General features: G+C 73.2%; 109 protein-coding genes and 1 pseudogene (1 of these 110 running past the window's edge). 66 read left to right on the plus strand and 44 right to left on the minus strand.

Going from position 1 to position 111,605, the window contains the following annotated elements; all coding sequences use genetic code 11:
- Positions 1-46 precede the first annotated feature (46 nt).
- Positions 47-520 (minus strand): DUF1772 domain-containing protein, encoded by a 474-nt coding sequence (locus ACFWAR_RS13090; RefSeq protein ID WP_385776248.1) that lies wholly within the window; start codon positions 518-520, stop codon positions 47-49.
- Positions 521-669: 149 nt separating this feature from the next.
- Between ACFWAR_RS13090 and ACFWAR_RS13095 the strand changes: the two genes are divergently transcribed.
- On the plus strand, positions 670-1,917 hold the full coding sequence (locus ACFWAR_RS13095; RefSeq protein ID WP_385776250.1) for an FAD-dependent monooxygenase: 1,248 nt from the start codon (positions 670-672) through the stop codon (positions 1,915-1,917).
- Positions 1,918-1,972: 55 nt separating this feature from the next.
- Here the strand turns inward: ACFWAR_RS13095 and ACFWAR_RS13100 are convergent, their stop codons facing one another.
- Positions 1,973-2,551: a TetR/AcrR family transcriptional regulator gene (locus tag ACFWAR_RS13100; RefSeq protein ID WP_385776252.1), complete on the minus strand. Its 579-nt coding sequence runs from the start codon at positions 2,549-2,551 to the stop codon at positions 1,973-1,975.
- A gap of 170 nt (positions 2,552-2,721) precedes the next feature.
- On the opposite strand from ACFWAR_RS13100, the gene fabD reads away from it, so the two are divergent.
- From fabD to ACFWAR_RS13205, 21 genes are all read left to right on the plus strand, one after another.
- Positions 2,722-3,693, plus strand: coding sequence for an ACP S-malonyltransferase (fabD, locus tag ACFWAR_RS13105; protein WP_385776254.1), 972 nt, complete (start codon positions 2,722-2,724; stop codon positions 3,691-3,693).
- Positions 3,694-3,757: 64 nt separating this feature from the next.
- Positions 3,758-4,180 (plus strand): acyl carrier protein, encoded by a 423-nt coding sequence (locus ACFWAR_RS13110; RefSeq protein WP_351051441.1) that lies wholly within the window; start codon positions 3,758-3,760, stop codon positions 4,178-4,180.
- A 126-nt stretch (positions 4,181-4,306) separates the two neighbouring features.
- Positions 4,307-5,074: an SDR family NAD(P)-dependent oxidoreductase gene (locus ACFWAR_RS13115; RefSeq protein ID WP_385776257.1), complete on the plus strand. Its 768-nt coding sequence runs from the start codon at positions 4,307-4,309 to the stop codon at positions 5,072-5,074.
- Between the two features lie 40 nt (positions 5,075-5,114).
- Positions 5,115-5,567, plus strand: a complete 453-nt coding sequence (locus ACFWAR_RS13120; RefSeq protein ID WP_385776259.1) for a 3-hydroxylacyl-ACP dehydratase — start codon at positions 5,115-5,117, stop codon at positions 5,565-5,567.
- Between the two features lie 23 nt (positions 5,568-5,590).
- Entirely contained in the window at positions 5,591-6,859 is a 1,269-nt protein-coding gene (locus ACFWAR_RS13125; RefSeq protein WP_385776261.1) for a beta-ketoacyl-[acyl-carrier-protein] synthase family protein, read from the plus strand.
- Positions 6,856-7,269 (plus strand): 3-hydroxyacyl-ACP dehydratase FabZ family protein, encoded by a 414-nt coding sequence (locus ACFWAR_RS13130; protein WP_385776263.1) that lies wholly within the window; start codon positions 6,856-6,858, stop codon positions 7,267-7,269. Before ACFWAR_RS13125 ends, ACFWAR_RS13130 begins: the two co-directional genes overlap by 4 nt.
- Positions 7,266-8,555, plus strand: a complete 1,290-nt coding sequence (locus ACFWAR_RS13135; protein ID WP_385776265.1) for a beta-ketoacyl-[acyl-carrier-protein] synthase family protein — start codon at positions 7,266-7,268, stop codon at positions 8,553-8,555. The genes ACFWAR_RS13130 and ACFWAR_RS13135 overlap by 4 nt, the downstream gene beginning before the upstream one ends.
- A 26-nt stretch (positions 8,556-8,581) precedes the next feature.
- Entirely contained in the window at positions 8,582-10,945 is a 2,364-nt protein-coding gene (locus ACFWAR_RS13140; RefSeq protein ID WP_385776268.1) for a beta-ketoacyl synthase N-terminal-like domain-containing protein, read from the plus strand.
- Between the two features lie 2 nt (positions 10,946-10,947).
- Positions 10,948-12,087 (plus strand): 3-oxoacyl-ACP synthase III family protein, encoded by a 1,140-nt coding sequence (locus ACFWAR_RS13145; RefSeq protein WP_385776270.1) that lies wholly within the window; start codon positions 10,948-10,950, stop codon positions 12,085-12,087.
- Between the two features lie 35 nt (positions 12,088-12,122).
- A complete protein-coding gene (locus ACFWAR_RS13150) occupies positions 12,123-13,016 on the plus strand; it encodes an ester cyclase (protein ID WP_385776272.1) in 894 nt (297 codons plus the stop codon).
- Between the two features lie 120 nt (positions 13,017-13,136).
- Positions 13,137-14,129 carry an aldo/keto reductase gene (locus ACFWAR_RS13155; protein ID WP_385776275.1) on the plus strand — a complete coding sequence of 331 codons (993 nt, stop codon included), beginning with the start codon at positions 13,137-13,139 and terminating at the stop codon, positions 14,127-14,129.
- A gap of 38 nt (positions 14,130-14,167) precedes the next feature.
- On the plus strand, positions 14,168-15,385 hold the full coding sequence (locus tag ACFWAR_RS13160; RefSeq protein ID WP_385776278.1) for a phytoene desaturase family protein: 1,218 nt from the start codon (positions 14,168-14,170) through the stop codon (positions 15,383-15,385).
- Between the two features lie 28 nt (positions 15,386-15,413).
- Positions 15,414-16,070: a thermostable hemolysin gene (locus ACFWAR_RS13165; protein WP_385776280.1), complete on the plus strand. Its 657-nt coding sequence runs from the start codon at positions 15,414-15,416 to the stop codon at positions 16,068-16,070.
- Positions 16,060-17,670: an AMP-binding protein gene (locus tag ACFWAR_RS13170; protein ID WP_385776282.1), complete on the plus strand. Its 1,611-nt coding sequence runs from the start codon at positions 16,060-16,062 to the stop codon at positions 17,668-17,670. Before ACFWAR_RS13165 ends, ACFWAR_RS13170 begins: the two co-directional genes overlap by 11 nt.
- Positions 17,667-18,578 carry a TauD/TfdA family dioxygenase gene (locus ACFWAR_RS13175; RefSeq protein ID WP_385776284.1) on the plus strand — a complete coding sequence of 304 codons (912 nt, stop codon included), beginning with the start codon at positions 17,667-17,669 and terminating at the stop codon, positions 18,576-18,578. Before ACFWAR_RS13170 ends, ACFWAR_RS13175 begins: the two co-directional genes overlap by 4 nt.
- Before the next feature lie 60 nt (positions 18,579-18,638).
- Complete coding sequence (locus tag ACFWAR_RS13180) at positions 18,639-20,180, plus strand: MFS transporter (protein ID WP_385776285.1); 1,542 nt, start codon at positions 18,639-18,641, stop codon at positions 20,178-20,180.
- A gap of 36 nt (positions 20,181-20,216) precedes the next feature.
- Complete coding sequence (locus tag ACFWAR_RS13185) at positions 20,217-20,789, plus strand: cupin domain-containing protein (RefSeq protein ID WP_385776287.1); 573 nt, start codon at positions 20,217-20,219, stop codon at positions 20,787-20,789.
- A 95-nt stretch (positions 20,790-20,884) separates the two neighbouring features.
- Positions 20,885-21,355, plus strand: a complete 471-nt coding sequence (locus tag ACFWAR_RS13190; RefSeq protein WP_330335530.1) for an ester cyclase — start codon at positions 20,885-20,887, stop codon at positions 21,353-21,355.
- A 189-nt stretch (positions 21,356-21,544) separates the two neighbouring features.
- A complete protein-coding gene (locus ACFWAR_RS13195) occupies positions 21,545-23,062 on the plus strand; it encodes a DHA2 family efflux MFS transporter permease subunit (RefSeq protein ID WP_385776290.1) in 1,518 nt (505 codons plus the stop codon).
- 156 nt (positions 23,063-23,218) lie between these two features.
- Entirely contained in the window at positions 23,219-23,821 is a 603-nt protein-coding gene (locus tag ACFWAR_RS13200) for a dTDP-4-dehydrorhamnose 3,5-epimerase family protein (RefSeq protein ID WP_385776292.1), read from the plus strand.
- Positions 23,818-24,465, plus strand: a complete 648-nt coding sequence (locus tag ACFWAR_RS13205; protein WP_385776293.1) for an NADPH-dependent F420 reductase — start codon at positions 23,818-23,820, stop codon at positions 24,463-24,465. The genes ACFWAR_RS13200 and ACFWAR_RS13205 overlap by 4 nt, the downstream gene beginning before the upstream one ends.
- A gap of 58 nt (positions 24,466-24,523) precedes the next feature.
- Here the strand turns inward: ACFWAR_RS13205 and rfbD are convergent, their stop codons facing one another.
- The 3 genes from rfbD to ACFWAR_RS13220 are packed head-to-tail and all read right to left on the minus strand — an operon-like array spanning position 24,524 to position 27,473.
- Positions 24,524-25,414 carry a dTDP-4-dehydrorhamnose reductase gene (gene rfbD / locus ACFWAR_RS13210; RefSeq protein WP_385776295.1) on the minus strand — a complete coding sequence of 297 codons (891 nt, stop codon included), beginning with the start codon at positions 25,412-25,414 and terminating at the stop codon, positions 24,524-24,526.
- The gene (gene rfbB / locus ACFWAR_RS13215) at positions 25,411-26,409 is read right to left on the minus strand and encodes a dTDP-glucose 4,6-dehydratase (RefSeq protein WP_385776297.1); all 999 of its coding nucleotides are present in this window, start codon (positions 26,407-26,409) and stop codon (positions 25,411-25,413) included. Before rfbB ends, rfbD begins: the two co-directional genes overlap by 4 nt.
- The gene (locus ACFWAR_RS13220; protein ID WP_385776299.1) at positions 26,406-27,473 is read right to left on the minus strand and encodes a glucose-1-phosphate thymidylyltransferase; all 1,068 of its coding nucleotides are present in this window, start codon (positions 27,471-27,473) and stop codon (positions 26,406-26,408) included. Before ACFWAR_RS13220 ends, rfbB begins: the two co-directional genes overlap by 4 nt.
- A 167-nt stretch (positions 27,474-27,640) precedes the next feature.
- Here ACFWAR_RS13220 and ACFWAR_RS13225 point away from each other — a divergent pair, with 167 nt between their 5' ends.
- Positions 27,641-28,060 (plus strand): ester cyclase, encoded by a 420-nt coding sequence (locus ACFWAR_RS13225; RefSeq protein WP_385776301.1) that lies wholly within the window; start codon positions 27,641-27,643, stop codon positions 28,058-28,060.
- An 18-nt stretch (positions 28,061-28,078) separates the two neighbouring features.
- On the opposite strand, the gene ACFWAR_RS13230 is transcribed toward ACFWAR_RS13225, so the two are convergent.
- Both ACFWAR_RS13230 and ACFWAR_RS13235 read right to left on the minus strand, forming a co-directional pair.
- Positions 28,079-29,038 (minus strand): hypothetical protein, encoded by a 960-nt coding sequence (locus ACFWAR_RS13230; protein ID WP_385776303.1) that lies wholly within the window; start codon positions 29,036-29,038, stop codon positions 28,079-28,081.
- A gap of 196 nt (positions 29,039-29,234) precedes the next feature.
- The gene (locus ACFWAR_RS13235) at positions 29,235-30,386 is read right to left on the minus strand and encodes a serine hydrolase domain-containing protein (protein ID WP_385776305.1); all 1,152 of its coding nucleotides are present in this window, start codon (positions 30,384-30,386) and stop codon (positions 29,235-29,237) included.
- A gap of 71 nt (positions 30,387-30,457) precedes the next feature.
- Here ACFWAR_RS13235 and ACFWAR_RS13240 point away from each other — a divergent pair, with 71 nt between their 5' ends.
- A complete protein-coding gene (locus ACFWAR_RS13240) occupies positions 30,458-31,117 on the plus strand; it encodes a TetR/AcrR family transcriptional regulator (protein ID WP_385776307.1) in 660 nt (219 codons plus the stop codon).
- A 68-nt stretch (positions 31,118-31,185) separates the two neighbouring features.
- Here ACFWAR_RS13240 and ACFWAR_RS13245 read toward each other — a convergent pair whose 3' ends face one another.
- The 3 genes from ACFWAR_RS13245 to ACFWAR_RS13255 form a co-directional block, all read right to left on the minus strand.
- On the minus strand, positions 31,186-31,443 hold the full coding sequence (locus ACFWAR_RS13245) for a hypothetical protein (protein WP_385776309.1): 258 nt from the start codon (positions 31,441-31,443) through the stop codon (positions 31,186-31,188).
- Positions 31,444-31,560: 117 nt separating this feature from the next.
- Complete coding sequence (locus ACFWAR_RS13250; RefSeq protein ID WP_385776311.1) at positions 31,561-31,758, minus strand: hypothetical protein; 198 nt, start codon at positions 31,756-31,758, stop codon at positions 31,561-31,563.
- A 9-nt stretch (positions 31,759-31,767) separates the two neighbouring features.
- Positions 31,768-32,619, minus strand: a complete 852-nt coding sequence (locus tag ACFWAR_RS13255) for a helix-turn-helix domain-containing protein (RefSeq protein WP_385776313.1) — start codon at positions 32,617-32,619, stop codon at positions 31,768-31,770.
- Positions 32,620-32,864: 245 nt separating this feature from the next.
- Between ACFWAR_RS13255 and ACFWAR_RS13260 the strand changes: the two genes are divergently transcribed.
- A complete protein-coding gene (locus ACFWAR_RS13260; RefSeq protein ID WP_385776315.1) occupies positions 32,865-33,389 on the plus strand; it encodes an ATP-binding protein in 525 nt (174 codons plus the stop codon).
- A 7-nt stretch (positions 33,390-33,396) separates the two neighbouring features.
- On the opposite strand, the gene ACFWAR_RS13265 is transcribed toward ACFWAR_RS13260, so the two are convergent.
- From ACFWAR_RS13265 to ACFWAR_RS13290, 6 genes are all read right to left on the minus strand, one after another.
- On the minus strand, positions 33,397-34,356 hold the full coding sequence (locus ACFWAR_RS13265) for a Gfo/Idh/MocA family protein (protein ID WP_385776317.1): 960 nt from the start codon (positions 34,354-34,356) through the stop codon (positions 33,397-33,399).
- Entirely contained in the window at positions 34,353-35,753 is a 1,401-nt protein-coding gene (locus ACFWAR_RS13270; protein ID WP_385776319.1) for an NDP-hexose 2,3-dehydratase family protein, read from the minus strand. The genes ACFWAR_RS13265 and ACFWAR_RS13270 overlap by 4 nt, the downstream gene beginning before the upstream one ends.
- Before the next feature lie 139 nt (positions 35,754-35,892).
- Positions 35,893-37,767: a thiol reductant ABC exporter subunit CydC gene (cydC, locus tag ACFWAR_RS13275; protein ID WP_385776321.1), complete on the minus strand. Its 1,875-nt coding sequence runs from the start codon at positions 37,765-37,767 to the stop codon at positions 35,893-35,895.
- A 329-nt stretch (positions 37,768-38,096) separates the two neighbouring features.
- A complete protein-coding gene (gene cydD / locus ACFWAR_RS13280) occupies positions 38,097-39,830 on the minus strand; it encodes a thiol reductant ABC exporter subunit CydD (protein ID WP_385776323.1) in 1,734 nt (577 codons plus the stop codon).
- Positions 39,831-39,865: 35 nt separating this feature from the next.
- Positions 39,866-40,924 carry a cytochrome d ubiquinol oxidase subunit II gene (locus ACFWAR_RS13285; RefSeq protein ID WP_385776325.1) on the minus strand — a complete coding sequence of 353 codons (1,059 nt, stop codon included), beginning with the start codon at positions 40,922-40,924 and terminating at the stop codon, positions 39,866-39,868.
- The gene (locus tag ACFWAR_RS13290; RefSeq protein WP_385776327.1) at positions 40,921-42,714 is read right to left on the minus strand and encodes a cytochrome ubiquinol oxidase subunit I; all 1,794 of its coding nucleotides are present in this window, start codon (positions 42,712-42,714) and stop codon (positions 40,921-40,923) included. The genes ACFWAR_RS13285 and ACFWAR_RS13290 overlap by 4 nt, the downstream gene beginning before the upstream one ends.
- 81 nt (positions 42,715-42,795) lie before the next feature.
- On the opposite strand from ACFWAR_RS13290, the gene ACFWAR_RS13295 reads away from it, so the two are divergent.
- Positions 42,796-43,965, plus strand: coding sequence for a glycosyltransferase (locus ACFWAR_RS13295; protein ID WP_385776329.1), 1,170 nt, complete (start codon positions 42,796-42,798; stop codon positions 43,963-43,965).
- A gap of 370 nt (positions 43,966-44,335) precedes the next feature.
- On the opposite strand, the gene ACFWAR_RS13300 is transcribed toward ACFWAR_RS13295, so the two are convergent.
- Positions 44,336-45,997 carry a condensation domain-containing protein gene (locus tag ACFWAR_RS13300; RefSeq protein ID WP_385776331.1) on the minus strand — a complete coding sequence of 554 codons (1,662 nt, stop codon included), beginning with the start codon at positions 45,995-45,997 and terminating at the stop codon, positions 44,336-44,338.
- Between the two features lie 184 nt (positions 45,998-46,181).
- On the opposite strand from ACFWAR_RS13300, the gene ACFWAR_RS13305 reads away from it, so the two are divergent.
- The gene (locus ACFWAR_RS13305) at positions 46,182-46,799 is read left to right on the plus strand and encodes a TetR/AcrR family transcriptional regulator (RefSeq protein WP_385776332.1); all 618 of its coding nucleotides are present in this window, start codon (positions 46,182-46,184) and stop codon (positions 46,797-46,799) included.
- 4 nt (positions 46,800-46,803) lie between these two features.
- On the opposite strand, the gene ACFWAR_RS13310 is transcribed toward ACFWAR_RS13305, so the two are convergent.
- The 3 genes from ACFWAR_RS13310 to ACFWAR_RS13320 are packed head-to-tail and all read right to left on the minus strand — an operon-like array spanning position 46,804 to position 53,405.
- Complete coding sequence (locus ACFWAR_RS13310; protein ID WP_385776333.1) at positions 46,804-47,295, minus strand: DUF2871 domain-containing protein; 492 nt, start codon at positions 47,293-47,295, stop codon at positions 46,804-46,806.
- A 48-nt stretch (positions 47,296-47,343) separates the two neighbouring features.
- Positions 47,344-47,796 (minus strand): hypothetical protein, encoded by a 453-nt coding sequence (locus ACFWAR_RS13315; protein WP_385776334.1) that lies wholly within the window; start codon positions 47,794-47,796, stop codon positions 47,344-47,346.
- A 29-nt stretch (positions 47,797-47,825) separates the two neighbouring features.
- Complete coding sequence (locus ACFWAR_RS13320; protein WP_385776336.1) at positions 47,826-53,405, minus strand: amino acid adenylation domain-containing protein; 5,580 nt, start codon at positions 53,403-53,405, stop codon at positions 47,826-47,828.
- Positions 53,406-53,643: 238 nt separating this feature from the next.
- Here ACFWAR_RS13320 and ACFWAR_RS13325 point away from each other — a divergent pair, with 238 nt between their 5' ends.
- From ACFWAR_RS13325 to ACFWAR_RS13350, 6 genes are all read left to right on the plus strand, one after another.
- Positions 53,644-54,180 (plus strand): GNAT family N-acetyltransferase, encoded by a 537-nt coding sequence (locus ACFWAR_RS13325; RefSeq protein ID WP_385776338.1) that lies wholly within the window; start codon positions 53,644-53,646, stop codon positions 54,178-54,180.
- A 200-nt stretch (positions 54,181-54,380) separates the two neighbouring features.
- Positions 54,381-54,560, plus strand: a complete 180-nt coding sequence (locus ACFWAR_RS13330; RefSeq protein WP_385776340.1) for a hypothetical protein — start codon at positions 54,381-54,383, stop codon at positions 54,558-54,560.
- Positions 54,561-54,572: 12 nt separating this feature from the next.
- Entirely contained in the window at positions 54,573-55,169 is a 597-nt protein-coding gene (locus tag ACFWAR_RS13335; protein WP_385776342.1) for a MauE/DoxX family redox-associated membrane protein, read from the plus strand.
- Complete coding sequence (locus ACFWAR_RS13340) at positions 55,166-55,726, plus strand: TlpA family protein disulfide reductase (RefSeq protein WP_385776344.1); 561 nt, start codon at positions 55,166-55,168, stop codon at positions 55,724-55,726. The genes ACFWAR_RS13335 and ACFWAR_RS13340 overlap by 4 nt, the downstream gene beginning before the upstream one ends.
- Positions 55,723-57,573, plus strand: coding sequence for an ABC transporter ATP-binding protein (locus ACFWAR_RS13345; RefSeq protein WP_385776347.1), 1,851 nt, complete (start codon positions 55,723-55,725; stop codon positions 57,571-57,573). Before ACFWAR_RS13340 ends, ACFWAR_RS13345 begins: the two co-directional genes overlap by 4 nt.
- Positions 57,570-58,010 (plus strand): S26 family signal peptidase, encoded by a 441-nt coding sequence (locus ACFWAR_RS13350; RefSeq protein WP_385776348.1) that lies wholly within the window; start codon positions 57,570-57,572, stop codon positions 58,008-58,010. Before ACFWAR_RS13345 ends, ACFWAR_RS13350 begins: the two co-directional genes overlap by 4 nt.
- Before the next feature lie 145 nt (positions 58,011-58,155).
- Here the strand turns inward: ACFWAR_RS13350 and ACFWAR_RS13355 are convergent, their stop codons facing one another.
- Together ACFWAR_RS13355 and ACFWAR_RS13360 are read right to left on the minus strand one after the other, a co-directional pair.
- Entirely contained in the window at positions 58,156-58,488 is a 333-nt protein-coding gene (locus tag ACFWAR_RS13355) for an acyl carrier protein (RefSeq protein ID WP_385776349.1), read from the minus strand.
- A gap of 78 nt (positions 58,489-58,566) precedes the next feature.
- Positions 58,567-58,803, minus strand: coding sequence for a hypothetical protein (locus tag ACFWAR_RS13360; RefSeq protein WP_385776351.1), 237 nt, complete (start codon positions 58,801-58,803; stop codon positions 58,567-58,569).
- Positions 58,804-59,186: 383 nt separating this feature from the next.
- On the opposite strand from ACFWAR_RS13360, the gene ACFWAR_RS13365 reads away from it, so the two are divergent.
- Positions 59,187-60,398, plus strand: coding sequence for an aminotransferase class V-fold PLP-dependent enzyme (locus ACFWAR_RS13365; RefSeq protein ID WP_385776352.1), 1,212 nt, complete (start codon positions 59,187-59,189; stop codon positions 60,396-60,398).
- Between the two features lie 19 nt (positions 60,399-60,417).
- Here ACFWAR_RS13365 and ACFWAR_RS13370 read toward each other — a convergent pair whose 3' ends face one another.
- The 4 genes from ACFWAR_RS13370 to ACFWAR_RS13385 form a co-directional block, all read right to left on the minus strand.
- Complete coding sequence (locus ACFWAR_RS13370) at positions 60,418-61,581, minus strand: aromatic acid exporter family protein (RefSeq protein WP_385776353.1); 1,164 nt, start codon at positions 61,579-61,581, stop codon at positions 60,418-60,420.
- 67 nt (positions 61,582-61,648) lie between these two features.
- Positions 61,649-62,224: an FABP family protein gene (locus tag ACFWAR_RS13375; protein WP_385776354.1), complete on the minus strand. Its 576-nt coding sequence runs from the start codon at positions 62,222-62,224 to the stop codon at positions 61,649-61,651.
- A gap of 182 nt (positions 62,225-62,406) precedes the next feature.
- A complete protein-coding gene (locus ACFWAR_RS13380; protein ID WP_385776355.1) occupies positions 62,407-62,865 on the minus strand; it encodes a MarR family winged helix-turn-helix transcriptional regulator in 459 nt (152 codons plus the stop codon).
- Positions 62,862-63,479: a DJ-1/PfpI family protein gene (locus ACFWAR_RS13385; protein WP_385776357.1), complete on the minus strand. Its 618-nt coding sequence runs from the start codon at positions 63,477-63,479 to the stop codon at positions 62,862-62,864. The genes ACFWAR_RS13380 and ACFWAR_RS13385 overlap by 4 nt, the downstream gene beginning before the upstream one ends.
- 191 nt (positions 63,480-63,670) lie before the next feature.
- Here ACFWAR_RS13385 and ACFWAR_RS13390 point away from each other — a divergent pair, with 191 nt between their 5' ends.
- Positions 63,671-64,345 carry a lysophospholipid acyltransferase family protein gene (locus ACFWAR_RS13390; RefSeq protein WP_385776359.1) on the plus strand — a complete coding sequence of 225 codons (675 nt, stop codon included), beginning with the start codon at positions 63,671-63,673 and terminating at the stop codon, positions 64,343-64,345.
- Positions 64,346-64,511: 166 nt separating this feature from the next.
- Positions 64,512-66,116 (plus strand): ABC-F family ATP-binding cassette domain-containing protein, encoded by a 1,605-nt coding sequence (locus ACFWAR_RS13395; protein ID WP_385776361.1) that lies wholly within the window; start codon positions 64,512-64,514, stop codon positions 66,114-66,116.
- 4 nt (positions 66,117-66,120) lie between these two features.
- Here the strand turns inward: ACFWAR_RS13395 and ACFWAR_RS13400 are convergent, their stop codons facing one another.
- From ACFWAR_RS13400 to ACFWAR_RS13410, 3 genes are all read right to left on the minus strand, one after another.
- A complete protein-coding gene (locus tag ACFWAR_RS13400) occupies positions 66,121-66,603 on the minus strand; it encodes a hypothetical protein (protein ID WP_385776362.1) in 483 nt (160 codons plus the stop codon).
- Complete coding sequence (locus tag ACFWAR_RS13405; protein ID WP_385776364.1) at positions 66,600-66,896, minus strand: hypothetical protein; 297 nt, start codon at positions 66,894-66,896, stop codon at positions 66,600-66,602. The genes ACFWAR_RS13400 and ACFWAR_RS13405 overlap by 4 nt, the downstream gene beginning before the upstream one ends.
- Before the next feature lie 115 nt (positions 66,897-67,011).
- Positions 67,012-68,235: a helix-turn-helix domain-containing protein gene (locus tag ACFWAR_RS13410; protein WP_385776366.1), complete on the minus strand. Its 1,224-nt coding sequence runs from the start codon at positions 68,233-68,235 to the stop codon at positions 67,012-67,014.
- A 181-nt stretch (positions 68,236-68,416) separates the two neighbouring features.
- On the opposite strand from ACFWAR_RS13410, the gene ACFWAR_RS13415 reads away from it, so the two are divergent.
- The 3 genes from ACFWAR_RS13415 to ACFWAR_RS13425 all read left to right on the plus strand — a co-directional run bounded on the left by ACFWAR_RS13415 (position 68,417) and on the right by ACFWAR_RS13425 (position 73,153).
- Positions 68,417-69,994: an acyl-CoA carboxylase subunit beta gene (locus ACFWAR_RS13415; RefSeq protein ID WP_385776368.1), complete on the plus strand. Its 1,578-nt coding sequence runs from the start codon at positions 68,417-68,419 to the stop codon at positions 69,992-69,994.
- A gap of 307 nt (positions 69,995-70,301) precedes the next feature.
- Complete coding sequence (gene gdhA / locus ACFWAR_RS13420) at positions 70,302-71,660, plus strand: NADP-specific glutamate dehydrogenase (protein ID WP_385776477.1); 1,359 nt, start codon at positions 70,302-70,304, stop codon at positions 71,658-71,660.
- A 143-nt stretch (positions 71,661-71,803) separates the two neighbouring features.
- Positions 71,804-73,153, plus strand: coding sequence for an AMP-binding protein (locus ACFWAR_RS13425; protein WP_385776480.1), 1,350 nt, complete (start codon positions 71,804-71,806; stop codon positions 73,151-73,153).
- A gap of 65 nt (positions 73,154-73,218) precedes the next feature.
- Here the strand turns inward: ACFWAR_RS13425 and ACFWAR_RS13430 are convergent, their stop codons facing one another.
- The gene (locus tag ACFWAR_RS13430; protein WP_385776370.1) at positions 73,219-74,034 is read right to left on the minus strand and encodes a hypothetical protein; all 816 of its coding nucleotides are present in this window, start codon (positions 74,032-74,034) and stop codon (positions 73,219-73,221) included.
- A 766-nt stretch (positions 74,035-74,800) separates the two neighbouring features.
- Between ACFWAR_RS13430 and ACFWAR_RS13435 the strand changes: the two genes are divergently transcribed.
- A complete protein-coding gene (locus ACFWAR_RS13435) occupies positions 74,801-74,983 on the plus strand; it encodes a chaplin (RefSeq protein WP_385776483.1) in 183 nt (60 codons plus the stop codon).
- A 20-nt stretch (positions 74,984-75,003) separates the two neighbouring features.
- On the opposite strand, the gene ACFWAR_RS13440 is transcribed toward ACFWAR_RS13435, so the two are convergent.
- The gene (locus ACFWAR_RS13440; protein WP_385776372.1) at positions 75,004-75,246 is read right to left on the minus strand and encodes a hypothetical protein; all 243 of its coding nucleotides are present in this window, start codon (positions 75,244-75,246) and stop codon (positions 75,004-75,006) included.
- Positions 75,247-75,451: 205 nt separating this feature from the next.
- Between ACFWAR_RS13440 and ACFWAR_RS13445 the strand changes: the two genes are divergently transcribed.
- Positions 75,452-76,264 carry an SDR family NAD(P)-dependent oxidoreductase gene (locus tag ACFWAR_RS13445; RefSeq protein WP_385776374.1) on the plus strand — a complete coding sequence of 271 codons (813 nt, stop codon included), beginning with the start codon at positions 75,452-75,454 and terminating at the stop codon, positions 76,262-76,264.
- Positions 76,265-76,367: 103 nt separating this feature from the next.
- Positions 76,368-77,012: a GNAT family N-acetyltransferase gene (locus ACFWAR_RS13450; protein WP_385776376.1), complete on the plus strand. Its 645-nt coding sequence runs from the start codon at positions 76,368-76,370 to the stop codon at positions 77,010-77,012.
- A gap of 12 nt (positions 77,013-77,024) precedes the next feature.
- On the opposite strand, the gene ACFWAR_RS13455 is transcribed toward ACFWAR_RS13450, so the two are convergent.
- Positions 77,025-78,026 carry an AMP-binding protein gene (locus tag ACFWAR_RS13455; protein WP_385776378.1) on the minus strand — a complete coding sequence of 334 codons (1,002 nt, stop codon included), beginning with the start codon at positions 78,024-78,026 and terminating at the stop codon, positions 77,025-77,027.
- A gap of 401 nt (positions 78,027-78,427) precedes the next feature.
- On the opposite strand from ACFWAR_RS13455, the gene ACFWAR_RS13460 reads away from it, so the two are divergent.
- From ACFWAR_RS13460 to ACFWAR_RS13475, 4 genes are all read left to right on the plus strand, one after another.
- The gene (locus ACFWAR_RS13460) at positions 78,428-79,264 is read left to right on the plus strand and encodes an NAD(P)H-binding protein (protein ID WP_385776380.1); all 837 of its coding nucleotides are present in this window, start codon (positions 78,428-78,430) and stop codon (positions 79,262-79,264) included.
- A 100-nt stretch (positions 79,265-79,364) separates the two neighbouring features.
- A complete protein-coding gene (locus ACFWAR_RS13465) occupies positions 79,365-80,006 on the plus strand; it encodes a hemerythrin domain-containing protein (RefSeq protein WP_385776382.1) in 642 nt (213 codons plus the stop codon).
- Complete coding sequence (locus ACFWAR_RS13470; protein WP_385776384.1) at positions 80,003-80,503, plus strand: DUF1772 domain-containing protein; 501 nt, start codon at positions 80,003-80,005, stop codon at positions 80,501-80,503. The genes ACFWAR_RS13465 and ACFWAR_RS13470 overlap by 4 nt, the downstream gene beginning before the upstream one ends.
- 96 nt (positions 80,504-80,599) lie before the next feature.
- The gene (locus ACFWAR_RS13475) at positions 80,600-81,595 is read left to right on the plus strand and encodes an AraC family transcriptional regulator (RefSeq protein WP_385776386.1); all 996 of its coding nucleotides are present in this window, start codon (positions 80,600-80,602) and stop codon (positions 81,593-81,595) included.
- Between the two features lie 22 nt (positions 81,596-81,617).
- On the opposite strand, the gene ACFWAR_RS13480 is transcribed toward ACFWAR_RS13475, so the two are convergent.
- From ACFWAR_RS13480 to ACFWAR_RS13510, 7 genes are all read right to left on the minus strand, one after another.
- Positions 81,618-83,288: an FG-GAP repeat domain-containing protein gene (locus ACFWAR_RS13480; RefSeq protein WP_385776388.1), complete on the minus strand. Its 1,671-nt coding sequence runs from the start codon at positions 83,286-83,288 to the stop codon at positions 81,618-81,620.
- Between the two features lie 163 nt (positions 83,289-83,451).
- Positions 83,452-84,099, minus strand: coding sequence for a 4'-phosphopantetheinyl transferase (locus ACFWAR_RS13485; RefSeq protein ID WP_385776390.1), 648 nt, complete (start codon positions 84,097-84,099; stop codon positions 83,452-83,454).
- Positions 84,096-84,953 (minus strand): alpha/beta fold hydrolase, encoded by an 858-nt coding sequence (locus tag ACFWAR_RS13490; RefSeq protein WP_385776392.1) that lies wholly within the window; start codon positions 84,951-84,953, stop codon positions 84,096-84,098. Before ACFWAR_RS13490 ends, ACFWAR_RS13485 begins: the two co-directional genes overlap by 4 nt.
- On the minus strand, positions 84,950-85,435 hold the full coding sequence (locus ACFWAR_RS13495) for an SRPBCC family protein (RefSeq protein WP_385776394.1): 486 nt from the start codon (positions 85,433-85,435) through the stop codon (positions 84,950-84,952). Before ACFWAR_RS13495 ends, ACFWAR_RS13490 begins: the two co-directional genes overlap by 4 nt.
- A gap of 143 nt (positions 85,436-85,578) precedes the next feature.
- On the minus strand, positions 85,579-87,105 hold the full coding sequence (locus ACFWAR_RS13500; protein WP_385776396.1) for an FAD-binding protein: 1,527 nt from the start codon (positions 87,103-87,105) through the stop codon (positions 85,579-85,581).
- Positions 87,106-87,118: 13 nt separating this feature from the next.
- Positions 87,119-88,681, minus strand: a complete 1,563-nt coding sequence (locus tag ACFWAR_RS13505) for a flavin-containing monooxygenase (RefSeq protein ID WP_385776398.1) — start codon at positions 88,679-88,681, stop codon at positions 87,119-87,121.
- 9 nt (positions 88,682-88,690) lie between these two features.
- The gene (locus ACFWAR_RS13510; RefSeq protein ID WP_385776400.1) at positions 88,691-89,587 is read right to left on the minus strand and encodes a class I SAM-dependent methyltransferase; all 897 of its coding nucleotides are present in this window, start codon (positions 89,585-89,587) and stop codon (positions 88,691-88,693) included.
- A gap of 259 nt (positions 89,588-89,846) precedes the next feature.
- Here ACFWAR_RS13510 and ACFWAR_RS13515 point away from each other — a divergent pair, with 259 nt between their 5' ends.
- From ACFWAR_RS13515 to ACFWAR_RS13525, 3 genes are read left to right on the plus strand one after another with little or no spacing between them, the layout of a single operon-like run.
- The gene (locus ACFWAR_RS13515) at positions 89,847-90,101 is read left to right on the plus strand and encodes a hypothetical protein (protein WP_351050936.1); all 255 of its coding nucleotides are present in this window, start codon (positions 89,847-89,849) and stop codon (positions 90,099-90,101) included.
- Between the two features lie 20 nt (positions 90,102-90,121).
- Positions 90,122-91,108, plus strand: a complete 987-nt coding sequence (locus tag ACFWAR_RS13520; RefSeq protein ID WP_385776402.1) for a 3-oxoacyl-ACP synthase III family protein — start codon at positions 90,122-90,124, stop codon at positions 91,106-91,108.
- Positions 91,105-91,857 carry an SDR family NAD(P)-dependent oxidoreductase gene (locus tag ACFWAR_RS13525; protein WP_385776404.1) on the plus strand — a complete coding sequence of 251 codons (753 nt, stop codon included), beginning with the start codon at positions 91,105-91,107 and terminating at the stop codon, positions 91,855-91,857. Before ACFWAR_RS13520 ends, ACFWAR_RS13525 begins: the two co-directional genes overlap by 4 nt.
- 204 nt (positions 91,858-92,061) lie before the next feature.
- Here the strand turns inward: ACFWAR_RS13525 and ACFWAR_RS13530 are convergent, their stop codons facing one another.
- A complete protein-coding gene (locus ACFWAR_RS13530) occupies positions 92,062-92,973 on the minus strand; it encodes a BTAD domain-containing putative transcriptional regulator (protein ID WP_385776406.1) in 912 nt (303 codons plus the stop codon).
- Positions 92,974-93,344: 371 nt separating this feature from the next.
- Between ACFWAR_RS13530 and ACFWAR_RS13535 the strand changes: the two genes are divergently transcribed.
- The 14 genes from ACFWAR_RS13535 (at position 93,345) to ACFWAR_RS13600 (ending at position 106,326) form a co-directional block, all read left to right on the plus strand.
- Entirely contained in the window at positions 93,345-94,556 is a 1,212-nt protein-coding gene (locus ACFWAR_RS13535) for an aminotransferase class I/II-fold pyridoxal phosphate-dependent enzyme (RefSeq protein WP_385776408.1), read from the plus strand.
- 61 nt (positions 94,557-94,617) lie between these two features.
- Positions 94,618-95,871, plus strand: a complete 1,254-nt coding sequence (locus ACFWAR_RS13540; RefSeq protein ID WP_385776410.1) for a beta-ketoacyl-[acyl-carrier-protein] synthase family protein — start codon at positions 94,618-94,620, stop codon at positions 95,869-95,871.
- Positions 95,868-96,752, plus strand: coding sequence for a MaoC/PaaZ C-terminal domain-containing protein (locus tag ACFWAR_RS13545; protein WP_385776412.1), 885 nt, complete (start codon positions 95,868-95,870; stop codon positions 96,750-96,752). The genes ACFWAR_RS13540 and ACFWAR_RS13545 overlap by 4 nt, the downstream gene beginning before the upstream one ends.
- Complete coding sequence (locus ACFWAR_RS13550) at positions 96,749-98,311, plus strand: AMP-binding protein (RefSeq protein ID WP_385776414.1); 1,563 nt, start codon at positions 96,749-96,751, stop codon at positions 98,309-98,311. Before ACFWAR_RS13545 ends, ACFWAR_RS13550 begins: the two co-directional genes overlap by 4 nt.
- Positions 98,308-98,559 carry a phosphopantetheine-binding protein gene (locus ACFWAR_RS13555; protein WP_385776416.1) on the plus strand — a complete coding sequence of 84 codons (252 nt, stop codon included), beginning with the start codon at positions 98,308-98,310 and terminating at the stop codon, positions 98,557-98,559. The genes ACFWAR_RS13550 and ACFWAR_RS13555 overlap by 4 nt, the downstream gene beginning before the upstream one ends.
- 37 nt (positions 98,560-98,596) lie before the next feature.
- Entirely contained in the window at positions 98,597-99,652 is a 1,056-nt protein-coding gene (locus ACFWAR_RS13560) for a hypothetical protein (protein WP_385776418.1), read from the plus strand.
- Positions 99,645-100,487 carry a tryptophan synthase subunit alpha gene (trpA, locus tag ACFWAR_RS13565; RefSeq protein WP_385776420.1) on the plus strand — a complete coding sequence of 281 codons (843 nt, stop codon included), beginning with the start codon at positions 99,645-99,647 and terminating at the stop codon, positions 100,485-100,487. Before ACFWAR_RS13560 ends, trpA begins: the two co-directional genes overlap by 8 nt.
- A gap of 81 nt (positions 100,488-100,568) precedes the next feature.
- Entirely contained in the window at positions 100,569-100,943 is a 375-nt protein-coding gene (locus tag ACFWAR_RS13570) for an ectoine synthase (RefSeq protein ID WP_330335463.1), read from the plus strand.
- Between the two features lie 91 nt (positions 100,944-101,034).
- Entirely contained in the window at positions 101,035-102,180 is a 1,146-nt protein-coding gene (locus tag ACFWAR_RS13575; protein ID WP_385776422.1) for an acyl-CoA dehydrogenase family protein, read from the plus strand.
- Positions 102,177-102,929, plus strand: coding sequence for an N-(5'-phosphoribosyl)anthranilate isomerase (locus tag ACFWAR_RS13580; protein ID WP_385776424.1), 753 nt, complete (start codon positions 102,177-102,179; stop codon positions 102,927-102,929). The genes ACFWAR_RS13575 and ACFWAR_RS13580 overlap by 4 nt, the downstream gene beginning before the upstream one ends.
- A 15-nt stretch (positions 102,930-102,944) precedes the next feature.
- Entirely contained in the window at positions 102,945-103,667 is a 723-nt protein-coding gene (locus tag ACFWAR_RS13585) for an indole-3-glycerol-phosphate synthase (protein ID WP_385776425.1), read from the plus strand.
- Positions 103,664-104,539: an alpha/beta hydrolase gene (locus tag ACFWAR_RS13590; RefSeq protein ID WP_385776428.1), complete on the plus strand. Its 876-nt coding sequence runs from the start codon at positions 103,664-103,666 to the stop codon at positions 104,537-104,539. The genes ACFWAR_RS13585 and ACFWAR_RS13590 overlap by 4 nt, the downstream gene beginning before the upstream one ends.
- Before the next feature lie 152 nt (positions 104,540-104,691).
- Positions 104,692-105,675 carry a hypothetical protein gene (locus tag ACFWAR_RS13595; RefSeq protein WP_385776430.1) on the plus strand — a complete coding sequence of 328 codons (984 nt, stop codon included), beginning with the start codon at positions 104,692-104,694 and terminating at the stop codon, positions 105,673-105,675.
- A gap of 105 nt (positions 105,676-105,780) precedes the next feature.
- A complete protein-coding gene (locus tag ACFWAR_RS13600) occupies positions 105,781-106,326 on the plus strand; it encodes an RICIN domain-containing protein (RefSeq protein WP_385776432.1) in 546 nt (181 codons plus the stop codon).
- 24 nt (positions 106,327-106,350) lie between these two features.
- Here ACFWAR_RS13600 and ACFWAR_RS13605 read toward each other — a convergent pair whose 3' ends face one another.
- Positions 106,351-106,800 carry a VOC family protein gene (locus ACFWAR_RS13605; protein ID WP_385776434.1) on the minus strand — a complete coding sequence of 150 codons (450 nt, stop codon included), beginning with the start codon at positions 106,798-106,800 and terminating at the stop codon, positions 106,351-106,353.
- Between the two features lie 239 nt (positions 106,801-107,039).
- On the opposite strand from ACFWAR_RS13605, the gene ACFWAR_RS13610 reads away from it, so the two are divergent.
- Positions 107,040-107,450, plus strand: a complete 411-nt coding sequence (locus ACFWAR_RS13610) for a RidA family protein (RefSeq protein WP_385776436.1) — start codon at positions 107,040-107,042, stop codon at positions 107,448-107,450.
- A 12-nt stretch (positions 107,451-107,462) separates the two neighbouring features.
- On the opposite strand, the pseudogene ACFWAR_RS13615 reads toward ACFWAR_RS13610, so the two are convergent.
- Positions 107,463-107,822: pseudogene (locus ACFWAR_RS13615) on the minus strand (Uma2 family endonuclease); the annotation flags it as partial.
- A gap of 549 nt (positions 107,823-108,371) precedes the next feature.
- Between ACFWAR_RS13615 and ACFWAR_RS13620 the strand changes: the two are divergent.
- Positions 108,372-108,764, plus strand: a complete 393-nt coding sequence (locus ACFWAR_RS13620; RefSeq protein ID WP_385776438.1) for a hypothetical protein — start codon at positions 108,372-108,374, stop codon at positions 108,762-108,764.
- Positions 108,765-108,803: 39 nt separating this feature from the next.
- Here the strand turns inward: ACFWAR_RS13620 and ACFWAR_RS13625 are convergent, their stop codons facing one another.
- Positions 108,804-110,459 (minus strand): RICIN domain-containing protein, encoded by a 1,656-nt coding sequence (locus ACFWAR_RS13625; protein WP_385776440.1) that lies wholly within the window; start codon positions 110,457-110,459, stop codon positions 108,804-108,806.
- Positions 110,460-110,677: 218 nt separating this feature from the next.
- On the opposite strand from ACFWAR_RS13625, the gene ACFWAR_RS13630 reads away from it, so the two are divergent.
- On the plus strand, positions 110,678-111,082 hold the full coding sequence (locus ACFWAR_RS13630) for a hypothetical protein (protein ID WP_385776442.1): 405 nt from the start codon (positions 110,678-110,680) through the stop codon (positions 111,080-111,082).
- A gap of 78 nt (positions 111,083-111,160) precedes the next feature.
- Here ACFWAR_RS13630 and ACFWAR_RS13635 read toward each other — a convergent pair whose 3' ends face one another.
- Positions 111,161-111,605, minus strand: partial view of a DUF6875 domain-containing protein gene (locus tag ACFWAR_RS13635; protein ID WP_385776444.1) — the 3' portion only. The gene runs 191 nt beyond the window's last position; 445 of the gene's 636 nt are visible here — the last part of the coding sequence; its start codon lies off the right edge, out of view — the gene reads right to left on this strand; the stop codon is at positions 111,161-111,163.

Genomic DNA, 111,605 nt, shown 5'->3' on the forward strand with positions numbered 1-111,605 from the left:
GGGCCCACCGGCCGGTGGGCCCCCTTCGCCGTGCCGCCCGCGCGTCTCAGGTGGTGGAGAGGACCACGCACATCGCGCCGAGGGCCACCGCCTGGAGCAGCACCCGGACGTTGATCACGCTGTCCCAGGTGCGCTGGAGGCCCCGGGCGTCGGGGGCGACCTTGCACTCCAGGGCGGCGCTGGTCAGCGCCTTGTTCACCGGCACGCTGACCTTGTTGTAGATCGTCAGCCAGACCACCAGGGCCAGCGCCGAGACGCCCGCGGCGATGGACGGCACGGGCTTGCCCTCGAAGCCGGCCAGGCCGGCGGTGGCCACCGTGGAGACCAGGCCCGTGACGCCGGGGACGACCATCCGGGCGTCGCCGAAGCGATGGGTCTGGCCCATGACGCTGGTGAGGGTCGCGTCGTCGACGTGGGCGAGGGCCGGGCGCTGGACGAGTGCGCCGAAGACGTCGGTGCCGTAGACCACCGCGTTGGCCATGGTGGCGATCACGGCCAGCGTTTGCAGGAGGACTTCCATCACAACCACCTTTGTAGCGACGCTAGATGTTCTGCTGAGACTATCAAGTTCGACGCTTGGAATGCTAGCGTTGACAACTCCACTAGTCCGCCAGGGAGTTCACGACCGGTCCCGGACCGGTCCGGGCAGCCACGAGGAGAGCACACAAGATGGCCATAGGACATGCCCGTCGCATACTCATCGCCGGCGGAGGGATCGGTGGCCTCGCCGCGGCCCTCGCCCTCCAGCAGCGCGGTTTCGAACCCCTCGTCCTGGAGCGGGCCGAGGAACTGCGCGACGGCGGGGCCGGTCTGCACATCTGGACCAACGGCGTCCTCGCCCTGGACTACCTCGGCGTCGCCGAGGAGGTCCTGGAGATCGCCCCCGCCCAGGAGACCGCCCACTTCAGCACCTGGCGCGGCGAGGTGCTCGGCGCCTGGCCGGTGGGCGACTTCGTCGCCCGCTACGGCGCGCCCACCATCGCCGTCGAGCGCTCGGTCCTGCACGGCATCCTGCGCGACGCCCTCCAGGGGGACGTGGTGCGCACCGGCGCCCACGTGGTCGGCTTCGACCAGGACCGCGAGGGGGTCACCGTCCGCTTCGCCGACGGCACCACCGAGCGCGGTGACCTGCTGATCGGCGCCGACGGCATCCACGGGGCCGTCCGGGACGCCATGTTCGGCCCCGCCCGGAACCGCTACAGCGGCTACATCGCCTGGCGCGGCCGGGCCCAGATGAAGCACGCCGACATCCCCCCGGGCACCTTCAACGCCATGTTCGGGCCGGGCACCCGCTTCACCTACTACGACGTGGCCCCCGGGCTGGTCCACTGGATGAGCGTGGCGGGCGGCGCGCCCGGCGGGCGCGACCTGCCCGGCGTGCGGGACATGCTGCTGCGCCGCCACGCGGGCTGGGGCGGACCGGTCGCCGACATCCTCAAGGCCACTCCCGAGGAGTGGATCCTGCGCGGCGACGTCGAGGGCCGCAAGCCCGAACGCCAGTGGGGCCAGGGCCGGGTCACCCTCCTCGGGGACGCCGCGCACCCCATCACCTTTAACATCGGACAGGGCGCCTGCCAGGCCCTGGAGGACGCCCTCGTGCTCACCGAGCACCTCGCCGGAGCCGGCAGCGACCCGGTCTCGGCGCTGCGCCGCTACGAGAGCGAGCGCCAGCAGCGCACCGCGCCGCTGCAGAACATCGCCTGGCGGATCGGGCAGATGGGCTCCGTGAAGAACCCGCTGCTGATCAAGGCGCGGGAGGCGTTCATGCGCAAGAACTGGAACACGAAGGCCTTCGCCGCGGCCGAACAGGGCCAGGTCGCCTACGGATCCCGCTGGGCCGGACAGACCGGGCGCCACCGCGCCCCCGCCGCCGGGGACCGGACCCCCGCGGCCACCTCCGCGCCCGGCGCCGAGTAGGCCCGTACGCCGTACCCACGCAACGCCGAGCCCGGGTGGGCGGCCCCGCGCCGCGTCACCCGGGCAGCGCGCGCGCCGTCGCTCCCGGGGGTCCCTCCACCGGCAGTCGGGACCACAGCGGGTGGCCCGCCGGGAAGCCCGTGCACACCAGCACGTTGACCAGCATCCCGTACGCCATGAACGCGGTCGTGGCCCCCGGGTCGCCGCCCAGCTGCGCCTCGACCGTCTCCCACACCTCCATCCACTGCGCGCGCACCGCCTCGCCGAAGGCCGGGTCGCCCGCGGCCTCCGCGGCCGCGACCGCGACGTACACCTGCATCTGGAGCCGCAGGCGGTCCGGCTCCTTGACGATGACCCGGGTGTAGGCGTTCGACATCGCGCGCAGCGCCTCCTCGCCCGTCAGCCCGCGCGCCGCCTCGGCGAACAGCGCCGCGATGTCGCCGAGGCAGCGGCTCGTCGCCGCCAGGAAGATCGCCCGCTTGCCGGGGAAGAGCCGGAACAGGTACGGCTGGGACACCCCCGCGCGCCGGGCGATGCTCTCGGTCGACGTGCCGTCGTAGCCGCCCCGCGCGAATTCCCGCATCGCCGCCCGGACGACGCTCGTACGCCGTTCCTGTGCGCTCATCCTCACCATGTCGGCCAGTTTGTGGCGGTCCGCATTCCCCGTCAATGGCGGCCCTTCGGGGCCAGTCGAGGTCAATTCGAGGAATGCGCCAGATCGGAGTGCCAGATTCGCAGAGTCGAAAACCGGTCGCCGACGGCTCGATGACCTATCGGCCACAAGTCAGTGAGGTAGGAACGGGGATGATCGACAACCTATTCACGATGTTTCCCGGCCAGGGCTCGCAGCGCGCGGGCATGGCGGGACATCTCCTTCGCGAACACCCCCGCACGGCCGGCCGCGTCCTGGCCCGGGCAGAGCGGGCAACGGGGCTCCCGCTGACCGAGCTGTGCACCACGGCCCCCGAGGAGGCCCTGGCGCCGACCGAGATCGCCCAGCCCGCCATCGTCGCCACCAGCCTCGCCGTGTACGAGGTGCTGCGCGCCGAGACCGGCTTCGTACCGGGCGCGGTGGCCGGGCACAGCCTGGGCGAGTACACCGCCCTGATCGCCGCCGGGGTGCTGGACGCGGACGACGCGCTGCGGCTGGTGCGGATCCGCGGCGAGCTGATGGCCGGGGTCTCGCGGAAGGTCTCCGGCGCGATGACCGCGCTCATGGGCCTGGACCCGGCCCGGATCGACGAGGTCTGTGCGGCGGCCGCCCCGCTCGGGGTGGTCGAGGTCGCCAACTACAACGAGGCGGGCCAGACGGTGATCTCCGGGCAGAGCGCGGCGGTCGCCGAGGCGGCCCGGCTCGCCCTGGAGGCCGGCGCGGAGCGCGCCGTGCAGCTCAAGGTCTCCGCCCCCTTCCACTGCTCGCTGATGAGCGCCATCGAGGACGAGTTCGCCGCCGCGCTGGAGGGGGTCGCCTTCCGCGCACCCCGGGTGCCCGTCATCAGCTCGGTGACCGCCACCGTCGTCCGCGACGGTGCGCACGCCCGTGACCTGCTGCGCCGTCAGCTGGCCGGTCCCGTGCGCTGGGTCGGCGTGCTGGAGGCGGCCGCCGCGCTCGGCGTCGGCGGCTACCTAGAGGCCGGTCCCGGCCGGGTGCTCAGCGGCTTCGCCGGCCGCGTCGCGCCCGACGCCCCCGTCCGCAGCACCAACGACGCGCGCCGCATCACCACCCTGCTGCGCGACCTGAGGCCGGAGCCCGCCACCACGGCGGCCGCTGCCTGACCTCCGGCCCGACCCCGCACGCCTTCCGTCCTGTTCTTGCCAACCCTCTGAAAGGCAGCCCACGGTGCCCGAAACCCTTGCCACCACTTCGACCGACTACCTCTCCGCGGTCCAGGCCGCCATCGCCGACGCGCTCGGCATCGACGAGGCCGAGGCCGTGCCCGAGGCGACCCTGCTCGGGCAGCTGGGCGCCGAATCGATCGACCTGCTCGACATCCTCTTCCGCGTGGAGCGCGCCACCAAGGTGAAGATCACCGTGGCCGACATCGCCAACCTGCTCCAGGGCGGCATCCCGGACGAGGAGTTCGGCGACGAGAACGAGGTCGTCAACGACACCGGCCTCACCCACCTGGAGAAGGTCCTGCCGCAGTTCAACCGCAGCCAGCTCAGCGAGCCGCTGACGGCCGAGGGCGTGCTGGGCCTGTTCACCGTCCAGAACCTGACCGACCTGCTGACCGAGCGCGCCCGCGCGGCGGCCGCCGCCTAGGTCCACGACCGGCAGGGGCTCCGGGCCGACGGTGCCCCGGAGCCCCTTGCCGCTCCCCGCTCCCCGCCGCTCCCTCCCCCTCCAGACACCAGGCGCCCGCCTCGCAGCAGAAACGGGAAGAGACAGATGAAGCTGAAGGACCGCACCGCCCTGGTCACCGGTGCCTCGCGCGGCATCGGCCGGGCCATCGCCCTGGCCCTGGCCGAACAGGGGGCGGCCGTCGCAGTCAACTACCGCTCGCGCCGGGAGGACGCCCTCGCGGTGGTCGAGGAGATCGAGGCGGCGGGCGGCCGGGCCGTGGCGATCGGCGCCGACGTCGCCGACCCCGAGGACGCGGCCCGGCTGGTCGCCGAGGCCATCGCTCAGCTGGGCGCCCTGGACATCCTGGTCAACAACGCCGGCATCAGCGACGACGGGCTGATCTACCAGTCCAAGCCCGACGCCTGGTGGAACGTCATGAAGGTCAACTTCGGCGGGGCCTACCACTGCACCCACGCCGTCAGCGAGCAGTTCATGACGGCGGGCAACGCCACCATCGTCAACATCTCCTCCGCCATGGGCGAGACCGGCTGGATCGGCCAGTCCAACTACTCGGCCTCCAAGGGCGCGCTGAACTCCTTCACCCGCGCCGCGGCCATCGAGTTCGCGCGCTTCGGCGTCCGCGTCAACGCGGTCCTGGCCGGCTTCACCCCGACCGAACTGGTGGGCGAGGTGATGGAGAAGGACGGCGGCAGGTCCATCAAGAAGCAGATCCCGCTGCGCCGCTTCGCCACCGTCGAGGAGGTCGCCGCGGCCGCCGTGTTCCTGGCGGGCCCCGACTCCGGCTACACCACCGGCGAACTGCTCTGCGTCGACGGCGGGTTCTCCGCCCAGCTCGGCATCGGCCGTCCGTGACGGACCGCGAGGATCGAAAGGACCGGAAGAAGAGACGACGATGCGATTCCATCTGATCGACAGGATCGATTCCTGGACTCCCCGCGAGCACATCACCGCTCGCAAGGTCACCTCCGTCGACGAGGACTACTGGCAGCACACCGGCGGCGGCCCCGCGATGCCCTTCGGGCTCGCCCTGGAAGCCCTGTGCCAGTCGGCCACCTGGCTGATCATGCTCAGCACCGACCACCGGCTGCGCGCGGCCCTCCTCGCCGTCGGCGACGCCACCGCGAGCCGCGCCGTACGGCCGGGCGAGGTGCTCCGCATGGAGGCCAGGATCGAATCGATGACCGACGAGGCCGCGATCCTCGACGGCACGGTCACCGTGGACGGCGAGACCGTCCTGGACGCGAGCGGCATCCTGTGCGCGCTCATCGACGCCGAGCGGCTCGACGACCCGGCGAACACGGCGCGCATGGCGCGGCAGCTACAGGGCGGAGGTCCGGTGGGATGAGCGGTACGAGCGACACCAGGCGCGTGGCCATCACGGGAATCGGGGCGGTCACCCCCCTCGGCAACGACGCCGGGACCACCTGGGAGGGACTGGCCACCGGGCGCAGCGGCGTCGGCGCGCTGACCACCTTCGACGCCACCGGGTTCCCCGTGCGCATCGCGGCCGAGGTCAAGGACTTCGACGCGGCCAAGGCGATTCCGGCGCACGTGGGCCGCAAGCACCTCTCGCGGGTCGGCCAGTTCGGCGTCGCCGCCGCCTGGGAGGCGGTCCGCGACGCGGGCATCGACCAGGTCTCCGAAGAGGTGTACGCCGCCGACGAGCGCGGGGTCGCCATGGGCGCCAGCGTCGGCCGCCCCGAACTCCAGGCCCTCCTCGACATCGGCCACCTGCGGGCCACCACCGGGCAGCAGGACGCCTTCATCTGCCAGCCCCCGGCGGTCACCCTGACCGACGACCAGAACGTCCCGCTGGCCGCCATGGCCCGGATGGTCGGCGGCACCGGCCCGATGATGGGCATCTCCACCGCCTGCGCCGGATCCGGGCACGCCATAGGGGAGGCGTACCGCGCCATCCAGGAGGGCGACGCCAAGATGATGGTGGCCGGCGGCTACGACTCGCTGACCACCTGGCTGGACCTGCTCGGCTTCAGCCTGCTGGGCGCGCTCACCGACCGCTACAACGACGACCCGACGCACGCCTCGCGGCCCTTCGCCGCGGACCGCTCCGGCTTCGTCATCGGCGAGGGCGCCGTCGCCGTGATCCTGGAGGACATGGACAGCGCCCGCGAGCGCGGCGCCACCGTCCTCGCGGAGGTCCTCGGCTACGGCTCCAGCCTCAACGCCTGGCGCATCACCGACTCCCCGCCCGACGGCTCCGGCGCCATCCAGGCCATGGAGGGCGCCCTCGCCGAATCGGGCCTGGGCACCGGAGGCATCGACTACGTCGTCGCGCACGGCACCAGCACCCACGGCAACGACCAGTCCGAGACGGTCGCCATCAAGAAGGTCTTCGGCGCCGACGCGCACAAGATCGTGGTCAGCGCCCCCAAGTCGATGTCGGGCCACCTGACCTCGGCCAGCCTGGGCCTGGGCGTCCTCGCCGCGATCAACGCGATGCGGCACTCCCTGGTCTCGCCCACCGTGAACCTGGACGAGGCCGACCGCGGCCTCGACCTGGACTACGTACCGCACACCGCGCGCCCGATGAAGGTCGACGCGGCCCTGATCAACGCCTTCGCCTTCGGCGGCAGCAACACCGCCATCGTCATCGGCGCCCCGCGGGAGGACGCGTGACCACCTCGCTCGCCACCCCCGTGGTCCCGGGCTTCGACCGGCTGGAGGAACTCGTGCCGGGGGAGCGGGGCGTGGGCATCCGCAACGTGCCGGCCACGCTGCCCGCCTTCGACCACCACTTCCCGCGCCACCCGATCCTGCCGGGCGTCCTGCTCCTGGAGTCCATGGCCACCCTCGCCAAGGCGGTGGCCGGCGACGGCGCCGACTGGCGCCTCGCGGGCGTGCGCGGGGTGCGCTTCAAGCACTTCGTCGGACCCGGCGACCAGGTCCAGATCACCGTCGAGGTGATCGGCCGCACCGAGAACGGCACCGATGTCAGGGCCACCGCCAAGGTCGAGGGCCGTGTGGTCGCCGCCGCTCGCGTCCTCACCCTCGTGAGCGCCGAGAAGCCCTGGGAGGGCACAGCATGAGCGACAACAGGCGGCGCGTGATGGTGACCGGCATCGGCCTGATGACCGGGATCGGCCAGGGCGCCGCACCGACCTGGGAGGCCCTGCTGGCGGGCCGCAGTGCGATCGGCCCGCTGCGCGCCTACGACCCGGCCCCGCTGAAGACCGGCATCGGCGCCGAGATCCCCGACTTCCAGCCCACCGAGTGGGCCAGCCGCCGCACCCTGCGGATGCTCTGCCGCGGTGACCAACTCGCGCTGGCGGGGGCCACCTTGGCGCTGCGCGACGCGGGACTCGACGGCGAGAAGGACCTCGGGCACCGGGCCGGCCTCTTCCTGGGCAGCAACAAGGAAATGCCGCGCATGGACGAGCTCATCGCCCAGCTCCAGGCCATCCGCGCCGAGGACGGCACCCCCGACCTCCACAAGCTCGGCCAGGACGCCTCCTCGGTGGTCGCGCCCCTCTTCTTCGTCGAGGGCCTCCAGCCCGCCGCCGGCTTCCACATCTCCGAGAAGTACGGGATCCGCGGCGCCAACGCCTACTTCGCCGGGACCGCCGACTCCGGCGCCATGGCGGTGGGCCGCGCGATGCGCACCGTGCGCCGCGGCGAGGCCGACATCGTGGTCGCGGGCGGCTACGACGACGCCACCGGCTGGTGGGCGATGTCCAAGATGGACGGCCTCGGCGTCCTGACCACCCGCCCCGAACTGGGCGACGCGGCCTTCCGCCCCTTCGACCGCGACCGCTCCGGCTCCGTCTTCGGCGAGGGCGCCGCCCTGCTCGTCCTGGAGGAGCGCGAACACGCGCTCGCCCGGGGCGCCCACTGCTACGCCGAGGTCACCGGCTTCGGCGCGGGCAACGACTGCGTACGACCGCCCAGCCCGCAGGCCCGGGCGCGCGGCCTGTCCCGGGCCATCGGCCGCGCCCTGACCGACGCGGGCGGCATCTTCCCCGACGGCAGCTACATCGCCGCGCACGGCTGCGCCACCGTCCAGGGCGACGCCAGCGAGACCATCGCCCTGCACGACGCGCTCGGCACCTCCGCCAAGGCGGCCCAGATCAGCAGCGTCAAACCGCAGACCGGACACCTGGTCGGCGGCGCCGGGGCACTGAACGCCGCCGTGGCCGCGCTGACCCTGGACTCCGGGATCGTCCCCGCGACCTTGAACCTGGACAACCCCGCCGCCGAGTGTGACCTGGACTACGTCCCGCTCACCCCGCGCGACACCCGGCCCGACAGCGCACTCGCCCTCGCCCGCGGCCTGGAAGGCCAGGCGGTGGCGGTCGCGCTGAGGCGGGTCTCATGACCGGCACACCCGAAAGGAGCGCGGACATGACCGACGACGTGTACGACCACACCACCCCGCCGGACGGCCCGGGCCGCACCCGCACCGTGGTGATCTGCGGCGTCGGCGCCGTGACCGCGCAGGGCGACGGCGCCGAGGCGCTGTGGGAGGGCATCCGCACCGGACACACGGCCATCGGCCCGGTCCGCGGCATGTCCATGGTGGGCTACGACACCGAGATCGGCGGCGAGGTCACCACCGACCGCCGCCCCGCCTACGACTACCTGGCCGCCTTCGGCGGGCAGGTCCGCGAACCCGCCGCCGACTTCGCGCTGCTCGCGGCCGAGGAGGCGATGGAGCAGGCGGGCCTGGGATCGCTGCCCGCCGACCGCTGGGGCGTCGCCTTCGGCTCCTGCAACGGCGGCCTGCGCAGCGCCGAACTGCTCGCCCGCAGAGCGGACGAGGGCGTCGCCCCCGAGGACGACGGCCGCCACTTCCTGCTGGTCCCGCCGCAGGCCATAGCCGAGGCGCTGAGCAGCGCCTTCGGCCTCAAGGGCCCCTCCCTGTCGGTGAACACGGCCTGCGCCTCCGGCGCGCACGCCATCGCCCACGCCACCGACGCGATCAGCGCGGGCCGCGCGGACGCCATGCTGGTCGGCGGCTCCGACGCCTTCACCGAGACCGCCTTCGCCGGTTTCACCAGCCTGCAGTCCCTGTCCACCAAGCCCGCCGCGCCCTACTCCCGGGACCGCGACGGCCTCTCGCTCGGCGAGGGCGCGGGGATGCTCGTACTCGCCGAGGAGTCCGTGGCGCGCGCCGCGGGCGCCCCGATCCTGGCCGAGGTGCTCGGCTACGGGCTCTCCGCCGACGGCTACCACGCCACCGCCCCGCACCCCAAGGGCGAGGGCGCCGCGCGCGCGATCCGCGGCGCGCTGACCTCCGCCGGCATCGCCCCCGAGGACGTCGCCTACGTCAACGGGCACGGCACCGGCACCCCCAAGAACGACTCCGCCGAGTCCAACGCGGTCCGCGCCGCCTTCGGCGAGGCCGCCGAGAAGACCGCGCTCAGCAGTTCCAAGTCGATGATCGGCCACCTCCTCGGCGCCGCGGGCGCGGTCGAGGCGATCGTCACCGTCAAGGCGCTGGTCGAACAGATTGCCCCGCCCACCGCCAACTTCACCGGCGTCGACCCCAAGTGCGGTCTGGACGCGGTGCCCGACCCCGGGCGCTCGCTGGCCATGAGCGCCGCGCTGTCCAACAACTTCGCCTTCGCCGGGGCCAACGCCTGCGTCGCCTTCGGTTGGCCCTCCGGGCACCGCTTCACCGTCCCGGCCCCGCCCGCCGCCGAGAAGATCGTGATCACCGGCTTCGCGGCGATCACCTCGGCCGGTGACGGCGCCGACGCGCTGTGGCGGGCCTGGAGCGAGGGCGTCCCGCTGGGCGTGGACGAGTCCGGACTGAGCGTCGCCCGCGCCGCCTTCGACCCGCACGCGCACATCGAACCCCGCGTCGCCCGCCGGATGGACCGGCTGGGCCAGCTCGCCGTGGCCTCCTGCAAGGGCGCCCTGGAGCACGCGGGCCTCACCGCCGACGAGCGCGTCGGCGTGGTCCTGGGCACGGGCCTCGGCCCGATGCGCAGCATCGAGGAGTTCCTGCTCCCGGTGCTGGGCGGCTGCCCCTCGCACGGCAGCCCGGCCGTCTTCCCCAACACGGTCTTCAACGCGGCCGCGGGCCAGGTCGCCATGAACGTCGGCGCCAAGGGCCCCACCTCCACCGTGACCACCGGGCACGCGGCCGGGGCCTCCGCCCTGACCGTCGCCCACGACCTGCTGCTCCAGCACCGGGCCGACGCGGTGCTGTGCCCCGCGGTCGAGGACCTCTCGCCGGGCGTCCTGGACGCCTACCGCAAGCTGCCGCTCTTCGCCGGATCCGGGTACACCCTGGCCGAGGCGGGCATCGCGCTGGTGCTGGAGCGGGAGTCCACGGCCCGGGCCCGGGGCGCGAAGGTGCTGGCCGAGTTCGCCGGACACGGCACCGCCTCCGACGCCCAGGGCATCGGCCGTTGGGACGACGGGGGCGAGGGCGTGGAGCGGGCCATGCGCGAGGCGCTGGCCCACGCCGGTGTGGAGCCCTCCGAGCTGGCCGGGATCTGGGCCAACGCGGCCGGTCTGGAGCGGGCCGACGTCCCCGAGGCCCTGGCCACCGGCCGCGTCGCCGCGGCCGACGGGCCGCCCGTGCACAGCCCCAAGCGGATCCTGGGCGAGCCGGTCGGCGCGGGTGCGCAACTGGCCGCGCTGCTCGCCGTCACCGGCTGGGACAACGGCCTGGCCGGTGGGCCGGTGCTCATCAACAGCTCCTCCCTCGGCGGCACCCACATCAGCCTCGTCCTGCGTCCCGCAACGGAGAACTGACCATGTCAGCCAGCAGCACGTCAGCGGGGACCGGGTCCGCCGGTCCGACCCGCCACGTATCGATCCTCGCCACCGGCGCCCACCTGCCCGGCGACCCCCTCGACAACGACGCCCTGGCCAAGGTCTGCGGGCCGCTGCCGGACGACGTCCTGGAGGGCATCCAGGTCGAGCGCCGCCACTGGCTGATCGACCCGGCCACCGGCGCCCACCGCACCTCGACCTCCGCGATGGCCACCGCGGCCGCCCGCCAGGCCCTGGAGCGGGCGGGCGTGGAGGCCGCCGAGGTCGACCTGATCGTGATGTCCACGGCCAGCCCCGACTACCTGCTGCCGGTCGCCGCGACCTACGTCCAGGAGCAGCTCGGCCTGGCGGACTGCGCGGTCATCGAGGTCCGCGCGGGCTGCGTGGGCGCCGTACAGGCCCTGGACGTCGCCCGCCGCCTGCTCGCCGACGGCACCTACGGGACCGCGCTGGTCATCGGCTCGGAGGCGGTCTCCCCGCTGCTCGCGCCGATCTTCCTCGACAAGGACCCGTACAAGGTCCGCATGCGCGACCGGCTCACCGTCTACACCTTCGGCGACGGCGCCGGCGCGCTGGTGCTCAAGGCCGGAGAGGAGGGCTCCGCCCACGCGGGCAGCCGCCAGGTCTTCGCCACGCGGTCCATGGGCGGGGCGCGCAAGCCCGGCATGCTGATCACCGGCGGCGGGACCGACGCACCGCTGCACGAACAGCAGCGGCGCAAGCGGCTGATGGACATCAGCCTGGACATCCCCGGCACCGCGAAGTTCGGGCCGCGGGTCTTCGTCGAGGGCATCCACGACATGCTGCGCCGCTCCGGGCTCGCGCTCGCCGACCTCGACCACTGCGTGCTGCCCGAGGGCAACGCCGAGTACTTCGCCAGCGAGTACGGCACCGCCGGGCTCTCCGCCGAGGACCAGGCGACCTTGAGCAAGAACATCGTGGAGAACCTGACCGACGTCGGCGCCACCGGTTCGGCCGCGGTGCCGCTCGCCCTGGACGCGGGCTGGGTGGACGGGCGGATCACGCCCGGGGACACCGTCCTGCTGCTCGCGATCGAGGCCAGCCGCTACCTGTACGCGGGGCTCACCCTGACCTGGGACGCCCCGACCCCCGCCAAGTGACGACGTACGAGTGACGACGTAAGGACGGATGGAACGTGTCGATTCAAGAGACGGAGCGCGCCGAGGTGGGCATCGCAGTGAGCGTCGGAGAGAGCGTCGAGGAGCGCAACAAGAAGACCATCCGCTCGGTCTTCGACACCTTCGTCAACCGGGGCGACTTCTCCATCGTCGAGCGGATCTACAGCCCCGACATGATCGACCACCAGCCGCTGCCGGGCGCTCCGGAGGGGCTGGAGGGGGTCACGTACACCATCGCGGGTCTGCGCGAGGGCTTCCCTGACCTGCACGTCACCATCGAGGACATGAGCGCCGCCGGGGACCACGTGGTCATCCACAACACCTGGCGCGGCACGCACCTGGGCGAGTTCCTGGGCATGCCCGCCACCGGCCAGTTCATCGAGTTCACGGGCGTGGTGGTGTGGCGGCTGCTGGAGAACGGGCTGATCGCCGAGCGCTGGGGGATCGGCGTGGAGTCCAACATGCTGGAGGTGCTGGGCATGCGGCGCCTGGCCCCGTCCGCGCGCGGCGCCGCCAAGGCGGCGGCCCGGCGGACGGTGAAGCCGGCGACCGTGGTGCTGGAGCTGCCCGCGGGGCGGGCGGAGCGCTGGCAGGAGGTCCAGGCGCAGCTGTCCGGCGAGCGCCTGCGCGAGTACGAGGCCTCGCGTCGGCGGGCGGGCATCCTGCAGGAGTCCTTCGCCGTGCAGGAACTGGGCGGGCGGTCCGTGGTGGTGCTCCAGCTGGAGGCGCGCGATCCGGCCGGGGCGGCGAAGCGGCTGCGGGAGTCGGGCAACGCCTTCGACGTGTGGCTGCGCGGCGCGGCGGGCGAGGTCTTCGGGGCCGATCCGTACGCGGCGCTGGCCGAGGGCGGGGCCGCCGAGCAGGGGCACGGCTGGTCGTCGGTCGGCGCCGAACTGGTGGCCAACGGCTGATTGCCTGACGTTTCGTCAGGTCTGCTGTCTAGCTTAGGTATTGACTCTTTCATTGCTAGCTCTTTGGGTTATCACTGCTAGAGTTTCTAGGGACGAAAACTACCCGGGAAGGCGTGGACGATGCGGCAACGAAAGCTCGGCAGCCAGGGGCTGGCGGTCTCCGAGCAGGGGCTCGGATGCATGGGCATGACCTTCGCCTACGGCCCCGCCGACGACCAGGAAGCCCTGCGCACGGCGCACCGGGCCCTCGAACTCGGCGTCAACCTCCTCGACACCGCGGACTTCTACGGACCGCACTCCAACGAGGAGTTCGTCGCCCGCGTCATCGCCGGGCGCCGGGACGAGGTCGTCGTCTCCTCCAAGGTCGGCAACGAGGTCAGCCCCGACGGGCAGATCACCGGCAAGCTCAACGGCCGCCCCGAATACATCCGTTCCACCGTCGAAGGCAGCCTGCGCCGGCTCGGCACCGACCGCCTCGACCTCTACTACCTGCACCGCGTCGACCCCGCCGTACCCGTCGAGGAGAGCTTCGGCGCCCTCGCCGACCTGGTCGCCGCCGGAAAGGTCGGCTACCTCGGCATCTCCGAGGCCTCCGCCGCCACCATCCGCCGCGCCCACGCGGTCCACCCGCTGAGCGCCGTACAGACCGAGTACTCGCTCGCCACCCGCGACGTCGAGGCCAACGGGGTCCTCGACACCGTCCGCGAACTCGGCATCGGCTTCGTCGGCTACAGCCCGCTCGGCCGCGGCCTGCTCACCGGAGCCATCCGCAACCTCGACGGCCTGGCCGAGCACGACTTCCGCCGGATCGCGCCGCGCTTCCAGAAGGAGAACCTCGACGCCAACCTGCACGTCGTCGAGCAACTGGAAGCCCTCGCCGCCGCCAAGGGCATCACCACCGGCCAGCTCGCGCTGGCCTGGGTGCTGGCCCAGGGCGAGGACGTCGTGGCCATCCCCGGCACCAAGCGGGTCACCTACCTGGAAGAGAACATCGCCGCGTCCGCCGTCGCACTCAGCGCGGACGACCTCGCGGCCCTCGACCGGATCGCCCCCCACGGCAGCCTGGTGGGAGATCGCTATCCCGCAGGCGCCATGGCCACGCTCGACGGCTGAGAAACGGCCCGCGAATCCCAAAGGTGAGTGCGATAACCATGGTGAACATCACGATCATCGGCGGCGGGCTCGCCGGTCTGACCGCGGCGATCTCCGCCGCCGAGCAGGGCGCCCGCGTCACCGTCCACGAGGCGCACGCCCACCTGGGCGGCCGCTCCCGCTCCGCCACCGGGCCCTACGTCACCAACGACGGCCCCCACACCTTCTTCGACAACGGCCCCTGCTGGAACTGGCTGCTCCAGCGCGGCCTCGCCGGCAACTACGTCCGCCTGTCCTTCCACGAGTGGACGCGGATGCGCTTCCGCCACCAGGGCAAGCTCCGCATGACCCTGCCCGGCGGCTACATGAAGATGACCTGGATGCACCGGGACATCGAGGTCCCCATCGACCGCTCCTTCCAGGACTGGGCCAGCGAGCGCTTCGAGCAGCAGACCGTCAACGAAGCCCTCGGCTTCCTCGGTCCGATCCTCTTCGACGGAGACCCCGGCCGGCTCTCCGCCGCCTTCGTCTGGGAGCGGCTGCTGCGCGTCGGCACCCCCCGCTTCCCGCTCCCGAGCCGCTACTTCATCGGCGGCTGGGGCACGGTCATCGACCGCATGGAACGCCGGGCCAAGGCCCACGGCGTCGTCATCGAGAAGAACTCCCGGATCACCGAACTGCCCACCGACGGGCCCGTCATCGTCGCCACCTCGCTCGCCGCCTCCCGCGGCCTGCTCGGCGACCCCACCCTCGACTGGCCCAGCGGCACCGCCGCCCTGCTCGACATGGCCGTCACCCACTCCAAGAAGGACGGCAACGTCTCCTTCGACATGGACGAGGGCGGCTTCACCTCGCAGTACTCCGACCACGACCCCTCGCTCGCGCCGAAGGGCCAGGCCCTCTTCCAGGGCCAGATGCCCATCCGCCCCGGCGAGTCGAAGGCCGAGGCCCTGGCCCGGCTCGAGAAGCTCTTCGACCTCACCACCCCCGGTTGGCGAGGCCGCATCCAGTGGCGCCGCGAGGGAGTCTCCCGCGGCCGCACCGGCGCCCTCGACCTGCCCGGTCTGAGCTGGCGCGACCGGCCCGCCGTCGACCGCGGCGACGGCGTCTACCTCATCGGCGACGCCGTCGCGGCCCCCGGCATCCTCGCCGAGACCTCCATCAACAGCGCCCTGCACGCGGCGGAACTCGCCGTCCAGGCCAAGCCGATCACGCGCCGCTCGCCCGGCGTCCAGGCGGTGAGCCGGTCCGTCCTCTCGGCCCACTCGACCCTGTAACCCGACCCTGTAAGGGGGCGCACCACACATGAGAATCACGCTGTCCGAGCGCGGTACCCCGGACTGGCTGGTCGCCAGGGAGATGGCCCGCGACGTGTTCGCCCGGCAGTACCGGGCGACCATCAACCCCGACCCCGACGGCTTCCTCGCCTTCTTCGAGGAGGACGAGAACGGTCAGGAGCAGGTCCTCGCCTGCGCGGGCCTCTCCTTCCCCGAGGACGAGCCGATCCTGCTGGAGCGCTACCTCGACGCCCCGATCGAAGAGGTCATCGCGTCCGAGGTCGGCTCCCCGGTCGGCCGCCACCAGGTCCTGCAGATCGGCAACATCGCCTCCGTCCGCGCCTCCGCGGGCGGCGAGATCATCAAGTCGATCCCGCTGGTCATGGCCTGCCTGGGGCGCCCGTACGCGGTGATGACGATGACCGGACGGCTCGCCGAGCTCATGCAGCGCCTCGGGTGCGTCTTCCACCCCCTCGCCGACGCCTCGCCCGACCGGCTGGAGCCGGAAGAGCTCGCCTCCTGGGGCTCGTACTACGACACCCGGCCCATGGTCGGCTACGCCAAGGCGGTCGACCAGAGCACCCTGCTGCTCGCCGCCATCGGCCGCTACTGCTTCGAATCCGTCGACATGCGGCTGCTCAGCAGCAACCGCCCGCAGCCGAAGGTGCTGTCCCGTGCCGCATGACCACCCGAGCGTCTCCCTCGCCGCGGGCCTGCTGGAGCGGGCCGACAGCGAAGCCGTCATGGTCCGCGTCCTGTCCGGCGACGGCGGTACGGGCGCCACCTGGAGCTACCGCGAGATCATCGGCGCGGCCCTCGTCCTCGCCGGGCAACTGGCGGACTGGGCCGCCGCCCACGGCCGCCCCGCCCGCGTCGGGCTGCTCGCCGAGAACTCCCCCGAGTGGGTCGTCGCCGACCTCGCCGCCCTCTTCGCCTCCGCCGTCGAGGTACCGGTGCCCACCGCCTTCGCCGCCGAACAGGCCGCCTCCCTGCTCGACACCGCCGACCTCTGCTACGTCGACGACGGCGGCACCCGCGCCCTGGCCCGCTGGGCCGCCGACAGCGGCCCCGGCGTGCTGCCCGACAGCTGCCCCGTCACCGCCCTCGACATCAAGGCACTGCTCGCCGAGACCCCGGCCGGGGGCCCGGCCCGCCCGCCGGTGCCCGCCGAGGACGCCATCGTCAAGGTCATCCACACCTCCGGCACCACCTCCGCCCCCAAGGGCGTCCAGATCCGCCGCCACGGCCTGGACGCGCTCCTGACCTCCCTGCGGGCCCGCACCGAACCCGCCGTCTTCGAGCGCTACCTCTCGATCGTGCCGCTGAGCCTGCTCATCGAACAGGTCGCCGGGCTCTACATGCCCTTCCTCGCCGGAGGTTCGGTCTCCTTCCTGCCGCCCGGCACCGCGCTGGTCGGCACCGCCGCCGACGCCGCGCCCCGGATGCTCAGCCTGCTGCGCCAGGCCCGGCCCACCGCGCTCGTCGTCCCGCCGACCGTCGCCGGACTCTTCCTCGCGCTCAGCGACCAGCAGCCCGACGAGAGCGTCCCCGAGCGGCGCCGCCGGATCTTCGGCCACGAGGGCTCCGTCTTCATCGCCTGTGGCGGCGCGCCCGTACCCGCGGAGATCCTCCAGCGCCTCGACGCCTACGGGGTCACCGTCCACGAGGGCTACGGGCTCAGCGAGAACTCCTCCGTCGTCTCCTGGAACTTCCCCGGCCAGGTCCGCTTCGGCACCGTCGGCCGCCCGCTCGACCACGTCGAGGCCGAACTCGCCGAGGACGGCGAGCTGTTGATCCGCAGCACCTCCCTCTTCGCCGGCTACTCCCGCGAAGACCCCTCCAGCGTCGTCGTCGACGCACGGGGCTGGCTGCACACCGGAGACCTCGCCGAGATCGACGAGGACGGCTACCTGCGCATCACCGGCCGCAAGAAGAGCATGGTGATCACCTCCAGCGGCCGCAACGTGTCCCCCGAATGGGTGGAAGCGCGCTACCGCGAACTCGGCTTCATCCGCGAGGCCGCCATCGTCGCCGACGGACTCGACCAGGTGCACGGCCTCTTCGTCATCGAGGCGGGCCTCGACCAGGACACCGCCCGCGAGCGCATCGACGCCTTCGGCAAGGAACGCCTCTCCGGCATCGAGCGCGCCGCCGTCGTCCACCTCATGTCCGAGGACGACCCCGAGTACGCCACCTGCTTCACCGTCACCGGACGCCCGCGCCGTGACGTCATCCGCACCCACGTGCTGCGCCACGACGAGGCACCGACCGAGGAGAAGGCATGAGCACCGCAGTGAAGACCACCCCCTACGGCACCGGCAGCGGCCTGCTGGTGGAACCCGTCGAGGGTGGCAGCCTCGCGGACGTCGACCCCAAGATCCTGCGCGACCTGCTCGCCGAGGCGGGATTCCTGCTCCTGCGCGGCTTCACCCCCTCCGACATGGACTCCTTCACCGCCCTGGTGCAGTCCACCTCCACCTCCACCACCCTCGACCCGGCCCGCGACTTCTACTCCGAGGTCGCACAGAAGGTCGACGCCGGATTCGCCGAGGTCGGCCTGCACACCGAGAACGGCAACAGCCCCTTCCGCGCCCACGTCGCCTGGTTCTTCTGCGAGAAGGCCGCCTCCTCCGGATCCCAGACCACCGTCTGCGACGGCTACCGCGTCTGGGACGCCCTCAGCGACGGGGCCCGCGAGGCCTTCGCCGCCCAGGACATCGTCTACAGCCGCTACGTCGGCGAGCAGCAGTGGCGCGCCATGGCCCACCACCTCCTCGGCAGGACCAAGCCCGCCGAGGACATCGCCGTGGAGGAACTCCTGGCGCTGGCCGGCCAGTTGCCCGGCACCGAGATCCAGGCCGAGGCGGACGGCGGCATCCGCTACGCTTTCCGCACCCCCGCCGCCGGGACCACGATCTTCGGCGAGCGGCGGTCCTTCGCCAACAGCATCCTCGGCCCCTCCTTCAACTACGAGAAGCCGACGATCACCTTCGCCGACGGGACCGAGCTGTCCGAGCGGCTGCTCGCCGAGGTCGAGACGGTGACCGCACGGATCACCGAGAACCTCGAATGGCGGGACGGCGACGCCGCCGTCATCGACAACACCCGGGTCATGCACGGCCGCCGCGCCATCACCGACCCGAACCGGACCATCTACAACGCCCTGAGCTACATCGAGGCCACCGCCGCCTGACCGGACTGCGCCGCTCCCGGCCGCGGGGCCGGGAGCGGCGGGCCCACCCGAGAGGGAGCCATGAACACCGAGAAGAACGCACCCCGTCACCAGGACCAGGCACCGGCCGCCGCGTCCGCGCAGGGACCGGGCACCGACACCCCGCCCGACCCCCGACGATGGCGCCTGCTCGTCTTCGTCGCCCTCGCCCAGTTCATGGTGCTCCTCGACACCACCGTGGTGAACCTCGCGCTGCCCGCGATCCAGTCCGACCTCAAGGCCACCGCCACCGGCATCGAATGGGTGCTGACCTCCTACATCCTGTGCTTCGGCGGCCTGATGCTGCTCGGTGGACGCACCGCCGACCGCTGGGGGCGCCGGCGCACCTTCCTGCTCGGCGCCGTCCTGTTCACCGCGGCCTCCTTACTCTGCGGCCTGGCCGACGGCACCGGCCTGCTCATCGCCGCGCGCGCCCTGCAGGGGTGTGGCGCGGCGTTCCTGTCCCCGGCCGCGATGTCCCTGGTGACCACCATCTTCCCCAAGGGCAAGGAGCGGACCACCGCCCTCGCCATCTGGGCCGCGCTGGCCGGGCTCGGCGGCACCCTCGGCGTCATCGCGGGCGGCCTGATCACCGACAGCCTGAACTGGCGCTGGATCTTCTACATCAACATCCCCTTCGGGGTCGTCGCCGTGATCGGCGTGCTGATCCTGGCCAGCGGCCGCACCGAGGCCAAGAGCGAGTCCACCCCGGACATCCTGGGCGCCGTCGCCGTCACCGGGGGCCTCGCCTCCCTCGTGTACGCCATCGTCAACATCCAGGACAAGGGCTGGGGTTCGATCCCGTACGTCATCGCCCCGGCCGTCGCCGCGGTGGCGCTGCTGGTCGGCTTCGTCGTGGTCGAGCGCAAGGTCGCCGACCCGCTGATGCCGCTCCAGCTCTTCGCCACCCGCTCCCTGGTCACCGCGGGCCTCGGCCGCATCCTGACCAGCGGGGTCCAGGCCTCCGTGCTCTTCCTGAGCAGCTACTACCTCCAGCGCACCCTGGGCTACTCCACCCTCAAGTCGGGCTTCGCCTTCCTGCCGCTCGGCGTGGTCGCCATCCTGATCACCGCCCCGGCCACCCGGATCATGCACAGGTCCGGCCCCCGCCCCGTCTACCTCTTCGGCGCGATCGGCTCCGTCCTCGGACTGATCCTGCTCACCCGGGCCCCGCACGACGGGAACTACCTCCTCGACGTGCTGCCCGCGCTGCTGGTCCTGGGCGCCTCCATGCAGTGCTGCGGCATCCCGGTCAACGTCCACGGGGTGTCCGACATCCCGCAGGAGCAGCAGGGCATCGCCTCCGGCGTGCTGGTCGCCGCCTTCCAGGTCGGCGCCTCGCTCGGCGTGGCGACCGTGGCCACCAGCGCCATGACCCGCACCACCGGCGAACTCGCCGACGGGCGGCTCCCGGCGATCGCCTGGGTGGACGGACTGCACCTGGGCTTCTGGATCGCGGTGGGCATCGGCGTACTGAACCTGCTCAACGCCTTCTTCGGCCTCCCCCGACGGCGCCCGACGCAGACCTCCGTCGCCCTCACGCGCACCGCCACCGCCCCCGCCCCGAGCACCACCACCGTCTGACCGACGAACGACCACCCCAGATCAGAGAGGCATCCGATGGCCCGCCCCGGAGACACCCTCCAGCTCGGACAGGACAAGCTCACCTTCCTGACCACCTCGTCCCAGACGAACGGCGCCTACGTGGAGGTCGAGGTCGAGTACGCCCCGACCGTTCTGAAGCCGCCCGTCCACTACCACCCCAGGCAGACCGAGGCCATGCGGGTGCGCGGCGGCCGCATCGTCATCCAGCTGGACGGGGTCGAGCACGAGTACGCCGAGGGCAGCGAGTTCTACATCCCGCCGGGCGTGCCGCACTCCATGTGGAACCCGGGTCCCGAGACCACCCGGATGGTCTGGCGCACCACCCCCGCCTACCAGACCGAGCGCGTCTTCGAGACGCTGTGGGGCCTGGCCAACGAGGGCCGCCTCACCGCGGACGGCCCCAAGCTCCAGATGCCCTTGCTCGCGCTCGGCTTCCGGGACGAGTACCGGGTGATCACCGGTCGGCCCTACGCCCTGGACATGGCCCTGTGCACCCTGCTCGCGCCGGTCGGCCTGGCCTGCGGCTACCGGCCGTTCTACAAGCCCCCGCAGCAGCAGCGCAGCCGGCCGGTGACGGCGGACGCCTGACCGACCGGCCCGTCCGGCCTGACGTTCGAGCCGTACGCGAGGTCGCGGCCCTAGCGTCTGCGACATCAAGCCGGTCGACGCGTGGAGGAACGGTCATGGCCACCGAACAGCACGAATTCACCCTGCCCGGTGCGGATCTCCCGCAGCCCGACGCCGACCTGCGCAAGCGGCGCGAGGCGGTCGTCCTCGCGCACACCGTCGCCGAGATCGCCTGGGACATCGACGGCGTGCTCGCCACCTTCCCGCGCGGCGGCATCTACCGCATCCAGGCCTTCGAAGAGGGCCCGCTGATCGGCGAAGAGGCCATCAAGAAGGGCTACTTCGCCGACCTCAAGGCGGCCTTCCCGAACCTGGAGCACGACCTGCACCACGTCCACCACACCCCCACCGCCGTGATCCTGGAGGCCCAGGCCCGCGGCAAGCAGGAAGCGGACTACCGGGGCATACCCAACCTCGGCAAGTCCATCGACGCCCCCGTCGCGGTGTTCTTCCACTTCGACGGGGACGTCCTGGTCGACGAGACGCTGTACTTCGACATGGCGACCTTCCAGCGCCAGCTGGGCTGACCTCCCGCACGCGTCCGACCCGAGCCACCCTCCCCGTCCGGGGAGGGTGGCTTCGCGTGTCCGTGGGTCCACCACGAATCGAGGAGGGCTGTAGTCCGGTTCCGTAGCGTCGTGAGCGCCGAAACGGCCTGTGTCACGGATGAGTTATGAGCATCTCCTACTGACATTGCCTCCAGAAAGGATGCTCGGATGAGCACCGTCAACCCCCCAGCCTCGGCCGGTGGAGCAAAGGGGGTGGTCTTCTGGGCCATCCTCACCACGAGCCTCGCCTCCTTCATGGCAGGGCTGGACAACCTCGTGATCATCACGGCGCTGCCCACCATCCGCGAGAAACTCGGCGGCAGCCTCACGGATCTCGAATGGACGGTCAACGCCTACACCCTGTCCTTCGCGGTCCTGATGATGTTCGGTGCCGCGCTCGGTGACCGCTTCGGCCGTCGCCGGATGTTCGTCCTCGGCCTGCTGCTCTTCACGGGCGCCTCGGCCGCCGCGGCGCTCGCGCCCGGCATCAACGAACTCATCGCCTTCCGCGCCGTCCAGGGCGCCGGCGCGGCCATCATCATGCCGCTGTCGGTCACCCTGCTGACCGCCGCCGTCCCCGCCGAGAAGCGCGGTACGGCGCTCGGCATCTGGGGCGCCGTCAACGGCCTGTCGATCGCGGCCGGCCCGCTCGTCGGCGGTGCGATCGTCGAGCACCTGTCCTGGCAGTGGATCTTCTGGCTGAACGTCCCGATCGGCCTGGCCCTGGCCCCGATCTCCTGGCGCAAGCTCAAGGAGAGCAAGGTCGCGAACTCGCGGCTCGACGCCGTCGGCACCATCCTCGCCAGCATCGGCCTCTTCGGCATCGTCCTCGGCCTGATCAAGGGCCACGGCGACGGCTGGACCTCGCCCGTCGTCCTCGGCTCCCTCATCGGCGGCGTGGTCGTGATGGCCGTCTTCGTGGTCTGGGAGAACAAGACCGAGCACCCGATGGTCCCCATGCGCCTCTTCAAGATCCGGGCGTTCACCGCGATCAACCTGGCCGGCACCCTGATGTCGGTCGGCATGTTCGGCGCCATCTTCCTGATGACCCAGTTCCTCCAGAGCATCCAGGGCTACAGCGCCATGGAGGCCGGCGTCCGGCTGCTCGCGTGGACCGCGATGCCGATGGTCGTCGCCCCCATCGGCGGCATGGTCTCCGACAAGATCGGCGGCAAGCCCGTCGTCACCCTCGGCCTCGCGATGATGACCGGCGGCATGGTCTATTGGGCCTTCATCCTCGAACCGAACGTCTCCTACGTCGCCCAGCTGCCCTCCCTCATGATCTGCGGCGCGGGCATGGCCCTCTTCTACGCACCGCTGATGAACCTGACGATGGGCTCCGTCAAGGAGGAGGAGCAGGGCATCGCCTCCGGCGTCACCGCCGCCACCCGCGAGGTCGGCGCGGCGCTCGGCGTCGCACTGCTGGCCTCGATCTTCAGCGCCAACGGCGGCTACGCCTCCCCGCAGAACTTCGTGGACGGGCTGGTCCCGGCCATGTGGGTCGGCGCCATCGGGGTCGCCCTCGCCACCCTGTCCATGCTGATCGCCCCCGGCAAGGGCAAGGGCGTCCAGCCCGAGCTCGCCGCCCCGGCGGCGCAGGGTTCCGCCACCGTGGCACCGCCCACGGCCAAGGCCCCCGCGGCCAAGGCGCCGGCGGACAAGAAGGCCCCCGCGTCGGTGCGTTGACCGACCGCACGCTTCCCACCGACGGCCCCCGCGTCCTGTGCGCGGGGGCCGTCGGCCGTGTCCGACCGCTCCGGCCGGGTTCGAGCGCGGCCGGAGCCGGTGCCCCGACGATCGGACAGCCCGCTGTTCACGACTTCGACAACGAACCGAGGAAGCATGGCAATTGAGGAGATGAAGGTCCGGGACGCCTTCCGGATCACGCCGTCGCAGCTGACCGACAACCGCGGCCGCTTCTTCGAGGCCTGGCGCATCGGCGAACTCACGGAACTGAACGGCCAGCCCTTCACCGTCAAGCAGGTCAACTTCTCGATCTCGTCCCGCAACACCCTGCGCGGCATCCACGGCACCACCCTGCCCCCCGGCCAGGCGAAGCTCGTCACCTGCGTGCGCGGCGCCGCCCTCGACGTGGTCGTCGACCTGCGCGTCGGCTCGCCGACCTTCGGCATGTTCGACACCACCGTGCAGGAGGCGGACTCGGGCATCGGCGTCTACCTCGCCGACGGCCTCGGGCACGCCTTCCTCGCGCTCACCGACGACACCTGCATGAACTACCTCTGCTCCGAGGAGTACGTACCGGGCACCATGGTCGACATCCAGGCCCTCGACCCGGCCCTGGGCATCCCCTGGAACACCTCCGAACCGCTCGTCAGGTCCGAGAAGGACGCCGTGGCCCCGACCCTGGCCGAGGCCGTGGCGCTGGGGCTGCTGCCCACGTACGAGCACGCCCTCGCCTCCTACGGGCCGGGCCACCGTTCGTGACGGACATCGCCGTCCTCGGCTCCGGGGCCGTCGGGACCAGCCTGGCCACCGGGCTGGCCGCCGCCGGCCACCGGGTGCTGATCGGCACCACCCGGCCCGACCGCGCCCGCCCCGGCGACGACCCCGCCCGCGCGGCGGGCATCCGGTGCACCGGCCACGCCGAGGCCGCCGAGAACGCCGGGATCGTCTTCAACACCACCCCCGGCGAAGTGTCCGTCGCCCTGCTCGGCGGCCTCGAACCCGCCCTGCGCGGGCGGGTCCTGGTCGACGTGTCCAACGCCGCCGAACGCAGCGCCGAGGGCTTCCCCGTCGCACCCGTCCACCCGCACAGCAGCCTCGCGGAGGAGATCCAGCGGGTCCTGCCGCGGACCCGGGTCGTCAAGGCCCTCAACACCATGGACCACCGCGTGATGACCGCACCGCGGATCCTGCCCGCCCCCGCCACGGCCTTCCTCAGCGGCGACGACCCGCGGGCCAAGGAAGAGCTGACGGCGCTGCTGATGGACCTGGGCTGGCCGCGGGAGTGGATCCTCGACCTCGGCGGCCTCTACACCGCGCGCGCCCTCGAATGGACCGTCCTGATGCTGGGCCCCTTCGTCACCCGGCACGGCTTCGTCCCCTTCGGCCTCGCCATCGCGCACTGAGCGGCGGTCGGGGAACCCTCCCCCCCCCGCCGCTCACGACCTGGCCTTCGTACCGGCACTACGTGGTGGCCAGCACCCGCGCACCGGCCCGCGCCATCAGCGCCGGCATCGCCGCCGCCAGTGCCTCGCGCCAGTCCCGGATCACCTCGATGCCGGCCGCCTCCCAACGGCCGCGCTCCAGCACGCCGTACGCCGGGCGCCGCGCCCCCGCGGCGGGGCCGACGAGGGGCCGGACCCGTCCGGGATCCGCGCCCAGCAGCCGGAACACCTCGCGCGCCAGCTCCAGCCGGGTGCAGTCGCCACCGCTGGTGGCGTGGTAGATGCCCGGGGCCGCGCCGAGCCGGGCCGCCCGGCCGAGCGAGACGAGCCGGTCGGCGACGTCCAGGCTCCAGGTGGGCTGACCCCGCTGGTCCTCGACGACCTCGACGAACTCCCGCTCCCGCTCCAGCCCGATCATCGCCGTGACGAAGTTGTCCCCGCCCTCCCCGAACAGCCAGGCCGTCCGCACGACGTACCCGGTCCACGGCAGGAGCCGCAGCACCGCCCGCTCGCCCTCCAGCTTGCTGCGCCCGTACGCGGTGCGCGGCGCCGGCGGCGCGTCCTCCGGGTACGGCACCCGCGCCTCGCCGGAGAAGACGTAGTCCGTGGACAGGTGCAGCAGCAGCGCGCCGAACTCCCCGCACGCGCTCGCCAGGTGCAGCGGCGCCGCGCCGTTGACGTGCTGGGCCTGCGCCTGGTGCGTCTCGGCGGCGTCCACGTCCGTGTAGGCCGCCGCGTTGACCACCACCACCGGCCGGTGCGCGGCGATCGCCGCGCGCACCGCCCGCCGGTCGCGCACGTCGAGCTCCCCGCGGCCCAGGCACACGGCCGGTTGCCCGGCCGCCTCCAGCGCCGTCCGCAGGTCCCGGCCCAGCAGCCCGTCCGCGCCCGTGACCAGCCAGTGGTTCACAGGGCGGCCTTCTGCTTGAGCGGCTCCCACCAGGCGCGGTTGTCCCGGTACCAGACGAAGGTCTCGGCGAGGCCCTCCTCGAACTCCTTGCGGGGCCGGTAGCCCAGCTCGGTGGAGATCTTCGTGCAGTCCACCGAGTAGCGCAGGTCGTGGCCGAGCCGGTCGGCGACGTGCTCGACCCGGTCCCAGCCCGCGCCCGCCAGGTCCAGGAGCAGGGTGGTCAGCTCCTTGTTGCTCAGCTCGGTGCCGCCGCCGATGTTGTACACCTCGCCCGCGCGGCCGCCCGTGCGCACCAGCTCCAGGCCCTGGACGTGGTCGTCGATGTGCAACCAGTCGCGGACGTTGAGGCCCTCGCCGTAGAGCGGTACGCGCAGCCCGTCGAGGAGGTTGGTGACGAACAGCGGGATGACCTTCTCGGGGAAGTGGTGGTGCCCGTAGTTGTTCGAGCAGCGGGTCACCCGCACGTCCAGGCCGTGCGTGCGGTGGTACGACAGCGCCACCAGGTCCGAGGACGCCTTGGAGGCGGCGTACGGCGAGTTCGGCCGCAGTGGATCGCTCTCCGGCCAGGACCCCTCGGCCACCGACCCGTACACCTCGTCCGTGGACACGTGCAGGAACGGCACCGGGCCACCGGGACGGCGCAGCGCGGCGTCCAGCAGCGTCTGCGTACCGAGCACGTTGGTGGTGATGAACTCGGCCGCGCCCAGGATCGAGCGGTCCACGTGCGACTCGGCGGCGAAGTGCACCACCTGGTCGTGCCCGGCCACCAACTCGGCGACGAGCGCGACGTCGCAGATGTCCCCCTGGACGAACCGGAACCCGCGGTGGTCGCGCACCGGGTCGAGGTTCGCGGGATTGCCCGCGTAGGTGAGCTTGTCGAGCACGGTGATCGCCACGTCCCCGGGGCCGGCGGGCCCGAGCAGCGTACGGACGTAGTGCGAACCGATGAACCCCGCCCCGCCGGTGACGAGGATGCGTGTGGCGTCAGTGGTCATGAGGAGATCTGCACCTTGCTGTGGTCGCCGAGGATGAGACGGTGGGCCGCGGGGACGCGGGGGGCGGGGGTCACCTCGACGTTGCGTCCGATGATCGAGGCCTCGACGCGGCTGGCGCCGCGGACCGAGGAGCCGTCCAGGATGATGGAGAACTCGATCTCGCTGTCGGTGATCGTGCAGTCCCGGGAGATCGAGGTGAACGGCCCGATGTACGAGCCGGCGATCACGCTGCCCGCGCCGATCACGGCGGGGCCGACGATGCGCGAGTCGCTGACCTGGGCGCCCTCGTCGATCTGCACCCGGCCGATGATCTCACTCGCGGCGTCGACCAGGCCTTCGATGCGGGGCTCGGCGCGTTCCAGGACGGAGCGGTTGACCTCCAGCATGTCGTTGACGTTCCCGGTGTCCTTCCAGTAGCCGGAGATCGTCGTGGACCGGACGTCGAGGTCCGCGTCGATCAGCCACTGGAGGGCGTGGGTGATCTCCAGCTCGCCGCGCCAGGAGGGCTTGATGGCGCGCACGGCGTCGTGCACGGCGGGCGTGAAGAGGTAGACGCCGACGAGCGCGAGGTCGCTCTTGGGGACCTCGGGCTTCTCCTCCAGGCCCACCACCCGGCCGTCGGGGCCGAGCTCGGCGACGCCGAAGGACTTCGGGTCGGAGACCTGGGTGAGCAGGATCTGCGCGGTGGGACGGTCCGCGCGGAAGGAGTCGACGAGGTCGGAGATGCCGCCGACGATGAAGTTGTCGCCGAGGTACATGACGAAGTCCTCGTCGGCCAGGAACTCCCGGGCGATCACGACGGCGTGGGCGAGGCCCAGCGGCGCGGTCTGCGGGATGTAGGTGACCTCGATGCCGAACTTCGAGCCGTCGCCGACGGCTTCGCGGATCTCGTCGGCGGTGTCCCCGACGACGATCCCGACCTCGGTGATGCCTGCGTCCGCGATCGCTTCCAGGCCGTAGAAGAGCACCGGCTTGTTCGCCACGGGCACGAGCTGCTTGGCGGATGTGTGGGTGAGGGGGCGCAGGCGGGTTCCGGCCCCGCCGGAGAGTACGAGAGCCTTCATGGCACCAGAGGCTAGGAGCGGCCGCTCGAGCCGGGGTGGGGATCCGCCTCGAGCCGGGTCGCGGCCTCGCCCCCGCTCCAGCGGGGCTCCACCGCGCATGCGGATGGTCGGGTGTGCAGCGACGACGATCGGCGACGCGAGCCGTCACGAGAGGCAGGCACACACCCATGTCGGAGAACCACCGGGACCTCGTCCAGCGCTTCGTGGACATGATCAACAGCCATGACGTGAGCACGATGGCCGAGCACACCGCCGTCGACCACATCGACCACAACCCGATCGTCGCGGACGGCATCGAGGCCAACACGGCCTTCTTCCAGTCCATCTTCGACGCCTTCCCCGACGTCAAGGTCGTCGCCCACGACCTGATCGTCGACGGCGACCGGGTGGCCGGCCGCTTCGAGTACTCGGGCACCCACCAGGGCCCCTTCTTCGGCATACCGGCCACGGGCCGCAGCCTGAACTTCCAGTCGATCGACATCTGGCGCGTGGAGAACGGCCTGCTGGCCGAGCACTGGGACCAGCTGGACGTGGCGGGCATGTTCCACCAACTGGGCGCGGACTTCTACGCGCTCCAGGGGGAGTAGCCCTCCGCGCCGCCGGGGTCACCATCCCCGGTCGTAGATCGCCCGCAGCCACGGTTCCCCGACGGCGGGCATCCGCGCGAGCGTGTACCGGAACGCGTCCCGGGCCGGCCGGAACGGGCACTGCGGGTGCGGCGGCAACGGGTCGTCCCGCTCGACGCCCGCCGGCAGCCCGCCGACCGCCGGCAGCCGGGTCCGGTGCGGCGGGAAGGCGAGTTCGGCCCAGAGCGCGGCATCCATGGGCACCGGCACCGCCCCGGCACGCGGCTGCCACATCTCGCCGGTCTGCGGATGGACCGGCACCAACACCAGGTCGGCCCGCGGCTCGCCGTACCCCGGTCCCGCCAGGTCCAGCCGCTTCGCGCCGTCCCGGGCGTCCCCCGTGGGCTGCAGCGCGTCGAGTGCCCGGCCGAGGAGCTCCGCGACCGGCCCGGGCGCCACCTCGACGGGCGCGCCCCCGGCGGCCACCACCACCTGGGCGAGGGCCACGCCCGCCGGGATGTCCCGGTACTCGCCGAGCCGGTGCCACAGCGTGCCGGTGGCCAGTAGTTCCGCCCAGCCCGTGATCGGCCGCTCCGGCGGGCCGGGCAGCCGCACGACCGCCCGGGGGTCGAGCCGGACGACCTGCCAGCACCCGCAGTCGTCCATCCTCGTCGCGACCGGCAGATCGCAGCCCAGGCAGGCGAGGTTGGGCCCGTCGCTGCCGTCGATGCCCATGCAGTAGCCCCCGGCCCGCTCGAGGATCAGGCGGGTGCCGTGCATGTCGCCGGGCGCGAGGAGGACGGTGCCCGACGGCCCGTCGGAGAGCGCTCCGGACGGCGCGAAGCGCCCCCGTTCCGCCGCCTCGTGCGCGCCGACCTCGTCCCACTGCCGCCAGGGCGGCCCGTACGGTGCGGGGTCGACGGCGTAGGACCCGGCCTCCAGCAGCGGCGGGTGCAGCCGCTCCCAGTGGGCGTCGGCCAGGTGGATCGGCAACGCCACCTCCGAAACCGCCGCCGTCAGGACCGCACCGCAGCCCGCACAACCGAACACCGCCAAGCCGTCCCCCCACCCCGTCGAAGCCTGCATCCCACCAAGCGGGCGGACCGGGGGCAACGGGTTTTCGGACGACGCCCGATGCCTGGCGCTCGACGCCCGATGCCGCGCGGCAGGGGCGGTGCGGGTCCCGGCGTCCCGGTCAGCCGTACATCGCCACGCGGTGGAAGGTAGCCAGCGCGTCGTCGATGGGATGGGGCTGCGGCTTGCCGGAGGGGTCGAGCCGGTTCCACCTCTGCAGGTTCACCGCGACGGACATCTGCCGTGCGCCGTCGGCGCGGATCATGGACAGTGCTCCACCGCCCCAGACCGAGCCGCCGTGGCCCCAGAAGGTGCTCCGGCCGGGGCTCTCCATCGGGTACAGGCCGAGGCCGTAGTCCATCGTCTTCCCCTCCTGGGAGATGACCGGGCCGGTGCGTCGCATCTGCTCCAGCGACGACGGGCTGACGATCTCTCCGGCCAGGAGCAGGCGGTAGAAGCGGTTGAGGTCCGCGACGGTCGATATCAGGGAGGCCGCCGGCCCCGCGTACGACATGTCGTAGACGCTGTAGTCGCGCGGCGGGTCGATCATCCCGAACCACGCCTCGTAGAGCCGCGAGTGCGGTCCGTCGACGTGCGGTCCGGCGGGGAGTTCGGTGTCCCGGAGCCCGGCGCGCTCGATGACGTCGCGGGTGATGCACCGCTCGGCCGCAGTGCCCGTCACCTCTTCCAGGAGTTGGGCGAGGAGCAGGTAGTTGGTGTTGGAGTACACCCCCGGAGCGCCGCCCGGGACGCCGACGGCGGGTGCGGCGACCCCCATCGCTATCAGTTCGACGGGGTCGAACCGGGTGAACCGGTGGTCGTCCAGGCTCTGGGGCCGGGTGTCCGCGACGACGGGCATCCCCTTGAGGGAGGGGTAGGCGTAGGGGAGGAACTCGGCGAGGCCGCTGGTGTGGTTGATCAGCATCCGGACCGTGATCGCCGCACCGCGCGCTCCGGGAACCAGCTTCGGCAGGTACCGGCCGATCGGTGCGTCGAGGCCGATCCGACCGCTCTCGACCTGCCGCAGGACCGCCGCGGCGGTGAAGGTCTTGGTGATGCTGCCGACTCGGTGCCGCATGTCGGCGGTGACGGGGCGGCCGGTGGCGACGTCGGCGACCCCGGCGGCGCCGCGCCAGACCTGTTCGCCGTCCCGCACCTCGGCGAACAGGCCCGGCATCCCGGCGCGGTGCACGTTCTCGATGGCGGCGTCCAGTAACGCGGAATCCAGTGGGTTCTTCACGTCATGCGTCCCTTCGTGTTCCCCGGCACTCATGTCCTCATTATGCACGCACCGCGTGCAACACCAAGTGCATAGGTTAGACTGGGTCCGACGAGAGGGGCGAAATGGCAGGTCGAAGGCGTTGGTCGACCGAGGAGATCCTGGACGAGGCGGCGGAGTTGCTGCGCACGAGCGACGCGGAGTCGTTCAGCGTGCGCAAGCTCGCCGCGTCCCTCGGGACCGATTCCTCCAGCCTCTACCGGCACTTCCGCAGCAAGACGGAACTGCTGCGCGCGGTCGCCGATCGGATCCTCCTGGCGTCCATGGACGGCTACCGCGCCGAGGGCGACTGGAAGCAGCGCATCACCGCGCTGGCCCTGCGCCTGAGGGAGGCGTTCGGGCAGCAGCCCCAGCTCGCCGCGGTCTGGGGACGCTATGCGTCAGGCGGCGCCGGTTCCCGGCTGGTCATGGAAGAGGTGCTGCAGGCGCTGCGCGCGTCGGGGCTGCCCGACGAGGAGATTCCGGCGCGCTACCACCGGCTCGCGGTCCTCATCGCCTCGTTGATCGCCTCCGAGGCCGGGGTCAGCACCATCACCGAGGAAGAGTACGAACAGGGCATGGAGCTGTTCCGCGTCGCGGTGCTCGGCGCCGACCCGGAACGCTTCCCCGCCCTGGCCCACTTCGCCCGCGACGTCCGCCCCCTCGGAGCGGACCGCCGCGCCGCGTTCGAAGAGATCCTCGCCGCCCAACTCGCCCACATCGAGGCGGCGATCCCCACGGACTAGGTCCGCATGGAGCCGGTCCGGGCGGGGGTGCCGCCCGGACCGGACCGTGGAGGGGGTGCTCGGCCGCCTCAGCGGTTGTGGTGGTGGTTGTGGTGGTGGCGGTGGTGGTTCTGGCCGTAGCAGTAGTACCAACCCCAGTCCCAGTTCCAGTACCAGTCGTAGCAGTAGCCGTGATCGTTGTGGCTGGGGGCCATCGCCGTCGTGCTGTCGGTGTGCGCCGCGGTCGGCGCGGCGAAGGCGGTGGAGGGCAACAGTGCCCCCGCGGCGGCCAGGGCCGTAGCGGCCGTGAGTACGGCGAAGCGCTGTTTTCGGGATGTGCGAGTCATGGTCGTTCACCTCCGGCGAGCAATGCTTTCGGTTGCGGGATCCCATGCCTCGATTTGAGCCCGGCCGGGCGCGCGGCGTCACGCCCCGGGAATTCGGGGCTTGACAGACCGCCGGGCTCAGTCGGCGAGCAGGTGGTCGGCCTTGCCCGCCTTGATGTCCCGGATCAGCTGGCGCAGGGCGTCCGCCGTGTCGGTGACGTACGCGGCCTCCGCCCCGGCGACGGCGATGTAGCTGTTGCCGTCCCCGTCCACCCCGATCCGGTAGCAGCTCGCTCCTTCGCCGCAGAACGCTTCTTCCCATGCGATGTCGGCCATCGGTGCCTCTCAGAGTTGACGGGCCAGTTGGTGGATGAAGTCCCGGGATGCTTCCGGTGTCAGGCTGAGACGTTCCGTCCAGTCCAATTGGGCACGGTACTTCGAGAGTTGGGCCTCGGTGTGCAGGAAGTCGGGGCCGTGCGTGCTGTCGACCTGCACGGTGTCCAGCCGGGGGACGGGGCCCTCCAGGTAGTTGACCGTCTGACCGGCGCCGGGGAAGCCGCCGGCCTCGAAGGGCAGGACTCGTACGACGATGTTGTCGCGCTCGGAGGCCTCGGCGAGGTGTTCCAGCTGCGCGCGGGCCACCTTGCGGCCGCCGAACTGCATGCGCAGCGCCGCTTCGTGTACGACCGCCACGTACGCGGGTGCCGATTCGCCCTCCAGTACCTGCTGGCGCTCCAGCCTGTGGGCCAGTCGGAGGGCGATCTCCTTCTCGGGCAGGGGCGGTACGACGAACCGGAAGAGGGCGAGTGCGTGGTCACTCGTCTGCAGCAGGCCCGGGACGTGCACCGAGTGCGCGCACCGCATGCGCGTGGCGTGGGACTCCAGCTCGGCGATGTCCAGTACTGCGGCGGACAGCGCGCCGCGGTAGCGCTCCCACCAACCGCGCTGGCGGGGCTGGGCCATGGCGACCAGGGCGTCGACGTAGGCCTCGTCCGCGCAGTCGCAGTGGCAGGCGAGGGAACGCAGCCGGTCCTCGCTGATGGTCCGGACGCCTTGTTCGATGGCGGAGACCTTCGTGCGGTCGACCCCGAGCAGGCCCGCGGCGGATTCGGCGGACACGCCCGCTGCCAGCCTTATGCGGCGGAGCTCGGCGCCCAGTCGCTTCTGCCGTTCTGTCGGTGCGGTGCGTGGCGGCATGGGTGCAGTCTGCCGTGCGCGCGTCCCCGCGATCCACGAAGTGGGTCAATTCCCGCATCCAGGTGGCGAAAAGCCCACCGGAATCGCTACGTTGGGTAACGCACCGCTCACGCAGCGGGAGATGAAGTGCATCGCCGCAGCATGCCTCGGGCCTCGGCGACGGGCCACGCTCCCCGGTCGCGTCAGCCATTCGTGCGCGCCGAACTCGCCGTAGTCAGTCACCGTCGACCTCAGGGAGTCCCGCGATGTCCAGCCACCCCTTCACCTCCTGCCCCCCGTCGCCGCCCGCGAGCGTCGGGGGCGAGCCGCCCGCGCTGTCCACGCTCGCCTGTGGCTTCACCGTGCCCGGGGAGCCGCTCGGTGCCCAGATCGCGCGGTCGGCCGTACGGTCCGCGCTGCACGCGTACCGGCTCGATCCGCTGGCACCGGCCGTCGTCCAGGTCGCCGGTGAACTCGTGGCTACCGCATGGCAGTTGGATCCGGGCCGGAGCGTGTACCTGTCCCTCCGCCATCGCGAGGACTCGCTCCGCCTGACCGCCTACGACGGCCACGTGCCGCACGCCCACCCCCGGCTCGCCGCCCACTGCGAGGCCCGGCGGCGGGCGGCGCTGCGGGTCATGGCCGCAGTGGTGCGCGCGTGCGGCGGGGCCTGGGGCTTCGGGCAGTCCCGCGAGCCCGGCGGCGGGAACCGGACCTGGGCGCACCTGCCGCTGCGCGGGGCGGCGGAATTCCTGGGGACGGGCCGGACGGCCTCGGAGCCGCACGTGTAGAACGGGCTCAGGCGGTGGTCGCCGTCGTCGCGATCGCCTCCATCAGGCGGGCGTGGGTGAGGATCGACTCCGTGTGCGGGGTGAAGTCCTCGGTGTGGAGGACGGCCTTCGCGAAGGTGCCCGCGATGTTCGTGAAGTGGTGGTCCGGGGCCAGGGGGATCTCCTCGGTGCCGGTGGCGCGCTCCACGCGCAGCAGCGGGGTGAAGTCGTCCGGGGTGCTGAAGGCGCGCTCCAGGCGCAGGCGGCCCTCGCTGCCCCAGAGGCCGTAGCCGCTGAGGTAGGAGTGCTCGACGCCGTACGCCAGGTGGGCGGCCGCGCCGGAGGGGGAGGTCAGCAGGGCGCTGCCGGCGGGCTGGGGACCGTACGCGCTGTCCGGGCGGACCTGCGCGCCGGCCACCCGCAGGTCCGGGCCCAGGAACAGCTGGGCCGCGCGGACCGGGTACGCCGCCACCTCCGGCAGGGTGCTCGCGCGCACCCCGCCCGGACGCAGCGGGATGCCGAACTCCGAGGTGAAGAGCTGGACCTCGCCGATCACGCCGTCCGCCACCAGCTCCCGCACCCGCGCGTGCTGCGAGTGGTGCAGGAACATGAACGACTCCATCAGGAGGAGGCCGCGCTCGCGGGCCGCCGCGACCGCCTTCTCGGCGTCCGGGAGGGAGGTCGCGAAGGGCTTCTCGCACAGCACGTGCTTGCCCGCCGCCAGCGCCCGCAGCGTCCATTCGACGTGCATCTCGGGCGGCAGCGGGATGTACACCGCGTCCACGTCCGAGCGGTCGAGGACCTTCTCGTACCCGGCCAACGGCGCGCCGCCGAAGCGGTCCGTGAAGTAGCGGGCCTTCTCGATCGTGCGGCTGGCGATCGCGGTGATCTCCACGAGCGGCTGGCGCAGCATCGAGGGCAGCATGCGGCGGTCCGCGATGTCGGCGCAGCCCAGGACGCCGATGCGCAGGGCGTTCGGCGCGCTCACAGGGCGTACGCTCCGCCCAGCGCCCAGGCCGCCCGCAGGCTGGTCAGGAGCGTGCGGGCCTCGATGTTCAGGTAGTTGCCGTGCTTGAGGAGGCCGGCCAGCTGGCCCGCCGTCACCCACACGAAGTCCTCCGGTACGTCCACGGGGAACTCGTCGCCGACCTCCACCAGCGCGTAGCGGTTGCCCGCGTGGTGGAAGCGCCCGCCCTCCTCGGACTGCACGGTGTCGTACAGCATCCGGGACTTCGGCGCCGACAGCACCATGTCCAGGTAGCGCGGCTGCCGCTCGGGGGGCAGGGCCAGCGCCCGGCCCGGCTGGCACTGCACGGTCGGGCCCAGCTCGGCGACGTCCAGGACACCGGCCTCGGAACGGGCCTGGGCCAGCAGGTGCGGGACGCCGCCGATCCGGCGGACGACGAAGGCGGCGAGGCCCTGCTCGGCGGGGGCGAGCAGCGGCTGGGTCCAGCGCTGGACCTCGCGGTTGGCGGCGGACACGGAGGCCGCGATCACGCTGAAGTGGTGGCCGTCGGAGTGCCGGATCTCGTGGTCGGTGCGCTCCCAGCCCTGTACGCCGGCCAACGGCAGGCTGCTCTGCACCAGTTCGCGGGTCGCCTTGACCTCGGTGAGCCAGGACAGGACGTGCTCCGTCGTGTGCAGCGAGGGGCCCTCGTCCGCGAAGGTGGGGATCAGCGACAGGACGGTGCGGGCGTCCATGTTGATCACGTTGTTCTCGTAGAGCAGCTGGTGTATCTGGCCGAGGGTCAGCCAGACGAAGTCCTCGTGCTCGGGTACCTCGCCCAGCGCCTCCACCACCATGTTCCGGTTCCGCTTGCGCAGGAACCAGGAGCCCTGCTCGGACTGGAGGGAGTCGAACAGCACCCGGGAGCCGACCCGCGGGGGCTTGAAGTAGTCGATGTAGTGCACGGGCGCGCCCTTGTGCACGCCGGTGTAGTTGCTGCGGGTCGCCTGCACGGTGGGGGACAACTGCACCGTGTCGAGGTTGCCCGGCTCCATCTTGGCCTGCATCAGGCAGTGCAGGACGCCGTTGAACTCCTTGACGACGATGCCGAGGATGCCGACTTCCGGCTGGTTGATGATCGGCTGCGACCAGGACGCGCCGTGGCCGCCCCACTCGGTGCGCACCCGCAGGCCCTCGACGGAGAAGAAGCGACCGCTGTCGTGGACGAGGTTCCCGCTGCCGTCCTCGAAGTGCCAGCCGACGAGCTCGGCGAACGGGATGCGCCGCACGTCGTAGCGGTTGGTGCGCCGCTGCTCGGCGAACCAGTCGCGGAAGACCGGGTTGGGGGTCACCGAGCTGTCGAGGGCCTGGGCCGACAGGGTGAACCGCCGCCCCAGGCTCGTGACGACGCCCGGGGGCATTGCCTGGGTGATGGTCATCGGTGGACTCCTTCGCCTTGTCCCGCGCGCCCAGGGGCAGCCGGTCGCACCACGACGATGGGGGAGCGCGATCGGCTGTGGCTGGAGAGGGCCTCGAGGTGGGGCGCACGGGGGCTGGAGCGGAGCGAGCGGCGGGCGCTCACCCGGCCGCCGCCGCCGGTGCGGGCCGCCGGGCGCGGCGGTGGTCCTCGGCGGCCCGTTCCGTGCGGTACCGCTCCCGGTAGTGGCCCGGTGCGGAGAGGAGTTCGGCGTGCGTGCCGCGCTGGACGACGCGGCCCCCGTCCAGGACGAGGATCTCGTCCACCGCGTCCAGCCCGATCGTCCGGTGGCTGATCAGCAGCACCGCGCGGTCGGGGCGCGGCGCGAGGAGCGCGGCGAGCACGGCGTCCGCCTCGCGCGGGGCGAGGGACTCGGTGGGCTCGTCCAGGACCAGGACGGCCGGGTCGGCGAGCAGCGCGGCCGCGAGGCCGAGGCGTCGGCGCTCACCGCCCGAGAACGCCGCCGCGTCCTCGCTCACCTCGGCGTCGAGCCCGCCGGGCAGCCCGCGCACCCAGGCCGCGGCCCCGGCCCGGGTCAGGGCCGCCCACAGCCGGTCCTCGTCCGCGCCGGGGCGGGCCAGCAGCAGGTGGTCGCGCACGGTGCCGGCGAAGACGTGGTGGTACTGGGTCAGCCCGGCGGCCAGCCGCGGCCGCAGCGTGCCCGGTGCGAGCTCCGCGAGCGGTACGCCGCCCAGCGCGACCCGGCCCGCGGTGGGCTCCAGCAGCCCCAGGGCCAGCCCGGCGAGCGTGCTCTTCCCGGAACCGCTGGGCCCGACGAGCGCGATCCGTCGGCCCGGCGCGAGCAGCAGCCCGATCCCGGTCACGGCGGGGCGCGCGCTGCCGGGGTGGGTGACGCCGACGTCGGTGAACTCCAGCGCGAGGGGGCCCTGGGGGAGGGGATGGCTCACCGTCGTCGCCGTCGCCGTCGCCGTCGCCGGGAGTGCGTACAGGGCGCGCAGGCGGTGCAGGGAGGTGGTCAGGCGGGTCAGGTGGTCGGCGGCGGTGCGGACGGGGGCGGCGAGGTCGAGGGTGGCCAGGGCGGTCAGGGTCAGGACCGCGGCGGTCACCGGGGCGGCGCCGCGCACCGCCAGGACGGCCACGGCCGCCGTGGTGCCGAGCTGGACCAGGACCGCCGCGGCGGCCAGTGCGGCCGCGGTGCGGGCGGCGGCCCGCTCGCGGCGGGCCACGGCGCGCGAGGCGTCCCGCTCGCCCCGCGCCACCCGCTCCGTCGCCCCGCACAGGGCGAGGTCCTCCGCGCCCTCGACCACGTCCACGGTGCGCGCGGCCAGTTCGGCCCGGGCCGCCGACAGCCGGGCCGCCGTGCGCCGCCCGGTCAGCACCGCCAGCAGCGGCAGCGCCACGCAGGCGAGCAGCAGCCCCGCCGCCAGTGCCCACCCGGCGGCGGGCAGCACCAGAACGCTCCACACCGTGACCCCGCCGCCCACGAGCAGCGCGGTCAGCAGCGGCAGGGCCACCCGCAGCAGCGCGTCCTGCACCGCGTCCGCGTCGGCGACGAGCCGGTTCAGCAGCTCACCGCGGCTGAACGCCCGTAGCCCGTACGGCGCGTGCGGCGCCAGCAGCGTCAGCAGCCGCCCCCGCAGCCGCTCCATGATCCGCAGGGTCGCGTCGTGGCCCCACAGCCGCTCGGCGTAGCGCAGCGCTCCCCGCCCCAGGGCGAAGGCACGCACCGCGACCACCGCGACCATCAGGGCGCCGAGCGGCGGCTGTTGGGAGGCCCGGCAGATCAACCAGGCCGCGCTCGCGGTCAGGGCGATCGCACAGGCCTCCCCGAGGGCGGCGGCGACCGAGGCGCCCACCAGGCGCCCGACGGGGGCCGGGGCCGGGGCCGGGTTCCCGGCGGAGGCAGGGGTCGCGTCCGGGGTCGGGTCCTGGTCCGGGGTCGGGCCAAGGGCCGGAGCGAGGTCGGGGACCCGGCCGGGGGCCGGATCCGGGGCGGGCGCCGCGGTCGGGGTCATGGGCGGATCTCCTCGGGAGCGAGGGCGAGGGCGCGTGCCGCGCGGGGCGGGGGTCCGGCGGGCGGGGTCATGGGCGGAGCCCCTCGGGAGCGGGAGCGGGAGCGGGGGCGAGGGCGCGGGCGCGGGCTGCGCGGGGCGTGGGCCCGGCGGGCGGGGTCATGGGCGGACCCCCTCGGGAGCGGGAGCGGGAGCAATGGCGAGGGTGCGGGCCGCGCGGGGCATGGGTCCGGTGGGCATGGGCGCGGTGGGCCTGGTCGGGGCTGTGTCCCGGGTCCGACGGCGGGGCAGCGGGGCCGGGGGCGGATCCGGGGTGGGTGCCGGGGGCGGGGTCATGGGCTGGTCCCCTCCGGAGCGGCGGTCGGCGTCGGCGGCCCGGCGGATACGGGGGCCGGTGCGGGGCGGAACGCGTCCAGGCGGAGGACGGTGTCCGTGTGTTCGACCACCGCCGGGCGGTGGGTGGCGACCAGGAGGGTGGCCCGGCCGGCCACGGCGGCCAGGGCCCGGAGCACGTGCTCCTCCGTGCCGCCGTCGAGGCGGGCCGTCGGCTCGTCCAGCAGCAGGAGCGAGGGGCGCCGCAGCAGCGCGCGGGCCAGCGCGATCCGCTGCCGCTCACCGCCGGACAGGCCGGCGCCGCCCTCGCCGACGCGGGTGGCCGCCCCGTCCGGCAGGCGGTGCACGAAGTCGGCCGCGCCCGCGGCCTCCAGCGCGTCCCACACCTCGCCGTCGTCCGCCTCCGCCCGCCCCAGCCGCACGTTGTCCGCGACCGACAGGGCGAACAGGTGCGGCTGCTGCGGCACCATCGCGATCCGGTCCGTCCACGCCGCCCGGTCCTGCGGGGTGCGCGCGACCACCGATACGCCGCCCACCCGCAGGTCCCCGGCGAGCGGCGGCAGCAACCCGGCGACCGTCCGCAGCAGGGTGGTCTTGCCGACCCCGCTCGGCCCGGTCACCGCGCAGCTGCGCCCGGCCTCGAACCGCCAGGACAGCCCGGTCAGCGCGGGCGCGTCGGGCCCGTGCCCGTGCCCGACGGCGAGCCGGTCCAGTACCAGGGGGAACCGGGCCGGATCGGGCAATGGCCGTACCAGGGACGGCCGTTCGCGTACGAGCACGGGCCCCGCCGCGTCCCCGTCGAGGACGGCGCGGACCTGCGCCAGGACCGTACGTCCCTCCTGCGCCGCGTGGAAGCGCGCGGCCAGCAGCCGCAGCGGCCGGTACGCCTCCGGGGTCAGCAGCAGCACGGCCAGCCCCGTCGACAGCGGCATCGCGCCGTCCAGCAGCCGGAAGCCCACCGGTACGGCGATCAGCGCCACCGACAGGCTGGTCAGGGTGTCCATGACGAAGGTGGAGAGGAAGGCCACGCGCAGGGTCCGCACCGTCGCCCGCCGGTGTTCGGCGGCCCGTGCGCGCACGCTCTCGGCGGCCCGGTCCTCCTGCCCGAAGACCCGCAGGGTGGCGAGGCCGTTCAGGGCCTGGAGGAAGTACCCGCCCAGGCGCAGCAGCACCGCCCACTGCGCTTCGGTCCGGGCCTTGGTGTGCATGCCGACCAGCGCCAGCAGCAGCGGCACCAGCGGCAGCGTGACGAGCACGACCAGCCCCGAGACCCAGTCCGCCGCCCAGATGGTGCCGGTGACGGCGAGCGGCAGCACCACCGCCTGCGGGAGCAGGGCGATCGATCCGGTGAGGTGGTCGTCGAGCGCGTCCATGCCCCGGCCGAGCAGGGCGACCACCGAGGCGGGTCGCGGGCCCCGGCCGCGTACGGCCGCCGCGGTGACCGCCCCGGTGAGCCGCGCCCGCAGCTCCTCCTTGTACCGGGCGGCCGCCGCGCCCGCCGAGGCCCGGTCCCACCAGGCGTGCGCGGCCCGTCCGGCGATCACGGCCGCCAGCAGCGGGACCGGAACGGCGTGCAGCGCGGCTCCCGGCCCCCGCTCGACGGCGGCCGCGAGCACCGAGGCCAGGAGGACGCACTGCAGGAGCGTCAGGACGGCTTCCGCCACCGCGCCGAGGGCGCGGTGCACGAGGAACCGCCGGAGCAGGGGCGAACTCCGTACCAGGGCGAGGTCCATCGGTCGCTGTCCTGACTCTCGGGAAGGCGGGTGGCTCAGGAGAAGGCGGGGGTGTCGAGCGCCGTGCTCCCCGCCGTCGCCCCGGGCGCCGGTGCGGCGGTCCGCGCCGGTGCCCACAGGACCAGCCACATGTAGACCTGCGCCGCGATCACGATGAGCAGCACCGGCCCGGAGGTCCAGATCACCGCCGCCAACGCGGTTTGGTCCGTGGCCAGTTGGGCCGCCGTCGGCGCGGGCACGCCCGCGACGGTGGAGGTCAGCAGGGCCGGGTACTTGCCCGCGAAGACCGCCCCCGCCGCCGCGATCACGGCGGCCGTGGTCGCCCAGGGGGCGAGCCGGGCCCGGCCGCTCCCGGCCAGGGAGCGGGTCAGGAGCAGCGCCCCCACGCCGATGACGACGGCCAGCGTCGCCAGGACCGGGTGGCGCAGCACGTCGCCGTCGAAGGTTCCGCCGACGAAGCCCGTCAGGGCGGTGACCCCGAGCAGCGCCGCCGAGAGCGTCGCGCCGATGGTGGTGAGCGCCGCGGCCCGTCGGGCCGGGTCGCCCGTCAGCCGGGCCGCCACGAAGGCGCTGCCGTGCGTGGCCAGGAGCGCGACCATCGTCACGCCGCCGAGCAGGGTGAAGAGGTTCGGGGCGGCCACGCCCCGCACGTGACCGTCGCTGCCGAGGGAGACCCCGGCGGCCGTGACGGCGAGGAAGCAGCCCCAGCCGAAGGCGGCGGCCGCTCCGGCCGCGCAGATCAGCAGGTCGAAGGCGCGCCGGACCCGTTCGCCGGGGTGCCGGCCGCGCAGCTGGATGCCCGCGTTCAGGGCCAGCGCCCCGGCGAAGGCGATCAACGCGTAGGGGTAGGCGCCGTCGACGAGCGCGCCGCGCAGCCCGGGCAGGGTGCCGGCGAGGGCGCCGATGGAGACCAGCAGCCAGGCCTCGTTGCCGAGCAGCAGCGGGCCGACCGCCCCGAGCACGGCCCGCCGCCCGGGGGCGTCGGAGCCGATGCGGGGGAGGGCGAGCCCGACGCCGTAGTCGATCCCGGCGAGCACGAGGTAGCCGGTGAACAGGACGATGAACGCCACGAGGGCGAGGGTCGGGTAGGTCATGACGGGTGCGCTCCTTCCCGGGGGGCCGCGGGGGCGGTGGTGGACCCGGGGGGCCCGGCGGCGTACGGGCCCGACTGCGGCGAGCGGGGGAGCGTACGGGGATCCACGCGCGGGTCGTGGACCGCGGCGGCGAGGCCGCTGCCGAGGGAGTCCGCCGCCCCGGCGGTGGCGGTGGCGGCGGTGTCCTCCGCGGCCCGGCCGAGACCGCTCTCGCCGGGGCCGCGCATCGCGGCCCGGGCCAGCAGCCACCAGTCGAGGCCGAGCAGGGCGACCACGAGGACGACGAGGACCAGCAGCGAGGCGGTCAGCCGCCCCGCACCGAGGCCGGGGGTCATGGCCTGGCGGGTGGTCAGGATGCCGGTGATGACGAACGGCTGGCGGCCGACCTCGCGGACGATCCAACCGCAGAGGTTCGCGACGAAGGGCAGCGCCATCGCGAAGGGCAGCAGCCGCGCCAGCAGGGCGGACCGCATGACGTCGCCGCTCCGGCCGCCGGGGCCCCGGCCGGGCCGACCGGGCGCGGGGTACTGGCCGTAGGGGGGCTTCGGGCCGTAGGGGGGATTCGGGCCGGGCTGGGCGTACGGGGGGTACTGGCCGTTCGGGGCCGGTCGGCCGTACCGGGGGTCGTACTGGCCCGGCCGGGCGTACTGGCCCGTCGGGCCGTTCGGGCCCTGGCCCGGGGGCCATTGGCCCGGGTGGACCCGGCGGCCCTGGTACTGCGCCTCGGCCTGGGTCTGGTACTGCCCCTGGGCCTGGTACTGCCCCTGCGCCTGGTACTGCGCCTGCGCCTGGGCCTGGTACTGCGCCTGGGCCTGCCATTGGCCGTACTGGCCCGGGCCCGGGTGGTGCTGCGGGCTCGGTTCGCGCAGGGATGCGAGGGCCCAGATGCCCAGGATCAGCAGCACGCCGCCGATCATCATCATCAGGGTGAGGGCGCCCAGTACGGGCCCCGCCGGCGGTCCCTCCAGCGGGCCGAACTTCTTCGCCAACTCCTGGAGCTGGCGCGTCACTTCCGCCTGGTTGCCGTCCAGCACCGCTCCCTTGAGCGGCTGGTCCTTCTTCGTGTTGCCGAGCTGGACCATCCCGCTGAGGACGACCAGGGAGGCGCCCCAGGTCCCGGCGTGCGCCCCCGTCTTCAGGGAGTGCCGTACGAAGGAGCGGTCCGCGCGGCCGCGCCGGTGCAGCAGGAGGCTGATGCCGAGCATGAAGAAGCCGCCGACCGCGAGCGCGCCGCCGGTGATGTGGAAGATGGCGATCCATGCGTTGGCGTTGGAGAACAGCGCCCCGAAGCCCGTCAGTTCCAGGTGCCCGTCGCGCATCGTGTAGGCGACCGGGTTCTGCATGAAGCCGTTGGCCAGCAGGGCCCACACCGCCGAGGTGTACGCCGCCGCGGCCACCACCCAGACGCACGCCAGGTGGACGTACTTGGGCAGCCGGTCGAAGCCGAAGATCCACAGGGCCAGGAAGGTCGACTCGGCGAAGAACGACACCACCGTCTCCACGGCGAGGGGCGCCCCGAAGACGCTGGCCGCCGTGGATTCCAGACCGGTCCAGTTGGCGCTGAGCTGGAACTCCATGGCCAGGCCGGTGGCGATGCCGACGGCGTAGTTGATGACGTAGAGGGTGCCCCAGTAGGTGGTCATCCGGCGCAGCGCGGGGTCGCCGGTGCGCACCCAGCGGGTGTGCGTGACGGCGACGAGGGCGACCAGCCCGAGGGTGAGGGTGACGAGGAGGTAGTGCGTCCCGACGGTGAGGCCGAACTGAAGGCGTGCCAGGTCCTGGGGAGCCATTCCGTTCACCTCGATTCTTTCGTCGCTAGAATTCCTAGCAACACTAGACAATCGTGGTCGGCGCCCCTAGGGTTGGGCCTCATGAGAATCCTCTTTGCCAGCGTGGGCAACTTCGGGCACATATTTCCCTTGCTTCCCTTGGCGAGGGCGGCGCGAGCCGCCGGCCACGAGGTCGCGTTCGCAACGGGTGAGCAGTTCCACCAGACCCTCAGCGAGGCTGGTTTCGAGCCGGTGACGGCAGGCCGGTCCGTGCCCGAGGCATTCATCGAAGCAGCGGGCGGTCGAGCCTTCCTCGAGGCCCACGGCGGCGAGGTCGGTGCCCAGGACGTGCCGCCGGAGGTCCTCGCGAACCTGCACATCAAGGTGTTCGGCTCGGTCCTGCCGCGCTGGGTCGCCGCCGACCTCGCGCCGGTCTTCGAGAGCCGGCAGTTCGACCTGGTCGTGCACGAGGTGCTCAACCCGGGCGCCGGCTTCGCCGCCCGGCTGGCGGGCGTACCGGCCCTCGCGCACGGCGTCGGCCTGCTCGCGCAGGACCACGAGGCCGAGCGGCTCCAGCAGGAGATCCTCGCCACCGCCGCCGACCTGGGCGTCACCGTGCCCGCCGGGCAGGCGCTCACCCTCGGCAACCCCTACATCGACATCTGCCCGCCGTCCCTCCAGGACCGGGCCTTCGTCGAGTCGGGCCAGGCGCGCATCGAGCAGCGGCCCGTCGCCTTCGTCGAGCCGGGCGAACTGCCCGCGGGCCTCGCCGAGTCGGGCGAGCCCTTCGTCTACCTCACCCTGGGCACCGCGCTCGGCTCCGCCGAGAACCTGCGCACCGTGATCGACGGCCTCGCCCCGCTGGGCGTGCCGGTCCTGGTCGCAGCGGGCTTCCGGGTGCAGATCGCCGACCTCGGCGAGCTGCCGGAGCACGTGATCGTCGCTCCCTGGCTGCCGCAGTCCGCGGTGCTGGCGCACGCCGCGCTCGTCGTCCAGCACGGCGGCAGCGGGACCACCCTGGCCACCCTCGAAGCGGGCCTGCCCCAGCTGATCGTGCCGCAGGGCGCCGACGGCCCCGCCAACGGCAAGGCCGTGCGGGACGCGGGTGCGGGCGAGGTGCTCTTCGAACTGTCCGCCGACGCGGTCACCGAGCACGCGCGCAAGATCCTGGGCGACCCCGGCTACCGCGAGGCGGCCGGCAAGATCGCCGCCGAGATCGCCGCGCTGCCCGACCCGGCCGAGATCGCGGCGCGGCTGGCCGAGTTCGCCTGATCGTCCGGGTTACGGGCCCGGACCCCGGGCCCCGGGCTCCGGCCCACCGACCAGGGCCCCGGCCCACCGGCCAGCAGCTACCGGCTCACGGGCCACCGGCCTACCGGCCCACGGGCCACGGGCCCACGGGCCACCGGCTCACGGCCCACCGGCCCCCCCCGGCCGGGGCCACTGACCACCGGATGCGTCGCCCACCGGCTCACGGGCGACGGACCCGCGATGACCACCCCACCGAACTCCCGGGCGTCGGCGCCCCCTCCGACCGCCCGGGCCCCGGAATCCGGTGCGCGCGCTGCCATTCCCCCGTACGGCGCGCGCACCGGATCCTCAGCACCGCATGACCGGGACCCCACCCGGGGCCCGCGGCGAATCAGCCCGAAGCGGCGAGGGACAGCGCGGGCGCCTCCGCCAGGGCGGTGGGCAGCAGGTCCTCCACCGGGTCCGCCTCGCCGGCCGCCGCCAGCGCCGCCAGCGCGGCGCGCAGCTCGTGCGCCAGCTCCGTCGCCTGCGCGCGGTCCAGCGCGCAGGGGGCGAAGTCCAGGGCCAGCAGCGGCTCCTCGCGCCAGCCCAGCACGGTCAGCGCGGCGTCGGCCGTGGCGCCGCCCAGGTGCCCGTGGTGGAAACGGGCGGTCAGTGGGCCCGCCCCGGCGCGCGCGGGCAGCAGGCCGTCGTGGTCCGCGAAGGCGACCTGGACCAGCGGGGTCCGTGACCGGTCCCCGCGCAGCCCGAGTTCGCGCACGAGGGCGTCCGTATCGAGCGCCGCGTGGGCGAGGGCCTCGCCGAAGGCGCAGGCGACCCCGCGCAGGAAGTAGTCGACGCCGCCCTCCAGCTCGCAGCACACCGGCACGCTCGTCGAACCCGGCGCGACCGTGCGCAGGGCCGGGCCCGCGCCGGGCCGCGGCAGCTCGGCGCCCACCAGGAGCCATTCGTGCCCGGAGCGCCGCCCCACGGCGAGCGCCCAGGCCGCGAGCAGCACCGTCCCGTGGGGTACGCCCGCCCGCGCGGCCGTGGCGTCGACCGCGTCCCGCAGCTCCGTGTCCAGGGCGACGGGCAGCCGCTCGCCGCGGAAGTCGAAGACGGCGGGCCGCCGCCCGGGGGCGGTCAGGTCCAGCGCGGACGGGAACTCCCTTATCCGCTCCACGCGTTCGGCGATTCGGTCGGTCGTCCAGGTGACCGATTCCGCGGCCCGCCCGGTCGTCGGGGTCGACGCCGGGCTCGGCGGCGGGCCCGTCGGCGGGCTCGTCCGGGGCATCGGCTGCCGCCCGGCCGCCGCGCGGGCGTAGTCTGCGAGCAGCTCCCGCCAGACCAGGGCCGCCGACCAGGCGTCCGCCACCGCGTCGTGGCAGAGGAAGGACAGCAGGTGCCGCTCCGCGCCCAGCCGGGTCAGGGCGAAGGCGAGGGGCGGCCGGTCCGGGTGCCCGATCAGCCGCTCCACCTCCTGCGCGAGCCGCGCGTGCACGGCGTCGACGGCGGCCTCCCGGTTCGCCGCCGGAGCGCCCGGCAGCTCGGGCAGGACGATCAGGGGCGGGGCGCAGGCGTCGAGCACCCGCCGTACGGGCCCCCGCGCCGCCTGCGGGAACGCGGTCCGCAGCCCCTCGTGCCGCGCGCCCAAGACGCCGAGCGCGCTCCGCAGCACGGCGAGGTCGAGCGGGCCGGCCAGTTCGGCGCTCAGCACCCGGTGCACCGCGCCGGGGCCGACGTAGCGCTGTGCGGTGAGCGGTGCCAACTGCCCCGGAAGCAAGGGGTGTTCGCGCGGCCCGCAGGCGGGGGTCGTGGCCGGTGGCGCGGGAGCCAGGGGAACGGCCCGGGCCAGTACGTCCGTCAGCGGGGCGGCGCCCAGCAGCTGGGCCACGTCGAGCGAGAGTCCCAGCTGTTCGTCGGCGCGCGCCTGGAGCCGCATGGCCTGACCGAGGCCGCCGCCCAGGGTGAGGAAGGGCGAACCCGAGGCCCCGGCCGGCAGCGTGCGCCGGTCGTGGCACAGGACGTCCGCGGCGAGGTCGAGCAGCTCCTCCAGGGGAGTCGGGGTCTGCATGGGGTGGCCCTCTCTGTGGGCGGACTTACCCCGATGCTGCCGACCATGCCTCGAAGGCCACTAGACGATGAGGTCAGAGCGGCGAGGACGGCCCCGGCGCGCGCTGCCGCCCCGGGCTGCTGTCAAAGGCAGGAACCCTATCACTGACCGCTGCAATTGCACCGAAAGTGGTAGCGTGAGGGACATGACTCCCCGAGAGCGACGCCTTCGCGAACAGGGCCAGCGCCGCCAGTTGATCCTCAGCTCGGCCCGCGAGATGGCCGAGGCCGAAGGCTGGGACTTCGTCACCACCCGGCGTCTCGCGGAGCGCATCGAGTACAGCCAGCCCGTGCTCTACCAGCACTTCAAGAACAAGGACGCGATCGTGCACGCGGTGGCCCTGGAGGGCTTCGGCGAACTCGCGGGCGCCCTGCGCGCCGCGCGCGTGCGGCACGCGGGGGCGGATCCGCTGGAGGCGCTGGACGCGGTGGCGCGCGCCTACCTGGCCTTCGCCGCCAAGGGGCCGGTCCTCTACCAGGCGATGCTCACCCTGGACGCGGGCGGCGCGGGGTACGCCGCAGATCCCGGGGACGCGGAACCGGTCGCCCCGCAGCCGGTGCTCGACGCCCTCGCGGAGATCCGCCTGGCCGTCGAACCGGTGGCGCAGGGCCGCGATCCGGAGCTGCTGACCGAGGTGTTGTGGAGCACCTGGCACGGCCTGGCCACCCTCACCCGGGGACGCCGGCTGCGCCCCGACCTCACGCAGGAGCGGCTGGCCGCGCTGACCGGGATCCTGACGGGACCCGCGGCCCCGGTCGGCTGACCGCTCAGCCGGACACCTTCCCGGACTCCGTGGAACCGGCGGCCTGCCCCGGCAGGGTGGCCCGGGCCGCCGCCTCTGCCGCCTCCCCTTCCACGTGCTCCTTCACGCGCTTGCCCAGCAGCGTGAAGAGCAGGATCAGGCCGACCGTCAGGATGATGTGTCCCAGGCCGCCCACCAGCGAGAAGAGTTCGGGCACCTTGTGCCCGAGCACGGTCTGCGTGCCGCGGTAGGTCATGCTCGCGCAGGTGATGGCGATGCCCGCGTTGTAGAACCAGAAGAAGTAGTCGAAGTGCTTCGTCCCCGACAGCGAGAACACCTTGTCGAGACCGAGGACGATCAGCAGGCCGAGCATGCCCAGGGCCAGCAGGTGGGTGTGCACCACCGCGAGCTGGGTCTCCCCGGTGAAGTCGTAGGCCTTGGTGAGTTCCCGGTAGTACAGGCCGGAGATCACTCCGATGATCATGTAGACGTGTGCCGCGTAGAACGTCTTCCGCATGCCTGTGCCCCGCTCCCCTGATGATCACATCGTCCCCGACGAGATCATTCAAGCACTCGGCGCAAGCCTCTTCGCAGGATTGCCCAGATCGCTCAAGTCCCTTTCGAGGGAGCCTCCACCGAGGTTCCACCAGGGCTCGCGCGCGATGCCCGCGGTGGCCGCCGGAGCCGGTGCCAGCTGCTCCGGGGTCAGCTCCGGCAGGTCCACCAGGGCGCCGAACCGTCGTGCCACCTCCCCCGCCTCCGGATCCCCGCCGCACACGAACCGGGGGCGCGGCAGCCCCTTGGTCCCCTTCGCCCAGCGCAGGTAGCGGGCCGCCTCGTCCAGCAGCGTCGCCTCCGGGTCGAGGGTGAAGGTGGGCACGTGCGCGGTGCGCCGCAGGTACGCCCGGCCCAGCGGCATCGAGTCCAGCCGCAGCAGGACCACCTCCACCTCGCCGCGCCCCAGGACGCTCTCGGCGAAGGCGGTGCGCGGGCTCTCGGCAAGCAGGATCGCGTTCATCGTCGGTCTCCCAGGGGGTCGGTGGCGGGCTACAGGTGGTCGGTGGTGCCGTTCGTGCCGTTGACGTCGTCCAGGCCGAGGTCGCCGGGGAGTTCGCCGAGGTGCTCCAGGCACAGCTCGTACACGTCCTCGGAGTGCGTCTCGTGCCATCCGCGCGGTACGGGCGCCCCCGCGGGCCACATCGCGCGGTGCCCGGCGCCGTCCGCGACGACGACGAAGGTCGCGAACGCGTCGGCGAACGGATCGTCCGCCCACGGGTGGTCGAGGATGTGCAGGCTGCCGTCGGTCTCCACCCGGGCCGCGTGCCCGGTCCGCCACATCCGGGCGGTGGCCCCCTGCGGCCCGCCGCCCAGCGGGTCGGGCAGGAAGCTCGCCCCGCTGGCACCCGGCAGGCCCGCGTACCCCTGGGCCACGCCGACCCCCGCGACGTACAGCGAACCGGTGGTCCCGGTGGCCACCGGGCGCAGCCGCGCGTCCAGGACGTAGGCCCGGTAGCCCGGCGCCGGTCGGGTCCGCCCGTCCGGGGTCTGGTCTATGAGCAGGCGGCCCTCGGCCCACCCGGCGCTGTAGGTGAGCGCCGCCCCCTCGGCCCGGGCCAGTGCCACGAGCGCGTCGTCGGCCCGGCCCAGGATGCTCGAGGCACCGTGCTCGCGCAGCCAGCCCAGCACCTCGTAGGCGGTGCCCAGGTGCGCGAGGGCCGGGTCCGGGACGTTCACGCGGGCCCCGGAGACGAAGGCGCCCAGCAGCCCGACCGCCGCGTCCGCGTCCGGATATCCGGTCACCAGCCAGGCGGCGTCGACCTGCCCGCCGTGCCCCAGGCTCGCGGCGGCCAGCGGCCCGGTGCCGATCGCGACGGTGGCCTGCGGGGTGCTCGCCAGCACCACCGGGGCGTCGGGGCCCAGCGGGCTCGTCCGGTCGGCCGAGCGCACCGGCCACTTCCCGTCGGCCGGCAGCAGGTCGGCGGCCGGGTCCCGGACCAGCCGGGCCGCCCGCGACACCGGCGGCAGCAGCCGGTCGGCCGCCTCGTCCAGCAGCAGGACGACGGGCCACACCGCGGCCGGCAACCCGCGCACCGGATCCACCGGCAGGCAGGCGGCGCCCGTCTTGGCGATGGCGAGGGCGGCCACCGCGAAGCCGGTCGGCGACGCGATCGCGGTGACCACCGTGGTGCCCGGACCCGCCTGGTGCGCGATCAGGGCGTGGGCCAACAGGTCCGAGCGCGCGTCGAGTTCGGCGTAGTCCATGCCCGGAGTGAGCGTCGCGCCCGGCATTGCGGGGACCGCGGAGCCGCCGATGCCGGTCAGACCCGCGATCCCCGCCAGGCCCGCCAGCCCCGCCGGACCGGCCAGCGGCGCGAGGCCGCTCAGGTCCGTCAGCCCGGCCGGACCGCCCGTGGCGCCGCCGGACAGCGCCGGAGCGCCGGGCGCACGGGCCACCTGGGCCGCGAACAGGGAGGCCACGCTGCGCACCGGCAGCTCCAGATGCTCCCCGAGCCAGGGGCCGACGGTCCGCGCCGACACCTCGCCCGGCAGCGGCCGCAGTCGGCTCAGTGCGCTGTGCGGTGCCTCCAGGGCCGCTTCCAGCAGCGCGACCAACTGCCCGGTCAGATGCGCGGCCGCGGTCTCGCCGATCGCCTCGTGCTGGAAGACCGCGCTCAGCGCGAGCCCGCCGGGCGCCCCGGCCGGGGTCTGCCGCTCGGTCAGGGTCAGGGCCAGGGCGGCCGCCCGGTGCGGGAGTTGGGCGTCCTCCGCGCAGACGGTCAACCCGGCGCCCTCGAACTCGCCGCCCGTCTCCTGGAGCAGCGCGAGCGCGATCCCGCCCGGCAGGGCCAGCGCCGCGTCCCCGCGCCGGTAGGCCGCGAGGTCCGCGGCGCGCACCCGGGCCAGCAGCTCCGTGAAGGCCGGGTCCCCCGAGGTCTCGACCGACAGGGCCAGCACCCGCCCGTACGGACCCACCGCGCCCCGCAGCGCCGCGCCGTCCCGGGCGGGCACCGGAGCGGCCAGCGTGACGGGGGACCGGGCCCCGAGCCGGGTCAGCAGCGCCGCGAGCGCCGCGTGGACCACCATGAACAGGGTGGCCCCGTGCTCGGCGGCCAGCAGGGCCAGCCGCTCGTGCAGGGCGGGGCCCAGGCCGCTCGCCAGCGTGCCGAGCGTGGCGTCGGCCCGGTCGGGCCCGCTGCCCGGGGCCGAGGTGGGCTCCAGATCCCCGTACATCGCCCGGGGCGCGCCCTGCGGCGCGGGGGTCGGCCAGCGCGGGGAGTCCCCGGTGGCGCGGGCCCCGTAGGCCAGGGCCAGTTCGGCGGCCAGCGGCGTGTGCGACCACAGGTCGACCGACTCGCCCGGCAGGGTCAGTTCCAGCACGTGGTCGTCGGCGGCCAGGGCGCGCAGCCGGGTGCCCGCCGAGCCCAGGCGGCTGTTGCGCAGCGCCTCGTGCCGCCCGCCCAGGTCCCGCAGCGCCTCCTCCAGCGCGCGCACGCTCAGCGCCCCGCGCAGCCGCAGCGGCAGGACGGCGCTGCCGGTGGCGTTCCCGGCGGGACCGGTGGCGGTGGCCGGGCTGTCCCCGACCAGCGCGGCGAACAGGGCCGGGGTCGGGGCGTCGTACAGGGCGCGCGGGCCGGGGTCGACGCCGAGCGCGTGCCGGGCGCGGGCCAGCAGCCGGGCCGAGGCCAGCGAGTGGCCGCCGAGCGCGAAGAAGTCGCAGTCCGCGCTGACCGCGCGCCGCGGCAGGCCGAGCACCTCGGCGAACAGGTCGCGCACGATCTCCTGGACGGGGGTGCCCGGCTGGGTGCCCGGCCGCCTCCCGCCGAAGGCCGGTGCGGGCAGCGCCGCCCGGTCGAGCTTGCCGCTGGGGGTGAGCGGCAGGGCCTCCAGGAGCAGCAGGGCGGAGGGGGTCATGTAGTCGGGCAGCCGCTCCTGGAGGTGGGCGCGCAGCACCACCTCGACGTCGACGGCGTGGTCGAAGGCGGTCGGGGTGTTCGCCCCACCGGCGCTCGCCCCACCGGCGGTCGCCGCGCCGTCCGGCGCCGCGGTCGCGGGGCCCGTGTACGCCGCGTGCAGGGCGCCGTACGGGATCCGCGCCGGGTCGAGGAGGACCAGGTCCAGGCTGCCGTCGTGCCGCGCCGACCAGGTCGGCACGGCTCGGTAGCCCGCGCCCTCCGCCGCCGTGCACAGCTCCTCCGGGTCTGGTGCGCCGCCCGGCTCGGTGAGCCGGGCCCGCGCCGCGGCCACGCTGCCCCCGGCCTCCAGGGTGCGCAGGGCCGCCCGCTCGCCGTGCAGCCGGGCGTTGGGGATCCCGGTCAGTCGCAGCACGGCCGGGCGGTGCTCCCCGAGGTGCGCGGCCAGCTCGGCGACCGTGCCCACGCCCTGGCCCCAGGGCAGTGCGGGGGCTGCCGCGAGGTCGGCGACGGGCTCGGCGGTGCTGAGGACGACGTCGTAGCGGTAGCGGGTCAGCTCGTTGTGGTCGGCGCCGCGCTTGGCCCGTACGTCGACCGCGCGGATCTGCGGGAACCGCTCGGCCAGGTCGCCGAACAGGGCCGGGTCCAGCAGGAGTTCGGTCTCCAGGGCGACCCGCCGCGCCACCGCGCGCAGGACGGCCGCGGGGTCCTGCGCCGCGTCGCCCCGCCGCTCCCCGAGGTGGGCCAGTTCGATCCCGGTCCGCAAGGGGCGGGCCAGGCCGAGGTGGCGCAGGTCGCCGAGCAGGATCGAGCCGCCGGGGGCGAGCAGGGGCAGCACGCGGCCGATGACGGTGTGCAGCCGGTCCAGGTCCGGGAAGTACTGGGCGACGGAGTTGAGCACGACGGTGTCGAAGTGCCCGACGGGCAGCCCCGCGGTGTCCTGCGCCTCCCGGCAGCTGAGCCGCACCTTGCCGCGCAGCCGCCCGTCCGCCCGGGTCTGCGCGTACAGGGCGTCGATGACGGTGGGGGAGAAGTCGGTGGCCCAGTACTCCTCGCACTGCGCGGACCGGGCCAGCGGGGCCATCAGCAGTCCGGTGCCGACGCCGATCTCCAGGATCCGGCGCTGGCCGAGCTCGCGGATCCGGTCGAGCGTGGCCGCGCGCCAGGCGCGCAGCTGGGCCGGGGGCAGCGGCAGCGCGTCGTAACTGCTGTCCCAGCCGACGAAGTTCTCGCCGAGGCCGCCCGAGCGGGCGTCCTGGTGGAGGGTCTCGAAGATCTCCCGCCAGGCGGTGACCTGCCCGGCCGGGTCCGCGGCCGGTGGCGCGAGCGGGGCGGGCACCACGTGGGCGACCAGGCGGCGCTCGCCGTCCTCGGCCTCGTGCACCGAGACCACGGACTCGGCGACGGCCGGGTGGGCGCCCAGCACCGCCTCGATCTCGCCCAGCTCGATCCGGTGCCCGCGCAGGGTGACCTGTTTGTCGACCCGGCCGAGGAACTCCAACTCGCCGTCCTCGCGCAGCCGTACGAGGTCACCCGTGCGGTAGAGGCGACCGCCGCCGGGGGTGAAGCGGTCCTCGACGAAGCGCTCCGCCGTGAGCCGCCCGCGGGGGCCGGGCTCGCTCCGCGAGAGGTAGCCGGTGGCCAGCCCCGGCCCGCCCAGCAGCAGTTCGCCGGAGCCGCCCGGGCCCACCCGGACGCCGTCGCGGTCCACGACGACGGCGACGGTGGCCCCCAGCGGCCGCCCGATCGGGATGGTGCGGGCGTCCTCGTCGGGCTCGGTGACCTCGTGCCAGGTGGCGAAGGCGGTGGCCTCGGTGGGCCCGTACATGTGCAGCAGCCGGTTCGGCGGCCCGGCCCGGAACACCTCGCGCACCCGGCGCGGGTCGCAGGGCTCGCCGCCGAAGAGCAGCGCGCGCAGCGGGGCGAAGGCGGCCGGGCGCTCCCGGGCGATCCGGTGGAAGAGCGGGGTGGTCAGGAAGGCGACGGTGACGCCCTGGTCGCGGACCGCCCGCTCGAAGCGGGCCGGGTCGGTGACGGTGTCCCGGGTCAGCCCGGCGAGGCGGGCCCCGGCGGCGAGGGTCGACCAGATCTCGAAGGTGATCGCGTCGAAGGCGGGGCTGGCGGCCTGGGCGACCACGTCCCGCGGGCCGAGGCGCAGGAAGTCGCCCGAGCCGACGAGGTCGAGGACGGCGCGGTGCGGGACGACGACCCCCCTGGGGGCGCCGCTCGTACCGGAGGTGTAGCAGACGTAGGCCGCGTCCTCGGGGCCCGGCACCGGCGCGCGCAGCGCGGCGAGTGCGGAGGGGCGCTCGGAGATGGAGGTGGCGTCGCCGTCCACGGCGACGACGACCGCGCCGAGGTCGGCGTAGTCGGCGGCGAAGGCGCCCTCGGTGACCACGGCGCGCGCCGCGCTGTCCTCGACGATCAGGCGCCGCCGCTCGCCGGGGTGCGCCGGGTCGACGGGCACGTACGCCGCGCCCGTCCGGACGATGGCGAGGAAGGCGGTCACCAGGTCCGGCCCCGGCCGCAGCGCGGTCACCACGCGGTCGCCCGGGCGTACGCCGAGGGCGCCGAGGTGGGCGGCGAGCCGGTTGGCCGCGAGGCTCAACTCCCGGTAGGAGAGCGAGACTTCGTCGCCCCCTCCGGCCGGGTGGGTGACGGCGGTCGCCTCGGGCCGCGCGAGCACGTGCTGTTCGATGAGGCCGGAGAGTGACATCAAGGCGGTAGCTCCTTCGACAGCGGCGACCGGACTGGCGGCGACCGGACTGGCGGCGACCGGGCTGGGGGGTGACCGGGCGGTGCGCGAGTGGGCTGTGCGCGAGTGGGCTGTGAGGCTTGGCAAAACCTTGCCTCGATGTTGGCAAGCGGATCCTGAGCCTCTGTACAAGAACGCATGAAGACTGGTGGAACCACAGGTGGGAGGGGGTGCCGCGGCACTCTTGTACGATCACCGGATGGCACAGGACGAGTTGTCACAAGCACCCGCCGTGGTGCTGCGGCCGGTGACGGCAGCGGATCTGGACCGGTTCGAGGCGGAGTTCGCCGGACCGCACGGCCCCGGGCCCTACCAGTGGTACGGCCACACGCCGGCCCTGCGCGCACGGCAGGCGCTCGCGGAGCGGGGGCTGCTGGGCGGCGACGAGAACATGCTGTCCGTCGCCGTCGGCGACACCCTCGTCGGGCGCGTCGAATGGCTGCGGCGGGCCTGGGGACGGGCGGACACCTCGTCCTGCTGGGAGATCGCGATCGGGCTCTTCGCCGCGCACCGCGGCCGGGGCATCGGCACCCGGGCGCAGCGGCAGCTCGTCGACTACCTCTTCGAGCACACCCGGGCCGAACGCGTCCAGGTGTGCACCGACGTCGACAACATCGCGGAACAACGGGCCGTCCTCAAGGCCGGCTTCGAACTGGAGGGCCGCATCCGCCGCGCCCAGTGGCGCGCGGGTACCTGGCACGACCAGCTGATCTACTCGGTGCTGCGCACGCCCTGACCGGCCTAAGCCCACCGCCCCCGACGCAGCCCCAGGTCCATGACCTGGGGCTGCGTCGTCGTCCCGGCCCCCGGCGCGCGCCCGCGGGTGGATGACCGGCCGGTTGGTGAGCGGCCGGTTGGTGAGCGGTTGGAGGCGCGTTGGTGGAGCAGGACAGGCTCGGGTCCGTCAAAGATCACGTTCCACACAGGGGAGACGCAATGACCAAGACCGTGCTGTCGATGGGTTCGAAGATCGCCGGGTCGCTGCTGCCGAAGAAGACGGCCTCGGCGGGGTGCGCCCCGACCTGCTGGCAGCAGCCCAAGTGCGGCGAGCGGAACCAGTGCGGCTACATCGAGTGCTGCTACACGGCGTCCTGCGGCTACAAGTGCTCCGTCTGATCACATGATCTCGTGCCGGTCGGCTTCGACAACGGGCCGACCGGCACGGCCGTGCCCGAGAGGCATCCGATGGCCCTGTTCCTCTTCTCCGGGCGAGTGCTCTTCTTCGCGGTCTTCGCCCTGTCCACCGCACTCAAAGTCCGCAACTTCGCCTCGTTCCGACGCCATGTGGCCACCACGCTGACGGGAGCCGGGCCCTGGGCATCCGTCGCCGCCCGGGGAGCCGTGGGCGCGGAGGTGGTCGCGTTCTGCTCCATGCTCCTGCCGGGATCCCTCGTGTGGTGCGGCTTCCTCTGGGTCGCCGCTCTCCTGAGCGCCTTCACGGCGTACCTGATCGCCCTCCTGCGCAGCGGCCGCGGCAGCTCCTGCGGCTGCATGGGGGAGCCGGACCGACCGGCTTCCTGGCCGCACGTCGTGCGCAACTCCCTCCTGACGCTCGTGGCAGCGGGGCTGCTGACGTGCCTGCTCACCGGGGGCGAGGGCACGGGAGCGCGGGCGGAGGAACTGCTCGCGGGGGCACTGCCGGCCCTCGCCGCGGCCGCCCTCGTCGTGTGGTTCGACGACGTCCTCACCTTCTTCCACGCACCCCTATCGGAGGCCAAGCGATGAACACCACCCTCTCCCTCCTGGCCCTGGCCTTCGCCAGCGTCGCCCTCCTGCTGTCCGTGGCCGTCGCCCGCAGGACGAAGCAGGTGCTCGACGGGCAGCACGACGACACGGCCGCGCGGCCCGTGGTTCCGGTCGGCAAGCAGTTCCCCCAGGACACGCCCCTGACGGGGCTGCGGGGAGAAGCCGTGCCGCTCGGCGCGGACCAGCGGGACCCGGTCCTGCTGGGCGTCTTCTCCGCGGGCTGCGCGGGCTGCGCCGATCAACTGCCGGTCTTCAAGGAGCGGATCCGGCGCCACCACGTCGAACGGGGCAGGGTCGTCTCCTTCGTCGTCGGCGAGGGGCCGTTGGCCGACGAGTTCGTGCGGGAACTGGACGACGTCGGCAGCGTCGTGCGCCAGGACGTCGACGGTCCGGTGCTCGAACCGCTCGGTGTCAGGAACTTCCCCGCCTTCGGCGTGGTGGACGCGAGCGGCCAGGTGGTCTTCTGGGCCAACCAGGCGCCGTCCCTGGACGACGTCCTCGACCGGTTCGCGGGCGACCCCGAGGTCGCGAGGTGAAACTGCGGGACACCGGACGCAACTGCCTGGCCGTGTCGGGCGTCGTCTTCCGCCGCGGCGGGCCCCATCCCTACGTCCTTCTGGTGGCGAGCCTGCTGGCGGGGCTGGTCCCCCCGGCCGCGGCCTGGGGGATGGCGCACCTCCTGGAGGGTCTGGCCGCGCCGGACGCGACGGCGGCCCCCACCGCGGCGGTCGCCGTGATCGCGGCGGCGGGCGCCGGGGGACTGTTCGTGCCCCACGTCCTCCAGTACGCGCAGTCCTGCTTGAACCGGTCCGTCGAGACGCACATGCAGAACGAGATCTTCGGCAAGCTCGGACGTCTCCCGTACCTGTCGTCCTTCGAGGACCCCACCCTGCTCAACCGCGTCAACCTCGCCCAGGAGACGGCGCACGCGGTGCCGGGCCAGATCGCGGGCGGTGCCTTCAGCTCCCTCCAGTCGCTCACCACGATCATCGGGTTCTCCGCCGCCCTCGCGGCGGTCGAGCCCCTGCTCCTCCTCGCGGTGCTCGCGGTCGCCGTCCACGTGCTGTTCGTCGAGATCGCCATGTCCCGGCTCGGCGCCGAGGCCATGCGGGAGACCATGACGGCGGCCCGCAGACAGACCTTCTACCGCGTGATGCTGACCGGTGCGAGCACCATGCAGGAGGCCATGATGCTGGGTCTCGGCACGTTCTGGCTGGGCCGACTGCGGGCGGACCTGGCGCAGTCGCACCGGGCCCTCGGGGCGGTGGACCGCAAGTCGCTCGCCCGGCAGGTGCCCGTCCTCGTGGCGAACGCGCTGGTGGTGGCGGGAGCCATGTACTGGGTCGCCACCGAAGTCGCGAAGGGCCGGCTGTCCATCGGCGACGTGACCATCGTCCTGTCCGGCATCGCCGCTCTGACGGCCGGCTTCGCGGCCATGGCCAGTACCGCGGGCGGTACGGTCAAGGGACTGCTCCTCTTCGACGACTACCGCGCGCTCATGGCCCTCCCCGAACGCCGAGCGGCCGCCGCACACCGCGCCGCCGCGCCGCTGACGGACCGCATCAGCGTCCGCGACCTGTGGTTCCGCTACGCGGAGGACTCCGACTGGGTGCTGCGCGGCGTCTCCTTCGACCTGGTGCCGGGGACGACAACGGCCCTGGTGGGCGTGAACGGAGCGGGGAAGAGCACCCTGGTCAAGCTGCTCTGCGGGCTGTACGAGCCGACGCGAGGCGCCGTCCGCTGGGACGGGACCGACATCCGCGCCCTCGGCGCCGAGGGGTTCCGGGACCGCATCGCCACCGTCTTCCAGGACTTCGTGTCCCATGACCTGACGGCCGCGCAGAACATCGGCATAGGCGACCTGCCGCACGCGACCGATCGCGGGCGGATCCGCGACGCGGCGCGGGCAGCCGACGTCGACCGCATCATCGACGGTCTTCCCCGGGGCTACGACACCTACTTGAGCAGGGCCTTCCTCTCCAATCCGTCCGGCGACCGGCAGTCTCCCGTCTCGCTGTCCGGCGGACAGTGGCAACGGCTGGCGATCGGGCGGGCGTTCATGAGGGCCGACCGGGACCTGGTCATCCTGGACGAGCCGGGGTCGGGCATGGACGCCGGCGCCGAGGCGGACATGGGGCGCCGAATGGGCGAGTTCGCGCCGCAGGCCGCGAAGGTGCTCGTCTCCCACCGGATGAACGCCGTGCGCACGGCCGACCACATCGTCGTCCTCAAGGACGGGCTGGTCGCGGAGGCCGGTTCGCACGAGGCGCTCATGCGGTTGGGCGGCGAGTACCACCGGCTCTTCGAATCGCAGGCGAGCGGCTACCGGAGCGCCCCGGCCGAAGCCCCGCGGGCCGAGACGGTGTCCGGGAGCGCCTCGTGATCGCGCTCGCCGTCGCGGGTGCCATCGGCGCGTTGCTGGTCGCGCTCTGGGCGGTGCACCGGTACGAACTCCTCTCCCTCGTCGAGGTGAGCGGGTCCAGCATGGCACCCGACTTCCGGCCGGGGGACCGTGTCCTGGCCGTGCGGAAGGGGTCCTGGCTGCCCCTGCGCCGGGGCTGCGCCGTGATCGTGGACCGGACCGATCCGGACGGTGGACCGGGGGAACGCCCGCCCGCCCTCTTCCTCAAGCGCCTGGTCGCGGTGCCGGGCGATCCGGTCCCGGCCCCCTTCACGGACCTGCCCGGTTTCGGGCCGGGCGAACGGGTGCCCCCGGGGCGGTTCCTGGTCCTCGGCCGACACCACGCCAGCGTCGACTCCAAGCAGTGGGGGTACCTGCGCCGCAGCGATGTCCGGGCGGTCGTCATCGGCCGCGTCTGACCCCCTCGGCCGCGTCTGACCCCTCGCCCCCGGATGACCGGAGCCCCTGCACGACCGGAGCCCTCCCTGTACGACCGGAGCCCTCCCCGCATGACCGAAGCCCCCGTCGCGGTCGGATGACCGGCGGGGGCTTCGCGGTGGTTGGTCAGGCTACGGCCCAGGGGCCGAGGTCGCGGGTGTGGTGGCCTGCCGCGACGGGGCGCTCCTGGTCCCAGGAGGGCTGCAGCGCGGCGGAGAGTATGCCCCACAGCTGGCCGGCCGTGAGGGAGTGCACGGGGATGACGACCTGTCCGGCGAGGCTGGTGCGAAAGGCCCGCTCCAGTGAGCTGACGATGCCGATGAGGGCCATCGAGTCCAGCCCGTACGCGTCCATCGGGACGTCGGCCGCGGGCCGCTTGTCCTTGCCGAGCCCGGGCAGGCCCTGGCGCAGGACGGTCTCGAACTTCGCGTTCCACGGTGCGTGGGCGATCTGTGCCATCGGGGACTTCCTTCCGGGGCGGCAGTGCTGGTGCTCCTCGCAGCACCGTGCCGCATCCAGCTAGAGCCGCCGTGGAGGTTACGGCCAGCCGATGTTGGTGGTGGGGGCCGGGGTCGGCGCCGGGGTGGTGGGGGCCGGGGTGGTGGGCGGGGCGACCGGCCAACCGATGTTCTCGGTCCCGCCGTCGGCGACGGCGGTGACCCCGGTGGGCGGGGCGACCGGCCAGCCGATGTCGGCGTTGGCGATCCCACCGGCGGTGAGGAGGGCGGCGGCGGCGAGGGCGGCGGTGGCGATGAGGCGGGCGATGTTCTTCATGGTGTCCTCCGTGGCAATTGTTTGATCCGACTTGGCAACCTCTCTGCCAAGAAGATTGGCAACGCCCACTGGAAAACCGCTCGGAATGCGCTGGAGAAGGGGTGGAGAACCCCAGAAAATGCCCCGCATTTGCCACCTCGGCCCGTGCTGTTTGCCCTGATGCATGGCTCTGACCTGCATGAATGATGGGTCGGCAAGAGGGGCGGTGAATGTTGCCAAGAGTTGCCAAGAAGGGGTGGGCAAGGGTTGCCGGGCCCGTCACCTAGAGTCCCGCCTGAGCGGATGTTGCCAAGCATTGCCAAGCTGGCTCGTTGGTGGGCAACATATTGCCAAGTTAGTTGGCAAGTCTTGGTACACCCCAACTGTGGGGGGAGGCCCCTGAAATGAACACGGCTCACCTCAACACGGCGGGCACCGGCCGGATGCCGGCCGCCGTGCGCGCCGTACTCGCCGACGCCACCGCCCGCGACGACCTCTACGGCCCCTACGACCTGGAGGAGCGCCTCGGCGCCGTCCTGCACACCGAGGTCTACGCCCGACTCGGCGCCCTCCTCGGCGTTCCGGCCGCGCACACCGCGCTGTTCGAGGGCGCGGCCGACGCCTTCGCGTTCTGCCTCTCGGGCCTCGCCCTGACCCCCGGCGACCGGATCTGGACCACCCCGTACGAGGGCGTGGCCCACCTGACCGCCCTGCGCGCCCTGCGCGACCGTGCGCACTGCGCGCTGGAGGTCGTCCCGCTGCGTGCCGACGGGGAGCTCGACCTGGAGTGGATGGCCGCCCACCTCGACGAGGACGTCGCCCTGGTCTCCGTCACCCACGTCGCCGCCACCGTCGGCACGGTCAGCCCGGTCGAGGCCGTCGGGCGGCTGCTGGCCGGCCACCGGGCCCGGTACGCGGTCGACGCCTCGCACTCCGTCGGGCGGCTGCCCGTCGACGCCGCGGCCATCGGCTGCGACCTGCTCACCGCGGACGGCTGGCGCTTCCTCCGCGGCCCCGACGCGATCGGCTTCGCCTACGTCGCCCCCGCACTGCGGGCGCTGCTCAGCGGCCGGGCGCACCGGCAGCCCGCCCCGGCGGCCGTCGCCGCTCTGCACGAGGCCCTGGCCCACCACGCGGCGGCCGCGCTGCTGCCCTGGCGCGACCTGGAGGCCGCCCTGCGCGCGGTCCTGGAGCGCACCCCCGGCATCGAACTGCTCACCGCGGGCGCGGGAGGATCCGGAATCCTCGCCTTCCGTCACGCCGAACTGCCCGCCGCGCTGATCCGGCGCGCACTGGCCCGGCGCGGGGTCGTGGTGTGGAAGACGGTGGCCCAGGAGACGCCCCTCCACCTTCCGGCCCGGGGCGTCACCACCGCGTTGCGGGCCTCGGTCCACTACGACAACACCCCCGAGGACGTCACCCGCTTCGACGAGGCCCTCCAGGACGTGCTCCGGGAACTGCGGGAGGACCTGCGGAAGGAGGAGCTGCGGGCGCGGGAGCCGCGCGCGGGCGAACGCACCGCCCCGGTCCGCCTCCACGCCCCCACCGCCACCGGCCCGACCCGCACCCCGACCCGCCGCGGCCACCTGAGCCTCGTACAGGGCGCGGCGAGCTGAGACGACGTCTAGGGGGTGTCTAACGGAAGGCCGACGGGTGGGGGCCGTGGTCCAGGTCGAGTTCGTGGAGGACCTTGCGCGCGTCCTCCAGGATTCCGGCCGTGCACAGCACCCGCCACTGCCCGTACGCCGGTGACTGCGCGAGTGCGGTGGCCAGGAAGCGGGCCTCGGCGCCGCCCTGGAGGTGCCGGAGGCGCTCGCGGCGGTCCTCGGCGGGGCGTTCGGCCGCGATGTGGTGGTCGGCGATCTCCGTGACCAGCCGGGCGAGGTCGCCCAGCAGGGCGTCCAGACCCGCCGGGGCGGGCGCCGGCTCCGGACGCAGGACGGGGTCGCGCTGGTCCCAGTGCAGGGCGGGCGGCCGGCCCTCGCGGAAGGTGAGGTTGTACAGGCCCCGGGCGATGCCGCGCAGTTGGTGGCTGACGTGCTCCAGCGCGGCCGAGGCCTCCGCGAGCCGGGCGACGGCTTCCGCGCCGGTCCGGGTGCGCCAGCGCGCCGCCTCGTGGGCCTGCCGCACCGCGGACCGGACCAGGTCCAGGCGGCTGCTCAGGCCGCGGGCCCGCCGTACCCAGTCGCCCGCCTCCCCGGTCCACGTGCCGTCGGCGAGCCCCTGCGACATGGCGTCCAGCAGGGCCGCCATGTCCCGGGTGAGGCGGCTCGTCTCCTCCCGGGCCCGCCGGGTGAAGCCGGCGGTCGGTACGAACAGGGCGACGGCGGTGCCGACCAGCACGCCGAGCACGTTCTCCTCGATGCGGGCGGTGCCGTAACCCAGCTGTTCGCTGCTGCCGACGACGAGTACGGCGGTCATGGCGATCTGGTGGGTCTGGGAGCCCAACCGCAGCAGCCGCCCGGCGACCATGCCGATCAGGGTGACCAGGAAGACGGTCGCCAGCCCGGCGCCGACGAGCGCCGCCGCGGCCGCCCCGAGCAGGACCCCGCCGACGATTCCGGCCGCCCGTTGGAACGACTTGCGCGCGGTGGCGTACGCCGTTGCCTGGGCGACCAGGATCGCGCCGACGGGCGCCAGTACCGGCTGGGGCAGGTCGATCAGGTCGGCGGCGATCCACCAGGACAGCGTGGCGGCGATCACGGTCTTGAGGAGGGTGTTCCCGTCCCCCAGACCGGCCGCGGCCCGCGCGGCCAGCCGACGCGGGGCGCTGACGGTGGGGTGGGGGCTCCCTGACATCCTGCGCGCCTTCCGGCCGGTGGTGCTCTGCGGCTACGGGGGCGACCGTACCGACGGGCGCCCGGCGCTACCCGGCGGACACGCCCTGGTCCCCGGCGCGCCGCAGCCGCGCCGAGAGGTGGTGCTGGAGCGGTTGGCCGACGGCCGCGAGGTCGTGGACGAAGGTGAGGGCGCCGTCCTCGGTCAGGGTGTAGCGCCGACGGGTGGCGTTGACCTCCTTGGCCGTGGGCGCGAGGGCCACCTCGTGGGTGGCCAGGTCGACCGCGGTGCCGTCCGCGCGGCCGACCAGGATCTCCGCGATGCCCGTCGGTTGGGTGATCAGCGCCTCCACCCGGCCGTCGGGCTGGAGCCGCCACCAGCCGCTCTCGCGGGCCGACGGCCGCAGCGGCGCGTCGTCGGCGTCCAGCAGCCAGGCCCGGGTCTCGTAGTGCAGGAAGGGCCGGCCGTCGTGGCTGAAGGTGACCTCCTGCGCGTACGTGAACTCCCCGCCGAGCGTGGGGTACCCGCCGCGCCCCCGCCCGTGCCAGGTGCCGAGGAGGCCGAGCACCGGCCCCAACAGCGGGTGCGGGGCGGGGGCCGCGTCCGGGTGGTGGGCGTCGGGGTACGGGTGCGGGTGCGGGTGCCCTGGTGCGGGGTCGAACACGGTGTGCGCTCCTGGTTTTGGTGCCGTGTGGTGCCGCCGGAAGCCTAGGGGGTCGCGTGCGGGGTCGCGTGCGGGGTCGCGTGCCGGGCCGCGTGCGGGTCCGCGTGCCCTCCGGGGGCGCCTCAAACGCCGGCGGGGCTGGGTTTGGCTCCGCTCGCGCCCCCGGAGGGGCGGTGGGTCGGTTACGGCGTCGGGTCTGTTGTGATCGTGTCCAGGGCCGTGCTGAGGCGGTGGAGGACCCGTACCGTCTCGTCGAAGGCGTCCTGGCTGCCCAGTTCGTGCAGGAGCCGGGCCGCCAGGTCCGCGTGGCCCGGTTCGATCCGGCTGATCGCCGTACGGCCCTCGGCGGTGGGGCACAGGAGCTTCGCTCGCCGGTGCGCCGGGTTGGGCGCGTACGCGGCGAGGCCCCGGCGCACCAGGAGGTCGGCGATGCGCTGGACGCTCTGCCGGGTGATGCCCATGGCCCGGGCGATCCCGGCGACCGGCAGCGGTTCGTGGAGCACGGCGCCCAGGACCTGCCACCAGGCGGCGGTGAGACCGGCGGGCGCGGCCAGTTCCTCGGAGACGGCGAGGAACTGGCCGTTCAGCCGGAAGACCGACAGCGCGGTCCCCGACAGCGCGTCCTGCGCGGCCCGACTCACGCGTTGAGCTCGGCGTAGGCGGCCGGGTCGGAGTGGTGGAAGAGCCGGTACCAGGCGTCGAGCGTGCCGCCCTCGAAGGCGCCGAGCCGCCCGAGGACCTCGCGGGCGAAGGCGACCGGCTCGGTCGGCCCCGCAGTGATGAGGTCGCCCGCGGTGACGGCGTCGGCGTCGGCGTAGTGGGCGGCGCCCCGGTAGCCGGTCGCGGCGAGGTACTCGGGCGCGGCGCCGGTGTGCGCGCGGTCGTCCAGCAGCCCCTCGCGGGCGAGGCCCGCCGTGGCTCCGCAGATGGCGGCGACGGGGACGCCCGCGTCCAGGAAGGCCCGGGCGGCGCCCGCGAAGGCGGCCAGCTCGTCGCCCGCGTCCCAGAGATCGGCTCCGGGCAGCAGGAGCAGGGCGCTGTCCTCGGGGCGCAGGTCTTCGAGAGCGAGGTCGGGGGTGATGCGCAGGCCGCCCATGCTGCGGACGGGCTCCGTGGAGAGGCCGACGGTACGCACCTCGTACCCGGTGCGGGCCAGCCAGGCGGTCGCGTGCCCGGTCTCCCAGTCGGCGAGGGTGTCGTAGACGGCGAGGTGCACGGTGCGGGGGGTGGGGTGCGCGGGATTCGTGGGATGCATGGGGTCCTCCGGGTCGCTGCCGGCCTGTTGCCTCTATGTCAGTATCCTGTCAATTCGACAGCCTGCTGTCAATATGCCGAGGCTCCCTGAGTACGGCGCCCCCGCCGAGATGAGCATGATCACTCAGGACGGGGCCGGGGCACCGGCCGGACGATGTGGGCACGCACCGCGTTCCCGCCCCGGAGGCCCCCTTGCTCAGCCGCACCGCCGCATCGCTGCTCCCCCTGTTCGCCGGGCTGTCCGTTTCCGGGACGCTCGTCCCCGCGGGAGGGCCGGGCACGGTCCTGGTCGCCAACCACACCTCGCTCACCGACCCGGCCGTGGTGCTCGCCGCACTGCACCGGCTCGGGGTGCGGCCGGTCGTCATGGCGACGGCGGGCCTGTGGCGCGTGCCGCTGCTCGGGCGCGCCCTCACCGCGGAGGGGCACGTCCCGGTCGCCCGCGGGACGGACCGCGCCGCCGCCGCACTCGACGCGGCCGCCGAGGCGCTCGCGCGGGGCCGGGTGTTGCTGATGTACGCGGAAGGGTGCCTGCCCGCGCGCACGGACGCGGCGGAGTCGGCCCCGGGGCCGTTCCGCAGCGGACTGGCCCGGCTCACCGAGCGCACCGGCGCCCTCGTCGTGCCGGTCGGCCAGGCGGGCTCGCGCCGACTCTCGTCCGGGAGCACCGCCAAGCAGCTGGCGGGAGTGGTCACCGCGCCCCTGCGCCGCCCGTCGCTCCACGTGCACGTGGGCGCTCCCGTGCGGCTGACCGGCGACGTCACGGCCCGCACCGCCCAGGCCCGCGCGGCGGTCACCGACGCCTGGCGCACCGCGGCCGAGCGGGTGGGGGAGCCCGCTCCCCGCTCCTCCGCGAGCGCCCGGTAGTACCGCACGCACGCCCCGACCGGCCCTCCCCCCGGGGAAAACCGCTGGCCCCCGACGGGCCGCCCGGTACCCTGGAGCCATGTCTTCGCCCCGGGTCTCCTAGCTCCGACACACGCTTCCACGCCACCCGTGTGTCCTTTTTTTGCTAGCCCGGAGCCGACTTTCCATGATCACCGCCACGTCCGTCGACGTGCGCGCGGGCGCTCGCCTGCTGCTCACCGACGTCTCCTTCACCGTCTCCCCCGGCGACCGGATCGGCCTCGTCGGCCGCAACGGCGCGGGCAAGACCACCCTGACGAAGATCCTCGCCGGTGAGGCCCCGCCCACCGCCGGCGCCGTCGCCCGCACCGGGTCCGTCGGCTACCTGCCGCAGGACCCCGCCTCCGCCGAGCCCGGCCGCACCGCCATCGAGCACGTCCTGTCCGCCCGCGGCCTGGCCCGGGCCCTGCACGACCTGCGCGCCGCGGAAGCGGCCATGGCCGCGCCGGACGTCAGCGCGGCGGCGCTGGAGCGGGCCATGAACGCCTACGCCCGCGCCGACGCCCGCTTCCAGGCGCGCGGCGGCTACTCCGCCGAGGCGGAGGCGGCCCGGGTCGCCGCCGGTGTCGGACTGGGCCGACGCGAGCTGGGCCAACGGCTCGGCACCCTCTCGGGCGGACAGCGCCGCAGGGTCGAGCTGGCCCGCATCCTCTTCGCCGACCACGACACCCTGCTGCTCGACGAGCCCACCAACCACCTCGACGCCGACTCGATCGCCTGGCTGCGCACCTTCCTGACCGGCTACCGCGGCGGCCTCGTCGTGATCAGCCACGACACCGACCTGGTCGCCGACACCGTCAACAGGGTGTTCCACCTCGACGCCAACCGCGCGACCATCGACATCCACAACACCGGCTGGCACACCTACCTCACCCAGCGCGCCGCCGACGAGCGGCGCCGGGTCCGCGAACGGGCCGGAGCCGAGCGCAAGGCCGCCGCACTGCACGCCCAGGCCGACAAGATGCGCGCCCGCACGGCGACCGCGGTGATGGCCAAGAGCATGGCCCGCCGGGCCGACCGGATGCTCGCGGACCTGGAACCGGTGCGGCGGGCGGACCGGACCGTCCGCTTCAGGCTGCCCGAACCCGCCCCCTGCGGCCGGGTACCGCTCGCCGCGGTCGGCCTCTCCAAGGCCTACGGATCGCTGGAGGTGCTCGCTGGGGTGGACCTCGCCCTCGACCGGGGCAGCCGCACGGTGGTCCTCGGGCTCAACGGCGCCGGAAAGACCACCCTGTTGCGGATCCTCGCGGGGCAGCAGCGCCCCGACGCCGGACGGGTCGTGCACGGACACGGCCTGCGGCTCGGCTACTTCGCCCAGGAGCACGAGACCCTGGACCCCGCCCGTACGGTCCGCGAGAACCTGGCCGCCGCCGCCCCGGGGCTCACGGACGGCGAAGCCCGTAGCCTGCTGGGCTCCTTCCTCTTCACCGGCGACGACACCGACAAGCCGGTCGGCGTCCTGTCCGGCGGCGAGAAGACCCGGCTCGCCCTGGCCACCCTGGTCAGTTCGGGGGCGAACGTCCTGCTGCTCGACGAGCCCACCAACAACCTCGACCCCGTCTCCCGCGGCGAGGTCCTCGCCGCGGTCGGCGGCTATCCGGGCGCGGTGGTCATGGTCAGCCACGACGCGGAGGCCGTCGAGGCGCTGCGCCCGGAGCGCGTCCTGCTCCTCCCGGACGCGGCCGAGGACTACTGGAGCCCCGACTACGCCGACCTCGTGACCCTGGCCTGACGGGTCACCGCGGGGGCCTCGCCCGGCGGCGGGCCTGGTGCTCGTCCTCCTCGCGCTGCAGGTCGCGGATGACCCGGGCGAGGGAGAGCGCCTTGCCCCAGTGGCCCGCGGGGGACGCCGCCGGGTCGAGGGCGACGACCGCGTCCCAGTGCGCGAGCGCCTCGTCGGCACCGGGGGCGCGCCGACCCTCCGCCCCGAAGTGGAAGCAGCGGACGCCGTGGGCGAGGAGGCCGCCGCGGTCGCGCAGGTGGGCCACCCAGCCCACCGCGACCGCCTCGGTCGGCGGGTCCACCGTCGCGAGGACGCGGGCCGCGTCCGCCGCGAGCCGCTGCTCCCAGCGGGACCGGGTGGTCGGCCGACAGGCCGGGTGCCCGTAGGGGTGGGCGTGCTGATCGGGGCGGGCGCCGGAGCCGCCGTCGACCGTGACGGTCTCGGCCGGGCCCTCGATCGTACGGTCGCACCTCGCGCAGAGGAGGTCGCCGGTCACCGGCCCACCGCGGGCGCGTCCAGGGTGCGCAGCAGGGTCCGCAGCGTGCGGGCCACGGCGCGGCAGTAGCTCCACCGGGTGCTGTCCGTGATGCCGAGCGGCGGGTCGCCGACGAGGTGGGACCACTCCGCGGCCGTGCCGGGGGGTGCGGCCGCGTGCAACGCCCAGCCGTGGCCCGTCAGTTCGTCGAGCAGCCGGGCCACCTCCGCGGCGGGCGGCCGCTCCCCGTACGGCACGAGCGCCCGGGAGACCAGCTCCCGGGCGACCCGTACGAGGTCCTGCGTCTGCTCCATGGCGGGGGCTCCCGTCGTCGTCACCGGTGGTGCGACGACCGTAGGGTCCGCCGGGGTGGCCCGGGGGCAGGGATCCTGGCCCCTCGCCGAGGGGCAGGGTTCCTACCCCTCGCCGTCACACGGCCATGCCGAGTTCCCGTGCGAGGGAGCGGGCGTCGTCGCGGACCGTACGGGGGCCCGTCCTGGCCAGTTCGGGCAGGACCATGCGCGCGTGCATGTTGAAGCGGACCGTCTCCGGCGAGGTGGAGCGGGCCTTCTGGAGCAGGGCCACGGTCGCCACGCCCTCACCGCGCAGACCGTGCGCCCGCGCCATCTCGATCAGGTGGTAGGCGCGGCGGGTGTGCGAGGGCACGGTGTCGAGGTCCAGGGCCGCCGCGACCTCCAGCGCCTTGCCCGGCTGGACCAGGTCGTTGTGCATGGTGAGGGCGTACGCGTCCACCATGCCCCGGCCGAAGACCAGCCACGGGTGCGCGTACTCCTCGCCCAGACGCCCGGCGGCGTCGCTCGCCCGGTCCCAGTAGCGCCAGGCGAGCCCGGCCCGGCCGACCTTGGCGAAGCTGAGCGCCACCGCGAGCTGGAGCAGGCCCCAGCGGGCGAGTTGCTCCTCGTCGTCCTGGCGGAGCAACGAGGCGGCCTGCTCGGCGAGTTCGACGCGGGCGTCCGCCGCCTCGTTGGCGTCCCGGTAGAAGTGGTTCATGTACCAGGCGGCGCCCGCGATCGCGCGCGGACTGTCCGCGTCCTGCGCGGCGGTCATCGACCGGTCGCCGGTCAGCATGACCAGCTCCGGCGCGGGTTGGAAGGCGAGGAAGAGCTGGGCCAGGTGGTACGCCTGCGCCTGGGCGACGAGGGTGCGCCGACGGTCCACGCCCTCGAAGGTCCGGGCCGCGTGCCCGGTATCGGCGAGCAGGTCGGGCAACAGGGCGGCGACCCGTGAGCGGTGGTCGCCCGCGCCGTGCCAGAGCTTCCAGGCCTGGCCGACGCGCGCGTGCAGGACCTCGGCGGAGTGCGGCTCGGCGTCGCCGGGCGTGAGCCGGTACGTGGTCAGCGCCCGCTTGACGGCGGGCAGCCCGGCGTGCGCCGTCTTGGTGTACGAAGCCGCGGCGATCCGGTCGTCACCCGTGAGGTCGGCGACGTCGCACTCGTACAGGGCGGCGAGGCGGATGAGCATCGGCAGCCGGGGCAGCCCGATGGCCCCCGACTCGATTCCCTTGATCCATTCCGGGGACCGGCCCACCAGGCCCCCCGCCACGGGCCTGGTGAGACCGACCCGGTCCCGGGCCGCGCGGGCACGCTGGGCGAACGTCTGCTGGGCGGGTGCGGGGCCGTGCTGCTCGGGCATGCTGGACTCCGTTCTGGCCGGGACACGGAGAACGCTACTCCCCTTGCCCGAACGGGAGATGGCGCCGCACACCGGCCCGGACGAGGGCCCCGCCGGGATAGGGGTCCAGCGGATCTCCAAGACCTCTTGAGGGGGTGGGGTGACGGTGGCTGGATCCGGCCTTCAGACCTGGAGGATCCACATGACCATGGCTCCCGAAGCCCCGCCCATACCGGTTCTGGACCGAGCCGCCGAACTGGCCGAGATCAAAGCCCAGGCCGTCGCCGGGCCCGACGAGCGGGCCACCGAGCGCCAGCACGCCAAGGGCAAGCTCACCGCGCGCGAGCGCATCGACCTGCTGCTCGACCCGGGTTCCTTCCAGGAGATCGAGGCCCTGCGGCGCCACCGCGCGACCGGTTTCGGGCTGGAGGACAAGAAGCCCTACAGCGACGGCGTGATCACCGGCTGGGGCACCGTCGACGGACGTAACGTCTTCGTCTACGCCCACGACTTCCGCATCTTCGGCGGCGCGCTCGGCGAGGCCCACGCCGAGAAGATCCACAAGGTGATGGACCTCGCCGAGGCGGCCGGAGCCCCGCTGGTCTCGCTGAACGACGGCGCGGGGGCCCGTATCCAGGAGGGCGTCAGCGCCCTCGCCGGATACGGCGGGATCTTCCAGCGCAACACCCGCGCCTCGGGCGTGATCCCGCAGATCTCCGTGATGCTCGGCCCGTGCGCGGGCGGCGCCGCCTACAGCCCCGCGCTGACCGACTTCGTCTTCATGGTCCGCGAGACCTCCCAGATGTTCATCACCGGCCCCGACGTGGTCCGCGCCGTCACCGGCGAGGAGATCACCCAGAACGGCCTCGGCGGCGCCGACGTGCACGCCTCCGTGTCCGGCGTGGCCGCCTTCGCCTACGACGACGAGCCGAGCTGCCTGGAGGACGTGCGCCACCTGCTCTCGCTGCTGCCCTCCAACAACCGCGAGAGCGCCCCCCGCGAGGCCTGCGACGACCCGGCCGACCGGACGAACGACGCGCTGGAGGAGATCGTCCCGGCCAACCCGCAGCAGGCGTACGACATCCGCAAGGTCATCGAGGAGACCGTCGACTACGGCGAGTTCTTCGAGGTCCAGCCCGCCTGGGCGCAGAACATCGTGTGCGCGCTCGCCCGGATGGACGGCCACGTCGTCGGCTTCGTGGCCAACCAGCCCGCCGCCCTCGCGGGCGTCCTGGACATCCACGCCTCGGAGAAGGCCGCGCGCTTCGTGCAGTTCTGCGACGCCTTCTCGATCCCGCTGGTCACGCTGGTCGACGTACCCGGCTTCCTGCCCGGCGTCGACCAGGAGCACAACGGCATCATCCGGCACGGCGCGAAGCTGCTCTACGCCTACTGCAACGCCACCGTCCCGCGGATCTCGCTCGTGCTGCGCAAGGCGTACGGGGGCGCGTACATCGTCATGGACTCGCGCTCGATCGGCGCCGACCTGGCGCTCGCCTGGCCCACCAACGAGATCGCGGTGATGGGCGCCGAGGGCGCCGCCAACGTCATCTTCCGGCGGGAGATCGCCGCCGCCGACGACCCCGAGGCGATGCGCGCGCAGAAGATCAAGGAGTACACGACCGAGCTGATGCACCCGTACTACGCGGCCGAGCGCGGCCTCGTCGACGACGTCATCAACCCGCAGGAGACCCGCGCCGTCCTCATCCGGTCCCTTTCGATGCTCCGGTCGAAGTACGCCGACCTGCCGTCCCGCAAGCACGGGAACCCGCCGGTATGACCGATGACGGAGATATCGAGGGGAGAGGTGAAACGAAAGGAACAACTCCGGACAGCGAAGTCTGGCGGATCGTCCGGGGTAGTCCCGACAGGGTCGAAACCGCAGTGCTGACCGTAGTACTTTCGGCATTGTTCCGCAGGTCGGACGGCATGTCGGAGCAGTCCCCCGGCACGGTACCCTCCGGCTGGGACCGCACCCCGAACAGCCGATTCCGGTCCACGGGGACGTGGCGGAGCCACGGCTGAACGACCGCCGGGGCGAGCGCCACCCCACCCGTGCGCACCACACTCCCGAGGAGGACGAGCCCGTGAAGGACCCCAAGGACTCGAAGGCCAGGCTGGACGCGCTGCGCGCGGACATCGAGCGCCGCAACCCGGCCCAGCCGGAGTTCCACCAGGCGGTGCGCGAGGTGCTGGAGACCCTCGCCCCGGTCTTCGCCGCCCGCCCCGAGTACGCGGTCGCGGGACTCGTCGAGCGGCTCTGCGAGCCGGAGCGGCAGATCATCTTCCGCGTGCCGTGGACCGACGACCACGGCCACGTCCAGGTGAACCGCGGCTACCGGGTCGAGTTCAACAGCGCGCTCGGCCCGTACAAGGGCGGCCTGCGGTTCCACCCGTCCGTCGACATCGGCGTGGTGAAGTTCCTCGGCTTCGAGCAGATCTTCAAGAACGCCCTGACCGGCCTCGGCATCGGCGGCGGCAAGGGCGGCAGCGACTTCGACCCGCGCGGCCGCTCCGACGCCGAAGTGATGCGCTTCTGTCAGTCGTTCATGACCGAACTCCAGCGCCACATCGGCGAGCACACCGACGTCCCCGCCGGTGACATCGGCGTCGGCGGCCGCGAGATCGGCTACCTCTTCGGCCAGTACCGCCGCATCACCAACCGCTGGGAAGCCGGCGTGCTCACCGGCAAGGGCCGCGGCTGGGGCGGATCCGCGATCCGCCCGGAGGCCACCGGCTACGGCGCGGTGCTCTTCGCCGCCGAGATGCTGAAGCTCAAGGGCATCGGCCTGGAGGGCCGCACCGCGGTCGTCTCCGGCTCCGGCAACGTCGCGATCTACACGATCGAGAAGCTGCACAAGCTCGGCGCGCACCCGCTGACCTGCTCCGACTCCCAGGGCTACGTGCTCGACGAGAAGGGCATCGACATCGAGCTGCTCAAGCAGATCAAGGAGGTCGAGCGCGGTCGCGTCAGCGACTACGCGGCCCGCCGCGGCGGCTCCGCCCGCTACGTGCCCGGCGGCCGCGTCTGGGAGGTCGCGGCGGAGGTCGCGTTCCCCTCGGCCACCCAGAACGAGCTCGACGTCCAGGACGCGCGCGCCCTGATCGCCAACGGCGTCAAGGCCGTCTCCGAGGGCGCCAACATGCCCACCACCCCGGAAGCGGTCCGGATCCTCCAGGAGGCCGGGGTCGCCTTCGGCCCGGGCAAGGCCGCCAACGCGGGCGGCGTCGCCGTCAGCGCCCTGGAAATGAGCCAGAACGCGGCCCGGGTCTCCTGGACCGCGGAGCGCGTCGAGCAGGAGCTGGCCGGGATCATGCGCGACATCCACGCGGTCTGCCACGAGACCGCGGAGCGCTACGGCGCCCCCGGCGACTACGTGACGGGCGCCAACATCGCGGGCTTCGAGCGCGTCGCGGACGCGATGCTGGCCCAGGGCATCATCTAGCCGATAGCCGAACACCCCTGACGCGGGGAGGGCGAGCGGGCGGGCGGGAGGTCTCCGCCCGTCCGCCCGCCCGCATGTCGTCGCGCGCACCGCCGTCTGACACCCTGGGACGCAGTCGACGACGGACAGGGGACCCTTCGGTGCTGCTCAAGGCCTTGCACGGCATTCACGGAGATCGCGCGGACGCGATCACCATCGCCGGCCGCTCCACCTCGTACGAAGACCTGCTGGGCGCGGCCCGCGCGGTGGCCGCCGACGTGGCCGGAGCCCCCGCCTTCGCCGTGACCGCGACCGCTTCCCTGGAGACCGTCGCCGCCGTGGTGGGCGGGCTGCTCGCCGGGGTGCCGGTGGTGCCCCTGCCGCCGGACGCGGGGCCCGCCGAGCGCGACCACATCCTGCGCGACTCCGGCGCCGCGCTCGTCGAGGTCGACTTCGCCCGCCGGGCCGCCGCGAGCGCCGTCACGGGCCCGGGCGCCGCCGGACCCGACGACCCGGCCATGATCCTCTACACCTCGGGCACCACGGGCGCCCCCAAGGGCGTCGTCCACACCACCACTGCCCTCGCGGCCGGCCTCGACGCCCTCGCCGACGCCTGGCAGTGGAGCGCCGAGGACACCCTGGTCCACGGGCTGCCGCTGTTCCACGTCCACGGCCTGGTCCTCGGCGTCCTGGGCGCCCTGCGCACCGGCAGCCGCCTGGTCCACACGGGCCGCCCCACCCCGGCCGCCTACGCCGCGGCGGGCGGCAGCCTCTACTTCGGCGTGCCCACCGTCTGGTCCCGGATTGCGGCCGAACCGGCCGCCGCCGAGGCCCTCGCCGGGGCCCGGCTGCTGGTCTCCGGCAGCGCGCCGCTGCCCACCCCGGTCTTCCGGACGCTCTCGCGGCTCACCGGCCACGCGCCGCTGGAGCGTTACGGCATGACCGAGACCCTGATCACGCTCAGCGCCCGGGCGGACGCCGTGCCCCGCCCCGGTACGGTCGGCACCCCGGTGGCGGGGGTCCGTACCCGGATCGCCGCCGAGCCCGGGGCCGACATCGGCGAACTCCAGCTCACCGGCCCCACCCTGTTCAGCGGCTATCTCGGCCGACCCGAGGCCACGGCCGCCTCGTACACCGAGGACGGGTGGTTCCGTACGGGCGACATCGCGGCCATCGACGCGGACGGCCTGCACCGGATCGTCGGCCGGGCCTCCATCGACATGATCAAGTCGGGCGGATACCGGATCGGCGCGGGCGAGGTCGAGAACGCGCTCCTGGACCACCCGGCCGTCACCGAAGCCGCCGTGGTCGGCGTCCCCGACACCGACCTCGGCCAGCGCATCGTGGCCTTCGTCGTCGCCGAGGGCGTCGGCGCGACCGAGCTGACCGACTTCGTCGCGGCCCACCTCTCGGTGCACAAACGCCCGCGCGAGGTGCGGTTCGTGGCCTCGCTGCCGCGCAACGCGATGGGCAAACCCCAGAAGCGGCTGCTGCTTTCACCGGAGGAGCGCTGAACGGGCACCGGACCGCGGGGCGTTAACGGCGTTAACGCCGTTAACGCCCGCGCCTGCTCGCGCGGTCACGGGCGGGGGCGCTCCCCGCGCAGTTCCTCCGCGACCTCGTACGCCCGAGCCGGGTCGTAGACGGTCGCCGTCGTGCTCGGCGAATGCAGCGCCACGGCCCGGGGCGTGTACCTGTGGCTGCGGACGCCGTGGCGGACGGCCAGCTCGTCGACCGCGCCGACGGGCACGTCCCACTGGGCGGCCAGCTGCGAGGGCGTCCACCATTCCTCCGGGCACGCGAAGTTCCGCTGGACCTCCGCCCGGTGCTCCACCGCCGCGCCGCCCGCCCCGAGCCGGTCGGTCAGCCAGGCGAGCAGTGCCCCCGCGTCGACCTGGGACAGCGGGGCCCGGAATCCCGGCGTGCACCGCACCGTCCCGTCATCCGTGTGCAGCACCACTTCGAGCGACTTCCGTTGGCCGAGCCTGAGCCCTTCGACCACGACGACGCGCCGCAGATCGGCGGCGGCGACGGTCGACGAACGCAGGAAGCGCGCGATCACGAGGTGGTCCGCGTCTCCCCGGGTGCGGAACTCGACCCACCGCACCATCGTGGCCGACACCGTGAACACCATGGCCAGGGCGAGCCCGATCACGGCCAGGGCCGTCAGCCCGAGACCGAACCAGACGAGCCCCCAGAGCAACCCGTACTCCGTGAGCGCGGCGATCACCAGCAGCGGCAGCAGCAGCGGGGTCGCCACCCACAGCGGGACCAGCACGCTCCCGCCGAGCGCGACACCGAACTCCCGGACCCGACTCGGCACGCACACCAGCCGATCCCCCGCTGCCGTCACCGACACAACTCCCGCCAGCGGGTCCGTACTTCGAGTGGCCATGGGAGAAATATAGGTATCGGTCCGGACCCGCGTAAGAGGTCCGAAGGGGCGGCTCGGGCGGCTTGGGCGGTTCGGGTGGTTGCGGACGGTGCCCTTGCGTGGCGGCGACATATCGGATGAAACGACGATTGGATTCAGTCGGCAGGCACGTCCGGTGCCCATGCGGGAGCGGAGCGCCAGTGGTGCTCCCGCGCGCCCCTTCTCACGATCGGGGACAGAGATGATCAAGCACGTGCGCGCCCGCAACGCCGTCGGGACGGCCCTGCGCCACCACGTCCCCCTGAGCTTCGCCGCCCTCCTCGCGGCAGCGGTGCCGCTCACCGTCCTCGGCCCGGCCAGCGCGGCCGACCAGGGCCCGGCCGGCACTCCTGCGACCACCATCCGGACCAGCGCCGTTCCGAGCGGGGCGGCAGCCGTCGACAGCATCGCCACCCAGCTGCGGAACATGGGCCTCACCGTGCGGACGCCCTCCGGTTCGGTCATCGCCTGGGGCGACGCGGGCATCGTCAACAGCGCCGTCACGCAGTTCGCCGCCGAGAACCCCATCGCCCTCTTCACCGGCGCCGACGAGACCGGCACCGGCTACCTGCTGATCCGGGGCACCAGCCTCGCCCGCTGGGTCGGCTTCACCGCCGGAAGCAACGTCCCCATCGCATCGGTGCGCAACGAGTCCGACGGGAACGTCGTCGTCTACGACCAGAACACCGGCCGCCTCAACGTCGCCGAGGACAAGCACACCGCCGAGAACCTGCCCGTCTCCCACACCGTGGGCACCACCCGCCGATCGGGCGCGACCCACGGCGCCGTCGCGTACGCGACCTCCGCGGGGACCCTCGCCGAGAACGTGGTCCAGATCCCCATCCACATCCCCATCAACGTCTGCGGCAACAGCATCGGGATCGTCTCGGTCCTCAACCCGGCGTTCGGCAACACCTGCATCAACGCCTGACCCGCCGCGAGCGGGGGACCTCAGGCCGCCCCGCCGGTGAAGAGCGGGTCGTGGACGTCGCAGCGGGGCCGCGCCTTCGGCAGCCGGTAGGCCAGGCGGTCCCGCAAGCGGCCCGTCCACGGCTCCCGCGCGGAGCGCCGCTTGACCACGGCCAGGCTGCCGTTGTGGAGCACGCACAGCCCCAGTACGTGCGGATCCTCCATGGCCTCGGCCCGCTCGATGATCCGCGCGTAGCGCTCGGCGTCGATGTCGAGCGCCCTCACGCGTGACCCCCCGTCACCGGACCCGGATCCCAGGATCGCCCAGCGTGCGTCACCCGTCGAGAGGGGCGGCCGGTCGGGCTCCGGCGGCGGGCCGCGCCGGGGCTCCGGTCCCGGGCGGGGAACCGTTCCTCCATCTCTCTTCCGGTGGGCCCCGAGTGGCCTCGGCGAACGTCGTCACGTCAACGCGAGCATGGGAGGGCGCCCGATGAAGGCACAGCCGACGGCGACGAGAAGAGCCCCCGAACGGCCCGTGGCCCTGGTCACCGGAGCGACCAGCGGGATCGGACTGGCCATCGCCAGGGACCTCGGTGCGCGCGGACACCGGGTGTTCCTCTGCGCGCGCACGGAGGCGGCCGTGAAGCAGACCGTCGAGGACCTGCGGGCCGAAGGGCTGGACGTGGAGGGCGCGGCGGCCGACGTGCGCGACCGCGCGTCGGTGGCGGCGCTGGTCGCGGCGGCCGCCCGGGCCTTCGACGCGCCGATCTCCGTCCTCGTCAACAACGTGGGCCGCAGCGGCGGCGGCGCGACCGCCGAGCTCACCGACGAGCTGTGGCACGAGGTCATCGACACCAACCTCAACAGCGTCTTCCTCGTCACCCGCGAGGTGCTCGCCCAAGGCGGGCTCGCCGCCGCGAGTTGGGGCCGCATCATCAACATCGCCTCCACCGCCGGCAAGCAGGGCGTCCTGCTCGGCGCCCCCTACTCCGCCGCCAAGCACGCCGTCGTCGGCTTCACGAAGGCGCTCGGCAAGGAGCTGGCCCCGCTCGGGGTCACCGTGAACGCGGTCTGCCCCGGGTACGTCGAGACGCCCACCGCGGCCCTGGTGCGCAGCGGGTACGCGCAGGTGTGGGACACCACCGAGGAATACGTGCAGGAGCAGTTCGAGGCGCGGATACCGCTGGGGCGCTACTCCACCCCCGAGGAGGTGGCCGGCCTGGTCGGATACCTGACCACGGACCTCGCCGCGTCCATCACGGCGCAGGCGCTCAACGTGTGCGGCGGGCTGGGGAACGTCTGAAACACCACCGTGTGTAATGTGCGCGACAAGGCGCCGGCGGCTCTGCAAGGCCGCGGGCGGCACGGAGCAGTCGCACAGCGCAGTCGCACAGGAGTGGTGATCGATGGGTGTCACGTTGCGGGGGCCGGTCCTGGAAGGCGCGCTGGTGCGCCTGGAACCCCTGGAGCCCCGGCACGCGGTGGACCTGGCCGTGGCGGTGGAGGAGGAGCGGAGCTCCTACGGCTTCACGTGGGTGCCGACCGCGGCCGAGGTCGAGGAGTACGTCGTCACCCAGCTCGGCCGGGCCGCCGACGGCACGGTGTCCCCGTACGTGCAGGTGGACCGGGCGTCGGGGAGGGCGGTCGGCGCCACGGCCTACCTGGACGCGAGGGAGCGTTCGTGGGGCGGGGGCCTCGGCGCGGTGGAGGTCGGCTTCACCTGGCTCGCGGCGTCGGCCCAGGGCACGGGGATCAACACGGAGGCCAAGTACCTCTTGTTCCGGCACGCCTTCGAGCAGTGGGGCGTGGACCGGCTCGACCTCAAGACGGACGCGCGCAACGCACGTTCGCGCGCGGCCATCGAGCGGGTGGGCGCCAGGTTCGAGGGCGTGCTGCGCAACTGGTCCCGGTCCTGGGCGCCGGGCGAGGAGGGGCTGCTCCGTGACTCCGCGATCTTCTCGATCACGGCGCAGGAGTGGCCGGAGCGCCGTACCGAACTGGAACGGCGGATCGCCCGCGCCCTCGACCGCCGCCAGGTCCCCGCACCGTAGGGCCGGGTCGGCTCACAGCACGGTCGGTGATCCCGAGACCTCCCACACGACGGCCCACGGCGCGATCCCCGAGGCCCGCCAGGCGGCGGGCACCCGCTCCTCCACCGGTTCGTCCGACAGCAGTACGTGCCGCAGCGCGGGCAGCGTCGTCCCGCGCGCGGCGGCCCCGGTGAGCCGCGCCAGACCGGAGGGCAGCTGCGTCAGCACCGTCACCTGCTGGTCCTCCAGCAGCTCGGCGAACTCGCGGGCGTCCGCCCCGGTGTCCTGGTCGACGACCACCGCGAGGCCGCCCGAGAGCAGGGGCCCCCACATCTCGCGCATGCCCAGGTCCAGGCTCAGCGAGTGGAAGGACGTCCACACCTCCTGCGGCCCCGCCTCCAGCAGCGGAACGATGCTGTCCACCCAGGACAGCACCTCCCCGTGCGTCACCGGGTCCACGGACAGCGCCCGACCGGGGTTGCCGCCGCCGGAGGGCAGGGCCAGGAAGGCCGAATCCTGCGGGAGTTCGCGCGGTGCGCCGGCGCCCCGCGGGCGGGTCGCGATGACGAAGGGGCCGGCCTTCGCCACGGGTATCTCGTCGCGCAGCAGTCCGCCGTCCGAAATGACGAGCGACGCACCCGCGTCCCGCATCAAGAATTCCTGGAGCCCCGCGTTGTGACCGGGCTCCAGCGGGAGTACGGCCGCTCCCGAGCGCAGGGCGCCCACGACGGCGCCCGCCGACATGCACGAGCGCCGGGCGCGCACGGCGACCGCGAGCCCCGGCCCCGTGCGCCCCGACAGCTTGCGCGCGATCTCGTCGGCGAGCCAGTCCAGTTCGAGGTAGGTCGCCTGCTCCTCGGCATCGCGCGCGGCGATCCGCACCGGGTGGCGGGCGGCCACCGTCGCGAAGCGGATGTCGATGCGGTCCCGGCGCTCCGGCCGTTCCCGGGCCGGGTCGAGCCCGATCCGGCCGAGCAGACCGCCGAGGTCGGCGGACAACTGGTCGAGCTCCGGATGCTCCGGAGTGGGGTTCATGGGGCCTCCCGGACCTCGCTGCGGTCTTCCACGGCCCGATGGTGTCGGCGCCCGCCTGAGGATCGCTCAAGTCCCGGCGTACAGAACGGGTCCAGGCCGGGTGGAGGGTCGCTGGGGGAGTGTCGGGGACCGGGTGGAGGTGCGCCGACAGGGCGACGGGGGAGCTGCTCGGCGCTCGCCGGGGAGCGCTTCGAGAGTCGCTCGTCGACCGCTCAAGGCGGGGTCGAGGGGGACTGGGGAGGCTGTGGCAGGGCCGGGTAAGGCATGCCTACGATTCAAGGGTTCCCGCCGCCGCCACGTACTCCATGCCCCCTGTCGCGGGCCCAGGCCGTAGACGCACGCGTATGGAGGAGAGCTTCGTGGCTATGGCCCGTCTCGCGAGACTGGACTTGACTGTACTCATGACTCAGAACACGCAGAACACGCAGAACGCGCAGATCACCCTCGTCATCGGCGGCACCGGAAAGAGCGGTCGCCGCGTCGCGGAAAAACTCTCCGCCCAGGGGCTTCCGGTACGGGTCGGATCGCGCCATGGTGAGCCGGCCTTTGACTGGAACCAGCCGGACACCTGGACCGCGGCCCTGGAGGGCGTCGACCGGGTGTACGTGACCTACTACCCGGACTTAGCTTTCCCGGGTGCCGCCGAGCAGGTCGGTGAGTTCTCCAAGCTGGCCGTCGCGAGCGGCGCGCGCCGCCTGGTGCTGCTCTCGGGCCGCGGCGAGGAGGCCGCGGAGGTCAGCGAGGACAACCTCAAGGCCTCCGGCGCCGACTGGACCGTGGTGCGGTCCAGCTGGTTCAACCAGAACTTCAACGAGAGCTTCTTCCTGGAGCCCGTCCTGGCCGGCGAGATCGCCCTGCCGACCGGGGACGCGGTGGAGGCCTTCGTCGACGTCGACGACATCGCCGACGTCGTGGTGGCCGCCCTGACCGACGACAAGCACATCGGCAAGACCTACGAGCTGTCCGGTCCGCGGCTGCTCAGCTACACCGACGTCGCCGCGGAACTGACCAAGGCCACCGGCCGGGAGATCACGTACATCTCGGTCACCAACGAGGAGTACCGCGCCGTCCTGCGGGAGAACGACCTCCCGGAGGAGTTCGCCGACCTGTTCACCATGATCCTGGACGGCCGCAACGCGCACCTGGTGCACGGGGTCGAGGAGGCCCTGGGCCGCAAGCCCAAGGACTTCGCCGACTTCGCCCGCGAGGCCGCGGCGACCGGGGTCTGGAACGTCTGACCGGGGCGTGCGCACATCCCGGGACGGCGCCTGACCACGACTCCCGGGATGTGCGTACGACCGCACTCTCCGCTCCGCCGACCACCGACAGGAGGCCCCGATGACCGGCATCCCCCGATCGTCCTTCTCCAGCGAGAACGGACTGGCCGCGCTCCCGCCGCACTTCCACGGGTTCGCGCTCATGCACATCGCGATGCGGCGCGACGCGGCGCGGCTGCGCGCGGCGGCCCCCGGCTGGCGGGGCGGTGGCGCCGAGTGGTGGCAGCGGCTGCGCGAGGTCATCGAGTGGCACCACACCAGCGAGGACGACGTGCTGTGGCCGGGGCTGCGCCGCCGTGACGCCGACTTCGACGCCCAGGCCCGCGAACTGCACGACGACCACGAGGAGTTGGACGCCGCGATGGCCGCGGTGTCCACGGCCGTGGGGCGCGGCGGCGACGGTCTGGCCGCGGCCGCCAAGGCCTTCGAGGAGATCCTGCACGGCCACCTGCGCGACGAGGAGCGCGTGGTCTTCCCGGTCTTCGACCGACTGGGGGAGCGGGCCTACCTGGCGGAGGAGCGCAAGGTGGTCTCCAGCGCGCCGATGCGCGTGATGACGTACCTCCAGCCGTGGATGTTCGACGGCGCGAGTCGGGAGTCCGTCTCCCACGTGTCCTCCACCATTCCACCGCCGGTCCGGCTGATCGGTGCGACGCTGTTGCGCAAGCGGTACGAGCGCACACTGAAGGGACTCCTGACGTGACGAGCACGACGACCCAATCGGCCACCCTGGTGGCGGCGACGGTGAGCACCGGCCTGATGGCCGGCCTGTACTTCGCCTTTGACATCTCGGTGATGCCGGGCCTGGGACGCGGTGACGACCAGACCTACGTGACCGCGATGCGCAACATCAACGACGCCATCGACAACGGGCTGTTCGGCCTGCTCTTCCTCGGAGCCTTCCTCGCCACGGGCGTCGCCGCCGCCCAGCAGCAGCGCGGCGGCCGACCGGACGCGGCGCGCTGGGGCTGGACGGCCTTCGCCCTGTACGCCCTCTCGCTGGTGGTGACCGCGGCGATCAACATCCCGCTGAACAACCAACTGGCCCGCGCGGGCGCCGACTTCGGAGCCGCCAGATCCCGCTTCGGGGGCCGCTGGACCGGCGGCAACCTCGTGCGCACCCTCGCCTGCACCGCGGCCCTCGCCGCACTGGGCCGCGCCCTGACCCTGCACGGCCGCGGCTCGGCGGCGGCGGCGTAGCACCACCCCCGTGAACGGCGCCCGCTCTCGATTCCGTCCCCCGCGGGGGAGCGGGCGCTTCGGATCCGCCAGGACGAGGGAAGGCCACGGCACCCCATGGACACACTGACCGGTCTGCTCGAAGGCCCCAAGGCCCGCGGCGCCTTCCTCCTGAAGTCCGTCTTCAACCCGCCCTGGTCGCTGCGCGTCGAGGACCGGGCCCCGCTGTCCGTCGTCACGATGGTGCGCGGCGAGGCGTGGCTGGTCCCGGACCGGGGCGAGCCCGTACTGATCCGCCCCGGCGACCTGACCGTCGTACGCGGCCCCGATCCGTACACGGTCTCCGACAGCCCGGACACCCCGGTCCAGATCACGGTGGGCCCCGAGCAGCGCTGCAACACCCAGGAGGGCGAGGACGTCACCGACACCATGGCGCTGGGCGTGCGCTCCTGGGGCGAGGCCTTCGAGGACGACGGCTCGGCCATCATGCTCAGCGGCACCTACCAGGCGCCCAGCGAGATCGGCCGGCGGCTGCTGAACGCCCTGCCCACGATCCTGGTCCGGCCGGCCGCCTCCGGCGACGACACCCTGGTCCGGCTGCTCGCGATGGAGATCGGCAAGGACGAACCGGGCCAGGAGATCGTCCTGGACCGGCTCCTGGACCTGCTCCTGATCGGCATCCTGCGCACCTGGCTCGCCGACCCGGGCAGCGGCGCGCCCGCCTGGTACCGCGCCCAGAGCGACCCGGTGGTCGGCCCGGCGCTGCGGCTGCTGCACGAGAACCCGGCGTACGGCTGGACCGTCGAGGAACTCGCCCTCAAGGTCGGCGTCTCCCGAGCCTCGCTGGCCCGCCGCTTCGCGGAGGTCGTCGGCGAACCCCCGGTCGCCTACCTCACCGGCTGGCGCCTGGCCCTGGCCGCCGACCTCCTGCGCGAACCGGACGCCACCGTCGCCACGGTCGCCCGCCGCGTCGGCTACAGCAACGCCTTCGCCCTCTCGACGGCCTTCAAACGCGTCCGCGGCGTCAGCCCCCAGGAATTCCGCACGGGCACCACCCCGGACACCCCCCAGGAAGCCCCACCCCCACCCCGCACGGTCATCCTGGAGGCGTGAGGGGGGCTACCGGGGGCGTGCGTCAGGAGGCCGGGGCGAAGCCCGTCACCGTGGGGTACTGGCCGACGGTGCCCGTGCCCGGGAAGATCGTGATCCGGCCTGCCGCGTCGGCGGACCACAGGTCGGGCAGGTGGTCGCCCGTGAGGTCACCGTCCGCGCCGATCCGCGGGTGCGCGCCGGTGGGCAGCGTGGCCAGCACGCGGCCCTCGGACGGGTCGACGAAGGCGGAGAAGTCCGGCGCCTCGGCGGTGCCCTTCACGGAGAAGGCACGGACCTCGCCGTCCGTCCGGGACCGCGCCCACAGGGTCGGGAACGCGCTGCCCTGCGCGGGGCCCGGGGTGAGCAGGTCGTAGTCGGCCCAGAGCCGGTAGGCGCCCGAGAGCAGCGTGGCCGAGTCGTCGAGCGAGTGGGTGGACCCACGCCGCGACAGCCACAGCCGGCCGTTCTCGACGAACAGCACGGAGGTGTCCGGCAGGATCCCGTCGACGGCCGTGTCGCCGCCGGGCGAGCCGAAGGCCGCGACCTGGGTGACCCGCGACCAGTCGGAGCCGTAGCCGTGCTGCCCGCAGTCGATGGCCGCGCCCGCCGGGTTCAGGCACTGGGCGGGCTTGGAGACCTCGATCGGGGACTGATCGGTGAACCGGCCCGCCCGGTCGTTGCGGAACACGTACAGCGAGGTGTCGCCCGGTGCGTGGGCCAGCAGATCGTCGACCTGCTGGTAGCCCAGGCTCCCGCGGTGGGTGTACTGGACGCCCGCCCAACTGCCACCGCCACCGGGGGCGGCGAGGCGGCGGGCGTTCGCGCGGGCCCCGGGCTCGGAGCCCGCCGTACGGAGGTCGCCCGCGGCGTCGGGGACCAGGACGTCCGGGGTGCCGTCGCCGTCGATGTCGCCGAAGGCCGCGGGGTTGCTGGATGGCTGGGCGTAGTACGTCAGCGACGCGGGCTGCGAGACGTTGCCCGCCTCGTCCATCGTCTGGACCCGGAGCGTCTGGCTGCCCCAGCCCGCGGGCCTGACCTTGATCTCGGCCGCGCCGTCGACGAAGCGCACCACGCGGTTGTCGGTCGCCCCGTCGGAGCAGCGCCAACCGACGCTGATGACCGGGTCCGTGGACCAGCGGGCACAGGCGATCCCCGAGCCGCTGTCGGAGCCGCGGAGGGTGAAACCGGCCAACTGGCCGACCTTCTTGGGCGTCGCGTCCGTGGTGATCCCGGCGGTCGGCGGCGTGTGGTCCACGCGGAAGTAGCACCACGCCGTGTAGGGGCCGGTCAGCGTGCCGTCGGTGCTGCGGGCCCGCCAGGCGTACTGGCCGCCGTCCTCCAACCGGTCGCGCGGCACGTCCGTACGCGCCTCGCCGAGCGGCGCCCAGGCGGTCGGGTAGTCGGTGCGCGGGCCGCCGTACGCGGTGTCCCACAGCTGGAAGTCCGTCCGCAGTCGGGTGGCGGCCGGGGCGCTGGTGTTCACGCGGAGCGTGACGTCGCCGAGGCCGACCCAGCCCGCGCCGCTCCCCGTGTACGGGTCCGTGTCGCAGTCGGAGTAGCGGTCCTCGCCGGCGAAGCCGGGCGCGGGGGCGGTGCGCGGCGAGGTGGCCCGGGGCGCGGCCGGGTCCTGGGCGGTGGCGGAGGCGGGCGCCGCGGCCGGCAGGCCGAGCCCCAGGGCCAGCGCGGCCGTCAGGAGTAAGCGGGCACGGTGCATGGTGATGGATCCCCCCTGGGAAGTTCGTGAGGGGAGCAGAACTATCAGATCGCACCCGCGTTCCCACCGGGTTTACGGCCCCGGGCGGGCCCCCGCGCCCGCCCCGGAGCGTCCCGGGCAGCGCATTCCGGTCAGATCACCGAGGCGCCCCCGCGCGCCCCCCTCACCCCGCCCGGTGGACCGCTGTCACCACCAGGGTCGGGGTGGTCAGCCAGCGGCCCGTGTACGTCGGGTCCACCGGGGGGGTGTCGGCCGGGGGGTGGATGGTGCAGGTGAAGGTGCCCGTGGGGGAGAGGGACAGGGTGGCCTGGCGGAAGGCGAGCCAGGTGTGCGTGGCCGGGTACCAGGCCTTGTACACCGCCTCCTTCGCCGAGAAGAACAGGCGCTCCCACGGCACGGTCGGGTCCGCCGCGGACAGGTCGGAGAGGTGGGCGCGCTCCGCCGGGGACGTGATCAGGCCGAGTACGCCCGGCGGGAGCGGGCCCGCCGGTTCGGCGTCGATGCCCAGGGCCGCGGTGCGGCCGAAGTGGTCCGCCACCGCCGCGCGGTAGCCGTCGCAGTGGGTGATGCTGCCGACCACCCCGGTCGGCCAGCCCGGGGCGCCGCCCGGGCCCGGGAGCAGCGCCACGGGGGCGTGCCCGAGGTCGGCCAGGCAGCGCCGGGCGCAGGCCCGCGCCGTCGCGAACTGGCGGTGGCGGCGCGCCCGTCGGCCCGTCATCAGCGCGGCCTCGGCAGGGAACAGGGGGGCGGGCGCCGCGTCGTCGAAGGCTTCCGACGACGCGACGCCCGCGGGGAGCAGGGACTCGATCATCGGCGCGAGGTGAGCTCCGCGACCGCCGAGACCGCCAGCAGCGGGCGCTCCAGCGGCAGCATGTGCCCCGCCCCGGCGACCGGTTCGAAGCGGGCGCCCGGCAGGGTCTCCGCGAGGATCTCCGCCAGGGCCGGGGCGATCACCTTGTCGCCCTCCCCGTGCAGCACCACCGCGGGCACCCGAACCGACTTCAGCGCCGCGCGCGCGTCCCAGCCCCGCGTGCTGCGGAAGAACTCCGCCCGCACGTGCGGCGCGGTCGCCGCGAACAGCTGCCGGTTCACGTCCAGCGCGACCGGGTCCACCCCCTTGCCCATCGTCGAGGACAGCAGCTTGCCGCCCAGCCAGGACCGGCGCAGCGCCCAGGAGAAGAGCGCGTTGCCCATCATCTTGACCTCGCTGTCCGGGGTGTCCTGGCCGTGCGCGGCCGTCCCCAGCAGCACCAGGCCGTGCAGCCGCCCGGCCGCCGGGTCCTGGGCGGCGTACGCCAGGGCGGCGAACCCGCCGCCCGAGTGGCCGACCACGACCGCCCCGCGCGCGCCCGTCTCCTCCAGTACGGACGCCAGGTCCGAGCCGAGCCGCTCCATCGAGACCGGGGTCCGGCCGAGGGTGGAGGCCCCGTGCCCGCGCTGGTCGTACAGGACCACCCGGTGCCCGGCCCGGATCAGCCGGTCCGTGACCGTGCCCCAGACCCGCCGCGTGTGCGCCCAGCCGTGCACCAGGACCACGTCCACGGCCGGCGCCGTACCGGCCAGCGGGGTCAGCACGGTCACCGCCAGCTCCGCGCCGTCGTCCGTCCGTACGGTCAGCTCCCGGCTCAGCTCGCGGGCCAGGGACGCCTCCATGGCCGCGCTCATCCCCGCGCCCCCGAACCGACCGCCGTCAGCTGGCGGCCGAGCGACTCGAAGGCCGACAGGGCCCCCTTGGAGTGCTCCGCGCCCAGGTCGGCGACCTTGGACAGGATCTTCAGGAACCCGTTCGGGGTGCCCACGAAGTGCATCGAGATCCGGGTGCGGCCGTCCACCAGCGACTCCAGCCCGAAGGAGGCGGTCCCCCGGAAGACCCCGTCGACGTAGGCGACGTCCAGGCGTCGGCCCGGGTCCACCGCGACGGTGCGCTGGGTGAAGCGGAGCTTGAGCCCGCCGTTGTCGGAGCCCTTGGTGTGGACGGTCACCGCGACCCGCCCGCCGACGCGGTCGGCGGCGCCGGAGAGCAGCTCGAAGGTGTTGTGCGGGACCCACCATTCCTTGGCGCCCTGCAGCTCCGCGACGAGCGCCGCCCAGACGGCGGGCGCCGGGGCGTCGATCACCGCCTCGTCGATCCGGTCGTAGGTCGTCATGGGGAAACCCTCCAGTGGGTACGGGGAAAGGGACCGGCGGGGCGGGGAGCCTCCCCGGAACCGGGTGCAAAGGCGACGGCGGGGGCGGGGAGCCCGCCCCCGCCCCCGCCGCCGGTGCTCCACTACCGGTAGGACTCCCGCCGTCAGGCGAAGAAGCCCTGACCGGGGGTGAAGATGTTCTTCGGGTCGTACTTCTTCTTGGCGTTGACGAAGCCCGCCCAGCGGTTGCCGAAGTGCTTCTTCCAGTCCTCGTTCGTCATCGGGATCGAGCCCACCAGGTAGCGCTTGGCGCCCAGGCCCACCGCGATGTCGTACAGCCGGCGGTTCTGGTCGATCATGCCCTGGATGTTGGGCTCGCCCGGGTTGGGGAAGCGCAGCAGGTCGAAGAGGTAGACCACGGACTCGTTGGGCATCATCGCCAGCGGCCGCTTCAACTTCGAGGTGTAGAACGGGTAGAAGAGCAGGAACCCGCCGCCCAGCGAGCTCGCGTCCAGCTCCTGCTCCACCCGCTTCATGAACTGCTTGGTCTTCGACGCGGGGAGGAACATGCTCAGCCACGGCTTGGGCGTGTACCAGTGGCCGCCCTCCTTCAGCACCGCCTCGTAGGCGTCGAGCCGGAACATGTAGTCCCGGAACGACACGTCCTCGATGATCGCGTCCGCCCGTACGTCCCGCAGGTCGCACAGGAGCCTCGCGCGGTCCGGCGGGGTCGTGTTGTAGGTGGCGCCGACCTCCAGCTTGTAGCGCCAGCCCGAACCGTCCGGCTTCTGCAGCATCTCGCCCGCGTGGACCTGGAAGCGGCCGTCGGCCAGGACCTTCTCCGAGTCCGCGAGGTACGTCGCCACGTCCGCGTAGAACAGGCTGAAGATGACCGAGCGCTTCGGCGCCGGGATCAGCTTGACGGTGGCCCGGACGATGATGCCGACCTGACCGCCGCCCGACAGCGCCGCGTTGAACAGCTCCGGCCGCAGCTGCGCCGTCGCGGTGACCAGCTTGCCGTCACCGGTGACGATGTCGATGGACTGGACGGTGTCGCACAGCAGGCCGTACCGCTGCACGGTGCCGCCGATCCCGCCGATGCTGATGGTTCCGCCGATCGAGATGTACAGGTAGTCGGGGAGCGCCGGCGGGGTCTTGCCCACCTTGAGGGTCGCGTCGGTCAGCTGCCCCCAGGTCACACCGGCCTCGACCACCGCGTGGTCGGAGCCGATCGACAGGATCCGCGAGATGCCCTTGGCGTCGATGGAGATGCCGCCCGGGACGCGGGCCTGGCCGTACACCGAGTGCGACTCGATGTCGGCGCCGGTGCCGCCCTGGCCGTTCATGGCGATCTGGATGCCGTTGGTCCGGGCGTAGTTGACGATCGTGACGATGTCGTCCGTGCCGCCCGGCCGCAGGACGGCCCACGGCTTGCTCGCCGCACCGTCGAAGAGGTGCCCGAAGTCGTGGCCGAAGCCCTCGACCGTGGCGGGCGCCGTCTCCAGGGTCCCGATCAGCCCCGGCACCGGGACGACGTCCGTGTTCCCCGCCGCCTCGGCGGCCGTGGCCCAGGTCTGGGACACGGCGTTCCAGCCGACGACAGCGACCGCCGTGGTGGCGATCCCGCCGAGGACCCGGCGGCGGGACGGCTGGGCGGCGCTGCCCGTGGCGTCTGTGTGGGTGCTGCTCATCTGCCTACGTCTCCTACTGGTGAGGTACCGGCTTGGTGCTGCGTACCTGGGAAGCGAGCTCGTACTCGCTCAGGTCGAGGCGCTTGGTGCCCCGGCGGAAGCGCCAGGTGTAGGTCGGGAAGATGGAGGTGTTGCGGCCGCTCTCGTCGAGGTACCAGCTCTTGCAGCCGCCCGACATCCACACGGTGCCGTCGAGGTGCTTGTCGAGCTTGAGGTTGTAGGCGTCCTGCGCCTCCTGGCGGACCTCGATGCTCGACAGGCCGTGCTTCTGCGCCTGCTGGAGCGAGTCCACGACGTACTGGACCTGCGCCTCGATCATCACGGTCTGCGAGGAGTGACCGAGCGCCGTGTTCGGGCCCAGCATCATGAAGAGGTTCGGGAAGCCCGCGATGGTGGTGCCGCGGTGCGCGGACATCCCGTCCTTCCACGCCTCGCGCAGCTGGACGCCGCCGCGGCCCCAGATCTGGCGCGCGACCGGCCGGTCGGTGGCCCGGAAGCCGGTGCCGAGGATGATGGTGTCGACCTCGCGCTCGACGCCGTCCGTGCCGACGATGGAGTTCGCGCGGACCTCGGCGATGCCCTCGGTGACGATCTCCACGTTGGGCTGCTGGATCGCCGGGTACCAGGTGTTGGAGAACAGCAGCCGCTTGCAGGCCACCAGGTAGTCCGGGGTCAGACGCTTGCGCAGCGCCTCGTCCTTGACCGACTTCTCCAGGTGGTCGCTCGCCATCTTCTGGACCTTCTCGGCGAGCTTGGGGCGCTTCCAGAAGAAGGCCAGGATCTCCCGGCCCCACATGTTGAAGCCCCGCCGGAACTGCTGGTAGCCGGGCAGCGAGCGGAGCATCTTGGTGTGCAGCTCGCTGTTGGCCTTGTCGGGCTTGGGGCCGATCCACGCGGGCGTGCGCTGGTAGAGGTCCAGCTGGCCGACCTCGGGCTGGATCGCCGGCACGAACTGGATCGCGGAGGCACCCGTACCGATGACGGCGACGCGCCGGCCGGTCAGGTCGTGCTCGTGGTCCCAGCGCGAGGAGTGGAAGACCTTGCCCTGGAAGTCCGACAGCCCCTTGATGTCCGGCACGGCCGCCTCGCTGAGGTAGCCCGTGCCCGTCACCAGGAACTGCGCGGTGTAGTCGCCCTGCGAGGTCTCGATCTTCCAGTGCCGCTCGCCCTCGTCCCAGCGGGCGGCCAGCAGCTCGTGCTGGAACCGGATGTGCGGACGGACGCCGAAACGGTCGGCGGTGTCGCGCAGGTAGGCGTACAGCTCGTCGCGGGACGCGAACGTCGACTTCCAGTTCGGGTTCCGGGCGAACGAGAACGAGTACAGGTGGGACATGACGTCGCACGCACAACCCGGGTAGCTGTTGTCGCGCCAGGTGCCACCGACCTCATCGGCCCGTTCGAACACCAGGAAGTCGTCGATGCCCGACTGCAGCAGCCGGACGGCGGTGCCCAGGCCCGAGAACCCGGTACCGATGACGGCCACCCGCAGGTGGCGGGTCGGTCCGCGGCCCTTTTCGGCCGCCCCGGTCGTCGGGCGGGCTCCGCCGTCCTTGGCCGGTTCGAGAATGCTCGTCACGTCGGCCTCCTAGCGGCGCGTGATGGTCACGCGGAAGTTGTTGAAGAACTTGTCCTCGAGCGTGTACGCGAAGATGTCGAGGTAGCGCTCGAAGCGGGCCACGACCTCCTCGCCCTCCAGGGCGACGGCCTCGTCCCGGCGCTCGGCGAGCAGCACCAGCCAGGCGCGGCAGGCCATCGCGAAGGACTCGCGCTCGTTGACGATCTCGTCGATCTCGAAGAGGCCCTCGGCGCCCGCGGCCAGCTCGTGCAGGTGCGGGATGTGGCAGTCCTTGAACTCGGACCGCTGCAGGAACTTCAGGTCGTCCAGCAGTGCGCGGTTCATCGGCAGCGCCTCGGCCGTCATGGTGTGCAGCACGAACTTCGCACCCGGCTTGAGGGTGTTGGCGACCTGCTGGAAGAAGTACCGGTAGCGCTTGGTGCGCTCCTTCGGCGGCAGCGCCGAGGAGACGAAGTGCTCCAGCGCGTTGATGCAGAACGCCGCGTCGTACTTCTCGCTGTCGTCGGCGACCTTGTAGTCGGCCCAGCTCTCGACCAGCGTGGTGATCCGCGGGTTCTTCAGCCCGTCGATGAAGGCTTCCTGGGTGCGCGACAGGGTCAGGCCGACTGCCTGCTCCGCGCCGTGGACGGTGGTGAGGCGGTTGAGCATCGTGCCCCAGCCGCAGCCGATGTCCAGCACGCGCTGGGCGGCGCCGGCGCGGACACCCGCCAGTTCCGCGAACTTGTCGAGCTTGCGCTCCTGCGCCTCGTCGAGGGTGGCGACGAGGTCCTCGCCGTCCTCCCAGTAGCCGCCGGAGTACATCATCGTGGGGCCCAGCAGCAGCCGGTAGAAATCGTTGCTGACCTCGTAGTGGTGCCTGATCGCATCGACCTCGGGGTCCACCGACTTGGGGGCGACCGTTGTCATCTGATCCTCATTCCTGGCTGTCCTGGGCTGTCCGGCAGGGCCCTGGCTGTCCGGCGGGGCCGTCCGATCTGAATTCGCGTCCGAGGAAACCCGATGACGCGCAAGGCGTGCGCAACACGGTCCGAATCCGCTGGGAAAAGGGGGTGCGCGGCGGGGGTCGGCGGTCCGTGTTGCGCCTTCCTTGCGGGCCCGGGGTTTTCATCGCTGTCGAAAACACAGACGCACTGCCGAGTTGCACTGCCGAGAGAGGACCGACCCCATGTCGCTGCCCACCATCGAAGAACTGGCGAGCCAGCTCGAGGCCGTTTCGGGTGCCGCAGAGGTCAGCCCCGACGCCCCGCTCCAGCACATCGCGGACGTCGACTCGCTGGACCTGATGGAGTGGCTGTACGGATTCCAGACCACCTACCCGCACATCCCGGCCGACGAGTCGCTCTTCGCGGACCTCGACGACACGACGACGCTGCGCGATGTCTACGCGAAGATCGTCGAGCTCGTCCCGGCGCAGGCGTAACAAGGGACGAGGGGAACCACGTGACCGGCTTCGACATCACCGGGTGGGGCATCTCCGTACCCGAGCGCGTCGTCACCAGTGCGGAACTCGCCGAACGCTTCGGCGTGGACGAGCACTGGGTCGTCAGCCGCTGCGGGATCCGTGAGCGGCGGGCGGTCGACCCGGGGCAGACGACCGTCTCCCTGGCCGTCGAGGCCGGCCGGCGCGCCCTGGAGAAGGCGGGCCTCACCGGCGCCGACATCGCCCACCTCATCGTCGCCACGGCGACGCCCGAACAGCCGTCCCCGGCGACCTCCGCGTTCGTCCACCACGAACTGGGGATCGCCGGGAGCGCGCACGACGTCAACTCGGAGTGCGCTGGATTCGTCTACGGACTCGTCTCCGCGATGGCCCTCATCGCGATCGACCCGCGGCCGATCCTGCTGATCGGCTCCGACACCCACACCCTGACGGCCAATCCGGCCGACCGGGACCTGTCCATCCTCGTCGGCGACGGCGCGGGCGCGGTCGTCATCGTGCCCGGCCCCGAGAACCGGGTGAAGGCCTGGAACCTTGGCGCCGACGGCTCGTGCACCGGATCCCTCAAGGTGCTCGCGGGCGGCAGCCGGATGCCGACCACGGCGGAGACCGTCGCCGCAGGTCTGCACTACGCGCAGATCAACGGCAACGAGATCTACCTGAACGCCGTCCGCTACACCGTCCGCACGGTGCGCGAGACGCTGGAGAGCGCCAAGGTGGACGCGGCCGACGTGGACCACGTGGTGCCGCACCAGGCCAACATCCGGATCATCAACTCGATCATGTCCCACACCGGGCTGCGCCAGGAGGCGCTGATCACCAACCTCCAGAAGTACGGGAACACGGCCTCCGGTTCGATTCCGATCGCGCTGGCGGAGGCCCTCGACGAGGGCCGGATCAAGGCCGGTGACAAGGTCCTGCTGGCCGGGTTCGGCGCCGGTATGACATGGGGTTCGATCCTGATGGAATGGGGCGGTGCGGCAGCATGAGCAACAAGAGTGCGGGCCAGCGGCCCGAGTCCCCGGTCGCGCTCGTCACCGGTGCCTCGGGCGGCCTGGGCCAGGCCCTGGCGCTGGAGCTGGACGCCCTGGGGTGTCGGGTCGCCGTGCACTACAACAGCTCGCGCGACGCGGCGCTGGCGGTGCAGGAGAAGCTGACCAACCCGTCCGTCCTGGTGACCGGTGACGTCGGCTCCTGGGAAACGGTCCAGGGGATCTACGCGGAGATCACCGCGGGGCTCGGACCCGTCGACGTGCTCGTCAACAACGGGGCCATCCGCAAGGACGGCCTCATGGCGATGCAGAACCCGACGGACTGGGCGCAGGTCATCCAGACCAACCTGATCGGGTCCTTCCACACGGCCCGGGCCTCGGTCCCGGCCATGCTGCGCCAGCGCTGGGGCCGGGTGATCAACATCGTCTCCCCGTCGGGCATCATCGCGACGGCCGGACAGACGGCGTACTCGGCCTCCAAGGCGGGCCTGATCGGCTTCACCCGCACGCTCGCGTCGGAGTGCGGCCGGCGCGGCGTCACGGTGAACGCGCTGTCCCCGGGGTTCATGATCACGGGGATGACGAAGGACCTCCCGGACCGGGTGATCGAGGGCATGGAGGACAAGGCCCCCATCCCGCGGTTCGTGACGGTCGAGGAGGTCGCCCGCAGCGCCGGTCTGTTCCTGGACCAGGACTGCATGACCGGCCAGGTCATCAGCATCGACAGCGGTGTGTCCATCACCTGAGCCACCGCTCCACGCCGAACGGCCCCGGCCCCCGCCCCCCTCAGGGAGGCCGGGGCCGTTCGGCGTGCGCCGCGCACGCCGGAAGGGGCCGCCACCCGCGCGCGTGGCGGCCCCTCGCGGGTGCCCGTGGTCCCGGGGCCCTGCGCCGCCGGGCCCGGCCCTGTGCCGCCCGGCCCTACGCCGCCCGGACCTGCGCCGCCGGCCCTACGCCGCCGGGCTCGGCGCCGTCGTCGGCGCCGTCGGGTGCGTCACGCAGCCGTGGTCCGAGAGGGAGCACGGCTGCGGGGCCGCCGCCCGGTCCACCTCGAACATGCCCATCAGGAAGGGGTCCAGGACCGCGAACGGCCGCGCCGCGGGCCGCGGCTCCGGCGTGCGCAGCAGGTCCAGGTAGGCCGCCTCCGTCTCCGGCGCCGGGTCTATCCCCAGCTCCTCCGCCAGCACCTCGCGCAGCTGCTGGTAGCTGCGCAGCGCCTCCGCGCGGTTGCCCGCCCGGGTGTGCGCCGCCATCCGGCAGCGGTACGCGCTCTCGCGGAACGGGGCCCGGCGCACCGCCTCCTCGGCGTAGCGCAGGGCGTGGTGCTGGTCGCCCAGCGCCGACGAGGACAGGCTCGCCGTCTCCAGCGCCTTGAGCCGCAGCTCCTCCAGCTGTTCGCGCACCGCGTTGACCCAGTCCCCCTCGTGCGAGGGCAGGAACGAGCCGCGCAGGTTCGAGACGGCCCCCGCGGCCAGCTGCTGGGCCACCGCGTAGGCCCCCTCCGCGTACGCCTCCGCAGCCTCCGCCACCGCCGTCTCCGCGCACTCCACGTCCACGGCGGCGTCCTGCGGTATGCGCAGGACGTACCGGCCGCCCTGCGCGATCAGGGGCGTCACTCCGGGCTGGTCCTGCGGGGTGGTGACGAAGGTCCGTACGCGGCTCACGACGCTGCGCAGCGCCGAGGCCCAGGTGTCGGGCAGTCCCTCGGGCCATACGGTCTCGGCCAGTTGGTCACGCTCGGTGCCTCCCGTCCGTTCGAGGAGGAGCCGGGCGAACGCCACCTGCGCCTGGGCGCTGGAGAGGTGCTGCGGTGGGGCTCCGTCCGGCTCGATCGTGACGAGACCTACGAGTCTGATCAGCACTATGCACTCTCCGAAACGGTCGACTTCCGGCCGTGTCCCCCTGGTTCGCGTGCGTTCCGAAGATACCTGCGGGCCTTCTCCGTGTGTCAACAGAGGCCGGCAAACATTCCTTCGCGAATGAAATGCCAGGTCGAAGCGGGGTCGAAGGAAAGGACCCCAGAATTCGAGACCCACTGGCGGAGCGCTGGAATCCCGCCCGGGAAACGGCTGGAGCGCCGCTCGCGCGGGACTAACGCCCGGCTCGCGTCCCGCTGTTGCGTCGCCATTGCGCCGCCGCGGGTTAATGGAATTCCACTAGAGCCCAGCCGGAAGAACGGCGGGGCACCGATGGAGTTCCGGGTCCGCCGGACGATCACGACGAGGAGAAGCACGTGAACGCATCCGCCGCCTGGGACCGCCTGGAGCCGAAGCTGGCCTACTTCAGGGACCGCGTAGCGTCGCTGGAGTACGAGCCCAACCGCAAGAACAGCTTCGTCGCCTACACGGTGGAGCGGGACTCGGCGTACGCGGACCAGGACGGCCAGCGGCTCCTGATGATGTCGGGCTACAGCTACCTCGGCCTCGCCGGGGACGAGCGGGTGGTTTCGGCCGCCAAGGCCGCCGTCGACCGCTACGGCACCGGCAACCACGGGGTCCGCGCCCTGGCCGGCTCCACCCCGCTGCACGAGGAACTGGAGGCGGAGGTCGCCCGGTTCGCGGGCCGCGAGAAGGCCCTGGTCTTCGGCTCCGGCTACGCGGCGAACGTCGGCACCGTCGGCGCCATCGTCGGCCCCGGCGACACCGTCTTCATCGACAAGTACGACCACGCCAGCATCGTCGACGGCTGCAAGCTCTCCGGAGCCACCGTCACCCGCTTCCGCCACAACGACGTGGCGCACCTGGAGCGCCGCCTGGCCGCCGCCCCCGACACCGGCGTCCGCCTGGTCATCGTCGACAGCGTCTACTCCATGGACGGCGACATCGCCCCCCTCGTGGAGCTGCGCAAGGTCTGCGACGCCCACAACGCGCTGCTGATGGTCGACGAGGCCCACGCGCTCGGTGTCATCGGCGCCACCGGCAAGGGCATCGAGGAGCACTTCGACTACGAGGTGAAGGTCGACATCAAGCTCGGCACCCTCTCCAAGGCCATCCCCTCCATGGGCGGCTGGGTCGCCGGCTCCGCCGAACTCGTCCACCACCTGAAGTACGCCGCCCGCCCCTTCCTCTTCTCCGCCGCCCTCGGACCGGCCCAGGCCGCGGCCGCCCTGGAGTCCCTGCGGGTGCTCCAGCGCGAGCCGGAGCGGGTCGAGTTCATCCAGCAGGAGTCGGCGCGCTTCCGCGGCATGCTCCACGAGGCCGGGATGAGCACCGTCGACAGCGAGACCGCGGTCGTCCCGATCATCGCCGGGTCCGACGAGGCCGCCTACGACTACGCGACCACCTGCCGCAAGAACGGGGTCATCGGCCTCCCCGTGGTCACCCCGGCGGTCCCCAACGACCTGGCCCGGCTGCGGATCGCCATCACCGCCGCCCACACCAAGGCGGACATCGACTTCGCCGCCGAGGCCTTCATCAAGTCCGCCCGCGAGTGCCGGATCATCTGACCGCGCTCGGCCGGCACCCCTTCCGACCCCGCTTCCGCACATCACGTCACCGAGGAGAGACATGCCTGGATCGTCCAGGGGCAGTTCGGCGCAGCCGCCCGTCGCCATCACCGGCATGGGCGTGGTCACCCCCGGCGGGTGCACCCCGGACGAGTTGTGGAGCACGCTGCGGACCGGCCGGTCCACCGCGGCCGAGCTGACCCACTTCGACCTCAGCCGCCACCGGGTCCGCATCGGCTGCCGCGTCCGCGGCCTGGAGGAGCTGGCGGGGCTGGTCCCCGCCAAGGAAGCCCGCCGGATGGACCCCTTCGCCCACTACGGCACGGTCGCCGCCCTCGCCGCCCACCGTGACGCCGGGTCACCGACCGCCGAGGCCGGCCGCACCGCCATCGTCGTCGGCAACGCCGTCGGCGGCCGTGCCACCAGCGACCTGGAATCCGCCCACTACACCGAGGCCGGCCCGGCCCGGGTCAACCCGCTCATGCCCCTGATGACCATGCCCAACGCGGCGGCCGCCCAGATCGCCATCCGACTCGGCTGGACCGGCCCCGCCCTCACCGTCGCCAACACCTGCGCCAGCGGCGCCGACGCCATCGGCCACGCCCTGATGCTGCTCCAGACCGGCCGCGCCGACCTCGTCATCGCCGGGGGCTGCGAGCACACGCTCACCCCGGTCACCCTGGCCGGCTTCGGCAACCTCAACGCCGTCTCGCTGCGCAACGACGACCCCGAGCACGCCTCCCGTCCCTTCGACGTGGACCGCGACGGGTTCGTGATGGGCGAGGGCGCCGGGTTCGTCGTCCTGGAACGCCTCGACGACGCCCGGGCCCGCGGGGCGAGGACCTACGGGCTGGTGGCCGGGTACGCCGCCACCGCCGACGCCCACCACCTGGCGATGCCGCTGCCCGACGGCGCCGGAGCCGCCGCCGCCATGGCCGGGGCCATCGCCGACGCGGGCCTCGACCCCACCGACATCGTGCACGTCAACGCGCACGGCACCTCCACCCCCTACAACGACCGCTCCGAGGCCGCCGCCCTGACCAAGGTGTTCGGCACCGCGCAGCCCCCCGTCACCGCCCCCAAGTCCGTCATCGGCCACCTCATCGGCGCCGCCGGCGCCGTCGAACTCATCGCCACCGTGCAGGCCATGCGGCACCGCGAGGTACCGCCCACCGCCAACCTCGAACAGCTGGAGCCAGGAATGGACATCGACGTCGTCCACGGCGCGCCCCGCGCCGTCCCGTCGGGGCCCGCGATCACGAACTCCTTCGGGTTCGGCGGCCACAACTCCTCCGTGGTGGTGACGCCGGTATGACGCTCCTCGCCCTGCCCGCCCCCGTGCGGACCCTGACCGTCACCGAGGCCGACGTCACCGGCTACCGGGCCGCCGCCCGCCCGGGCCTGGCCCCCGCGGCCCCCGGACTGGCCTCGCCCGTCCACCCCTTCGTCCTCGCCCACACCGTCGCCGAACAGACCGTGGCGGAGCTGACCGCCGCCGAGCCGGGCCCGATCTCCGTGGTCCACCTCGGCCAGGACATCCGCGTCCTGCGCCCGGTCCGCCCCGGCGAGGAGGTCACCGTACGGCTCGAGGTCCTCGGGATCCGCAAGGAGCCGCGCGGCGCCCGGATCGCCCTGCGGGTCCGGCTGACCGGGCAGGGCGAGGGCCGGACCGGACCGGAACCCTTCGCCGAGCTGGTCATCTCCGCCCTGCTGGTGGGCGCCACCCTGCTGGAGCCCTTCGGCGACATCGCGGGCGGCTCCCCGGCCCCCACCCCGCTCGGCGCGGGCCCGCCGCAGACCGTGACGCACGAACTGACCACCGACCGGATCCGTACCTACGCCCACGCCTCCGGCGACCTCAACCCCATCCACCTCGCCCCCGAAGCCGCCCGCGCGGCCGGCTTCGAGACGGTCATCGCCCACGGCATGAGCGTGGTCGCCCTCGCCGTCGAGGAGGCCGTGGACCGCTTCGCCGACGGCGACGCGAGCCGGGTGCGCGGCCTCGGCTGCCGCTTCTCGGCCCCCGTGCCCCCCGGCGTACCGCTGGACATCGTCCTGCAGCCCGACGCCGAGGCCCGGGTCGTCCGCTTCACCTGCAAGACCCCCAAGGGCGCGGCCGTCAAGAGCGGCTGGGTCGAGATCGCGGGGCCGGCCACGGCCGCGCCGCCGGTACCGGAAGGAGGTGACCTGCCGTGAGCAGCCAGCACAGCCCCGCCCCCGGCCTCGTCGCCGGATTCCTGACCCAGGTCCACGACCGGCCGCACGCCACCGCCCTCGTCTTGAACGGGGCCGAGACCACCTACCGCCAGCTGTACGACCTCGCCGGCCGCGAACGCGACCGCCTCGCCCGCCTGGCCCTCGCCCCCGGCGAGCCGGTCGGCGTCCTCGCCGACAAGTCCCCGGCCACCGTCGCCCTCGTCCTCGCCGCCCTGCTCGCCCGCCGCCCGGTGATGCTGCCGTCCCCGGCCCTCGCGGACACCCTGCTCGCCGACCTCTTCGCCCAGGCCGGGTGCCGCCACGTCCTCGCCCCCGGCGGGGAGGACGCCCGGGTCGGCCCCAACCCGGAGGTGGCGGCCCAGCCGCTGCCCCCGCAGGAGGCCGCCGAGGTGGCCTTCATGCTCACCACCTCGGGCTCCACCAGCCTGCCGAAGATCGTCCCGCTGGGCCGGGACGAGGTGGACCGGTTCGTCGCCTGGGCCGGGTCCGCCTTCGAGATCGGCCCCGACCGGACCGTCCTCAACTACGCCCCCCTCAACTTCGACCTGTGCCTGCTGGACGTGTGGACCACACTGGCCCGCGGCGGCAGGGCCGTCCTGGTCGACCCCGCCCTCGCCGCCCACGGCCGCCACCTGCTCGACCTGGTCGACCGGCACGAGGTGCACGTCGTACAGGCCGTGCCCATGGCCTTCGGACTGCTCCAGGACGCGGCCGCCAAGACGGGCTCCAGCTTCGAGACCGTCGAGCACGTGATGTTCACCGGCGACGCCATCGCGGACCGCACCTTCGCCGCCCTGCCGACGCTCTTCCCCAAGGCCCGCATCCACAACATCTACGGATGCACCGAGACCAACGACAGCTTCATCCACGAGGTGGACACCTCCACCACCGCCTTCCCGCCCGTCCCCATCGGCCGCCCGCTCCCCGGGGTGCACGCCCTGGTCCTGGACCCGGTCACCGGCGCGGTCGTCGAAGGCGCCGGAAGCGGGGAGCTGTACGTCTCCACCCCCTTCCAGACCCGCGGCTACCTCGACCGCACCCGGCACGCCGACAAGTTCACCGGCCACCCGCTCGGCCTGGACGACCGCCGCTGGTTCCGCAGCGGCGACCTCGTACGGCGCGACGCCGAGGGCACCCTGCACCTGACCGGACGCACCGACTTCCAGGTCAAGGTGCGCGGGGTCGCCGTCAACACCGCCGAGATCGAGCGGGTCCTCCAGGAACACCCCGAGGTCCAGGAAGTGGGCGTGAGCGCCCTGCCCGACCCGATCGCCGGCAAGAAGCTCGTCGCCGCGGTCCAGCGGGTCCCCGGATCCACCCTCTCCGTCCTCGCCCTGCGCGCCCACTGCGCCCGGCACCTGCCCAGGAACGCCGTCCCGACGCAGCTCACGCTCACCGACGAGCCGCTGCCGAAGACGGCCACCGGAAAGGTCGACCGCAAGGCGCTCGACCGCCTCGCGCCGGTCACCGCACCCTCAGCTCCCGTCACCGCCTCTGCCCACGCCACCGCCCCTCTCGCCGAAGGAATCCCGTCATGAGCAACGTCGACACCATCAAGAACTTCGTCATCACCGAGTTCCTCCCGGGCACCGCCCCCGCCGAGCTGGCCGTCGACCACGACCTCCTCAACGACGGGGTCATCGACAGCCTCGGCGTCCTCAAGCTGATCGCCTGGGTCGAGGACCGCTTCGAACTGGCCGTCGGCGACGCCGACCTCGACCCGAACAACTTCCGCAGCGTGGAGGCGATCGACCACTTCGTCGCCGACGCCCGCGCGGCGGCCTGAGCCAACCACCGAGAAGGATGAGGGAGGGGGAGCGACCGTGCACGAGGCACTCACCGGCCTGCTGGAACAGCAGGCACCGATCGGGCGCGACACCTGGGGTTCCTGGTGGGACCTGCTGGCCGAAGGCGGCCTCGACACCGCGCAGGTCGTCGGCCTGCTGGCCTCGCTGACCAGCCGGCTCCCCGACCACGACACCCTGCGCCACCTGCTCGACTCGCTCGCCGAGCGCCGTCCGCCGACGACGGTGACGGGCCCCTGGGAGGGCACCGTCAACGTCGTCGGAACCGGCGGCGGCCCCCGCACCTTCAACATCTCCACCGCCTCGGCCTTCGTCGCCGCGGCGGCCGGGGTGAAGGTGGTCAAGACCGGCTCCCGCGCCTACACCAGCTCGCTCGGCTCCGTCGACCTGCTGGAACGGCTCGGGGTCCGCCTCACCTCCTCCTATGCCCAGACCGAGGACACCCTCGCCGAGTACGGGATCGCCTTCGCCGGGCCCTTCGTCTACCCGGCGCAACTGACCCGGCTGGCGCGGATCGTGGCCCCGCTGAGCATGAAGCCCTTCGGGCGCTTCCTGAACGCGCTCGGCCCCTTCCTCGCCGACCTGCCGGTGGCCGCCCAGATCACCGGCGTCTCCGCCGCCGCACCGCTGGAGACCCTGCGCCGACTGGCCGCGTCCACCCTCACCCGGCGGATCTGGCTCACCGCGAACGACACCGGGGCGGACGAGCTGCTGCCCTTCGCCACCAACACCGTCTACGGGGAGCGTGCCATGACCCGGATCATCAGGCCCGGCGAACTCGCCCCGGGCGACGGCTCCTTCGGGGACCTGCGGCCGGTGGCCGACCCCGCCGACGCCGTCTCGCACTTCCTCTCCGTGCTCTCCGGCACGGCGGGCGCGGTGGCCAGCCGTACGGTCGCCCTCGGGGCCGCGGCCCTGCTGGTGGCCGAGGGCACCCGCCGCGACTGGCCCTCCGCGGTCGCCCTGGCCCAGGGCGCGATCGTCTCGGGCGCCGCCCGGGACCTGGCCGAGCGCATGGCCGCGGCCCCCAAGCCCGCTCCGGCGGCGCGCACCCGGGCGGTGTCCCGTGCCTGACACCACGAGCCCCACGCGGCTCCCCGCCCCCTTCTTCCCGGGGCGCCGGACCCCCGACGGCGCCCCCGGACTCGCCCTCTTCCTCAATGCGGGCGACCCGCCGCTCCCGGTCCTGCGCGACCTCGTCCTGATGCTGGACGAGGAGGGCGTGGACTGCCTCGAACTGGCCGTGCCCTTCCCGGACTCGGTCACCGACGGCCCCGTCATCCGGCGCTCCGCGCGCCGGGCGCTGGAGCGGGGCGGGGCCGCGCTGGACGACGTACTCGCCTTCGTGGCGGACGTACGGCCGCACCTGAACCACACCCGGATCGCCCTGCTCACCGACTGGAGGTACTCCCTCGGGGACCGCGACCTCGGCTCCGTCACCCGCGAGATCGCCGCGTCGGGCGCGGACGGACTCCTCGTCCACGCCCTGCCGCCCCGGCTCCGCGCGGAGCACCTGGAGACGGCCGCCGCGGCCGGACTCCCGGTGGTGACCACCTGCTACACGCAGAGCCCCGCCGACACCCGGGCGCAGGCGGCCGCCGCCGCCTCGGCCTACCTCTACCTCGTCGCCCACTACGGGCGCAGCGGCACGGCCCCCGCCACCGGGCACGCCGCCCTCGCCGACACCGTGACCGCACTGCGGGCGCACACCGGGGCCCCGATCGCGGTCGGCTTCGGGGTCAACACCCGCCAGGACGTGGCGGCCGTCGGAGCCAGTGGCGCCGACGCCGCGATCATCGGCTCGGCCGCCGTGGCCGCCGTGGAACGGGCCCAGCAGGACGGGCGCGACGTGCCCACGGCCTTCCGCGAGTTCGTCCGCTCGGTCCTGCCGACCACCGTGACCGCTTGACCCGCTCGACCCGCCTGACCTGCTCGAACGTACCGCTCGTACCGTCCCCCTCCGCTCGCCCTCACACCTCAGGAGTTCGCCATGATCGTTCGTGACATCGAGTCCGTGAAGACCGTCGAGTGGGGCAACGGCCTGAGCCGCCGCTTCCTCCTGGCCGAGGACGGCCTCGGCTACACGCTGACCGACACGGTCGTGCTGGCCGGCACCAAGTCCCGCCTGGAGTACGTCAACCACCTGGAGGCGTGCTACTGCATCGCCGGCTCCGGCGAGGTCATCGAGCTCGACGGCACCTCGCACGAGATCGTCCCCGGCCGGATGTACGCGCTCGACCAGCACGACGCCCACTTCCTGGTCGCCAGCCCCGACGAGGACCTGCGCCTGGTCTGCGTCTTCTCGCCCGCCCTGCGCGGCAACGAGGTGCACAACCTCGACGCCCACAGCTCCTCGGCCTACTGAACCGCCCGCGGGCCGCCCGGGACCACCTGCCCTTCGGCAGACCCGGGCGGCCCGGAACCCGCAGACACACCACTATTCAAAGGGGTCCGTCGTGATCCGTTGGAATTCCGACCAGGCAGACCTGCGCGAGGGCCTGGAGCGATGGGGAGACGCCCTGAGCGCGGACCACATCGAGCTCGACGAGAAGTCCGCCTTCTCGGACGACAAGTGGAAGCTCGTCCAGAAGACCGGCATCCTCTCCCTGCCCTTCGACGAGCAGTACGGCGGCCTCGGCCAGTCCGTCCTCACCACCATGTACGTGCTGGAGGGGCTCGGCGAGTACAACCGGGACTCCGGTCTCAGCTTCTCCGTCACCACCTCGATCTGCTCGACCGGAATCCCCGTCCAGCAGTTCGGGACCCCGGAGCAGAAGGAGCGCTACCTGCCCCTGATCGCCTCGGGCGAGGCGATCGGCGCCCACGCCATCACCGAGGCCGAGGGCGGATCGGACGCCATGGCGATGACCACGCGGGCGGTCCGGGACGGCGACGACTTCGTCATCAACGGCAGCAAGGTCTTCGTCAGCAACGGCCCCGTCGCGGACGTGATCGTGGTCTACGCCCGCACCCATCCGGACGGCGGACCGCTGGGCACCACCGCGTTCCTGGTGGACCGCGACACCCCCGGGATCACCGCGGGCAAGCCGCTCAAGAAGATGGGGCTGCGCACCTCGCCGCTCTGCGAGCTCTTCTTCGACGACGTACGGGTCCCCAGGACGGCGGTCCTCGGCCGGGTCGGCGGCGGCTTCATGGTCCTGGACCACGTCATGAAGCGGGAGATCCTCTACTCCTTCATCGTCAACGTCGGCGAGATGCAGCACCGCCTCGACCGGTGCGTCGAGTACGCCAAGACGCGCAGGTCCTTCGGCAAGTCGATCGGCTCCTACCAGTCGATCGCCAACAAGATCGTCGACACGAAGATCCAGCTGGAGACCGCCCGCAAGTGGCTCTACGACACCGGCGAGAAGCTGGAGGCGGGCGAGAACATCACCGTCGACCTCGCCATCTCCAAGCTCGTCACCAGCGAGAGCAACCTCGCCACCAGCCTCACCGCCGTGCAGGTCTTCGGCGGCCACGGCTACATGGCCGAGTACGGGCTGGAGATCGACGTCCGCAACGCCGTGGGCGGCACCATCTACTCCGGCACCAACGAGATCCAGTACAACCGCATCGCCTCCATGCTGGGACTCGGCAAATGACCACGGCCTCCCCGGCCCCCGCGGCCGCCCCCTCGGCGGCCACCCTGGCCCGGACCCTGCTCAAGGTCTGCGGAGCCACGGCGCCGGGGGACGTCGAGGCCGCGGCGGCCGCCGGGGCGGACTGCGTCGGGCTCTGGCACGGCGTCCCCGGCGGCCCCCGCGAGCTGGACCGGGACGACTTCGCGGCCCTCGCGGCGGCGACCCGGTCGGCCGGCCTCCTGCCGGTCCTGGTCACCTTCCTGGCCGACACCGGGGAACTGACGGAGCTGACCCGCCGCACGGGGGTCGGCTGGATCCAGCTCCACGCCTACCAACCGCCCGCGGTCGTACGGGCGCTGCGCGACGCGCTCCCGGCGGAGGTCGGCATCGTCAAGGTGCTGCACGTGACCCCGGGCGGCGGCGGCTGCGTCGAGCGCCCGCTCATCGGGGCCTACGAACGCGCCGGGACGGACCTCTTCCTCCTCGACACCGCCACCGAGGACGGCCGCATCGGCTCCACCGGCCGCACCCTCGACCCGGCCGACGTACTGGCCCTGCTGCCCCGCCTCACCCGCCCCTTCCTGCTGGCCGGCGGCCTCGACCCGGCCAACCGGCCCGCCTACGACGAGGTCGTGCGCCACCCCGGCTTCCGCGGGATCGACGTGGACACCGCGGCCCGCGACCGGACCACCGGATCCTTCGGGATCCCCGAGATCGCAGCCCTGGCCCGCGCCTGGCGCACCCCTCCCGGCCTCACCTCCTCCCCTTGACCTGGAGCTGTCGCGATGACGAAGCAGAACCGGACCGGCTTCCCCTTCCTCGAGGCCCTCCTCGACTCCCCGACCCCCGTGGTGATGGAGGTCAAGCGGCGCGACGCGCACGGCTACGACCTCCTCGGCGGCCGCACGCCGGCCGCGATCGTCGGCGCGTACGAGAGCGCCGGTGCTCCCTGCATCTCGGTGGTCACCGGCCGCTGGTTCGGCGGATCGCCCGCCCTGCTGCGCGACGTCGCCGCGATGACCGACCTGCCGCTGCTCCAGAAGGACTTCATCACCCGCAAGGACCAGATCCGCGGGGCGAAGGAACTCGGCGCCTCCGCCGTCCTGTTGACGGCCGCGCTGCTGCCCGAGTCGAGCATGCGCACCCTGGTCACGGAGTGCCTGCTGGCCGGGCTGACGCCCTTCGTCGAGATCACCACCGAGGCGGAGCTGGAGGGGATCCACCACCCCGAGGAATGCGTGATCGCGGTCAACAACAAGGACATCAAGACGCGCGAACGCGACGCCGGTGACCTGCACCGCAGCCTCGACCTGCTGCCCGTGGTCCGCGCGACGGGCACCCCGGCCCCGGTCAGCGCCAGCGGCATCAACGGCCCCGCGACCGCCGCCGAACTCCTGGACGCGGGCTTCGCCGGCCTCCTGGTCGGGACCTCGCTGCTGCGCACCCGCTCGGCGATCGGGTGGATGGACGCGGTGGTCGGCGCCCGCAAAGACCTGGCCGTCCGATGAGCGCGCCGGTGGAGCAGATGTCCACGGAGCACACGTCCACGGAGCACGCGCTCACCGAGTACGCGCTCACGGGGGCCGGGATCCGGCTCTCCGCGCGGCTCGCGCTCCCCGCGCGGGGCGCGCCCCGCGCCACCATCCTGGCCATCCACGGCCGCGGCATGCGGGCCGGGTACTGGGACGCCTTCGCCCCGTTGGCCACCCGCCTCGGCCACGCCGTCCTGGCCGTGGACCGCCCCGGCTACGGCGACTCGGCGCACGACCTCCCCGAGGGGCAGAACCTGGCCGACCAGGCGGAGACCCTCCGGGCCGCCCTGAAGGAACACGCCCGCACGCACGACCTGGGCGCGGGGGTCTTCCTGCTGGGCCACTCCGACGGCGGCAAGGTCGCCCTGCACACGGCCGCCGGAGGCGCGGACGCACCGCCCCTACTGGGCCTGGACGCCTCCGGCGTGGGGTTCCACTACGACCCCGCCGCCCTGCACTTCCCGTCCACCCTGGGCGGCGGCGCCACCAAGCTCAACTGGGGCCCCCTCGGGCTCTACCCGCGCGGCACCTTCCAGGCCAGCCGCGCCCTGCTCGCGCCGACCCCGCCGCGCGAGTCGGCGGAAACCATGTGGTGGCCGCGCCAGTTCGAGGAGCTGGCCCCCGAGGTCCGGGTCCCCGTCCGCCTCACCTTCGCGCAGCACGAGGCCTGGTGGGACCTGTCCGAAGCGGCCCTGACGGCCATGACCGCCCGCCTGACCGCGGCCCCGAGGGTCGTCGTCGACCACCTGGCCGCCGCGGGCCACAACATCAGCCTGGGCCACACGGCCACCGCCTACCACCTGCGGGTCCTGGCCTTCCTGGAGGAATGCCTCCTGGGCCCCCGCTGACGGGTCGTCGCCGCGGCGCACCGGCCCAAGGGTGACAGGGAGTGTCTTTGTGCCACGGTCGATCGGGTGAACCGGGGAAGGGGGCGGCGTGTGACGGTGGATGGGGACGGCCTCCCTCCCGTCCCCATCGTCCACACCGAAGGCGACCAGCCATGTACATCAACCACCAGAACCAGGTCCGCCTGGAGTACACGGGCAAGCAGAGCGCGAAGAAGGCCCAGAACAAGGCGAAGCAAGTCGAGAAGGACGCCCAGGCGTACCTGCGGTCGGCGGGTCCGTTCGCGTCCGCCAGCGGCTTCTGCAGTCAGTACGGGTACCGGCAGGGCGGCGGGCGGGAGGGCCTCGCCCGGCAGCTGTTCGAGTGGGCGCAGCAGAAGCAGAAGCAGAAGACCAGTGCGCACCAACAGGCCGTCGCCAAACAGGAGCAGGGCAAGCAGCAGTACGAGCAGCAGGTCCGCGACCGGGCGGAGGCGTGGTTCTACGGAACGGAGTTGGGCTCCGCCTACATCTCCCAGGTGTTCCGCCTCTGCAACCGCGACGACCTGAGCGGTGCCGGGTTGCAGCCGCCCACGGCCAAGGAGGTGGCCGCCGAGCTGCGCGAGACCCTCGCCGACTGCGACCGCGAGGCCGACATCCGGCTGATGGAGCCCGTCTTCTCGGAGTTCCTCCGGATGACGCCGCGCCAGCTGGTCGACCGTTTCCGCAGGGCGTTCCGCCTCCCCGGCACACCCGCACGGAGCAAGCCCTACTACCGCGCGGAGGTGCTGTCCGGACGGTTCACCCACCAACAGGGTGACCTGCTCCGTACCCAGTCGCCGACCTCGGTCTCGACGTCGGAGGCGAAGGCCGCGGCCTTCTTCGACCACCGCGAGGGCCACGGCTCGGAGCGGGTGCTGTACACCTTCGACGGCGTGCCCACGCGGTCGCTGAGCACCGCCCTGAACGTGTCGAGCAGCGGTGAGGCCGAAGCGATCGTGCCTGACCGCACCGACCTGCGGGTCCTGTCGGTACGGCGCGAACAGCACCAGGGAAGGACCCTCGTCCGGGTCACCCTGGGCCCGGCGGAGGAAGGCCGACAGGGCGGGTGGGAGTGGATGGGCCATGACGCGGGATTGCGCCGCGTCACGAGCCACTGACCCCTCCTGGAGTGCCGTTTCTTCTGCGAATCGGGGCCCCCATACGGGTGGTCGGCGTGCGGGACGTCTTGTGGGCGGGGCGGGCGGGCCCTTAGAACCGGGCCCGTGACCAAGACTCGGATGCGCACCTTGACCGCGCTCGCCGCGCTCACCCTGCCCCTGCTCATGGCCTCGGCCCCGGCCGCCCCGAAGGCCGCGGCGCCGCCGTCCGGCCCGACCAAGCTCGTCAGTCGGCTCACCGACAAGTGCGCCGACGTCGAGGCGTGGTCGAAGGACGACGGCGCCGTCGTCCACCAGTGGAGCTGTCGGTTCGACAACGACGCCAACCAGAAGTGGACCTTCGAGTACCGCGGCGGCGGCAACTGGAAGCTGAAGAACCTCAACAGCGGCAAGTGCCTCGACGTCTTCGACGGTTCGAAGGCCGAAGGCGCGCGCCTGCAGCAGTTCCGCTGCGGCGAGACGAACAGCCAGCTGTGGGAGTACGTCGCCACCCAGACCGTCCCCGAGTTCTTCAAGCTGAAGAACCGCTACAGCGGCAAGTGCGTGGACGTCAGCGGTCGTTCCCACGACGACGGCGCGATCATCCACCAGTGGACCTGCCTGGACGGCGACGACCACAACCAGCAGTGGCGGTTCCCCACCTCCACCTGACCGCCGGGCCCGAACCGGCCCTGTCTACCGCCCCGGGCGGGCGTAGGGGCGGGTCATGACCTCCATGTTGTGGCCGTCCGGATCGGCGAAGTACGCGCCCCGCCCGCCGAACAGCCGGTTGATCCGGCCCGGTTCGGTGTGGTGGGGGTCCGCGTAGTGGGTGACGCCGACCGCGCCGAGCCGGGCGATCACGGCGTCGAACCGTTCCTCGGGCACCAGGAACGCGTAGTGCTGCGGCTGGATCGGCTCGTCGCGCTTCTCGTAGTAGTCGAGCGTGACGCCGTTGCCGAGGTCGACGGGGAGGAACGGCCCGAAGGGCGCGCCCATCGCCAGCCCCAGGACCACGGTGAGGAACTCGGCCGACAGCTGCCGGTCCCTGGCGTGGACGACGGTGTGGTCGAGCCGGACGACGTTCGCGGTCGTCGCGTACGGCTCGTCGTGCGGGTGCTGCGGGTCGTGCTGCTCGTTCGGCATGTGCGGGAAGGCTCCGGGTCTTCGGGATCACTGGGCAGGGCACAGGAGGACGCGGAGGGAACGGCGGAGCCCTGCCCCGCCCCGGCATCACTCCGAGGCCGGGAACCCCACTCGTGCGTGGCCCAAGGCCGACCCGGCAGTCACCCGCCCAACTCTACTGCCGTGACCTCAGGCAAAGCGCTTTCCGGCTGGTCGAAAACCTGGTGCGCGCTGTCGGTCGGACGGCCAGACTCGCCCGTATGGCATCCGAGATCACCCGCATCAATCCCGATGCGCTCCACCCGACCGCGGGGTACCACCACGTCACGGTGGTGGAGGCGGGCCGCACGGCGCACCTGGCCGGGCAGGTACCGCTCGACCGGTCCGGTGTGCTGGTGGGTCCGGGCGACCTCGACGCGCAGATCGACCAGGTGGCGGCCAACGCCCTCACGGCCCTGAGCGCGGTCGGTGCCCGGCCGGACCACGTCGTCCGCTCGGTGATCTACGTGGTCAGCGCCGAGGTCGCGGACCTGGGCGCCGCCTGGCGACGGCTCAACGCCTCCGCGATCGGCCCCGCGTTCACCACCGCGAGCACCCTGCTCGGCGTGGCCCAACTCGGCTTCACCGGCCAGCTGATCGAGGTCGACCTCACGGCGGCCCTACCCGGGTGACGGGGGCGGCCCCTACAGCCCGGACGTGTCGAGCACGATCCCGAACGGCTCGGGCAGCCGGACCGGGACCCCGAAGGGGTGCGGGCCGTCCGCGCGGGTGTAGCCGAGCGGGCCGGGCTCCGAGAACACGCTGACGCTCCGCTCGACCCGGTCGACGAGCAGGTGCAGCGGGGCCCCGTACTCGGCGTACCGCTTGCGCTTGACGACCCGATCGGTGTCGGCGTTCGACTCCGAGGCCACCTCGACGACGAGCAGGGTCTGATCGGGCACCAACGCCCCGCCGCCCTTGGCGAGCTCGACCGGCACCACGGCGATGTCGGGCACGTACCAGTTCTGGGACTTGGGCAGATCGATGTTTCCGGAGCCCGTGACGTGGAAGAGCCCCTCGGCGCCGCTGTCGGCGTCCCGCAGGGCGAAGAACGCGTACCCGTCGATGTTCAGGTCGGTGGACAGGGCGGCCACGGTCCGCAGGACGGTTTCGAGGACCGCCGCCTGCCGCTGCTCGCCGCGGCCGGGGCCGGTGGGCCAGCCGTTCTCGCAGATGCGGATCGCGACGCTGCCGGGGATGCCGGCCTTGCGCAGATCGACGTGCCGGAAGGCGGTGAGGACCGCGGTGACCGCCTCCGCCAACCGATCGGCGGCGACGGGTCGGAAGACGTCCGGGAAGAAGTCCAGGCCGACGTAGTCCAGGCTGTGCCGGAAGCGGTCGTCGGCCAAGGCGCCGAGCGCGGACCAGAAGGTGTCGGCCGGGTCGAAGGTCGGCACGGCGTTGAAGCCGACCGCCAGGCCGCGCCCCAGGGCGCGGGCCTCCTGCTTGGCCGCGACGACCCCCTCGACGAGCGCGTGCAGAACGTTGGGGGTGCTGCCGTCGACCGAGGGCAGGTCGGCGTTGGGCTCCTCGCAGATCTGGACGGATGCCAGGTGCGGTCCACCGGTGCGGACGGCCTCGCGGACGAACTCCAGCCACCCCTCCAACTCGCCGGTCGGCTCGCGGCCATCGACGAAAGTCCCGCACTGCGCGCCCGTGAACGCGAGATCGGCGAACGAGCGGAGGTGGCGCTGGGGGCCGCCCTGGCCGGACACCCGCCGCACACCGCCGCCGGACCGAACGGGGCCGCCCACCCGGTGCTCGTGCTGCTCGCGGGCGCCATCGCCGGTACCCACCGGGCCGCCCTGCGCGAACTGCGACGACGGATCCTGTCCGGCGAACCACCCGCGGACGCTCGTGACGGCGTCACCGCGGCGGCGGCCCGGGCGTTCGACGGGCTCTGCCGCGGACTCCACGCCGACCTCGACCGGGCGGTCAGAGAGTAAGGGCGGTCTTGGCCCTGCCCCGGCCCGCCCTTCGCCGGTTCAGTCCGACACGTGCGCAGGCTCCGGCTCGACCGGTTGGACGGACCAACGCCGTCCGGCCCCGCCGTCCTGCCGTCCGGCCCGCAGGGTCAGCGTGGTGCCGTCCCGGCCGCTGTCGTCGTTGGAGACGACCCGGTCGCTCGCCGCGTCCACGAGGAAGAACCCGTCGCCCACCCCGGCCGGTTCGATCCGCCACCGCTGCGGGCGTCCGGCGATCCGGTCCCATTGCACCAGGGCCGCACCGTCAGTGGCGTCGTCGCCGGCGTCCAGGACCTTGCCCGTGGCCACGCTGGTCACCACGTACGTGCCGTCGTCGGCCGGGTTCAGGAGCCATTCCTGCCAAGGCTTCCCGTTCGACCGCCACTGCACCACGCGCTCGCCGTCGGCCCGTGCGTCCCTTCCGTCCGCCGCCTTGCCGCTCGCCGTGTGGGTGAGGGTCAGCGGCACTCCGCTGAGTCCGTGCAGCGGGTCGGTCATCCGTAGCCGCCAGGTCTGGGTCCCGGAGGCGGACACCGCCCGTTGGACCACGGTCGCGCCCTCCGCGTCGCCACCGAGGTCGAGCGCCATCCCCGTGGCCGCGTTGACCAGGCGGAACAGGTCGGTGCCCGCCGGCTGGAGCAGCCAACGCTGCCACAACTGTCCGTCACGCCGCCACTGCACGACCGGCTCGCCGTCCACGCTGCTGTCCTTACCGTCCAGGACTTTGTCCGAGGCGAGGTTCACCACCACGTACGTGTCGTGCCCGGCCGGTTCCAACCGCCACTGCTGCCAACGGCCCCGGTGGGCCTCCCAGGTCGTGATCGAGGCCCCGTCCCCGGCGGCGTCCGCGTTCTCCGCGACCCGGCCGGTCGCGGCGCTCACCAGTTGTACGGCCGCGCCGCCTCCGGTGAACCAGCGGTCGGGCACCTGACCCGCCAGCCGGACCGACCGCCAGAACGCCAGCCCCGCGTCATACGGCTTGCGCACGGGCGCACACGCCGGGGCGGACCGCTCGGCGCGGACCCGCGCGGCCGCCGAGCCGCAGGCCGCGTACTGCCGCCAGGGCTGCCGCGCCCAGGCGGCGTGCCCGGCGGGGAAGCCTGCCAGCTGGGGCTGGCCGCCGCTCGCGCGCAGACCGCGGTAGCGGTCCGCGTCGTAGCCGGCGTTGCTCTCGCCCGGCCGCGGTGCTCCGAAGGAGATCTCCTCCCAGTCGACGACCTGGTCGAACCGGAAGCCACCCATGGCCGCGTACTCGTGCTCGGAGGCCCGGTTGTAGAACCCTCCCAAAGAACCGGCCACGTCGACGAAGTTGGGCGTGGCGTGCACCCGGTACAGGTAGCCGTTGCCGCCGAAGCGCTCGGTGATCCGGCGCAGTGCGTAGTTCCGGTCGGTGGTCGTACCGACGTAGCCGGAGTCGTAACGGCTGGCGCCCGAAGGGGTTCCCTGGACGTGCAGGTACAGACTGAGCTGGGGCGGCGGCTGGTCGGGCCGGGTCCCGTCGAGCCCTTTGGGGAGGACCGCGCCGTCGCGCGCGATCTCGTCCGGCGGCAGCGACGAAGCGTGCCACACCCACTGCGGCGCATCTCCCGGAGCGTCGTCCGCGACGGCGGACCCGCCGCCACCCGCAACGGCGACGAGCACGACGCCGACTAACAGCAATCGCTTGAGAATTGACATCACATCAGACTTCTGCGGAAGGGATCCCGTCGATAGGGAACAAGGTCGCGCGATCCACGACCGAAGGTCCCACTCGGGCCTTCTACCCCCCTGGTGGTACGGCCCCGCCCACCCTGGGGGGCGGGAAGGATCAACCGCCCGTTGGGCGAGGCGGGAAGGTTCGGCGCCATAGGTTCCTGTCCGTCAGAACACGTCGGGCAGATCCTCCAGGGGGAAACATGACATTCGCACGCAAGGCCACGATGGCCGTGGCGGCGGCCGGACTGGTCATCGGGGCGGCGGGGGCGGCGCAGGCGGACGGCGGTGCGGTCTGGGGCAGGACCGTCGGCGGGTGCGGCGAGGCCAGTGGGAACTACCAGTGGTTCAAGACGGGTATGGCCGGCGGCTATCCGATTTACAAGACGCAGTGGACCCTCAAGACGAAGGACAACTGCTCGGACGGGAAGAGCGTCGAGCTCCGGGTCAGCTACCGCTACTGGAAGGACGGCGCCTGGCGGGAGGACCACATGGACCGCCAGAAGAACCCGGTGCTCAAGGCGACCGGCACCGGCAAGGACGTGAAGGACGTCACGATCTGGGTGTGCCTCAAGGGCGACGACAAGACCTGCGCGGCGGTCCACTAGCCCGGACGGGCGGCTCATGCCCGACGCCCCCCACCGCCCGGCGGCGGTGGGGGGCATCGGCGCGGTAGGGGGCCGGGCTCAGGCCGCCACCACGCGGCTCACCAGTTGGTCGCGGATGCGGGAGGGGATGGCCGGGGCGAAGCGCTGGAGGTAGTGGTCCATGTGCAGGTCGTCGCCGACCAGGAACGGCAGGTCGAAGACCAGGAGCTTGCGCACGGCCAGGAGGGGGAGCGGGGAGCGCAGCGGGCGGAAGGACTCGTTGTAGAGGCCGGGCTCCTCGCAGACCGGGTGGAACTGGCCGATCATCAGGCCCTCCGCGACGAACTCGTCCTTCGCCTTGCGCTGGAGCTCGTCCAACTCCACCGAGTCCGTCGGGTCGAAGCCCGGCAGGACCAGGAGGATCGTGAGCAGCTCGCGGTCCTCGGGGGAGAGGCCCTCCGAGAGGGTCGCGTGCCGGGTGCGCAGGGAGTCCACCGCCGAGGCGAGGTCGTCGCAGTCCTGCGAGGGCATCGCCAGGTGGAAG

It is taken from the genome of Streptomyces sp. NPDC059917 (assembly GCF_042730635.1).
In the GTDB taxonomy this organism is placed as follows: Bacteria; Actinomycetota; Actinomycetes; order Streptomycetales; family Streptomycetaceae; genus Streptomyces.

Coding starts and splice junctions, on each gene's coding strand:
- ACFWAR_RS13090 (WP_385776248.1), bottom strand. CDS start 520: ATGGAAGTCCTCCTGCAAACGCTGGCCGTGATCGCCACCATGGCCAAC.
- ACFWAR_RS13095 (WP_385776250.1), top strand. CDS start 670: ATGGCCATAGGACATGCCCGTCGCATACTCATCGCCGGCGGAGGGATC.
- ACFWAR_RS13100 (WP_385776252.1), bottom strand. CDS start 2,551: ATGGTGAGGATGAGCGCACAGGAACGGCGTACGAGCGTCGTCCGGGCG.
- fabD (WP_385776254.1), top strand. CDS start 2,722: ATGATCGACAACCTATTCACGATGTTTCCCGGCCAGGGCTCGCAGCGC.
- ACFWAR_RS13115 (WP_385776257.1), top strand. CDS start 4,307: ATGAAGCTGAAGGACCGCACCGCCCTGGTCACCGGTGCCTCGCGCGGC.
- ACFWAR_RS13120 (WP_385776259.1), top strand. CDS start 5,115: ATGCGATTCCATCTGATCGACAGGATCGATTCCTGGACTCCCCGCGAG.
- ACFWAR_RS13135 (WP_385776265.1), top strand. CDS start 7,266: ATGAGCGACAACAGGCGGCGCGTGATGGTGACCGGCATCGGCCTGATG.
- ACFWAR_RS13140 (WP_385776268.1), top strand. CDS start 8,582: ATGACCGACGACGTGTACGACCACACCACCCCGCCGGACGGCCCGGGC.
- ACFWAR_RS13145 (WP_385776270.1), top strand. CDS start 10,948: ATGTCAGCCAGCAGCACGTCAGCGGGGACCGGGTCCGCCGGTCCGACC.
- ACFWAR_RS13155 (WP_385776275.1), top strand. CDS start 13,137: ATGCGGCAACGAAAGCTCGGCAGCCAGGGGCTGGCGGTCTCCGAGCAG.
- ACFWAR_RS13160 (WP_385776278.1), top strand. CDS start 14,168: ATGGTGAACATCACGATCATCGGCGGCGGGCTCGCCGGTCTGACCGCG.
- ACFWAR_RS13165 (WP_385776280.1), top strand. CDS start 15,414: ATGAGAATCACGCTGTCCGAGCGCGGTACCCCGGACTGGCTGGTCGCC.
- ACFWAR_RS13175 (WP_385776284.1), top strand. CDS start 17,667: ATGAGCACCGCAGTGAAGACCACCCCCTACGGCACCGGCAGCGGCCTG.
- ACFWAR_RS13180 (WP_385776285.1), top strand. CDS start 18,639: ATGAACACCGAGAAGAACGCACCCCGTCACCAGGACCAGGCACCGGCC.
- ACFWAR_RS13185 (WP_385776287.1), top strand. CDS start 20,217: ATGGCCCGCCCCGGAGACACCCTCCAGCTCGGACAGGACAAGCTCACC.
- ACFWAR_RS13190 (WP_330335530.1), top strand. CDS start 20,885: ATGGCCACCGAACAGCACGAATTCACCCTGCCCGGTGCGGATCTCCCG.
- ACFWAR_RS13195 (WP_385776290.1), top strand. CDS start 21,545: ATGAGCACCGTCAACCCCCCAGCCTCGGCCGGTGGAGCAAAGGGGGTG.
- ACFWAR_RS13200 (WP_385776292.1), top strand. CDS start 23,219: ATGGCAATTGAGGAGATGAAGGTCCGGGACGCCTTCCGGATCACGCCG.
- rfbB (WP_385776297.1), bottom strand. CDS start 26,409: ATGACCACTGACGCCACACGCATCCTCGTCACCGGCGGGGCGGGGTTC.
- ACFWAR_RS13220 (WP_385776299.1), bottom strand. CDS start 27,473: ATGAAGGCTCTCGTACTCTCCGGCGGGGCCGGAACCCGCCTGCGCCCC.
- ACFWAR_RS13225 (WP_385776301.1), top strand. CDS start 27,641: ATGTCGGAGAACCACCGGGACCTCGTCCAGCGCTTCGTGGACATGATC.
- ACFWAR_RS13235 (WP_385776305.1), bottom strand. CDS start 30,386: ATGAGTGCCGGGGAACACGAAGGGACGCATGACGTGAAGAACCCACTG.
- ACFWAR_RS13240 (WP_385776307.1), top strand. CDS start 30,458: ATGGCAGGTCGAAGGCGTTGGTCGACCGAGGAGATCCTGGACGAGGCG.
- ACFWAR_RS13245 (WP_385776309.1), bottom strand. CDS start 31,443: ATGACTCGCACATCCCGAAAACAGCGCTTCGCCGTACTCACGGCCGCT.
- ACFWAR_RS13250 (WP_385776311.1), bottom strand. CDS start 31,758: ATGGCCGACATCGCATGGGAAGAAGCGTTCTGCGGCGAAGGAGCGAGC.
- ACFWAR_RS13255 (WP_385776313.1), bottom strand. CDS start 32,619: ATGCCGCCACGCACCGCACCGACAGAACGGCAGAAGCGACTGGGCGCC.
- ACFWAR_RS13260 (WP_385776315.1), top strand. CDS start 32,865: ATGTCCAGCCACCCCTTCACCTCCTGCCCCCCGTCGCCGCCCGCGAGC.
- ACFWAR_RS13270 (WP_385776319.1), bottom strand. CDS start 35,753: ATGACCATCACCCAGGCAATGCCCCCGGGCGTCGTCACGAGCCTGGGG.
- cydC (WP_385776321.1), bottom strand. CDS start 37,767: ATGACCCCGACCGCGGCGCCCGCCCCGGATCCGGCCCCCGGCCGGGTC.
- cydD (WP_385776323.1), bottom strand. CDS start 39,830: ATGGACCTCGCCCTGGTACGGAGTTCGCCCCTGCTCCGGCGGTTCCTC.
- ACFWAR_RS13285 (WP_385776325.1), bottom strand. CDS start 40,924: ATGACCTACCCGACCCTCGCCCTCGTGGCGTTCATCGTCCTGTTCACC.
- ACFWAR_RS13290 (WP_385776327.1), bottom strand. CDS start 42,714: ATGGCTCCCCAGGACCTGGCACGCCTTCAGTTCGGCCTCACCGTCGGG.
- ACFWAR_RS13295 (WP_385776329.1), top strand. CDS start 42,796: ATGAGAATCCTCTTTGCCAGCGTGGGCAACTTCGGGCACATATTTCCC.
- ACFWAR_RS13300 (WP_385776331.1), bottom strand. CDS start 45,997: ATGCAGACCCCGACTCCCCTGGAGGAGCTGCTCGACCTCGCCGCGGAC.
- ACFWAR_RS13305 (WP_385776332.1), top strand. CDS start 46,182: ATGACTCCCCGAGAGCGACGCCTTCGCGAACAGGGCCAGCGCCGCCAG.
- ACFWAR_RS13310 (WP_385776333.1), bottom strand. CDS start 47,295: ATGCGGAAGACGTTCTACGCGGCACACGTCTACATGATCATCGGAGTG.
- ACFWAR_RS13315 (WP_385776334.1), bottom strand. CDS start 47,796: ATGAACGCGATCCTGCTTGCCGAGAGCCCGCGCACCGCCTTCGCCGAG.
- ACFWAR_RS13320 (WP_385776336.1), bottom strand. CDS start 53,405: ATGTCACTCTCCGGCCTCATCGAACAGCACGTGCTCGCGCGGCCCGAG.
- ACFWAR_RS13325 (WP_385776338.1), top strand. CDS start 53,644: ATGGCACAGGACGAGTTGTCACAAGCACCCGCCGTGGTGCTGCGGCCG.
- ACFWAR_RS13330 (WP_385776340.1), top strand. CDS start 54,381: ATGACCAAGACCGTGCTGTCGATGGGTTCGAAGATCGCCGGGTCGCTG.
- ACFWAR_RS13340 (WP_385776344.1), top strand. CDS start 55,166: ATGAACACCACCCTCTCCCTCCTGGCCCTGGCCTTCGCCAGCGTCGCC.
- ACFWAR_RS13355 (WP_385776349.1), bottom strand. CDS start 58,488: ATGGCACAGATCGCCCACGCACCGTGGAACGCGAAGTTCGAGACCGTC.
- ACFWAR_RS13360 (WP_385776351.1), bottom strand. CDS start 58,803: ATGAAGAACATCGCCCGCCTCATCGCCACCGCCGCCCTCGCCGCCGCC.
- ACFWAR_RS13365 (WP_385776352.1), top strand. CDS start 59,187: ATGAACACGGCTCACCTCAACACGGCGGGCACCGGCCGGATGCCGGCC.
- ACFWAR_RS13370 (WP_385776353.1), bottom strand. CDS start 61,581: ATGTCAGGGAGCCCCCACCCCACCGTCAGCGCCCCGCGTCGGCTGGCC.
- ACFWAR_RS13385 (WP_385776357.1), bottom strand. CDS start 63,479: ATGCATCCCACGAATCCCGCGCACCCCACCCCCCGCACCGTGCACCTC.
- ACFWAR_RS13395 (WP_385776361.1), top strand. CDS start 64,512: ATGATCACCGCCACGTCCGTCGACGTGCGCGCGGGCGCTCGCCTGCTG.
- ACFWAR_RS13405 (WP_385776364.1), bottom strand. CDS start 66,896: ATGGAGCAGACGCAGGACCTCGTACGGGTCGCCCGGGAGCTGGTCTCC.
- ACFWAR_RS13410 (WP_385776366.1), bottom strand. CDS start 68,235: ATGCCCGAGCAGCACGGCCCCGCACCCGCCCAGCAGACGTTCGCCCAG.
- ACFWAR_RS13415 (WP_385776368.1), top strand. CDS start 68,417: ATGACCATGGCTCCCGAAGCCCCGCCCATACCGGTTCTGGACCGAGCC.
- ACFWAR_RS13430 (WP_385776370.1), bottom strand. CDS start 74,034: ATGGCCACTCGAAGTACGGACCCGCTGGCGGGAGTTGTGTCGGTGACG.
- ACFWAR_RS13445 (WP_385776374.1), top strand. CDS start 75,452: ATGAAGGCACAGCCGACGGCGACGAGAAGAGCCCCCGAACGGCCCGTG.
- ACFWAR_RS13450 (WP_385776376.1), top strand. CDS start 76,368: ATGGGTGTCACGTTGCGGGGGCCGGTCCTGGAAGGCGCGCTGGTGCGC.
- ACFWAR_RS13455 (WP_385776378.1), bottom strand. CDS start 78,026: ATGAACCCCACTCCGGAGCATCCGGAGCTCGACCAGTTGTCCGCCGAC.
- ACFWAR_RS13460 (WP_385776380.1), top strand. CDS start 78,428: ATGACTCAGAACACGCAGAACACGCAGAACGCGCAGATCACCCTCGTC.
- ACFWAR_RS13465 (WP_385776382.1), top strand. CDS start 79,365: ATGACCGGCATCCCCCGATCGTCCTTCTCCAGCGAGAACGGACTGGCC.
- ACFWAR_RS13475 (WP_385776386.1), top strand. CDS start 80,600: ATGGACACACTGACCGGTCTGCTCGAAGGCCCCAAGGCCCGCGGCGCC.
- ACFWAR_RS13480 (WP_385776388.1), bottom strand. CDS start 83,288: ATGCACCGTGCCCGCTTACTCCTGACGGCCGCGCTGGCCCTGGGGCTC.
- ACFWAR_RS13485 (WP_385776390.1), bottom strand. CDS start 84,099: ATGATCGAGTCCCTGCTCCCCGCGGGCGTCGCGTCGTCGGAAGCCTTC.
- ACFWAR_RS13490 (WP_385776392.1), bottom strand. CDS start 84,953: ATGAGCGCGGCCATGGAGGCGTCCCTGGCCCGCGAGCTGAGCCGGGAG.
- ACFWAR_RS13495 (WP_385776394.1), bottom strand. CDS start 85,435: ATGACGACCTACGACCGGATCGACGAGGCGGTGATCGACGCCCCGGCG.
- ACFWAR_RS13500 (WP_385776396.1), bottom strand. CDS start 87,105: ATGAGCAGCACCCACACAGACGCCACGGGCAGCGCCGCCCAGCCGTCC.
- ACFWAR_RS13510 (WP_385776400.1), bottom strand. CDS start 89,587: ATGACAACGGTCGCCCCCAAGTCGGTGGACCCCGAGGTCGATGCGATC.
- ACFWAR_RS13515 (WP_351050936.1), top strand. CDS start 89,847: ATGTCGCTGCCCACCATCGAAGAACTGGCGAGCCAGCTCGAGGCCGTT.
- ACFWAR_RS13525 (WP_385776404.1), top strand. CDS start 91,105: ATGAGCAACAAGAGTGCGGGCCAGCGGCCCGAGTCCCCGGTCGCGCTC.
- ACFWAR_RS13540 (WP_385776410.1), top strand. CDS start 94,618: ATGCCTGGATCGTCCAGGGGCAGTTCGGCGCAGCCGCCCGTCGCCATC.
- ACFWAR_RS13545 (WP_385776412.1), top strand. CDS start 95,868: ATGACGCTCCTCGCCCTGCCCGCCCCCGTGCGGACCCTGACCGTCACC.
- ACFWAR_RS13555 (WP_385776416.1), top strand. CDS start 98,308: ATGAGCAACGTCGACACCATCAAGAACTTCGTCATCACCGAGTTCCTC.
- ACFWAR_RS13570 (WP_330335463.1), top strand. CDS start 100,569: ATGATCGTTCGTGACATCGAGTCCGTGAAGACCGTCGAGTGGGGCAAC.
- ACFWAR_RS13580 (WP_385776424.1), top strand. CDS start 102,177: ATGACCACGGCCTCCCCGGCCCCCGCGGCCGCCCCCTCGGCGGCCACC.
- ACFWAR_RS13585 (WP_385776425.1), top strand. CDS start 102,945: ATGACGAAGCAGAACCGGACCGGCTTCCCCTTCCTCGAGGCCCTCCTC.
- ACFWAR_RS13590 (WP_385776428.1), top strand. CDS start 103,664: ATGAGCGCGCCGGTGGAGCAGATGTCCACGGAGCACACGTCCACGGAG.
- ACFWAR_RS13595 (WP_385776430.1), top strand. CDS start 104,692: ATGTACATCAACCACCAGAACCAGGTCCGCCTGGAGTACACGGGCAAG.
- ACFWAR_RS13605 (WP_385776434.1), bottom strand. CDS start 106,800: ATGCCGAACGAGCAGCACGACCCGCAGCACCCGCACGACGAGCCGTAC.
- ACFWAR_RS13610 (WP_385776436.1), top strand. CDS start 107,040: ATGGCATCCGAGATCACCCGCATCAATCCCGATGCGCTCCACCCGACC.
- ACFWAR_RS13625 (WP_385776440.1), bottom strand. CDS start 110,459: ATGTCAATTCTCAAGCGATTGCTGTTAGTCGGCGTCGTGCTCGTCGCC.
- ACFWAR_RS13630 (WP_385776442.1), top strand. CDS start 110,678: ATGACATTCGCACGCAAGGCCACGATGGCCGTGGCGGCGGCCGGACTG.